Raw genomic sequence first — 100,548 nt, forward strand, 5'->3', positions numbered from 1 at the left:
CGCGACACGATGGTCTGGCGGTTTGAACGGCGCGGGCAGGCGATCAAATATGGCGCCAAGCTGACGGTGCGCGAAGGTCAGGCGGCGGTGTTCGTGCATGAGGGGCAATTGGCCGATGTGTTCGGCCCCGGGCTTTACATGCTTGAAACCAACAACATGCCGATCCTGACCACGCTGCAGCACTGGGATCACGGCTTCAACTCGCCCTTCAAGTCCGAGATCTATTTCGTATCGACCACCCGCTTCAACGATCTGAAATGGGGCACCAAGAACCCGATCATCTGCCGTGACCCCGAATTCGGCCCGGTGCGGCTGCGCGCCTTCGGGTCGTATTCGATGCGCGTCTCTGATCCCGGCGTGTTCCTGAAGGAAATCGTCGGCACGGATGGCGAGTTCACCGCCGACGAGATCAGTTTCCAGATCCGCAATGTGATCGTGCAGGAAATGAGCCGGGTGCTGGCCTCGTCCGGCATTCCGGTGCTGGACATGGCGGCGAATACCGCCGATCTGGCCAAGCTGATCGCCACCGCCATCGCGCCGAAGATCACCGAATACGGGCTGAGCCTGCCGGAATTCTACATTGAAAACATCAGCCTGCCGGAAGAGGTGGAAAAGGTGCTCGACAAGCGCACCTCGGTCGGCATCGCGGGCGATCTGCACAAATACATGCAATTCAACACGGCCGAGGCGATGAGCGCACCGGGCGGCGCCATGGGCGGGGCGATGGGCGCCGGCATGGGCGCAGCCATGGGGCTTGGCATGGCGCAGCAGATGCAACCCGGCCCCTGGGGCGCCGCGCCTGCCGCAGCAGCCCCTGCCGCGCCCCCGCCCCCACCGCCTGCGGCACCGTCCTGGCATCTGGCGGAAAACGGCGCCACCAAGGGGCCTTTCTCTGAATCCGATCTGCAAGCCATGGCCGCCAGCGGTGCGCTGAGCCGCGCCAGTCTGGTGTGGACTGCCGGGCAGGACGGCTGGAAGCCTGCCGGCGACACCGCGCTGGCGCGGCTGTTCGCCATGGTCCCGCCGCCCCCGCCGCCGCCCGGAGCCTGATCTTGACCGAGACCCAACGGCATTTCCCCTGCGAGGCGTGCGGGGCCGACCTGCGCTTCACGCCGGGGGAGACATCGCTGCGCTGCGATCATTGCGGCCATGTGCAGCAGATCCCCGCCGCCCCGGCGGGCAAGACCCTGACCATGGGCGAACTGGATCTGCACAAGGCGCTGCGCCATGCCCTGCCCCCCGGCGCGATGGAGGAGGTGCGCACCACGCCCTGCCCCTCTTGCGGGGCGCTGGTGGAGTTTCAGGGCGCGGAACATGCGAAGGAATGCCCGTTCTGCGCCACCCCGGTGGTGATCGGCACCGGCACCAATCGGCAGATCAAGCCACAGGCGCTGATCCCTTTCGCGCTGGATGAACGCACGGCGCGGGCGGCGATGACCGACTGGCTGGGCGGGCTGTGGTTCGCGCCGAACGGCTTGGTGGAATATGCCCGCAAGGGCCGGGCGATGAGCGGGATCTATGTCCCCTACTGGACCTTCGACGCCGCCACCCGCAGCCAGTATACCGGCCAGCGCGGCGAGCATTATTATGAAACCCGCACGGTGATCGTGGATGGCAAGCGCCAGCAGCAGCAAGAGCTGAAGGTGCGCTGGTATCCGGCGCGCGGCTGGGTGAAGCGGCTGTTCGACGATGTGCTGGTGCTGGCCAGCCAGTCCTTGCCGCGCCGCTATACCGATGCACTGGCGCCGTGGGATCTGGGCCAGCTTACCCCTTACCGCGCCGATTTCCTCGCCGGGTTCACCGCCGAGGGCTATACGATCGGGCTGGAGGAAGGCTGGGCGCGGGCGCAGGAGGTGATGGCGCAGGTGATCGATCAGGACGTGCGCCGCGACATTGGCGGCGATGAACAGCGCGTCACCAGCATCGACACCGAATATTCGGCAGAAACCTTCAAGCACGTTCTGCTGCCGGTCTGGATGGCGGCCTATAAATACAACGCGAAGACCTATCGCTTCGTGGTGAATGGCCAGACCGGCAAGGTGCAGGGCGAACGGCCCTACAGTGCCTGGAAGATCGCCTTTGCGGTGCTGCTTGCGGCGCTGGTGGCGGGGGGGCTGGCCTATCTGAAGCAAAGCGGCAAGCTGGGCTAACGGCCAGAGGGGGCTCCGCCCCCGCCCTGCGGGCACCCCCGGGGTATTTTTACAAAGAAGAAGACAGGGCCGTTGCGGCTTCTTCTTTGTCAAAATACCCTCGGGGGGAGGGGCCGCAGGCCCCGTGGGGGGCAGACAGCCCCCCTGCCACAGCCGCCGCATTGACTCCGCCCCGCCCCTGCGCGAAGAGGCGGTCATCCCCAAGCCGGAGACCCAGATGCGCGTCCTGACCGAAGCCCGAATCCCGGAACTGCCGAGCCCCTATTTCGGCAAGGTGCGCGATTGCTATGATCTGCCCGCCACGGCGGAATTTCCCGAGGGGCGGCGCATCCTGATTTCCTCGGACCGGATCAGCGCCTTTGACCGCATTCTTGCGGCGATCCCGTTCAAGGGGCAGGTGCTGACACAGGTGGCGCGGTTCTGGTTCGACCGCACGGCGGATATCTGCCCCAACCATGTGATCGCCTATCCCGACCCGAATGTGGTGATCGGCCAGCATCTGACCATCCTGCCGGTGGAGATCGTGGTGCGCGGTTATCTGGCGGGGACCACCGGCACCTCGATCCTGACGCTGTACAAGAAGGGGCAGCGGCAGATGTATGGGCATACGCTGCCCGACGGGCTGCGCGACAACGCGGCGCTGCCGCAGGCGATCATCACCCCCACGTCCAAGGCGTTCGACGGGGGCCATGACGAGCCGCTGACGGCGGCGGAGATCGTGGCGCAGGGCTTGCTGACGCAGGCGCAGTGGGACGAGGTTTCCGCCAAGGCGCTGGCGCTGTTCGCGCGCGGGCAGACCATGGCGGCAGAGCGCGGGCTGATTCTGGTGGATACGAAATACGAGTTCGGCGTGGATGCCGCGGGCAATATCCTGCTGGCCGACGAGATCCACACGCCGGATTCCTCGCGCTACTGGCTGGCGGATGGCTATGACGCGGCGCTGCGCGATGGCACGCGGCCGCCCTCGTTCGACAAGGATGTGATCCGGTCCTGGGTGGCGGCGCGCTGCGATCCCTATGTGGATGACATTCCCGAAATCCCGGCCGAGATGATCGAGGCCACGTCGCAGGTGTATATTCAGGCCTATGAGGCGATCACTGGCACGCGCTTTGTGCCCGATCTGTCAGGCGCCACGGTGCTGGAGCGGGTGCGCGGCAATCTGGCGCCTTATTTCACCGCCTGAGCCTGCGGCGGGGCAAGACGGGGGGCTGTCTGCCCCCCGGCGCCCTTTGGGCGCGCCCCCCGAGAGTATTTGGGCCAGGATGAAGGGGGATCGCAAATGTTTGCGCTAACATTGCAGTTTCGGGTATAAGCCGGAAAACATCGGGGAGGAGTGCCATGATTCTGAGCTGTGGCGAGGCGCTGATCGACATGCTGCCGCGGGAAAGCACGCTGGGCGAAGCGGCTTTTGCGCCCTATGCGGGCGGGGCGGTGTTCAACACCGCCATCGCGCTGGGGCGGCTGGGCGCGGCATCGGGGTTCTTCTCGGGGCTTTCGACCGACATGCTGGGGCAGATTCTGGTGGAGACGCTGGAAGCCTCGAAGGTCGATACAGGGTTCGCGGCGCGGTCTGACCGGCCGACGACGGTGGCCTTCGTGAAGCTGGTCAACGGGCAGGCGACCTACGCCTTTTATGACGAGGGCACGGCGGGGCGGATGCTGGCCGAGGCCGATCTGCCCGCGCTGCCGCCCGAGGTGAATGCGCTGTTCTTTGGTGGCATCTCGCTGGTCAATGATCCGGCGGCCAGCACCTATGAGGCGTTGCAGGCGCGCGAGGCCCCGGCCCGCGTGACGATGATCGACCCCAATATTCGCCCCGGCTTCATCGCCGGGAAAGAGGAGGTGTATCGGGCGCGGATCGACCGGATGATCAGACGGGCCGATATCGTGAAACTGTCGGACGAGGATCTGCACTGGTTGATGGGCGAAGGCGACGTGTCGGCGCTGGCGCGCGAGGTGCTGGCGCTGGGGCCGAAGGTGGTGTTCATCACCGAGGGTGCGGCGGGCGCGCGGGCGGTGACTGCGACGCAAAACCGCTTTGTCGCCGCCACGCCGGTGACGGTTGCCGATACGGTCGGCGCGGGCGATACGTTCAACGCCGGCGTGCTGGCGGCGCTGGATGAGGCGGGGGCGCTGACCAAGGCCGCGCTGGCGGCTTTGCCCGATGCGGTGCTGGATGCGGCGCTGAGCCTTGGCACGCGCGCGGCGGCGATCACGGTCAGCCGCGCCGGGGCCAACCCGCCATGGAGAGACGAGCTTTGAGGGCCGTGGTGCAGCGGGTTTCCCGCGCGAAGGTGACGGTTGAGGGCGCGGTGACGGGCGAGATTGGCGCGGGGCTGATGATTCTGGTCTGCGCCATGCAGGGCGATGGCGAGGCTCAGGCAGAGCAACTGGCTGCCAAGATCGCCAAGCTGCGGATTTTCAGGGACGAGGCGGGCAAGATGAACCGCTCGGTCAAGGATATCGGCGGCGCCTGTCTGATCGTCAGCCAGTTCACACTGGCCGCCGATCTGCGCGGCAACCGGCCCGGCTTTTCCACCGCCGCCGCCCCGGACGCGGGCAAGCGGCTGTATGAATATTTCACCGCGCGGCTGCAGGCCGAAGGGTTGCCCACCGCCAATGGCATCTTTGGAGCCGATATGGCGGTGGAGTTGGTAAATGACGGGCCGGTGACCATCTGGATGGACACCGCCGCGTGACGTGCGCGTGGGGCGGCACCCGCCGCACCACCCGTCAGTTGAACGGGTTGTCGTCCGTATCGTCGCCCAGCGCATCGACGCAGGCGATCAGCGCCTGAATAGAGGCGGACGATCCGGCCAGCGAATAGCTTTGCACATGGCTGCCGGAATCGTTCTTCAGGTGCAGGGTATTGCCATTCACCACCTCCATCAGGAAGCGGCTGGAAGAATCCCCCTCGGGCAGGTTGAACAGCACCGAGTTCTTGAACAGTTCGGCATCGGTCAGCGACCAGGGCGAGCGGCGGTCGATCTGCACACCCAGATCGGCGCTGCCGCCATCGCTGAAATCCCACGAGCTGGAATAGAATTGCAGCCGCACCGGGTTCCACGGATCGGCCCAGACCGAGAAGTTGTCATCCCCGTCGGACACCTGCGCCACACAGGAAAAACTGCCATCGTCGAAACCGACGATTTCGACCATCCAGTTCTTGTGCGTGAACAGCCGCTCCGACTGGGGATCTGCCCCCGCCGTGCCCGCAGCCATCAGCCCCGCCCCCAGCAATGCACCTGCAAGAATGCGCCCTGCCATCAAAATTCTCCTAACGACTCAGAACATCAGTTTTTCGTGAGCCGGAGAATGACGCAAGATCAAAGCGTCAGGACTGCCATTCCCAGGCGGTGGTGAAGCTTCCCAGCACGGATTGAACGGCAGCCTCCTCCGCTTTCGGGGCGAGGCGGGCGACCAGACCGCGTTTCTTGTCCTCCACCACCTCGACCACGCGGGCGCGGCAGCCGGAATCGGCCAAAGCGGCGTTCAGCACCCGGGCAATGGCGCGGCGGCGCAGATCGGGCTTGAACACCTTGCCGACGGCGGTTTTCGGCAATTCGGGCAGGATCTCGATATGTTTGGGCACGGCCGCGCGTTCGTGGATATGGGCGCGGGCGTAATCCATCAGGTCCGCTTCGGTGACGGTGGCACCCTTGACCAGTTCGACATAGGCGCAGGGCAGCTCGCCCGCATGGGCATCGGGCTGGCCGATGGCGCCGACGAAACTGACCGCCTCGTGGCCCATCAGCGCCTCTTCGATCACCGCCGGGTCGATGTTGTGGCCGCCGCGGATGATCAGATCCTTGGCGCGGCCGGTGATGAACAGATAGCCCTCGGCATCCAGCCGCCCCAGATCGCCGGTGCGCAGATAGCGGCCTTCGGCAAACAGGCTGCGGTTTTTGTCCACCTCGGTATAGGTGGAGCCTTCAAAGACGCCGGGATTGGCGACGCAGATCTCGCCGATCTCGTCCACCGCACATTCACGGAAGCCGCCATTGCCATCGGTGCGCAGGATGCGGACATGGGTATGCGGGAAGGGAATGCCGACCGAGCCGATCTTCTTCGCCCCCTCGGGCGGGTTGACGGAGACAAGGCAGGTGCATTCGGTCAGGCCATAGCCTTCGACGATCTGCACGCCGGTGGCCTTTTCAAACCGGGTGAACAGCTCGATCGGCAGCGGGGCCGAACCGGAAAACGCGCCGCGCAGGGTGGAGACATCGGCATCGACCGGGCGCTGCATCAGGGCGGCAAGGGCGGTGGGCACGGTGACCATATAGGTCACCTTCCAGCGCGCGATCAGTTTCCAGAAATTGTCGAACACGCCGTCGCCGCGATAGCCCGCCGGGGTGGGGAAGATCACATGCGCGCCCGAGGCGATCATCGACATCAGGATCGGATAGACGGCGAAGACATGGAACAGCGGCAGCGGGCAGATCACCACATCGGCTTCGCGGAACAAGAGCCGCGCGCCCAGCCAGCCGTTATAGACCATGCCAGACACCTTGTGCTGTGCCACCTTGGGCATCCCCGTGGTGCCACCGGTATGGAAATAGGCCGCCACGCGATCCGGTGCCGGATCGGCGAAGGTCAGCCGGTCGGCGGGGTGTTTGCGCAGTTCGGCATGGAAGCTTTTCACATTGGCCGTATGCACCGGCCCGCCCTTGGGGCGCAGGAAATGCGCGATCCATTTCTTTGGCGGCTTCAGATAGCGCAGAAGATCGATCTCCAGCACGGTCTTCACCTCGGGCGCGAATTTCACCGCCTCGCCGACCTTGGCCGACAGTTCGGTCTTGGGGAAGGCGCGCAGGGTGATCACCACCTTGGCGCGGGTTTCGCGCAGGATGGCGCTGATCTGTTCGGCTTCCAGCAGCGGGTTGATCGGGTTGACGATGCCCGCCACCATGCCGCCCAGCAGCGCCCAGACGGTTTCGGAACAGTTGGGCAGCACGAAGGCCACCACATCCTGCGGGCCGATGCCAAGGCTGCGCAGCAGGTTCGCCGTTTGGGTGACGCGGGCGTGCAACTCGGCCCAGCTGAGCGTTTCCGACGGGTCATCAGGGCCAGAGGTCAGTTGATAGGACACCGCAGGCCGCGCGCCATGGGCGGCGGCGGCGCGGCCCAGAAAGGCGTGCATGGTCTGCGCCACATCGCGCGCCTCCCACGGCATTTCCGCTTCGATGGCCTTGATATCGGCCAGATTGGCAAAGCTGCCCATCGTTCTTCCCTCCCCTGCCCCGGCTCCCCCCGGGTTATCGCGCCGAACCTGCGCGCTTTCGCCCCGGCGGGCAAGCGACGGCCCCGACCGAAACGCAACGTCAGAGCGCGCGGTGCGTCTGTGACGTTACGGCGCCCCGCCACTGCGGGCCGCGCAGGATGGGGTGGGCCGCGCAAGCCTCTGAAACCCTGATCTTATCGCAGCACGCTTCGGCGCGCGGCGCAAGCGGGGTCAGGCGGCGTCATCGGTGAATTGCAGCCGGGCGAGCCGGGCGTAAAGCCCGCCTTCGGCCACCAGTGCCTCATGCGTGCCCTGGGCGACGATCTGCCCATCTTCAAACACCACGATCCGGTCGGCGCGTTTCACCGTGGCCAAGCGATGCGCCACCACCAGCGTGGTGCGGCCCTGCGCCAGATGATCCACCGCCGCCTGCACCAGACGTTCGCTTTCGGCATCCAGCGCCGAGGTCGCCTCGTCCAGCAGCAGCACCGGCGCGTCGCGCAGGATGGCGCGGGCGATGGCGATGCGCTGTTTCTGGCCGCCCGACAGCATCACGCCGCGTTCGCCGAGGAAACTGTCATAGCCTTCGGGCAGGGCCGCGATGAACTCATGCGCGGCAGCGGCGCGGGCGGCGGCCTCCACCTCGGCATCGGTCGCCTCGGGGCGGCCAAAGCGGATATTGTCACGCGCCGAGGCGGCGAAGATCATCGGGTCTTGCGGCACCAGCGCCAGCGCGCGGCGGAAATCGTGGCGCGCCATCGTGCGCAGGTCGATACCGTCCAGCGTGATACGGCCCTCTTGCGGGTCGTAGAAGCGTTGCAACAGTTGCAGCACCGTGGTCTTGCCCGCGCCGGACGGGCCGACCAGCGCCACTGTTTCGCCGGGTTGCACCGTCAGGCTGACACCGTTCAGCGCCGAGACACCGGGCCGTGACGGATAGGCAAAGCGCACGCCTTCAAACGCGATGGCGCCGCGCACCGGGCGCGGCAGGGCCACCGGCGCCACCGGATCGGCGACAGGATCGGAGGTGTTGAGCAGTTCGACCAGCCGTTCGGTGGCCCCCGCCGCGCGCTGCAACTCGCCCCAGATTTCCGACAGCGCGCCGACAGAGCCGGCCACCATCACCGCATAGATGACGAATTGCACCAGCTCGCCCGCGCTCATCTCGCCCGCGCGCACGTCGCGCGCGCCGATCCACAGCACGCCCACCACGCCCGCAAAGACAAGGAAGATCACGATCACCGTCATCTGCGCCCGCGTGCCGATGCGGGTCAGCGCCGAGGTATAGGATTTCTCGGTCACGTCGGCAAAGGCGGCGCGGGTGCGGGATTCGTGGGTATAGGCCTGCACCGTCTGCACCGCCTGCAACGCCTCGGACGCCGCGCCGGAGGAGGCTGCGATCCAATCCTGATTCTCGCGGCTGAGCACGCGCAGCTTGCGGCCCAGCACGATGATCGGCACGATGACCAGCGGCACGATCAGCAGCACAAGGCCGGTCAGCTTGGCCGAGGTGAAGAACAAAAAGCCCAAGCCCCCGAACAGGATCAGCACATTGCGCAGCGCGACCGAGACGGAGGAGCCGATCACCGACAGGATCAGCGTCGTGTCGGTGGTCAGGCGCGAAATCACCTCGCCGGTCATCACCTTTTCGAAAAACGCAGGCGACAGGCCCGAGACGCGATCAAACAGCGCGCGGCGGATGTCGGCCACCACCCGTTCGCCCAGCCGGGTGACAAGGTAATAGCGCGCGCCGGTGCCCAGCGCGAGCAGGGCCGCGATGATCAGCGCCGCGCCGAAATACTGGTCGAGCAATTGCGCGGTGCCGCTGCTGAAACTGTCCACCACGCGGCGCACGGCGATCGGCAGGATCAGGCTGACCGTCGCGGTCAGCGTCAGCGCCGCCAGCGCCGCCAGCACCATCAACCGATAAGGCGCCAGAAACGGCTTCAGCCCGCGCAGCGCGCCCACACGTTTCGAGGTGGCCCGGTCGGGCAGGGGTTGGGGTCCACGGGCCATGCTGCTCTCCTGTATCGCGTGCCGGGTTTAGGCGCTGTTCCCCAGCGGGGCAAGCGCGACGAAGGGCCGCCCCCCGGCGCCGCAGGGGGTTTAACCTGCCGGAAAGCTGTGCAAGGCTGCGCGCAGGAGGACTTGCGATGCCGATCCGCACTGTCATCTTTGATGCCTATGGCACCCTGTTCGACGTGGCCGGCGCCGCGCGTCTGGCTGCGGCCGACTGGCCCGTTCTGGGCGAGGTCTGGCCCCGGCTGGCCGAAGACTGGCGCCGCAAGCAGTTGGAATACAGCTGGCTGCGCACCATCCTGCGCCAGCACGCCGATTTCGCCCACGTCACCGCCGAGGCGCTGGATTGGGCGCTGGAGGCGCAGGGGCTGGCCGGGGCGGCGCTGCGCACCCGCCTGCTGGACCTCTATCAGGTGCTGCCCCCCTATCCCGAGGTGCGCCAGACCGTGGCGCAACTGAAGGCCCAGCGCATCCCCCGCGCGATCCTGTCGAACGGCACGCCTGAGATGCTGGAGGCCGCCGTAAGCTCGGCCGGGCTGGAGGGAAGTTTCGACGCCCTGCTGTCGGTCGAGGATGTGGCCACCTACAAGCCCGCGCCCATCGTCTATGATCTGGTGCTGGAACGGTTCGCCGCCCGCCCCTCCGAGGTGCTGTTCGTGTCGTCGAACGGCTGGGATATTTCCGGCGCGGCGAGTTTCGGCTTTCGCACGCTTTGGGTGAACCGCGCGGGCCTGCCGGTGGACCGCCTGCCCCATCGTCCGGCGCATATCGCGCCCGATCTGACCACAGTCACGGAATATCTTGCATGACCGAATATTTCACCGCCTCCGACGGCGCCCGCATCGCCTTTCAGGACGAGGGCGCGGGCCTGCCGCTGCTGTGCCTTTCGGGGCTGACGCGCACCATGGCGGATTTCGACTATCTGGCGCCGCATCTGCCGCCGCTGCGGCTGATCCGCATGGATTATCGCGGGCGCGGCGCCAGCCAGTGGACCGGGGCCGACAGCTATACCCTTGCGGTCGAGGGGCGCGATGCGCTGGAATTGCTGGATCATCTGGGGGTGGCGCAGGCGGCGGTGCTGGGCACCTCGCGCGGGGGGCTGATCGCCATGCTGCTGGCGGCGGTGGCGAAGGACCGGCTGCTGGGCATCTGCCTGAACGATGTCGGCCCGGTGATCGACCGGGGCGGGCTGGACCGGATCTTTGATTATCTGGGCCGCAACCCCGCCGCGAAAACCTTTGACGCGCTGGCCGAGATGCTGCCCCGCGTCAATCCGGGCTTTGCCAATGTGCCCGCAAGCCGCTGGATGGAGGAGGCGCGCAAGCATTATGTGCAGACCGACCGGGGGCTGGGCATCACCTATGACCCGGCGCTGCGCGAGGCGTTTCTGAAAGCGTTCGAAGGCCCGCCCGCCGATGCCTGGCCGCTGTTCGACGCCTGCGCCGGGCTGCCCCTGGCGCTGATCCGCGGGGCGAACAGCGATCTGCTGTCGCCGGAAACCGTTGCCGAAATGCGCCGCCGCCGCCCCGACATGGTGTTCGCCGATGTGCCCGACCGCGCGCATATCCCTTTCCTTGACGAGCCCGAGGCGCTGGCCGCCATCAACGCCTGGCTGGAGTTGCACCCGTGACCGACATCGCCCGGATCGAGGCCGCCGCCTTTCGGCTGGCCGGTCATGCGCTGCGCACGCCGCTGCTGGGATCGGCCTTCCTGAACGACATCGCCGGGCGGCGGGTCTGGGTGAAGGCGGAATGCCTGCAACATACCGGGTCTTTCAAGTTTCGCGGCGGCTGGTCGGCGGTGTCGGCGCTGCCGCCCGAGGTGCGCGCGCGCGGGGTGATCGCCTATTCCTCGGGCAACCATGCGCAGGGGGTGGCGCTGGCGGCGCAGCGGCATGGGGTGCCCTGTGTCATCGTGATGCCCTTCGATGCGCCCCGGCTGAAGATCGCCAATACCCGCGCCTATGGCGCCGAGGTGGTGCTGTATGACCGGGCGCGCGAAAACCGCGATGCCATCGGCGCCCGCATCGCGGCAGAGCGGGGGCTGACGCTGATCAAGCCCTATGACGAGCCCGAGGTGATCGCCGGGCAAGGCACCACCGGGCTGGAAATCGCCGAACAGGCGGCGGAACTGGGCATCACCCAGGCCGATGTGCTGGTGTGCTGTGGCGGGGGCGGGCTGACCGCCGGGATCGCGCTGGCGCTGGAAAGCCGCGCGCCCGGGTTGCGCGCCCGCCCGTGCGAGCCGGAAGGCTTTGACGATACCGCCCGCAGTCTGGCCAGCGGCACGGTGCAGCGCAATGCGCAGGCCACAGGCTCGATCTGCGACGCGATCGTGACGCCGGTGCCCGGCGCGATCACCTTTCCGATCAATCAGCGGCTCTGCGGCCCCGGCCTTGTGGTCAGCGATGACGAGGCGCTGCAGGCCATCGCCCTCGCCTTCAGCCGGCTGAAGATCGTGCTGGAACCGGGCGGCGCCGTGGCGCTGGCCGCCGCGTTGTTCCGCCCCGACCAGATCGCGGGCGATGACGTGATCGCCGTCGCCTCGGGCGGCAATATCGACGCCGACCTATTCCGGACGGCGCTGGATCGGTTCGGAGCGTGACATGCCCACCGCCTTTCTTCCCGATCTGCGGCTGAATTACCGTGACGAGGGCGCGGGGGCGCCGGTGGTGTTTTCGCATGCGCTGGGGCTGGACCTTGCGATGTGGGACGCGGTGCTGCCGCTGTTGCCCCCCGGCCTGCGGCTGATCCGCTATGACCATCGCGGCCATGGCGGCAGCGACGTGCCCGCCGCGCCCTACAGCATGGGCGCGCTGATCCGTGATGCCGAACGCCTGCTGGATCATCTGGCCGTCAAGGATTGCGTGTTTGTCGGGATCTCGATGGGCGGGCTGGTGGCGCAGGGGCTGGCGGTCAAGCGGCTGGATCAGGTGCGCGGTCTGGTGCTGTCGAACACCGCCGCACGGATCGGCCATGAAAGCCAGTGGCAGGCCCGCAGTGCGGCCGTGGCGGCAGGCGGCATGGAAGCGGTGGCCGACGCGGTGATGGAGCGCTGGTTCCCCCGCCGCTTCCGGGCCGAGGGGTTGGCGGCGCCCTGGCGCGACCGCTTGCTGGCCTGCGCGCCCGAAGGCTATCGTGGCGGTTGCGCGGCGATTGCGGGAACGGATTTCTATACGCCCACTGCCAGCCTTACTTTGCCCGCGCTGGTGATCGCGGGCAGCGAAGACGGATCCACCCCCGCCGATCTGGTGCGCGAAACCGCCGATCTGATGGCGGGGGCCGAGTTCAAGCTGCTGCGCCCTTCGGGCCACCTGCCCCCCGTCGATGCCCCCGAAGCCTTCGCCGAGGCTCTGGCCGGTTTCCTGCGACGGATCGGCCATATCTGAATCGAACATTTTGGCCTGCGATGGCCAAAGCTGTGGCACATGAGCTTTGCGGCAAAAGGGTCTGATAAAATGCGGTTTCTATTCATCCCCGGCTCTTGCCATGGCCCTTGGTGCTGGCGCGATGTCTTGCCTTTTTTCAACAATGCCCATGCAATCGACCTGCCCCATGGCCCGGATGCCACTCTGGCCGCCCATGCCACCGCCATTGCCGAACACCTGCCCGAACCCACCATCCTCGTCGGCCATTCCGCCGGGGGCTTTGCCATCACCGCCGCCGCCGAGGCCGCCCCCGACCGCGTGGCGGGGCTGATCCATGTCTGCGCCTATGTGCCCCGCGACGGCGAAAGCCTGGCCCAGATGCGCCGTGCCTGGCCCGATCGCCCGCTGTCGGGCAGCTACAATGTGAACGCCGACCGCACGCTGTTCAGCTTCGATCCCGCACGCATCGACGCGCTGTTCTACCATGATTGCCCCGCCGAGGCGCGCGCGCTGGCCCATGCCCACCTGCGCCCCGAGCCGATCCGCCCGCAGGAAACCGCGCTTTCCCTGCGCCACAGCCCCCACCTGCCGCGCGCCTATATCCGCTGCACCGAGGATCGCGCGATCCCGCCCGCCTTCCAATCGGCCATGGCCAGCGGCCTGCCGCAGATCGACCTGCCCTCCTCGCATTCGCCCTTCTTCTCGATGCCCGAGCGGCTGGCGCAGGCGATCCACCGCCTTGCCAAGCCCATGACGCGCGGCTAGCGTCCGGGCTTTTCCAGTGCCGGACCTGCCGCCATGCGTGCCAACCTCGCCCTCACCTTCATTCTGCAAACCGTGCTGCTGGATGCCATCGGCATCGGGCTGATCTTCCCGGTGATGCCCGATCTGCTGACCGAGGTCACCGGGCGCAGCCTTGCCGATGCCGCCCTCTGGGGCGGGGTGCTGGCCACGGCCTTCGCGGTGATGCAGTTCCTCTGCGGCCCGCTGATCGGCAACCTGTCAGACCGTTTCGGGCGCCGCCCGGTGTTGCTGGTGTCGATGGGCGCCATGGCGCTGGATTATGTGCTGATGGCACTGGCCCATACCGTCTGGCTGCTGCTGATCGGGCGGCTGATCGCCGGGGTGGCCGCCGCCACCCACAGCACCGCCAATGCCTATGTCGCCGATATTTCCGCCCCCGATGATCGCGCCCGCCGCTTCGGCCTGATCGGCGCGGCCTTCGGCGTGGGCTTCGTGGCCGGGCCGATGCTGGGCGGCTTTCTGGCTCTGATCGACAGCCGCGCGCCGTTCTGGGCCGCCGCCGTGCTGGCGCTCGCCAACCTCGCTTTCGGCGCTTTCGTGCTGCCGGAATCGCTGCCGCGCGAGTTGCGCCGCCCCTTCGCGTTGTCCCGCGCCAACCCGCTGGGCGCCTTTGCCGCGCTGCGCCACCTGCCGGGGCTGAAGGCGCTGCTGCTGGTCAGCTTCCTCTACGCGCTCACCTTCAACGTCTGGCCCGCGATCTGGAGCTTTTATGGCAAGGCCGCCTTCGGCTGGGATGCCTGGTGGATCGGGATCTCGCTGGCGGTGTTCGGCATCTGCATGGCGGGGGCGCAGGCGGCGCTGGTGCAGCCGATGATCTCGCGCCTTGGCGAACGGCGCACCGGCATCCTCGGCATGGCGGTCGAGGTCGGCAGCTACAGCTTCTACGCCGTCGTCACCTCGGGTTTCTGGGCACTGGTCTTCACCCCGCTCACCGCTCTGGGCGGCATCACCGGCCCGGCGCTGCAATCCATGCTGTCACGCCGCACCCCCGAAACCCAGCAGGGCGAGCTGCAGGGCCTCGCCGCCTCGCTGAACGCGCTGGCCACCATTCTTGCGCCCTTGGTGATGACCACGATCTTCGGCCTGTTCACCCGCGACAGCGCGCCGATCTACTGGCCCGGCGCGCCTTTCCTGCTCTCCGCCCTCATCATGGTCGCTGCCATGGCAGTCTTTGTCGCCCAAACGCGCGAGAGCGCCCCGCCACGCGCCTAGCCTTCATCTTGGCTCAAATATCCCACGGGGGTCCGGGGGCGTGAAGCCCCCGGCGGTCAGGCACAGGCAAGAGGCAGATCATGAAGCTCAAAGACCTCGACCTTTTCATCGTGGCGCCCCCCGCCCCCGGCTGGGGCGGGCGCTACTGGATCTTCCCGAAACTCACCACCGCCTGCGGCATCACCGGTTACGGCGAATGCTACGCCTCCACCGTCGGCCCCAAGGCGATGGCAGCGGTGATCGAGGATGTATTTTCCCGCCACATGCAGGGCGAAAACCCCGAGAATATCGAGCTGATGTTCCGCCGCGCCTATTCCGCAGGCTTCACCCAGCGCCCCGATCCCACGGTGATGGGCGCCTTTTCGGGGCTGGAGCTCGCCTGCTGGGACATTCTGGGCAAGGCGCGCAACCGCCCGGTCTGGGCCTTGCTGGGCGGGCGGGTGAATGACCGCATCCGCTCTTACACCTATCTCTATCCCGAACCCGGCAAGGAAACCGCGCAATTCTGGGTCGATCCCGATCAGGCGGCCGAGGCGGCGCTGCGCTTTGTCGATCAGGGCTTCACCGCTGTCAAATTCGATCCCGCCGGGCCCTATACCATCCATGGCGGTCACGAACCGTCGATGTCCGACATCACGCGCTCGGTCGCCTTCTGCCGCGCGATCCGGGCGGCGGTGGGGGATCGCGCCGACCTGCTGTTCGGCACGCATGGCCAGTTCACCACCCCCGGCGCGATCCGGCTGGGGCAAGCGCTCGAACCGTTCAACCCGCTGTGGTATGAAGAGCCGATCCCGCCCGACAACCTGCTGGAATTCGCCGAAGTGGCGCGCCACATCCGCATTCCGCTGGCCACGGGCGAGCGGCTGACCACCAAGGCCGAATTCGGCACCCTGCTGCGCGCGGGCGGGGTAAAGATCCTGCAACCGGCCCTAGGTCGCGTCGGCGGCCTGTGGGAGGCCAAGAAGATCAGCGCCATGGCCGAGATCTTCAATGCCGAAATGGCGCCGCATCTTTATGCCGGGCCGGTGGAATGGGCGGCGAATATCCACCTCGCCGCCTCGATCCCCAACCTGTTGATGGCTGAAACCATCGAAACCGGCGGCGCCTTCCACATGAAGCTGATCCGCAACAGCATCCGCTGGGAAGATGGCCATATCCTGCCGCCCGAAGCCCCCGGCCTCGGCATCGACTTCGACGAAGATCTGGCCCGCGCCCATCCCTATACCGGCACGCAACTGCATCTGCAGATGCAAGAGGCGCCCTGCGACTACAGCCGCCCCAACCTGTTCGAAGGCGGCGCACCAATCACGCTGCCGCAGCGCTAGGGGTTTGGGAATACCTGTCCGGGGCGCGATGCCCCGGCGCATTTCTGGCGGGCCCAGAAGGAATCGAACCCTCAACCTGCCGATTAGAAGTCGGCTGCTCTATCCAGTTGAGCTATGAGCCCGCTGCCGCTCTTTTGCGGCATGGCGGGGCGTCATGCAAGACGGAGCGACATGAAAATGGAGTTCGGGTCTTCGCGGTAATCGGCAAAGGGGCCACATTCGGCGAATCCGGCGCGCAGATACAGCGCGCGGGCCGGGGCAAAGATGCCTTCCACGCCAGTCTCAAGGCTCAGCCGGGTGAAGCCCTGCGCCCGCGCCTCGGCGATCAGGTGGTCAAGCATGGTTTTCGCCAGCCCCCGCCCCCGGGTTTCCGCCAGCACATGCATGGATTTGATCTCGGCATGGCTGTCGTCGATCCGCTTCACCGCGCCCATGCCGATGGCCTGCCCCGCCTCGCGCATCACGAAGAACGCGATCCCGGGTGCCGCCAGTGCATCGGCGGGCAGCATGTGGATCGATTCGGGCGGGGTTTCGGCGTGCATCGCCTCGGTATGGCGCTGATGCAGCAGCGCCAGATCGTCCTGCACCGGATGTTCGCGGGCGATGGTGATCATCGGCAAGGCCTGACCGGCAGCCGGTCAGTGCGTCCAGGCGCCACGGCGGCTGGTGGCGAAATTCTCGCCATAGCCCATCGGCCGGATATTGGCCTTGCGCGCCTGCGGTTCCATCACCACGGCTTCGATGCCATTGGCAGTGGCATAGTCTTGTGCGGCTTCGCGCGTGTCGAAGCGCAGCTTGACCTGCGTGCTGGTGTCGGTGGTCGAGGTCCAGCCCATCAGCGGGTCAACTTCACGCGCCGAGGCGGGCACGAATTCCAGCACCCAGCCCTTGGTCTTGGCGGTGCCCGATTGCATGGCGTTGCGGGCGGGCTGGTAGATGCGTGCGCGCATGGGATGCTCCTTGACCGGTCTGCCCTCTTATTGGCGAAAACGCTGTCTGAGGCAAGGCCTTGGCGGGCTGTCGCAGCAAGGATTTCAGAGGGAAGGCAAGGTCTGTCGGCCAGCCACTGGGTGTGGGGTGTGGGTGTGGTGCGGCCAGCCGACAGTGCGTTGCTTGCCCCTTGACCATGGCAGAGCGGCTCCCACATTTCAACCTAAAGTTTATTAACGGCGCATTAACTTCTCGCCATGGTTCACGCAGGCCAAGCCAGATGCCGCAGACCCTTGAACCGGAACAAAAACGGATCATCTTGGGGGCTGCATCAGGGAATCAGCCATGCCGCACAACAACACGAACACCCCCGCCCCCCGGCCCGAGGTGCTGACCCGCCCCAAGCTGGAAGGCGGGCGCCGATTCGTGCTGCAGTCGCCGTTCAGCCCGGCGGGCGATCAGCCCACGGCAATCGCCGAACTGGCGGGCGGCCTTCTGGCGGGCGAGCATGATCAGGTGCTGCTGGGTGCCACCGGCACCGGCAAGACCTTCACCATGGCCAAGATCATCGAACAGACCCAGCGCCCGGCGATCATCCTTGCCCCCAACAAGACGCTGGCCGCACAATTATACGGCGAATTCAAAGGCTTCTTTCCCGAAAACGCCGTTGAGTATTTCGTAAGCTATTACGATTACTACCAGCCCGAGGCCTATGTCGCCCGGTCGGACACCTATATCGAGAAGGAAAGCCAGATCAACGAACAGATCGACCGGATGCGCCACTCGGCCACCCGGGCGCTGCTCGAACGCGACGATGTGATCATCGTCGCCTCGGTCAGCTGCATCTACGGTATCGGCTCGGTCGAAACCTATTCGGCGATGACGCAAGATCTGCAGGTCGGGCAGATGTATGACCAGCGGCAGGTCATGGCCGAACTGGTGGCGCAGCAATACCGCCGCAACGATCAGGCCTTCCAGCGCGGCAGTTTCCGGGTGCGCGGCGACAGTCTGGAGGTCTGGCCCGCCCACCTTGAAGACCGCGCCTGGCGGTTTTCGTTCTTCGGGCCGGAACTGGAAAGCATCGTCGAATTCGATCCGCTGACCGGCGCCAAGACCGACAATTTCCCGCAGATCCGCATCTATGCGAATTCGCACTACGTTACCCCCCGCCCGACGCTGCAACAGGCGATCAAGGGCATCCGGCTGGAACTGAAGCTGCGGCTGGAGCAGTTGCACGCCGAGGGCAAGCTGCTGGAGGCGCAGCGGCTGGAGCAGCGCTGCAATTTCGATCTGGAAATGCTGGAGGCGACCGGCGTCTGCAACGGGATCGAAAACTATTCCCGCTATCTGACCGGCCGCGCCCCCGGAGAGCCGCCGCCGACGCTGTTCGAATTCATCCCCGACAATGCCATTGTTTTCGCAGATGAATCCCACGTTTCGGTGCCGCAGATCGGCGGCATGTACAAGGGCGACTATCGGCGCAAGTTCACGCTGGCGGAACATGGTTTCCGCCTGCCCTCATGCATGGACAACCGCCCGCTGAAGTTCGAGGAATGGGACGCGATGCGCCCGCAGACGATCTTCGTCTCGGCCACCCCGGCCGCCTGGGAGATGGAGCAGGCCGGCGGCGTCTTTGCCGAACAGGTGATCCGCCCCACCGGCCTGCTGGACCCGATGGTCGAGATTCGCCCGGTGGACATGCAGGTGGATGATCTGCTGGACGAAATCCGCCGCGTGGCAGCCCAGGGGTTGCGGATTCTGGTCACCACCCTGACCAAGCGCATGGCCGAGGATCTGACCGAATATTTCCACGAACAGGGCATCCGCATCCGCTATATGCACTCTGACATCGACACCATAGAACGCATTGAAATCCTGCGGGATTTGCGGCTGGGTGCCTTTGATGTTCTGGTGGGGATCAACCTGCTCCGCGAAGGATTGGACATCCCGGAATGCGGGCTGGTGGCGATTCTCGATGCGGATAAAGAGGGGTTCCTGCGGTCGGAAACCTCGCTGATCCAGACCATCGGGCGGGCCGCGCGCAATGCCGAGGGCCGGGTGATCATGTATGCAGACCGCATCACCGGCAGCATGGAACGCGCGCTGTCCGAGACGAATCGCCGCCGCGACAAGCAGATCGCCTACAATCTGGAACACGGCATCACGCCGCAGACCGTGAAGAAGAATGTCGAGGATGTGCTGGCCGGGCTGTGGCAGGGCGACACCGATATGTCGCGCGTCACCGCCAAGGTCGAAAAGCCGATGGCCGGGGCCAATCTGGCCGCGCACCTTGATGCGCTGCGCTTGCAGATGCGCAAGGCGGCGGAAAACCTGGAGTTTGAGGAAGCCGCCCGCCTGCGCGACGAGGTGAAGCGGCTGGAGGCGGTGGAACTGGCCATTGCCGACGATCCGCTGGCGCGGCAATCGGTGGTGGAAGAGGCGGTCGAGGCGGCGGTGAAAACCGCCGGGCGTTCGACCGCCGGACGGGCGGGCCAGCGCGGCGGCACCAAACGGCGCGGCCGCTGAACCGCCTCAGGTTCCGTTCGAGGCGGACCCGCCGCGGGTGGGGTGTGAGGCGGAACCGCTTCAGGCGCGTTTGAGCACGCGCACCACCACCAGCAGGATCACCGCCCCCAGCGTGGAATAGATGATCCCCCACAGGATGCCGCCGCCCGGCCCGAAGCCCAGACGCGGCAGGATCAGCGAGGCCACCAGCGCGCCCAGAATGCCGATGACGATGTTGCCGATCAGCCCAAACCCCGAGCCGGAGACCAGCTTGCCCGCAATCCAGCCCGCGACGGCGCCGATGAGCAGCATCACCAGCAGACTTCCAATTCCCATGACATCCCTCCGGGTTATTGCTGCGTCAAGCCTAGGCCGCCGATCCCGCAGCCGCAAGCGCCGCCGGTCAGAACACCGCCTGCACCTCGTACATCACCGGCTCGAACCCGCGGCACAGCGTGGCGATGCGGCGATTGCGCGTGCGCATTTCCTCGGTGCGCAGCATGGCCTGATAATCCTCGCGCCGCTGCCATTTGGAGTAATTGGCAATCCGCGTCTGCGCGTCGTTCATATGCAGGCCCGCGCCAAGAAACCCCGGCTGGTGGCGGATGAAGTCGCGATACGCCTCTTCCAGCGCCTCCATCAGGTCATGGGCGGTGCCCGGCGTCATCTCGAACGTGGTGATGATCGTCTGGCCTTGAAACTCCGTCGTGATCTCTGGCATGGTTTTCGTCCTCCCTCCGCCCGAGGGTAGCATCCGGCCGGGAAAAAACCATGCAGATCATCGACCCGAACCACCCGTTCTTCCGCCCGGTCTGGCGGCGCTGGGCCACGGCACTGTTTCCGCTGGCTTGGGCGGGGATCGAGGTCTACGGCGGCAGCCCGGGCTGGGCGATGCTGTTCGGCGCGGTGGGGGCCTATGCGGTGTGGCAACTCCTCATCGTCGGCCCTTCGGACACTTGATCCGCGCGCGCATGTCGCCGCTGTCGCCTTCGATACTGCGCGGCACCACCTCGCAGCCGGTCAGGCCCGTCACCACGCCGATCATGTTGGCACGGATCAGATCGTGATCCGCGCCAAAGGCTGAACCAAGGCGGATCACCTCCACCCGGTCCTGCTTGCGGTACAGCACATAATCATGCCCGCCGAGCCGGGTTTCATGGCGGGCCGCGCCCAACATGCCGGGCGCGGGCTGCGCACCGCAGGCCACAAGGCAGAGAATCAGCAAAAGGGAAACAATGCGCATCATCTGCCCACCCTGCCGCAGCGCCGGTTAAGGCCGGGTTAAGCCACACCCACCAGTGATTGCGCCCGGCCCTTCTGGTTCCACTGTTTCTTGCGATTTTCCGCCCCATCGGCCAATCTTCGCCGAGACACCGCGCCGCATTGCAAAAAACGCCCGGAAACGGCATAGTTCATGCAAGAAAATGACCCGTGGCGGAGGATTTCCCCGCCCATGAGGCAAGAGGCAGAAAATGGCAAAACTCGTTCTGGCAGGCGCTATTGCGGCGCTTTTGCTTCCCCTGATGTCCATGCAAGTGCAGGCTGGCCCGATCGAGCGCGCCTGTCTGCGCTCGGATCGCGCGAATGGCGACCGCGGGCTGTGCGCCTGCATCCAGCAGGTCGCCGACCGCACGCTGAAAGGCGGAGATCAGCGCAAGGCCGCGCAATTGCTCAACAATCCCGACAAGGCGCATGATGTCTGGATCTCCAAACGCGCCTCGGACGATGCGTTCTGGGAACATTACAAAGCCTTCGGTCAGGCCGCCGAGGCCTATTGCGGCGGCTGAGCCGCGCGTAGCGCCGCGATCAGCCCCCGGCTCGCCGCCTCGACCAGATCCAGCGTCTGGTCGAAATCATGGGTATACCAGGGGTCGGGCAGGTCGCTCAGCCCACAGTCTGGCGCGTAGTCCAGAAACAGGCGTGGGGCGGCCCCCTGCCCCGCCTGCCGCCACAGCGCCATGGCGTCGCGCAGATTGCTGCGATCCATCACCAGAACCTGATCGAAGCGGGCGAAATCGCCCCGCTGCACCTGCCGTGCCCGCAGCGCGCGCAGGTCATAGCCGCGTGCGGCAGCGGCGGCGATCATCGGCGGATGCGGCGGCTCGCCGACATGCCAGCCCCCCGTTCCGGCACTGTCCACCACGACCGGCAGCCGCACGGTCTGCGCCATCTGGCGAAACACCGCCTCGGCGGTGGGCGAGCGGCAGATATTGCCGAGGCAGACAAAGAGGATACGGTGCATCATCCGCAAGATGTGCCACGGAGGCCACGCGATGGAAAGACTGGTGATCCTGACCGGCGCGGGGATCAGCGCCGAAAGCGGGCTGGGCACCTTCCGCGACAAGGACGGGCTGTGGACCCGCCATGACCTGTCAGAGGTCGCCACGCCCGAAGGATTTTCCCGTAACCCAAAGCGCGTGCTGGATTTCTACAACGCCCGCCGCGCCAACAGCCGGGCCGCCGCCCCCAACCCCGCCCATGAGGCCCTGGTACGGCTGGAGCAGAGCTATCTCGGCGAGATGCTGATCGTGACCCAGAATGTCGATGACCTGCACGAACGCGCCGGGTCGCGCAATGTGTTGCACATGCACGGCACGCTGGAGGGCGCGCTGTGCGCCGCCTGCGGCCACCGCTGGCCCGCCCCCGCCATCCAGCGCCCGCAAGACCCCTGCCCCGCCTGCACCACGGCGCAGGCGCGGCCGGATATCGTCTGGTTCGGCGAATATCCCTATCACATGGAGGACATCTGGCAGGCGCTGCGCCGGGCCGATGCCTTTGTGGCCATCGGCACCTCGGGCACCGTCTATCCGGCGGCGGCCTTTGCGCAGGATGCCGGGCGCGCCGGGGCCTTCTGTCTGGAACTGAATGCCGAGGCCAGCGCCGTGGCCCCGGATTTCGACGAGGTGCGCCTCGGCCCCGCCTCCCGCATCGTGCCGGATTGGGTGGCCGAGGTGCTGGCGCGGGGGCGCGTGCTTTAGCCCCCCGCCGCGCCGGTCAGTTGGAGGCGCCGCCCTGCATCTTCATGCCGCCGCCCATCTTCATCCCGTCCTTGCGGGCCAGATCGACCGGGATTTCCACGGTCATCGGCCCGGCCTTCTCGAAGGTCAGCGTCACGCTGACCTTGTCGCCCTGCGCCAGTTCGCGCGTCAGGCCGAGGAACATCACATGATCGCCGCCGCGCGCCAGCGCATGGCTGCCATGGGCCGGAACCACGAAACCTTCCGGCACTTCGACCATCTGCATCACGCCATCGGCCCCGGCGATATGGGTGTGCAGTTCCACCCGCTGCGCCACGTCAGAGGCGGCAGAGACCAGCCGGTCATCGGCAGCGGCGTGATTCTCGATCACCATGAAGGCCGCGCCGCTTTTGGCCATCATGCCAGAGGTGCGGGCATAGGCGTCGGTGATGGTAATATCCTGCGCAAAGGCGGGAAGGGCCACGACCATGGCGGTGGCGGCAAGCAGGGATTTCAGCAGGGTCATCTGTTCTGTCCTTTGAATGAGAAAATACGAAGGGATCAGAGCAGGATCGGTGGCCCCCGCGCCTGTGGCGGCAGGCCCGCGCAAGGCTGCGCCGCAACCCCGGTCGGCAGGATCAGCGCAACACAGCGCTGCGGCACGGCCAACGGGCCGCTGGCCTGTGCCAGCAATACACCGGGCGCCATGGCCAGCGTGCAATCGGGGCACAAATGCAGCGTGCCCACCGGCTGGCCCTCGGCATTGACGGAAATCTCCATCATGCCAGACCCCGAACAGATCACGATCGTCCCCGCCATCGGGGCCTGCACCCGCGCGACAGCCATGCCAACAGCGCCGATGCCCAGCACCAGCGCAAGCAGCAAACCAGACAGAAGACGGAACCGCATCATGGGGCACAGCCATAGCGGCTTGCCCGGCACTTGCAAGGCGGCAAAATCACGCGGCCCCAAATGCGAAAACCCCGCCCTTTCGGGCAGGGTTCGCATATCGGCGAAAGACGCAAGAAATCAGGCGGCGGCCTGAACCTTGGCGATTTCTTTCTTGATCTTCAGCGCCTTGTCCGACAGCTCGTCGTCCTTCGACTTGGCGAGGAACGCGTCGAGCCCGCCACGGTGGTCCACCGTGCGCAGCGCAGCCGCGGAAATGCGCAGCTGGAAGGATTGCCCCAGAACGTCAGAGATCAGGGTGACCTCGTTCAGGTTCGGCAGGAAGCGCCGACGGGACTTGTTGTTGGCGTGGCTGACAGTGTTGCCAGTCATCGGGCCTTTTCCGCTCAGTTCGCAGACGCGCGACATCGTCGTGATCCTTGTCTTGACGGGCCCTTGCGCCACGGCGGAAGCCCGAAGTAACACTATTAGACCCCGCTGTCAGCAGCGAGACCGAATTCCATTGCCGCCGTTTAGGTGCAAACCGAACCGAGGTCAAGCGATTCACCTGTGCCGCCTCGATATTTTGCGCCCGCAGACGGCTCAGCGGCCCAGCAGCGCCAGAACCTCGCCCGCCGCCTCGTCCGGCGTGCGCAGCCCGGCGCCGACATCGGTGCCCAGCTTCTGCATCAGCCCGCGCAGCGGATCGCGGGTCAGGCTGGCCAGCAGCCCCTGCCGCACCTCTTCTTCAAACCAGTGGCGGGCCTGCAGGGCGCGGCTTCTGTCCCAATGGCCGTGATCGCGGCGCCATTGCGCCAGCGCCTGCATTTCGCCCCAGGCATCCTTCAGCCCCTGTTCGGCCAGCGCCGAAACCGTCAGCGCCTTGGGAAAGCCCTCGGGGTCTTGCGGGCGGCGGCGCAGCAGCCGCAGTGCCCCCGCATAATCCGCTTGGGTGCGCAAGGCGGCGGGTTTCAGATCGCCATCGGCCTTGTTCACCAGAATCAGGTCGGCCATTTCCATGATGCCGCGCTTGACGCCCTGCAATTCATCGCCCCCGGCAGGCGCCAGCAGCAGCAGAAACAGATCGCACATCTCGGCCACCATGGTTTCCGACTGTCCCACCCCCACCGTTTCGATCAGCACCACGTCGAACCCCGCCGCCTCGCACAGCGCCACCGCCTCGCGGGTGCGCCGCGCCACGCCGCCCAGATGGGTCTGGCTGGGCGAGGGGCGGATGAAGGCCAGCGGGTCGCGGCTGAGCCGTTCCATCCGCGTCTTGTCCCCCAGAATCGAGCCACCCGACCGCGCCGAAGACGGATCGACCGCCAGCACCGCCACCCGCAGCCCCTGCGCCGTCAGCAACAGGCCGAATGCCTCGATGAAGGTCGATTTGCCCACGCCCGGCGTGCCCGAAAGCCCGATGCGCAGCGCCTGCCGCCCGTTTCGCGCCACCTCGGCCACCAGCGCGCGGGCCTGCGCGCGGTGATCCTCGCGCGCGCTTTCCACCAGCGTGATCGCCCGGGCCAGCGCCCGGCGCTCCCCGGCTTTCACGGATTGTGCAAGGGCTGTAACATCCATGGCAGTGCTCCGGCAGGCAAAACGGATTATGCCGCCCAGACCGGCAGGGAATGGCCGAAAGAAGGCTGGCGGGGCTGTAATGCCCGCTTGTCACATTATATTCCAGCCCAAGATGCAGATTGCGTTGCGAAAGCAACCGGAAAGGGCCTTGCGCCATGAAAATGAACAGCAGACTTGCGGCGGCACTGGTCGGGTTTGGCCTGTCGGCGGCCCCGGTCACGGCAGCGGCGGAAGAGGCGCGTTTCGATTTCGTGCTGGCGGGCCTGACCGCAGGCACGCTCAGCTGGTCGGGATCGGGCGCACCGGGCGGCAGCTACAGCGTGACCGGGCGACTGAAAACCTCGGGCATGGCGGCCTTGCTCAAGAAGGTCAGCTATGACGCCACGGCCAGCGGCATCATCAGCGTCGATGGCCGCTATCAGCCCGCCAGCTATAGCGAGGATGCCGATACCGGGCGCCGTCAGTCGCAATCGCAGATCAGCTATGCTAACGGCGTGCCCACCGTCACCCGCAGCCAGCCAGAGCGCAAGGCCCGCCCTTATGACATCTCGCCCGCCGATCAGGGGGGCAAGGTCGATCCGCTGACCGCGATGTTCGCCACGCTGCGCGACGTGGCGCCGGGGGAAGAATGCAACCGCAGCCTGCAGATCTTCGATGGCCGCCGCGCCAGTCAGGTGACCACCGGCACCCCGCAGGCGCAGGGCAACAAGGTGACCTGCACCGGCGAATACCGCCGCATCGCCGGCTTCTCGGCCGATGACATGGCCGAAAAGACCCGCTTCCCCTTCACGCTGACCTATGCCCCCGGCCCCGATGGCAAGATGCGGGTGGTCGAGGTGGCGATGGATTCGCTCTATGGCAAGGCCCGGCTGGTGCGCCAGTAACCCCGGCGCGAAAGCCTTGCACCGCGCGGCGTGATCTGGTCATTCCGGCATCACGCCTGCGAGGATGCCGATGCCACCCCATAGCCCCCTGCCGCCCCCTGCCGCCTTGCCGATCGACGAGGCCCTGCCCGACCTGCGCGCCGCACTGCAAGCGCGCGGCATGGCGGTGCTGCAGGCGCCCCCCGGCGCGGGCAAGACCACCCGCGTGCCGCTGGCGTTGCTGGATTGGGGGATGGTGCAGGGCCGCATCCTAATGCTGGAACCGCGCCGCCTTGCCGCCCGCGCCAGCGCCGAACGCATGGCCGCCACCTTGGGCGAGGAACCGGGGCAGACCGTCGGCTACCGCATCCGCGGCGAATCCAAGGTCAGCCGCGCCACGAAGATCGAAGTGGTCACCGAAGGCATCCTGACCCGGATGCTGCAATCCGACCCGTCGCTGGACGGCATCGGCGCGCTGATCTTCGACGAATTTCACGAACGCAGCCTGAATGCCGATCTGGGCCTTGCCCTGACGCTGGAGATTCGCGCCGCGCTCCGCGACGACCTGCTGCTGATCGTGATGTCCGCCACGCTGGACGCCGCCCCGGTGGCCGCCCTGATGGGCGATGCGCCGCTGGTCACCAGCGCGGGCCGCGCCTTCCCGGTGGAAACCCGCTGGCTGCCCCGCCCGCTGGACGCCCGCGCCAGGCTGGATGGCGCCACCGCCGCACTTGTGCAGCAGGCGGTGGAAGACTGCCCCGACGGCGGCGTGCTGGTCTTTCTGCCCGGCGAGGGCGAGATTCGCCGGGTCGAATCCCTGCTCCGCAACCGCCTGCCCGCCGAGTGCGACCTGCGCCCGCTGTTCGGCGCGATGGAATTTGCCGCCCAGCGTGCCGCCCTTGCCCCCGCCCCCGCAGGCCGCCGCAATATCGTGCTGGCCACCTCCATCGCAGAAACCTCGCTGACGCTGCCCGATATCCGCGTGGTGGTGGATGCCGGGCGCGCCCGCCGCGCGCGGTTCGATGCGCCCTCGGGCATGGCGCGGCTGATCACCGAACGGGTGACCAAGGCCGAGGCCGAACAGCGCCGGGGCCGCGCGGGCCGGGTGGCCCCCGGCATCTGCTATCGCCTGTGGTCGAAGGGCGAGGAGGGCGGCCTTGCCCCCTTCCCCCCGGCCGAGATCGAGGCGGCAGACCTGACCGCCCTCGCCCTTGAACTCGCGCTGTGGGGCTCGACCGACCTGCCCTTCCTGACCCCGCCGCATCCCGGCGTGCTGGGCGAAGCGCAGGCGCTGCTGACGCAGTTGCAGGCGCTGGACAAGGGCCGCATCACCGACCATGGCCGCGCGCTGGCTGCCCTGCCGCTGCACCCGCGTCTGGGCCATATGCTGCTGCGCGCTGGCGGCGGGGCCGAGGCGGCCACGCTGGCCGCCCTGCTGGCCGAACGCGACCCGCTGCGCAGCGCCCCCGCCGATCTGGCGCTGCGCATGGCCGCGATCCGCGATCCGGCCCGCGTGGCGCGCGACACGATCCACGAACCGCACCGCCCCACCATCGAACGCATCCGCGCCGAGGCCCGGCGGCTGGAACGCGCGGTGCCCGCCAAACCGCTGGGCCTCAGCCTCGCGCAACTGGCCGCGCTGGCCTATCCCGACCGCGTGGGCCTGCGCCGCAAGGGCGACGCGCCGCGCTGGGTGCTGTCGGGCGGCAAAGGGGCGGCGATGGCGGCAGGACAGCCGCTGTCGGGCGCCCGCCTGCTGGTGGCCACCGATCTGGACGGCGATCTGCGCGAAGCCGACATCCGGCAGGCGATCCCGATCACCGAGGCCGAGCTGCGCGCGGTTCATGGCGACCGCATCGCATGGCGCGATGTCTGCGACTGGTCGAAACGCGAAGGCCGGGTGATCGCGCGGCGGCAGGAATGTTTCGGCGCACTGGTGCTGGATGATCGCCACTGGACCGACGCCCCGCCCGAGGCGCGCGCTATGGCCGCCCGGGAGGGGCTGCGCCAGATCGGCCTGGTCTGGACGCCCGCCGCCCGCCGCCTGAAGGCCCGCGTCGATCTGTGCCGCCGCGACGGCGCCGATCTGCCTGACCTTTCGGATGAGGCCCTGCTGGCCGGTGACGCGCTGCTGCCCTATCTGTCGGGCCTGAAAACCGAAGCCGACCTGCGCAATCTGGACCTGCTGGAACCCCTGCGTGCCCATCTGGGATGGGAGGCGCTGCAACTGCTGGACCGGCTGACTCCCGCCCATTTTGAAACCCCTTTGGGCCGCCGCGCCCCCATCGACTATGACGGCGAGGCCCCGGGGATCGAGGTGCGCCTGCAGGAAATGTTCGGGGTGACCATCCACCCCACTGTCGGCCCCAAACGCCTGCCACTGCGCATCACCCTGCTGTCGCCGGGCGGAAAACCCGTGCAGGTCACCTCGGATCTGCCGGGATTCTGGACCAATTCCTATGCCGATGTGCGCCGCGACATGCGCGGGCGCTATCCGCGCCACCCCTGGCCCGATGACCCGCGTGAGGCCGACCCCACCACCCGCACCAAACCGCGCGGCACCTGAAACAGGCCGAAACAGGACTTGATCCCCCCCGCCCTTCCACCCCACCCGCTTTTGCTGTATCGCCAGATCCAAACCGTTTTGGAGATTGCGATGCCGATCGAAGCGCGCGGGCGTTGGGCCGTGGCGGCCATGTTCCTGATCAACGGCTTCCTGATGGGGGCCTGGGCGCCGCAGATCCCGCTGCTGCTGCCCCGCCATGACATCGGCGAGGCGGTGCTGGGCCTGCTGATCCTTGGCCTTGGCGCGGGCGCTGTCACCGCGATGCTGTTCGCGGGCCGCCTGATCGCCCGCTTTGGCTCGCGCCGGGTGCTGCAAGCCTTCGCGCTGCTGTCGCTGCCCACCCTGCCGCTGATCGTGCTGGCCCCCACCCTCTGGACCCTCGCCCCCGCGATGATGCTGTTCGGCGCCATGCTGGGCTGCATGGATGTGGCGATGAATGCCAATGCGGTGACGGTCGAACGCGCCCTGGGCCGCGCCATCATGTCCTCGTCGCATGGGTTCTGGAGCCTGGGGGGCTTTCTCGGCGGCAGCCTCGGCGGGGCGTTGATCGCGCTTCTGGGCGCCCCGGGGCAGGCGCTGGCCGCCACCGGGGCCAGCGCCCTGCTGTTTGCGCTGGCCGCACCGCATCTGCTGGCCGATCCGCCCAGCCCGCCGCAGGCCACCCCGCACAGCCCCCGCCTGCTGCCGCGCGATCCGGTGATCTGGGGGCTGGGGCTGCTGGCGCTGCTCTGCATGTTGCCCGAAGGTGCGGTGATGGACTGGTCGGCGCTCTATCTGCTGAAGGAACATGGCATCGGCGTTGCCAGCGCTGGCCTTGGCTTTGCCTTTTTTGCCGGGGCCATGGCGATCATGCGCTTTGTCGGCGATGCGCTGCGCAACCGCTTTGGCGCAGTGGCCACCCTGCGGCTTTCGACCCTGATCGCGGCGGTGGGGCTGCTGGGCGCGGCCCTTGCCCCCACCGCGCCGCTGGTTCTGGTCGCCTTCGCGCTGGCGGGCTTTGGCCTCGCCAATACCGTGCCGATCCTGTTCTCCGCCGCTGGCAACCACCCCGGCCTCAGCACGGGCGCCGCTTTGTCCACCGTCACGATGATCGGCTACTCCGGCATCCTCGTTGCCCCCTCTGCCATCGGCTTCGTGGCCGAACACATGGGCTTTCGCCTGACCTATGCCGCACTGGCCGTGCTGCTGCTGGCGGTCAGCGCCTTGGCCCGCATCGCCCGCAATGCCGATCGGCCGCACGCTTGACCCAAATCATGGCGCGCCGCCCCCTCCCCTGCAACACTATCCGCAGGGAAAGCCGCCGACAGGCGCGCTGGGGAAGGAACAGCCATGACACTTTTCACACATGAATTCATCCGCTCTGCCGGTCCGGCGGCCCGCCTTGCAGGCCCCGCCGCAGGCACCGACTTCTTTGGCGAGGCGCTGGCCGTCACCGCCCTGGCCGGGGGGGGCTTCGCCATTGCCTGGGCTCATCGGCCCGAGGGCGGCGCGCAGGGCATCTGGATGCGGGTCTTCGGCGAAGACGGTACGCCCGAAGGCGCCGCCCGCCAGATCAGCCGCGCGCTGACCGATCCGGGCGGCACGCCGCTGGACCAGAACGCCCCGCATATCACCCCGGCCGAAGACGGCTTCCTCGTCAGCTGGACCTCGGTCGAGTATAATTCCGGCTACAACACCGGGCGCAATGTAATGGCCCGGCTGTTCGACGCCGATGGCGGTGCGCAAACCCCCACCTTCGTGGCCGCGCTTGAAACCAACGCGCAGGGCGATGTCATCACCAGCAGTTGGGAATATGCCCCCGCCTCCACCACCCTGTCCGACGGGCGCATCGTGCTGGCCTTCGCCGATGACGGCGATATCGGGCTGAGGATCCTCAGCACCACCGGCACCCACCTCACCCCGATCTGGCGCGCCAATGCCGTGGCCGAGGGGCAGCAGGCCGCCCCCGATGTCGCCGCCCTCGGCAATGGCGGCTTTGTCGTGGTCTGGGAGGATTCAAGCAGCAGCGACGGCAGCGATTACGGCGTCTTCGCGCAACTCTTCGATGCCGATGGCGCACGCGTCGGCACGCAATTCGTGGTCAGCAGCGAAACCTTCGCCAGCCAGTATGCCCCGCAGGTCGCCCGCCTCGCCGATGGCGCCTTTGTCGTGACATGGACCGAAAACTACGATCCCGCGATCGAAACCAACCGCAATTTCATCAATGCCCGCATCTTCGACGCCGACGGCACCCCGCGCGGCGACGCCTTTGAAATCCGCCCCGAGGGGGGCCCGTGGTTCGGGCAGGATGGCGCCGAAATCGTCGCATTGCCGGATGGCGGTTTCCTCGCACTCTATACGCTCGATACCGCCAAGCCCGGCAATATCTATGGCGATCAGGATGTGCTGATCCGCCGCTTCGATGCGCGCGGCCACGCGCTGGGGCCGGAATTTCGCGTCAATCCCGGCGATGGCAGCGTGAATGATGGTGACCAGTATCAACTGCATGGCACCGCGCTGGATGATGGCCGCGTGGCACTGGTCTGGACCAACGCCGCCACCGCGCAGGTGCTGACCCGGCTGATCGACCTGTCAGAGGTGAACGGCACCGGCACGTCAGGCGATGACTTCATCACCCTGCGCGGCAACGGCCACGCCCGCACCCTTGGCGCCGGGCAGGATGCGCTCGTGGGCTCGGGCGGCAATGACATCGTCTTCGCCGGCGGCGGTGCCGACAGCATCGCCGGTCAGAACGGCGCCGACCAGATCAGCGGCGAGGATGGCGCCGACCGGCTCGAGGGCGGCACAGGCCGCGATCGTCTGACAGGGGGCAGTGGCAATGACCGCCTCAGCGGCGATGCGGGTGCCGATACGCTCAGCGGCGATGGCGGCGCGGATGTGTTCCTGTTCACCGCCGCCACCGACAGCGGCACCGGCGCTGCCCGCGACCTGATCACCGATTTCAACAGCGGCACCGACCGGATCGACCTCAGGGCGCTCGACCTGACCTTCATCGAAACGGCCAGCTTCAGCGGCCAGGCAGGCGAACTCCGCTTTGCCCGCGTCGGGGGCGACGGCCTGCTGCAAGCCGATCTCGATGGCAACGGCACCGCCGATTTCATCCTGCGCCTTGCCCATGTCACCAGCCTGAACGCGGATGACCTGCTGCTCTGACCCCTCATTTTCTGTTTGAAAATATCCTCGGGGGGTGAGGCCGCAGGCCGAGGGGGGCAGACAGCCCCCCTTCTTCCTTCACCGTCGCCAAATCCCGGTCACAACCCCAGACACCAGCGCATCACCGCCTTCTGCGCATGCAGCCGGTTTTCCGCCTCGTCGAACACCACCGAATTCGGCCCGTCCATCACCGCGCTGGTCACCTCGTCATTCCGGTGCGCCGGCAGGCAATGCATGAACAGCGCGTCGGGCTTGGCCTGCGCCATCAGCGCCTCGTTCACCTGATAGGCGCGCAACTGGTTGTGGCGGCGCTCTTTCGCGCTTTCCGGGTCGTGCATCGACACCCAGGTATCGGTCACCACCAGATCGGCGCCCGCCATAGCCTTGGCCGGATCCCGCTCCACCTGCACGCTCACCCCTTTCGACCGGGCAAAGCCCAGCCAGTCCGCCTCGGGGTCCAGCGTCTGGGGGCCGGTAAAGGTGAAATCGAAGCCGAACTGCCCTGCCGCATGCAGAAAGCTGGCGCAGACATTGTTGCCATCGCCACACCACACCACCTTCTTGCCTGCGATCGGGCCGCGATGTTCCTCATAGGTCATCACATCGGCCATGATCTGGCAGGGATGGGTGCGGTTGGTCAGCCCGTTGATCACCGGCACCGTGGCATATTCCGCCATTTCCTGCAGCGTCGCTTCCTCAAAGGTGCGGATCATGATCAGATCGACATAGCGGCTCAGCACCCGGGCAGTATCGGCAATCGTCTCGCCATGGCCCAACTGCATTTCCTTGCCCGACAGCACCATGGTCTCGCCGCCCATCTGGCGCACGCCCACATCGAAAGACACGCGGGTCCGGGTGGAGGGTTTTTCGAAGATCAGCGCCACCATGCGGCCCTTCAGCGGCTGGTCATCATCCGGCGTGCCCTTGGGGCGGCCATTGCGCGCGGCTTTCATCGCATGGGCGGAATTGATCATCCGCCGCAGATCTTCGGCCGAGGTGGTATGAATATCAAGGAAATGCGTCATCGTGTGGTCTTTCTGGCGGATCGCCGGGGGCTGCCTGCCCCCGGACCCCCGGGAGTATTTTTACCAGGATGAAGGGAGAAGGGCAGAAAGCCCGTCCCTTCGCGTCACGGTCCGGCGCAGGCTCGTCGCCAGGCCCGCACGGCGCGTTCGTTCGAAGGATCGGGGTCCGCCAGACCCGGATCAACCGCCCGCGCCTCCGGCGCAGCACCGGGCCAAGGCGGTCCGGGCCGGATCAGAGACGCAAGGCAGGCGGTTTCAAGCGGCATCCTGCTCCACCCGGCTGGCAGCAGCGTCCAGCCGCTTCAGCGCCTCGGAAATATCGGCGTCGGGGATGTTCAGCGCGGGCAGCAGGCGCAGGCAGTTGTCGGCGGCGGCGACGGTCAGCAGATGTTCGGCATAGCCCGCCTTCACCACATCCAGATTGGGCGCCTTGCATTTCAGCCCCAGCATCAGTCCCTGCCCCCGCACACCCTCGAACACCGCGGGATGGGCGGCGACAAGCCCCTCCAGCCCCTGCCGGAACAGGCCCGCCTTGCGGTTCACCTCGGCCAGAAACGCATCGTCCGACACGATCCGCGTGACCGCAGCCCCCACCGCACAGCCCAGCGGGTTGCCGCCATAGGTGGAGCCATGCGTGCCCACGACCATGCCCGAGGCCGCGTCTTCGGTGGCCAGCACCGCGCCCAGCGGGAAGCCGCCGCCGATGCCCTTGGCCACCATCATGATATCCGGGGTCACCCCCGCCCATTCATGCGCGAACAGCTTGCCGGTGCGCCCCATGCCGCATTGCACCTCGTCGAAGATCAGCAGCGCGCCATGCGCGTCGCACAGATCGCGCAGCCCCTTCAGGCAGGCATCGGGCAGCGTGCGGATGCCGCCCTCGCCCTGAATCGGCTCGATCATCACGGCGGCGGTCTTGTCGCTGATCGCGGCGCGCAGCGCGTCATGGTCGCCGAACGGCAGTTGCCGGAAGCCCGGCATCAGCGGGCCAAAGCCCTTGACCATCTTTTCCGACCCGGCCGCCGCAATCGCGCCGGTGGAGCGGCCATGGAACGCCCCCTCGAAGGTCAGGATCTCGATCCGCTCCGGCTGGCCTTTGTCATACCAGTATTTGCGGGCCATCTTGATCGCCAGTTCCGCCGCCTCGGTGCCTGAATTGGTGAAGAACACGGTATCGGCGAAGGTCTTGTCCACCAGCAGCTCGGCCAGCGCCTCCTGCTCCGGGATGCGGTAGAGGTTCGACACATGCCACAGCTTTGCCGCCTGATCGCTGATCGCCTGCACCAGCGCCGGATGGGCATGGCCCAGCGCGTTCACCGCGATACCGGCGCCCAGATCAAGGTATCGGCTGCCATCCTCGGCGGTCAGCCAGCTTCCCTCACCCTTGGTGAAAGCCAGCGGCGCGCGGTTATAGGTCGGCAGAACAGCGGTGATCATGGGAATATCCTTGCGGAAGCGAAGCCATAGGGGTGCCAAAGGCACAGCGGCATGTCAACGGGGGAGGATCGGAGAGACCGGGCGAAAGCGCCCGAACAGATCGCGCAGGACAGCACGCGCTCAGGCGCGGGTGCGTCGGCGTCGGGGCAGCTGGAAAAGGCGGCTCTGGGCGATCATGCGGATCGCATAGCGCGCGCCCGGGCGGCTGTAAACGATTTTCTGCCGACATGGCTCCGGCAGGTCACGCCAGCCTCCGCGCAAGCAGGCTTTCAGCCCGCTCTGGCCCCTGCAGGCCCCCCCCAAGCGCATTTTCCAAAGAAGCAAGGGGAAGGCACAGCTCTGCACCTTCTTCTTTGCCCAAATACCCTCTCGCCGAAGGCGCCCTGCCGCGCCGCCAGACCGAAGCCTCGGCCAGCGCGCAACTGCCGCCCCTGCGGCAGCGGGCGAGCGGGGGCTCGATGCCCCCCGAGCCCGCCCCCGTTTCCGGGTGCAGCCCCGATTCTGCCAGCCCCTCACCCCTTGGGGCGTTCCAGCCGATAGCTGCCTTCCGGCAGATCCAGCGCCGCCGCCAGATCGCGCAGCTGTGTCATGGACAGGGTGATGACCATCGGCTCTTCGGTGATCGGATGCAGCTGTTCCAGCGTGATGCAATCGTCAAAGGCGTTGATGGTGATGTCTTCCTGCAGCCCCTCATGCCCCTCGTCGATGAGGGTGATCACGGTGGCGTCGAAGTCGTGCTCGATGGTAAACATGCGCTCAGGTTAGGCCCGGCGCCGCCCGCGTGCAATCGCAAAGGCGCCCCCGCCATGAATTGCGCGTGAGCGGGCCACCCGCCCCTTTCCGCCGCCCGCGGATTTGCTAGGGTAGGGAAAAAGCAGAATGGAGCAGGCAGCATGGCATGGATGAAACCGGCCCTTTGGGGGGTGCTGGCGCTTGCCCTTGCGGGCTGCGTGCAGCCTGTCGCCGCCCCGATTGCGCAACCGCCCGTCTTTCCCGTGGCCGCCAGCGCGCCGCTGTCCCCCGCGCAGGCGGCCGAAAACTTCATCACCGTGGTTGACCGGGTCGAACCCGTCGCCGAACGCCTGTGCCGCGAACGCACCCGGGGCATGGCCGATTGCAATTTCGAGATCGTCATCGACCGCCGCTTCGAGATGCCGCCCAACGCCTTTCAGACGCTGGACGAACAGGGCCGCCCGGTGGTCGGCTTCACCCTCGCGCTGATCGCCGATGCCCGCAATGCCGACGAGATCGCCTTCGTTCTGGGGCACGAAGCCTCGCATCACATCCTTGGCCATATCGCCCGCCAGCAGAACACCGCCGTCACCGGCGCGGTGCTGGGCGGCGTGCTGGGGCAGATCACCGGCGCCGACGGGGCCGCGCTGGAACATTGGCAGCGCATCGGTGCCAGCGTCGGCGCCCGCCGCTATTCCAAGGCGTTCGAGCTGGAGGCCGACGCGCTGGGCGCCGAAATCGCCTTTGATGCCGGCTATGATCCGGTGCTGGGCGCCGGGTTCTTCTCGCGCCTGCCCGATCCGGGCGACGAATTCCTCGGCAGCCACCCGCCCAATGCGCAGCGTCAGGCGCAGGTCGCCGCTGTGGTCGCCCGGCTGCGCGCCGCCGGTTCTTGATCTGCGTCAAGGCGTCGCGCCCCGCCCTGTCGCATCCTTGCCAGACAGGAGAAGGAGATCGCAGATGATCGGGTATGTCGAAGCTCCGAAAGCGTGGTGGCTCACGCATGGCATGGCGCGGGTGGCGGGGGTCAGCCTGCCGCGCGCCGTCACCGAAGGTTGGCTCAAGCGCAGCGAGCTGGCGCGGCTGGTCAGCCGCTGTCAGGGCTGCGCCTGCGCCGAGACCTGCATCGATTGGGTGGCCCATGCGTGCAAGGATCAGGCGCTGCCGGAGTTCTGCCCCAACAAGCACGAGATCGAGGCGCTGGCCCATCCGTAGGGCGCTGGCGCCCGCCGCCCCGCCGCTTTACCCTGCCCGCGAACAGCGAGGTCAGGATGCGGCAGATCGAGAATGTGGTCAGCGACCGGGGGTCGAAATATGCGGTCTCCGGCGGGCCTGTGCAGGGCCGGGCGGGATGCGAGGCGTTCCTCGCCACGCTGAAGCGCACGAAGAAATACGCCAAGGCCACGCATAATTCCTGGGCCTGCCTGCTGTCCGAGGGCGGGCCGGTCAAGAATGACGATGGCGAAAGCGGCGCAGGTGCGGTGATCCTGCGGATGCTGGAACGTGCCGAGTTGCGCGACACCATCGTCGTCGTGACGCGCTGGTATGGCGGCGTGCATCTGGGCGGCGACCGCTTTGCCCATGTCGTCACCTGTGTCCGCGCCTTTCTGGAGGCCGAGCGCACCGATTGACCCGATCTCCACCCCGGGTATGAGGCCGCCGCGATGGACAGCCCGCCCCCCGCCTGCCATATCCGCGCCGATACGGGCAGGAGGATGCGATGCTGAAACTGGGGGCGGAACTGCGCAGGCTGGGCAATACCGCGCGCTGGTCATGGCAGGGCTGGCGTGCCGCCTGGGCCAGCGAGAAATCGCTGCGCCAATGGGTCGGCGTCAACCTGGCCTCGGCCACACTGGCCTTCCTGCTGCCGCTCGCCCCCGGCGAACGTGCCCTGATCCTGGCGCTTGGCCTGCTGATCCTGGTGGCCGAGCTGTTCAACACCGCGATCGAGGAAGCCATCGACTATATCTCGACCGATCAAGACCCCCGCGCGGGCCGCGCCAAGGATTGCGGCAGCGCCGCCGTGGCGCTGACCGCGATTGCAGGCGGTGTCGCCTGGCTGGTGATCCTGCTGGGCTAGGCCCTTACGCCCGCCGCCACAGGTTCAGCCCGAAACACAACACCCCGGCCAGAATCGCCAGTTCCGCCACCGGGAACACCGGGCCGATCACCTCGCCCGCAACGGTCCCGCTCATCATCAGGGCCAGCGCCGCCAGCAAGACCAGCGCGCCCGCCTGATGCAGCCAGAAATGCGCCCGCGCCAGCCCGGCTTCCGCCAGCCCCGGAATCACCCGGTAGCACAGGCCGAACACCGCCATCAGCGTGAAGCCCAGCAGGTTGATATGCGCATGAACCGGCGCCAACGTATGATCGCCCGAGGCGCCCATATGGCTGCCCAGCCCGATCCCGATCACAAGATACAAGGTACCGATCAACAGGAAATTCCGTGAAATTGCCATGATGCTTTCCCTGAATGGAACGCGCGTTGCTGCGCGCGCCAAAAGCATATCACGGATTCGTGTTTTGCCAGCCCCCGCGATCAGGTGCCGATCACCCGGCCCCACAGATCATATTCCCCGGCCTCTTCCACCTCGACCGTCACCAGATCGCCGGGCTGCAAGTCCTCGAACCCCTCGTCGATGAACAGGTTGCCGTCGATTTCCGGCGCGTCGGCCTTGGTGCGGCAGGTGGCGCCTTCGGCATCCACCTCGTCCACCAGCACCTGCATCACCTGCCCCACCTTCGCCGCCAGCTTGGCCTCGGAAATGGCCTGCGCCTTTTCCATGAAGCGGTCCCAGCGTTCCTGCTTCACCTCGGCAGGCACATGGTCCGGCAAGTCATTCGACCGCGCCCCCGCGACGTTTTCGTACTGGAAGCAGCCGACGCGATCCAGTTGCGCCTCGTCCAGCCAGTCCAGCAGGGTCTGGAACTCCGCCTCCGTCTCGCCGGGATACCCCACGATGAAGGTGGAACGCAGCGTGATGTCCGGGCAATCGCGCCGCCATGCCGCGATTTCATCCAGCGTCTTTGCCGCCGCCGCAGGCCGCGCCATGCGGCGCAACACCTCGGGGTGGGCGTGCTGGAACGGAATGTCGAGATAAGGCAGCACCAGCCCTTCGGCCATCAGCGGGATCAGGTCGCGCACATGCGGGTAGGGGTAGACATAGTGCAACCGCACCCAAAGCTCGTCCTTGGCGCCCAGCCGCCCCAGCTCGCGCGCGAGGTCAGTGATATGCGCCCGCACCTCGCCGCCCTTCCAGGGGCTCAGATCATGCTTGCGGTCCACGCCATAGGCGCTGGTATCCTGCGAAATCACCAGCAACTCGCGCACGCCCGCATCCACCAGCTTTTCCGCCTCGCGCAGCACGGCATGGGCCGGACGGCTGACCAGTTTGCCGCGCATGTCGGGGATGATGCAGAACTTGCACTTGTGGTTGCAGCCTTCCGAAATCTTCAGATAGCTGTAATGGCGCGGCGTCAGGCTGACCCCGCTGGTCGGCAGCAGATCGATGAACGGATCGGGCGATGGCGGCACCACCTTGTGCACCGCATCCAGCACCGCCTCGTATTGATGCGGGCCGGTCACCGCCAGCACCTTGGGATGCGCGCCGGTGATATAATCCGGCTCGGCGCCCAGACAGCCGGTGACCAGCACCTTGCCGTTTTCGCGCAGCGCCTCGCCAATCGCCTCAAGGCTTTCGGCCTTTGCACTGTCCAGAAAGCCGCAGGTGTTCACGATCACCGCATCGGCGCCCTTGTAATCGGGGCTGATCGCATAGCCTTCGGCGCGCAGCCGGGTCAGGATGCGCTCGCTGTCCACCAGCGCCTTTGGGCAGCCGAGCGAGACCATGCCGATGGTCGGTTGTCCGGCGCGCCGCTCGTCAGGGACAAGCGCGCGGGCGAGGTCGGGGCGAAGGCTGGGCGGGTTTTGCGACATGCGCCCCATATAGCCGCAGCGGCGACTGGCGCAAAGGGGCCTAACGGCAGCATCTGGCGCCAAATCCGCCCCCGATCCGCTGCGCGACCCTTTGCCGAGGCGTCGGCAAACGGTTGTTGCCCGCGCGCAGGCAGTCTACGATTCGCCAACCCTGCGGCCCCTCCCTGCGGCCCTCTCGGCGGAAGAGACCAAGATGCGCTGGCTGACAAAGTTCATGGCAACGGTTCTGGTGGCCCTGCTGCTGCTGGGCGGCATGGTGCTGCTGATGCCCAAGGATGGCGTGGGGCGGCTGGCCGCCGAACGCTTTGCCGTCGCCACCGGCCGCCCGATCCAGATCGACGGCGGCTTCACCGCCCGGCTCTGGCCGCTGGTCGGCGTGCGCACCGGCCCGGTGCGCATCGCCGCTGCGGCGGGCGGCGATGCCCCCGATCTGCTGCGCGCCTCGGCCATGGACATCGGTCTGGATTTCGCGGCGATGATGAGCGGCAAGCTCCAGATCACCGCGATCCGCCTGCACGATGCCGAACTGGTGGTGGAACGCGACACGGCGGGCCACCTCAACTGGGCCTCGCCCGGCACCGCCCCCGCCGATCCGGCGGCGGAAGACGCCTTCAGCATTGGCGCCGTGGTGATCCGCGACGGCACCCTGCGCCTGATCGACCGGATCAGCGGCACCGACCTGCGGCTGGACGCGCTGCAACTGGATGCCGAACTGCCCGCCTTTCACGGGCTGATGCTGGCCAATGCCAGCGCCAGCCTGAACGGGCAAACCCTGCGCGCCGACATCGCGCTGTCCGATGCGGCGGCCACCCTGCAAGGCGCCCCCGCCGATCTGGACCTGACGCTGCAAACCGGCGCCGCAGCCCTGCATTTTTCCGGCACCGCCGGGCTGGCGCCGCTGCAGGCCGAAGGCGCGCTGGTGGCCGATTTCACCGATACCGCCGCCCTCGCCGCGCTGGCGGGCCTGCCGCCGCCCACGCTGCCCAAGGGCCTTGGCGCGGAAAGCCTCACCCTCGAAGCGCAGATGCGCCTGCAGCCCGACCGCGAACTGGCCCTGTCCGATGCCGTTCTGGCCGCCGATGGCCAGCAGATCACCGGCGCGCTGCGCTGGCGCCCGGCGGGCGAGCGCCCCCGGCTGGATGCCAATCTCGACCTTGGCGCCTTCACCCTGCCCGGCACCACCGCCCCCAGCGGCAACGCCCCCGCGCAGGGCTGGCCCACCGCCGCCCTGGATGTGACCGCGCTGGACCTGTTCGATGCCAGTGTGGACCTCACCGCCCAAAGCCTCGCCTTCGGCAGCGCCGCCCTTGGTCCCACCCACGCCAACCTGACGCTGGACCGCGCCCGCGCCGTGCTGACGCTGCAGGATGCCGATGCCTATGGCGGCACGGCGGCAGGCAGTTTCGTGGTGAACGGGCGCAAGGGCCTGTCGGTCGGCGGCGACCTGCGCTTCAAGGGCCTGACGCTGGAAGCGCTGTTCGCCGATGTCGCGGGCTTTGACCGGCTGACCGGGCGCGGCGATGTGCGGCTGAAATTCCTCGGCATCGGCAACAGCATCGACGCGATCATGCACAGCCTGTCGGGCGACGGCGAAATCCGCATGGGCAAGGGCGAGATGCTGGGCCTCGATCTGCCCGGCATGTTGCGCGCCATGGACCCCGGCTATGTCGGCCCGGGCCGCAAGACCGCGTTTGACAGCCTGTCCTTCAGCTTCACCCTCAACAAGGGCGTGGCCGAAATCGGCGATCTCGCCATTGCCTCGCCGCAGTTTTCCACCGATGGCGCGGGCACGCTGGATATCGGCGGCCAAAGCGTCACCTACCGCCTGTTGCCCCGCCTGCCCGCCAGCCCCGACGGCACACCGGGGATCGAGGTGCCGGTGCTGATCTCCGGCCCGTGGTCCGATCTGAACGTGCGGCTGGATCTGGAATGGCTGGGCCAGCAGCGCCAGCAGGCCGAACGCGAACGCGCCGAAGACCTCGCCCGCCAGCGCCTGCAGGAACTGTCCGGCGCCACGCCTGTCCCTGGCGACTAGCTTCGGCCCACCCGAAGCCATGGCTCGGGATTTCCTGCTTTTTCCAAAGCCCACCCCGTGATCCCCTGCCCCCGGGGAGGCTTGGCAAAGGGGCGCACATGGACGGCGGATTTCTGGACGGCGGGGTTTTCGACTATATCATCATCGGCGCAGGCTCGGCGGGCTGCGTGCTGGCCAACCGGCTGTCGGCCAACCCTGTGCATCGCGTCTGCCTGATCGAGGCGGGCGGCCCGGCCCGCGCGCTGAAGGTCAAGGTGCCCGCAGGTATCCTCGCCCTCTATGGCGATCCGACCTATGACTGGGCCTTCCTCGGCACGCCGCAAGCCGGGTTGAACAACCGCCGCATCCCGGTGAACCGGGGCAAGGGCTTGGGCGGCTCGTCGATCCTCAATTCCATGGTCTATATCCGCGGCGCCGCCCGCGACTATGACGATTGGGCGGCCCTCGGGAATACCGGCTGGGGCTGGGCCGATGTGCTGCCGGTGTTCAAGGCGCTGGAACGCAACCGCGCCGGGCAAGACCCGGCCTTCCACGGCTTTGACGGCGCATTGCAGGTGGAACGCCCGCAAGACCCCTCGCCCACCTCGCAGCGCTTCATCCGCGCCGCACAGGAAATCGGCCTGCGCGAAAGCGCCGATTTCAACGGTGCGACGCAAGAGGGCGTGGGCATCTACAACGTGACGCAAGACCGCGCGACGCGCTTTTCCTCGGCCCGCGCCTTCCTGGAACCCGCGCTGTCCCGTCCCAACCTGACCGTGCTGACCGGCGCCGAAGTGGCCCGCCTGACGCTGGACGCCCGCCGCGTCACCGGCGTTTCCTTGCGCGACGGCCGCACCCTGACCTGCCGGGGCGAGGTGGTGCTGTCGGCGGGCGCCATCGGCTCGCCGCAGATCCTGCTCGCCTCGGGCATCGGCCCCGGCGCCGCCCTGCAGGCGGCAGGCATCGACGTGGCCCATGATCTGCCCGGCGTCGGCCAGAACCTGCGCGACCATATCGACGGCATGATCACCGTGCGCTCAGGCAGCACCGAAACGCTGGGCCTGTCGCTGCCCAACCTGCCCGCGATCCTCGCCGCCCCCCTGCGCTATTTCGGCGCCCGCAAGGGAATGCTGACCACCAATTACGTCGAGGCCGGGGGCTTTGCCCGCACCCCGCTGGCCGGTGCCGAACCCGATGTGCAGTTCCACTTCGTGCCCGGCTATCGCAGCCACCGCGGGCGGCTGGTCGAATATGGCCATGGCTATGCCATCCATACCTGCGTGCTGCGCCCCCGGTCGGTCGGCGAATTGCGCCTTGCCCGCAGCGGCGGCCAGCTTGCGCTGGAAATCGACCACCGCTTCTTCTCTGACGACCATGACCAGCGCACGCTGATCGAAGGCATCAAGCTCGCCCGCCGCATCTTCGCCGCCCCCGCCTTCGCCCCGATCCGCGGCGCCGAAATGCTGCCCGGCCCGCAGGTGCAAAGCGATGCCGACATCCTCGCCTATCTGCGGGCCGAGGCGCTGACCGTCTATCACCCGGTCGGCACCTGCAAGATGGGGGTGGATGCCAAGGCCGTGGTCGATCCGCAGGGGCTGCGCGTGCAGGGCATCGCCGGGCTGCGCGTCGCCGATGCCTCGGTCATGCCGACGCTGATCGCGGGCAACACCAACGCGCCCTCGATGATGATCGGCGAGAAATGCGCGCGGGCGATGCTGGCCTGACCAGAGCGAGGCGGTAACCGCTGGGGGCTTTGCGCCCCCAGACCCCCGCAGAGTATTTGGATCAGGGTGAAATATGCCAGAGGCTGAGCGTGTCCGGCCCGATGGCACTGGTGGACCCCAGGGTCAGGCGCGGCGCCTCGGCCAGGGCGGCAAGGCCCAGCGCGCCCAGCGCGGCGCGGCCTTCGGCGCCGATCAGGCGACCTGCGGTGAATTGGGCAAGATCATCCACCAGCCCGGCACGGATCAGCGCGGCGGCCAGATCGGCGCCGCCTTCGCAGAAGATACGGGTCAGCCCTTCGGCGGCCAGCAGGCGCAGCGCGGCGTCCAGATCGGCATGGCCCTGCGCTTCGGGCACCGCAATCAGCCGGGCGCCCGTGGCCTGCCAGCCCGCCCGCGCGGCCATCGGTGCTGCGTCGGTATGGATCAGCCAGACCGGCACCTGCCGTGCCGTGCGGCCCAGACGGCTGTCGGGACCAAGGCGCAAATGGCTGTCGATCACGATGCGGATCGGTTGATGCCGGGCGCCAAGATCGCGCACCGTCAGATCCGGGTCATCCGCCAGCGCGGTGCCCGATCCGACCATCACCGCATCATGCGCCATCCGCATCGCATGAACCGCGCGGCGCGACTGCGCGCCGGTGATCCAGCGGCTTTCACCGCTGGCCGTGGCGATCCGCCCATCCAGCGTGGTGGCCAGCTTCAGCGTGACGAAGGGCAACCCCCGCTCCACCCGCTTCAGAAACCCGGCATTCAGCGCGCGCGCCTCGGCCCCCAGCACGCCTTCGGTGACCGCAATCCCTGCCGCGCGCAGCAGCGCATGGCCCTTGCCTGCGACCCTCGGATCGGGGTCGGTCAGCGCGGTGACCACCCGCGCCACCCCGGCGCCGATCAGCGCCTCGGCACAGGGCGGGGTATGGCCGTGATGGGCGCAAGGCTCCAGCGTGACATAGGCGGTCGCGCCGCGCGCCGCCGCCCCCGCCTGATCCAGCGCCCGGCGTTCGGCGTGGGGGCGGCCACCCGGTTGGGTCCAGCCGCGCCCCACTATGCGATCCCCCCCGGTCTGTGCCGGGGTGGAACCGCGTGTGACGATGACGCAACCCACCGCCGGGTTGGGCCATGTATTCCCCAAGCCCCGCGCCGCCAGCGCAAGGGCCACCCGCATATGGGCCGCGTCGCTCACTCTTCTGGGCTGCCCGCCATCGGGCGCAGCTCGCTCACGAACTTGTCGAAATCGTCCGCCGCCTGGAAGTTCTTGTAAACGCTGGCAAACCGCACATAGGCCACCGTGTCGATCCGCGCCAGGCTTTCCATCACGATCTCGCCAATGGTGCGCGACGGGATGTCGGTCTCGCCCAGGCTTTCCAGCCGCCGCACGATGCCGGAAATCATCTGGTCGATGCGTTCGGGGTCGATCGGGCGTTTCTGCATGGCGATGCGGATCGAGCGCTCCAGCTTGTCGCGATCAAAATCCTCGCGCTTGCCCGAGGATTTGATGACGACGAGATCGCGCAACTGCACCCGTTCATAGGTGGTAAAGCGGCCGCCACAGGCCGGGCAGAACCGCCGCCGCCGGATCGACACATGATCCTCGGCCGGGCGGCTGTCCTTCACCTGAGTGTCGATATTGCCGCAGAATGGGCAGCGCATCCGCCGTCCCCCTTTTTCCTGACTGTCCTGCCTCGCATCCGGGGTTCGCTGCCCCAGTTATCCACAGACCCTAGCAAGAATGCGCAGGTTTCGGCCAGCGTCAATTTTTCCCTACCGCATCTAGCGGCGCAACTGTGGCGACAAGGACTCAGGCTTGCGCCGAAAGTCGGGGGTCGGGGCAAGGGAAAGACGCCCTGCCCCTTCTTCTTTGCCCAAATACCCAAATCCGCCCGCGCCAGCAGCGCCCCCCGCGTCAGCGCCGCCCGGCCACCCACAGCGCGCGCACCGCCCCCGCCTGCCCGATCCGCGCCACGCGGATCACATCGGCCCGCGCGCCGACCGCCAGCCGCCCGCGATCCGCAAGCCCGGTCGCCGCCGCCGGCGCCGCCGTCACCGTGGCCACGCCGCGCGCCAGATCGCCCCACAGGTCGCCCAACATCAGCGCCGCCGACAAGAGCGACGAGGGCACATAATCCGACGACAGGATGTCCAGCACCCCCGCCTCGGCCAGCGCCTGCGCCGCCACATTGCCGGAATGCGATCCGCCGCGGATCAGGTTCGGCGCCCCCATCATCACCGCGATGCCGTGATCATGGCAGGCGCGCGCGGCCTCTTCGGTGGTGGGAAATTCGGCAAAGCCCACCCCATGCCCGGCCGACACCGCCACCTGCGGCGCGGTCGTGTCGTCATGGCTGGCCAGCACCGCGCCGTAACGCCGCGCCTCGGCCACCGCCGTCGCCTCATGCAGCGCGCCCAGCCGGTCGCGCAGCGCGCGCTGCCCTGCGACATGGCCCTGAAACTCCGCCTCGCTGTAGCCATGCTTGCCGCAGACATAATCGCGCAGCTTGCTGACATCGCGGAACTGCCGCTCGCCCGGCGTGTGGTCCATCAGGCTGACGATCCCCACCCGGTCGGCGGGGCCAAACTTGGCCATCTCCTCGACCAGCGTTTCCGAACAGATCTCGGCGCGCAGATGCAGGAAATGGCTGATCCGCAGCACGCCCTGCGCCCGCAGGTCCAGGATCTCATCCGCCAGCGCCCTTGCATATTCGCCGTAATTGCCCTTCTTCTTCGACACGACCGATCCCACCCGCAGCGCATCGAACACTGTGGTGATCCCCACGCTGGCCAGTTCGGCATCATGGGCGATGATCGCCGCCGCATGGGGCCAGCTCACCTTGGGGCGCGGCTCGATATGGCGCTCCAGATTATCCGTATGCAGCTCGATCAGCCCCGGCATCACCAGATCGCCCGCGCAATCCATCGCGCCCGCAGGCAGCGCAGCCCCCTGAAAGATTTCGGCAATCCGCCCGTCGCGCAGCACAAGGCCGCCGGTCAGAACTTCGCCCGGCAGAACCAGCGTGGCATTGGCAAGAATGGTCTCGGTCATGGTGTTATCTCGCATCAGGCTTGCAGCAAGCGGCAGGGAGTGGCAGCCAGATGTCACGTCCGTGTGACACAGCCCCGCTAAACCGCCCGCCATGGAACAGATGAAACGCTTCGCAGTGTATTACGCGCCGGACCCCGGCGCCTTCGCAGATCGGTCGGCAAGCTGGCTCGGCTGGGATGCCGCCACCGGCATGCCCTGCCCGCAGCCCACCCCGCCGGGCCTGCCCCGCCCGCTGGCCGATCTGACCGCCGAGCCGCGCAAATACGGCTTTCACGGCACGATCAAACCGCCCTTCCGCCTTGCCCCCGGCACCTCGCCCGACCGGCTGGCGGCGGCGGTCGAGGCGCTGGCCGCCCGTCTTGCCCCCGTCACCCTGCCCGGCCTTGCGCTGACCCGGCTGGGCCGCTTTCTGGCACTCTGCCCCACCGGCGACACCGCGCCGCTGGAACATCTCGCTGCCGAGGTGGTGCGCCGCCTTGATACCCATCGCGCGGCCCTGACCGAGGCCGAAATCGCCCGCCGCCGCCCCGAGCGCCTGACCCCGCGCCAGCGCGCCCTGCTCGACAGCTACGGCTACCCCTTCGTGATGGAGGAATTCCGCTTCCACCTCACCCTCACCGGCCCGCTGGACCCGTGGGAGATTGCACCGACCGAGGCCGCCATCGCCGCGCATTTCGCCGCCACGATCCCGCAGCCCTTCCAGATCAAAACCCTCTGCCTGTTCGGCGAGGCGCAGGACGGCACGTTCCATCTGTTGCACCGCTACGCCCTCACCGGCTGAAACACCGCCAGAAACCGCGCCACGCCATCGGCCAGCGCGCCGCCATTGTCCACCTCATGCACCACGAAGCCTTGGGGCAAAGGGGCGGCCCGCGCCAGCCGCGCTGCCACATCGGCGGCCGTCTCGCGCCCGCGCGCCGCCAGCCGCGCCGCCAGCACCTGCGCCGGGGCCGTCACCAGAATCACCTCCAGCCCCGGCATCCCCCGCGCCGCTTCCAGCGCGCGGCGCGATCCGTTGAAGATCACGTCGCGCCCCGCGGCCAGCGGCGCCAGCGCCTGCGCCGGAATGCCATAGTCCAGCCCATGCGCCTGCCAATGCAGCGCAAACTCTCCCGCCGCCCGCCGCGCCGCGAATTGCGCCGCACTGACCCCCTCGAAATCCTCGCCCCCCGCCGCCTCGGGGCGCGAGATCACCCGGCGCACCACGCACAGCCCCGGTTGCGCCGCCTGCGCCGCCGCGATCAGCGTATCCTTGCCGGCGCCCGAAGGCCCGACCACAGCGAACAACCGGCTCATGCCGCCACCGGGTCAGACTTTGGGGTAAAGGCCCGCACATCCACCAGCCGGTCACAGACCCGTTCGCGCGCAGCCTCGTCGTGAAAGATCCCCAGAATCGCCGCGCCACCCGCCTTGGCTTCCTCGATCAGCCCCAGCACCACCTCGCGGTTCGCCGCATCCAGGCTCGCCGTCGGCTCGTCCAGCAACAGCACCGGGTACCGATGCGCAAAGCCGCGCGCGATGTTCACCCGTTGCTGCTCGCCACCCGAAAACGTGGTGGGCGACAGCGCCCACAGCCGTTCCGGGATGTTCAGCCGCGCCAGCAGCGCCGCCGCCCGCGCCTCGGCCTCGTCCCGCGCCACGCCCAGCACCAGCAGCGGTTCCGCCACCACCTGCAACGTCGGCACCCGCGGCACCACGCGCAGGAACTGGCTCACATAGCCCAGCACCTCGCGGCGCAGCGCGATGATCTCGCGCGGGGCGGCCCGCGCCACATCCACGCCGCCCACCAGAATCGCCCCGCCATTGGCCAGATAATTGCCGTAGACCATCCGCATCAGCGTGCTCTTGCCCGCCCCGCTCTGCCCCACCAGCCCCACACATTCGCCGCGCGCCACCGACAGCGCGCCCCCCGCCATCACCGGGATCACAGCCCCCCCCTGATTGTGCAGGGTAAACGCTTTCGACAGGTCGGAAATCTCGATCATAACCATCGCTTCCATTTGAAGAACAGATAGGTGCCCACCGCCGAGGCCAGCATCAGCCCCAGCGCCATAGGATAGCCAAAACGCCAGTCCAGCTCCGGCATATTCGCAAAGTTCATCCCATAGGCCGAGGCGATCACCGTCGGCGGCAGGAAGATCACGGCGACGACCGACACGATCTTCACCGTCTTGTTCTGCACCAGATTGACCATGCCCAAGGTCACGTCCGAGGCCATGGCGACCCGGCTGGTCAGAAAATCGCCATGCACCTCCAGCGCCTGAATGTCGCGCATCAACCCCTTGACGATGGGGCGCAGCAGCTTGCCCTCCGCCCCGTCATCCAGCGACTGGCCGAAATAGCTGATCGCCCGCTCCATCGTCAGCAGCGACAGCCGCACCCGGCTCACCAGATCGCTTTCCCGCGCCACCTCGCGCAGCGCCTGTTGCAGCGCATTGTCGGTCGTCTCCGCCCCCTCGCTGAACACCCGGCCCATCACCGTATCCAAAGCGCGGCCCGATCCTTCCAGCAGATCGGCCAGCCGCCCGATGATCTCCTCGATCAGCGACAGGAACAGCCGCCGCGGGTCGCCGCAGCCCGGCCCCACCTTGTCGGCCCGCACCGGATAGGTCTCGAACGGGCGCGGCGCATGGTGGCGCACCGTCACCAGCCGCTCGGGCCGCAGGATGAAACAGACCGGGCCAGAAATCGGCGTCTTGGTCTCGCTCAGCCCCGGCAGCACCACCGTCAGGTAATCGGCGCCATTTTCCCGGTACAGACGGTTGGAAACCTCGATCTCCTCCATATCCGCCAGCGTCGGCACCTCCACCCCCATGGCCTGCGCCGCCTCCACCTGCCCCGGCATCGGCCGATACAGATCGACCCAGACCGCCGGGGACAGATCCACCCCATTGGGCAATTGCTTCAGCTTCGGGCCGTCGGGGACATAGGCAAACAGCATTTCATACCTGCAGGACAGAGGACACCAGCAGTTGCGTATATCCATGCTGCGGGTCGTCCAAGACCTGATCTGTCAGACCCTGCTCCACCACCCGCCCCGATTTCATCACCATCAGCCGGTCGGCCAGCAACCGCACCACCGCAAGGTCATGCGTCACGATGATCACCGAAAGCCCCATCTCGCGCACCAGCCCGCGCAACAGATCCAGCAACCGCGCCTGCACGCTGACATCCAGCCCCCCTGTGGGCTCGTCCATGAACACCAGCCGCGGCCCGGTCACCAGATTGCGCGCGATCTGCAAGCGTTGCTGCATCCCGCCGGAAAAGGCGGAAGGCCGGTCGTCGATCCGGTCCGCCGCGATCTCCACCCGCTGCAACCAGTCCAGCGCCGCGCCACGGATCGCACCATAATTCCGCGCCCCCACCGCCATCAGCCGCTCGCCGACATTGCCGCCCGCGCTGACCCCCATGCGCAGCCCATCCCGCGCGTGCTGATGCACAAAGGCCCAATCGGTGCGCGCCAGCCGCCGCCGCTCCGGCTCGGCCATCGCCACGGTGTCGCGCATCCCCTGATCGGTGCGAAACATCACCCGCCCCGCATCCGGCCGCAAATGCCCCGCAAGACACGACAGCAGCGTCGATTTCCCCGACCCACTCTCGCCCACGATCCCCAACACCTCGCCCGGCCAAAGATCAAAGGATACATCCGCACAGCCGATGCGCGCGCCATAACGCTTGCCCAAACCCTGCACCTGCAAAAGCGCGCCCTCTTGCCCCTTCACCCTGGCACAAATACTCACTTCCCCGGCCCCCATCACAGACCCCCCTCTGTCAAGGGCGCCAACCGCCCGCGCTGCCCCGCCGCATGCCGCGACGCGCAGAAATCGGTGTCCGAACAGACAAACATCCGCCCGCCCGCATCATCCACGATCACCTCATCCAGATAGCTGTCGCCCGCGCCGCACAGATCGCAATCGTGATCGGCCTTGCTGGCAACAAACGGATGATCCTCGAAATCCAGACTGACCACGTCGCAGAACGGCGGCAGCGCATAGATCCGCTGCTCGCGCCCCGCCCCGAACAACTGGATCGCCGCACAGCCCGCCAGCTTCGGATTGTCGAATTTCGGGATCGGCGACGGGTCCATCACATAGCGTCCCTCCACCTTCACCGGATAGGCGTAAGAGGTGGCAATCGCGCCATGCCGCGCGATGTCCTCATACAGTTTCACATGCATCAGCCCGTATTCTTCCAACTCATGCATCTTGCGCGTCTCGCTCTCGCGCGGCTCCAGAAAGCGCAACGGCTCCGGGATCGGCACCTGATAGACCAGAATCTGCCCCGCGCGCAGCGGCACTTCCGGGATGCGGTGGCGCGTCTGGATCAGCGTCGCCTCGGCGGTGGCCCCCGTCACCGCCACCCCCGCCACCCGCTGAAAGAACGCCCGGATCGACACCGCGTTGGTCGTGTCATCAGCGCCCTGATCAATCACCTTCAGTTGGTCCTCCGGCACCAGACAGGCCGCCGTCACCTGCACGCCGCCCGTGCCCCAGCCATAAGGCATCGGCATCTCGCGGCTGGCAAACGGCACCTGATAGCCGGGCACCGCAATCCCCTTCAGGATCGCCCGACGGATCATCCGCTTGGTCTGTTCGTCCAGATAGGCGAAATTGTAAGCCTGATCGCTCATCGCCGCAGTTCCTCTGCAATCATCTGCATCACACCGGGCAGATTGCCCCGCACATCGGAGTTCCAGACCCGCAACACGCGAAACCCCTGCCCCGCCAACCAGCAATCCCGCTGCGCATCGCACAGGCCGCCATGCTGCCCACCATCGACCTCAAGGATCAGCCGATGGGCCGCACAATAGAAATCGGCGATATAGGGGCCGACCGGCACCTGCCTGCGGAACTTGGCGCCACACAGCCGCCGGTCGCGCAGCGCGAACCACAGCACCCGTTCGGCCTCCGTCATCTGCTGCCGCAACTCGCGCGCATAGGATTTCTGCCACTCCCGCTGCCGCACCGCCCGCCCCCTCACCCTGGCCCTCTCCCCCGAGGGGAGAGGGAAGCGCCAGCGGTCAGGCTGCACCCGACATGGTAAGCGGCAGGTTAACGCGCCCCGCGAATCCCCCAGCACGCCAGAACTCCCTCTCCCCCCGGGGGAGAGGGCGGGGGTGAGGGGACGACATACGCCCAAATCACCATCGCCCCCCAACGCGCCCCGCAAATCCCCCAGCGCGCCAGAACTCCCTCTCCCCTCGGGGGAGAGGGCGGGGGGGCGGGGACGACATACGCCCAAATCACCATCGCCCCCCAACGCGCCCCGCAAATCCCCCAGCGCGCCGGAACTCCCTCTCCCCTCGGGGGAGAGGGCGGGGGTGAGGGGAACCCGCCCCCCACTCATTCCGCCGCCTCCGCCTGCCCCAGCGCCTCGGCACGCAGTCGCCGCACCAGCTCCAGTTCGGCCTGAAAATCCACGTAATGCGGCAGCTTGATATGCTCCAGAAACCCGGTCGCCTGAATGTTGTCGCAGTGATACAGCACGAATTCCGCATCCTGCGCCGGGGCGCCGGTGAAATCCTCACCCAGCTCCTCCCAGCGCAGCGCCCGGTCCACCAACGACATCGCAATCGCCTTGCGCTCGCTCTGCCCCAGCACCAACCCATAGCCGCGGGTGAACTGCGCCGGTTCGGTTTTCGACCCCTTGAACTGGTTCACCGTCTCGCATTCCGTCAGCTCGATCTCGCCGATCTCCACCGCGAAGCCCAACTCGGGGATCTCCATCTCCACCGCCACGGCGCCGATGCGCAATTCGCCGACAAAGGCATGGGTGCGCCCGTAGCCGCGCTGGGTGCTGTAGGCCATCGACAGCACGAAGCCCTCATCCCCCCGCGCCAGCGCCTGCAGGCGCAAGGGCCGCCCGGCGGGCATCTCCAACGGCTCGCGCGTCAGGTCGGGCGGCACGGCGGCGCCCTGCGGCTCCTGCTCGATCAGCCCGTCGCGGTCCAGCATCGCCATCACATGCGGCACCGGCCCGCCGCTCGCCAAAGCCATCGGCGCCACCGGCACCTCGCCCTCTGCCGCCAGTTTGAAATCCAGCAGGCGATGCGTGTAATCGAAGGTCGGCCCCAGCACCTGCCCACCCGGCAGATCCTTGAACGTGGCCGACACCCGCCGCACCACCGCCATCTGCCCCGTCTCCACCGGCACCGATCCGCCAAAGCGCGGCAGCGTCGTGCGATAGGCGCGGATCAGGAACACCGCCTCGATCAGATCGCCGCGCGCCTGCTTGATCGCCAGCGCCGCCAGATCGGGGTCATACAGCGAGCCTTCCGCCATCACCCGGTTCACCGCCAGCCGCAACTGCTCGCGGATCTGCGCCACCGAAAGCTCGGCCACGCCGGGGTCGCCCCGCCGTTCTTCGGCCAGAAACGCATGGGCATTGCCGATCGCCCGCTCGCCGCCCTTTACCGCCACATACATCAGACAGCCTCCACACGGGTGGACCGGGGCAACCCGGCCAGCCGGTCGCCACAGGTGAAAAAGCAATCAAGGCCCAGCGGAAACAGCGCCCGGTTGGCCTGAAACGCCGCCACCTCGGGCAGCGACAGCGCCGCCTCATCCGCGATCCCCGGCCCGCGCAGCCGCACCCCCGCCGGTTCCAGCACCGGCAGTTCCACGATCAGCGTCGCTGCCCGGTCCGGGTAATCCGCCGTGCCGATGGCAAAGCGCCCGACCGGCTGCAACGCCGCCCAGTCGCCCAGCGCGAACACCGCGTCCGCCGCCCCCACCAGCGGCGCCCCGCAGTGGAACACCACCCAGTCGCGCACCGCCGGGCAATCCCATTCCCCCGCCAGATGCACCGGAGTCGTGGCGTCGGCCAGCACCAGCAGCAACACCCCCGCCGCCACCGACAGTGGCGCAGGCGGAGCCGCTCCCGCCACGGTTTCAATCTGCCCCGGCCGCGCCAGCGCCTCCAGCGCCGCGCGGAACCCCTGCGCCGCCTGCACCGGCGCGTCGGCAAAGCCGCCCGTCAAAGCCTCGGCCCTCATTGGTCCTCTCCCCGTACCATGGTGAAGAATTCAACCTTGGTCGCCGCGGCCTTCGCCGCCCGCAACCCGCGCCGCGCCGCCTCCTCCGCCGCCAAAGGCGCCAGAACCCCGGCGCGCACCTCTGCCGCCGCCCCGGTCTGCATCAGCGCATCCACCACGGCAGCGCGCAGCGCATGGCCCTTGTCGCGCCCCTGCACATGGGCATGACCCACCGCCCCGCAGCCCAGCCGCAGCACACAGCGCGTCACCGTCATCTCGCTCAGATTGAACGCCGCCCCGGTGCCACCGACGCGGCCCCGCACCATCACCGCGCCAATCTCTGGCGGGCGCAGCACCTCATGCGCGGGCAGATCTGGCAGCAGCGCCGCCAACCGCGCCCCCGGCGCCCGCGCCAAAAGCCCCATCCATCCCTGCCGTTCTGCCGTCTGACCTGTGGCCGTCTCGCCTGTGATAGACATCTTGCGAATTTGTCCAGATTACTATACAACTAGACAAATCATAGCGACACCTCGCCGCCATCGCAAACGCCTTTGCGTGAATTTTCCATGACAGGAGCCTCCATGGCCCGCAGCCCGATCTGGCGCGCCATCGCCACCACGCTCACCGACGAAATCGCCCGCCAGCATTACGCCCCCGGCACCCGCCTGCCGACCGAGGCGGACCTGGCCGCCCGCTTCGGCGTCAACCGCCACACCATCCGCCACGCATTGGCCGCCCTGACCGAACAGGGGCTGATCCACACGCGGCGCGGCTCCGGTGCCTTTGTCGCAGCCAACCCCGCCGATTACCCGCTGGGCCGCCGCACCCGGTTTCACCAGAACCTCGCCGCCTCGGGCCGCAGCCCCGCCCGCCAGATCACCCGCCACGAAACCCGCCCCTGCGACGCCGCCGAGGCCGAGGCGCTGCAGCTTGCCCCCGGCGATCCGGTGCATGTGGTCGAAGGCATCTCCTCCGCCGATGGCACGCCGCTCGCCGCCTTCCGCTCGCTGTTCCCCGCCGCCCGCCTGCCCGGCCTGCTGACCCAGCTTGCCACCACACCGTCGATCACCGCCGCCCTCGCCGCCGAGGGCATCGCCGATTACACCCGCGCCTCCACCCGGCTTACCGCCAAGGCCGCCTCCCCCACCCTCGCCCTGTCGCTGCGGCTGGCCGAGGGCGCGCCGATCCTGCGCGCCACCTCGGTCAATATCGACGCCCGCGGCACCCCGGTCGAATTCGGCACCACCTGGTTCGCCGGGGATCGCGTCACCCTCACCGTGACACCAGAATAAAACACCGCCGTTACACGCCCGTTGCCTTCACCGCTTAACGTCGGGGCAAATCACCCTGAACGATAGGCCGCCCCGTGTCGCTCCCGCCCCTTCTGCCCCCGCTGCGCCTGACCGGCGCCCTGGTCCTGCGCGATGGCGAGATGCAGGCGCGCTCTGTCGCGCTGGCCGACGGGCGCATCACCCGCGGCCCGCTGCCCGAGGTCGATCTGTCCGGCTACCTGATCCTGCCCGGCATCATCGACCTGCATGGCGACGGCTTCGAACGCCAGATCGCGCCGCGCCCCTCTGCCCCCTTCCCGCTGAACAGCGCCCTCGCCGCGACGGATCGCGAGGCCGCCGCCCATGGGGTGACCACCGCCTATCTGGCCCAGGGCTGGAGCTGGGAAGGCGGCCACCGCAGCCCCGACGCCGCCGAGGCGCTGATGGTGGCGCTGGCCGCCTACCGCCCCCGCGCGCTCACCGATCTGCGCCTGCAACTGCGCGCCGAAACCCATCTGGTCGAGGCCGAAACCCGCCTGATCGCGGCGGTCGAAACCCATCGCATCGGCTATGTCGTCTTCAACGACCACCTCGAAGAAGGCTACCGGATGAGCCGCGCCGCCCCCGCCGATTTCGCGCTCTGGGCCCGCAAGCTCTGCACCACCCCGCAAGAGCTGCTGAACCGGATCGAGGCCGCCCGTGCCCGCACCCGCGCCGTGCCCCGGCATCTGTGCCGTCTGGCCGAGGCTTTCGATGCGCGCGGTGTCAGCTATGGCAGCCATGACGACCCGAATGGCGAAACGCGCGAGTTCTATACGATGATCGGCGCCCGCATCGCCGAATTTCCGCTGGGCCGCGCGGCGGCGGCAGCGGCCCATGCGATGATGAACCCGGTGGTGATGGGCGCGCCCAATGTGGTGCGCGGCGGCAGCCAGTCCGGCAATATCGCCGCCACCACCCTGATCGAACAGGGGCTCTGCGATGCGCTGGTGTCGGATTACCACATCCCCGCCCTGCCGATGGCCGCCTTCGCGCTGGTCGATCGCGGCTTGCGCGATCTGCCGCAGGCCTGGGCGATGATCTCCACCGCGCCCGCCGAGATCCTGCGCCTGACGGATCGCGGCCGCATCGCCCCCGGCCTGCGCGCCGATCTGGCCGTGGTCAACGCCGAAACCCGGGTGATCGAGGCCACGATCTGCGGCGGCCGCCTCAGCTACCTCGCCGGCGCCGCCGCCCGCCGCTTCCTCGCCCAACCCGAAACCCACCGCCCCGGCGCACTGCGCCTGGCGGCAGAATAGCACGCCCCCTCCCCTGAAGGCGGAAGGATAGCGCTGCACTGGCCCCTCACGAACCACGACGATCCAACCGCCAAAACCACACCACCCGACCGGGCACCTCCCTCCCCCTTCAGGGGGGAGGGCTGGGGTGGGGGTGGACCCGGCGCAAGGGGCAAGCCTCCCCCTCATATCACCACCATCCATCCCCCCAAAACCACCCGACCGAACCGGGCGCCCCCTCCCCCTTCAGGGGGGAGGGTTGGGGTGGGGGTGACCCCGGCAGGGCCACCGCCCGCCCCCTTAACCCCGCGCCCGGCCCAAACCACGCCCGACAGGGGGTGCACAGGGGGTGTACGCCCCGCGCACGCAAGTCACCCGGAAATTTCCCTACAATCCCAACGCATTAACCAGAAAAACCCGACTCACCCGCCGTGTTTCTCCAGAAACGCCTCCGCCGGCAGCGCGCGAAAATCCTCCAGCGCGCCGCGCAGCCGTGCGTGGTCCCAGTCCCACCAGGCCAGCGCCAGCAACCGCTCCACCACCGGCGCCGCAAAGCGCGCGCGGATCGGCACCGCCGGCACCCCGGCCACGATCATGAACGGCGCCACATCCTTGGTCACCACCGCGCCCGAGGCCGCAATCGCCCCCGCGCCCATCGTCACCTCGGGCTTCACAATCACCCCATGCCCCAGCCAGCAATCCGGCCCCAGCACGGTTTTCCGGCTGGCACGATGGGCGAAAAACGCCGCATCATCCTCGGCGTCATCCCAGTAATAACTTGATCTGTAAAGGAAATGATGCTGCGCCGCCGCCTGCATCGGATGATCGGTCGGCCCGATCCGCACCATCGCCGCGAGGTTGGCAAAGGCCCCCACCTCGGTATTGGCAATATCCGCCAGCCGGTCGCAATAGGCATAATCCCCGAAGCGGGAGTTCAGCACCCGGCTGCCCTCCCCCACTTCGCACCAGGCGCCGAAGTGGCTGTTGACGATGATGCAGCCCGGCTGGATCACCGGCTCTGTCGCGGAAAGTCTGGGCATCTGAGCCTCCTGTCCCCTGCGGGACGCTTGAAATCGCGCCAAAAGCCCTCTCCCCTCGGGGGAGAGGGTTGGGTGAGGGGGCCATCACCCCCCGGTGATCAGCTTGCGCCGCAGCCAGCCCGACACACTATCCATCGCCATGACCATCAGCACGATCAACAGCATGTAGTAGGCGACCTCTTCCCAATCCTTCTGGGTCTGGATCGCCTGCGTCAGCAGCAACCCGATGCCGCCGCCCACAATCGCCCCGATCACCGTGGCGCTGCGCGTGTTGCTTTCCAGATAATACAGCACCTGGCTCAACAGCACCGGCGTCACCTGCGGGATCACCCCGAACCGCGCCCGCTGCACCCCGTTGGCGCCGGTGGAGCGGATGCCCTCCACCTGCTTTTCGTCAATGTTTTCCAGCGCTTCCGAGAAGGTTTTGCCAAAGCTGCCCGAATCCGTGATCAGGATCGCCAGCGCCCCGGTCATCGGCCCCGGCCCGAAGGCCCGGCTCAGGATGATCGTCCAGATCAGCCCGTCCACCCCGCGCAGAAAGTCGAACAGCCGCCGGAAGGCAAAGCGCAGCGCCCGCACTGGCATGATGTTCGACGCCGCCATGAAGGCCATCGGCAAGGCCAGCAGGGCCGCCCCGAACGTGCCCAGAAACGCCATCAGCACCGTCTCGAAGATCGCCCAGACCACATCGCCATGCCGCCACATCTTGTTGGTCCAGACATCGCGCACCATAGCCATGGCGTTGGGCAGCGCCGGGTCCACCCGCTCGCCCCACAGCGCCAGCGCCAGAAGATCGCCCGGCGCCCGGCCCGAAAACGGGCTGTCCAGCGTGAAGAAGAACAGCTCCCACCCCGGCGCATAGCGGAAGGTTTCCACCTTGGACCGCGTATAGGCAAAGCGCCCCGCCTCGGTCGTCACCGACACCCGCGTGTCCGAGGCGTTGATCCAGTCGGGCCGCGGCTCCGGCGCGGTCAGCACCAACTTGCCACCTTCGGGTCGGATCGCAATCGTGCCATAGCCCGGCACAACATACTGTGCGCCATCGGCGTCATACTGCACCATATGCCCATCGCCGAGGTCGATCCGCGTTGTCGCCCCGTCCACACTCACCCAGGCAGGCAGCCGCCCTGCGGGGTAAAGCCCCTTCGCCTCGCCCTCGATCGCCACGCTCAACGCGCCGGAACGGTTGTCGCGCGTGACATGGGTCTTGTGGCTGACGAAATCCGACAGCAGCACCACCGCATGATCCAGCCGCGCCCGCGCAGCCAACCCGGCCACGTCGAAGGCTATGAAAACATAGGACAAATACATCAGGATCAGCACCGGAACCCCAAGCGCCATCAGCCGCCTGCGCTGAAACCGCGCCACCATGTCCATCGACAGCGATGCGTCAACCATGGCTCAAACCCTCCCCTTCACCAGCCGCGCGCGGACATGATCCGACAGCCGGTCAATCGCCACGATGGTCAGGAACAGCAGCAGGAAGATCGCCACGACCTGATCGTACTTCCCGCCACCCCATTGCATCGCCAGCTTCAGGTCATAACCAATCCCGCCCGACCCCACGAACCCCAGAATGGCCGAGGCCCGCACGTTGATTTCAAACCGCAACAGCGCATAGCTGACCCAGTTGGGCGCGACCTGCGGCAGCACACCCAGCACCATCCGCTGCCCCCAGCCCGCCCCGACCGAGGTCAGCCCCTCGACCGGCTTCAGATCGGCGTTTTCGGCCACTTCCGAGAACAATTTTCCAAGTGCACCAACGGTATGCAGGGCAATGGCGATCACCGCCGGGATCGGCCCGCCCCCCAGAATGAAGATCAGCACCAGCGCCACCACGATCTCTGGCACCGCGCGCAGCGCGTCCATCAGGCGGCGGAACAGCGGGGTCAGCCGGGGCCAGCGCGCCAGCCCGCGCGTCGCCAGCAGCGCCAGCATCATCGCCCCCAGCCCCCCCAGAAGCGTGGACAGTGCCGCGATGTTCAGCGTCTCGATCAGCGAGGGCAGAAACTGCCAGAACAGCCCCGGAATATTGGCGCGGTTGCGCCAGGCCTCGGCCAGCACCTCGGACGGAAAATCGCCCAGCCGGTGCAACCCGTCCCAGAACCCGCCCGCATTGCGCCCGTCGGCAAGCTGGAACCCCGCCGCCATCATCGCCACGAAAACGGCCAGCAGAATGCCGCCATACATCCGCTTGCGCCGCACCATGGCCAGATAGCTTTCGCCCGGCCCGTTGCCCCGCTTCGGCCCGGGCTCCGGCCCGAATGCCACATCCACCATATCGCCGCCCCGCAAAAAAATTGCCGGGCCCCCCGAAAGGAGCCCGGCGACACGTCATTGCAATCAGTTGCCCTGAAGCTTGCGGGCTTCCACGACGCCAAGGAAGGCATCATGGGTCACCGGGATGAAGTCCTTGGCCTCACCCGCCGCCACACCATAGGCGCATTCCTTGTCGGTTTCGTGCAGGTCGGCGGTCAGCGCCGTCACCTTGTCCTTCACGTCCTGCGGCAGAGCCTTGCGCACCACCATCGGGCCTTCCGGGATCATCTTGGACCGCCAGATCTCCACCAGGTCGTTCATATCCACCAGACCGGCATCGGCGGCCTTGCGGAAGGCGCCCGAATTGTAGCCGTCCTCCCAGGCGCCCAGACCATCGGCCCAGCTCACACCCGCCGCGAAATCGCCATTGGCGACGCCGACGATGGTCTGTTCATGCCCGCCCGAGAATTTCACCTCCGAGAAATAGCTCTCCAGCGGACCATAGGTTGCGATCAGCTCGGCACCCGGCACCAGATAGCCCGAGGTGGAGTTCGGCTCGCCAAAGGCGAACACCTTGCCCTTGGCGTCTTCGATCTTGGTGATGCCGCTGTCCTTGCGGGCGAAACCGATCGAGTAATAGCCGGTCGAGCCATCCATGTTCTGCTTGGTCAGCACCGCTTCCACGGCTTCCGGATCGGTCAGATAGATCTTGGCATAGGCCGAGGCACCCAGCCAGGCCATGTCCAGCGTGCCGCCCAGCAGGCCCTGGATCACGCCATCATAATCGGCGGGGGTGAACACCTTCACCGGCACGCCCAGCGCACCTTCAATCGCCGCACGGTAGCATTCGTTCGAGGTCATGCGGTCCTGCGCATTCTCGCCGCCAAGGATGCCGATATTGAAGCCGGTGATGCCTTCCGCCGAGGCTGCGCCGGTCAGCGCAGTGGTGGTGGCCAGGGCCAGGATGAGCGTTTTCATGGTCGTCTCCGGTTGGATTGGCCCCGCCATGGGGCGCTGTAAACTCAGGCAAGCATGGTTTCCGCATAGTCGCGGTCCGGCTGCTCGATTGCGGTGGAGGTCGCGGATTCGTTGAACGAGGCATCCGCGCCATAGATGTCGCGCGCCACGCCGGTGGTCAGTTGTTGCGGCGTGCCGTCGAACACGATGCGCCCGTCGCGCATCCCGATCACCCGGTCGCAATAGCGGCGCGCGGTATCCAGCGTGTGCAGGTTGGCGATGACCATGCGGCCATCCTCGTCATGGATGCGGCGCAGCGTATCCATCACCACCTGCGCATTCATCGGGTCCAGCGAGGCGATGGGCTCGTCGGCCAGGATCACCTTGGGGTCCTGCATCAGCGCCCGCGCAATCGCCACACGCTGCTGCTGCCCGCCCGAAAGCGCCTCGGCCCGCTTGGGCGCCTGTTCGGCGATGCCCAGCCTGTCGAGGATTTCCAGCGCGCGGGTGATCTCGGCCTCGGACCACAGGTTGAACAGCGTTGCCGCCAGCGAGCGCCCGTTCAGGATGCCATGCAGCACGTTGGAACAGACATCCATCCGCGGCACGAGGTTGAACTGCTGGAAGATCATCGCGCATTGGCGCTGCCACTGGCGCTTTTCGGCACCGGCCAGCGTCAGGATATTGCGGCCCTCCACCCGGATCTCGCCATCCGACGCTTCGGTCAGGCGGTTCATCATCCGCAGGAAGGTGGATTTCCCCGCCCCCGAGCGCCCGATGATGCCGACAAAGGCGGGCCGGTCCACGGCAAAGCTGATGCGGTCCACTGCGGCCTTCTGGCCGAACAGACGCGAAACATTGACGACTTCGAGCATGGACGCCCCCTTCTTCTCAGCCGGGGTGCTAAGCGGCGAAGGTGACAAGGCCTGCGCAGTTCAGTGAATGTTTGGTAACTGCCCCCGAATTTCCGCGCACTGCGACGGAAGGCGGGGCCTCTCCCCCGCCTTCCCGGGATTGCTGCGGCTCGAATTCTGGCCACAGAGAGGTCGCGGCGGCAGTTTCGCGCGAACGACCATGGCGCCGCCCCGGCCGCTCAGCCGCGCAGCACGCAGCGGAAGCCGATATGCGTGGTTGCCGTGTCGATTGCCTCGGGCTGGCGCGCCGCCGGGCGGTAGCGCTGGCAATAGCTCGGCGCGCAGAGATGCGAGCCCCCCTTCAGCACCTTGCGCGGTACACGGGCCGGATCGCCGGGGTCTATGCTGGCCTCGCGGTCGGGCGAACGCGCATCCGGCGGCGCACAGCAGGATTTCGCAGCCCGCATGTCAAGCCGTTCCGCGTACCAGTCTTCCGTCCATTCCCAGACATTGCCGATCATGTCGTAAAGCCCGTAGCCGTTCGGCGGAAAGGCCCCGACCGGAGAGGTGTGCACATAGCCATCCTCGGCCAGATTCTCGGTCGGGAACCGGCCTTGCCAGGTATTGGCCATGTGTCGGCCATTCGGCGTCAGATCCTCGCCCCAAGCGAAGTCGGCCCCGTCGAGACCACCGCGCGCCGCGAATTCCCACTCTGCCTCGGTCGGCAACGCCTTGCCGGCCCAGGTCGCGTAGGCCAGGGCGTCGGCATAGGCCACCTGCACCACAGGGTGATCGCCAAGCCCGTCGATCGAGGAGCCCGGACCATAGGGATGCCGCCAGTTCGCACCGACGACATAGCGCCACCATGGCAACGGCGTTCCAAGGGGAACCGGCGCGCGCGGCGCCTCGAAGACCGCCGAACCGGGCTTGAGGTATTCCGGCAATGCGCCGGGGTAATCCTCGGCGCGGGGGGCGATCTCGGCCTGTGTCACATGGCCTGTGGCAGTGACGAACTGCGCGAACTGCGCGTTTGTCACAGGTGTTACGTCAATCGTGAAGGCGTCCACCCGAACCATACGGGCGGGCGCCTCCTCGGGATAGTGGCGGTCTGATCCCATGCGGAAGAGCCCGCCAGAAAGATGAATCATCCCCGTCGGCGCGACCGTTCGACGCGCCGGGGAAGACCCAAGGCCGATGCCGGGCTGCATGTCTTCCGCCTCCCCCACGTTTCAGTCAGCCTGCCCGATATAGATCTGCTGAGGTTCCGCCGCATTCGGCGGCGCACCAAAGGTCAGCTTGATCGCCTCCGGGATCAGCAGCGGCGGCGCCATCTCGCCCGCGATCCGTGTGACTTCGGCTTTCAGCCGCTCGACCACCTCGGGCATCTGTTCGGCCAGGTTGGTCGTCTCGTTCGGATCGGTGGCAAGGTTGAAGAGTTCAACCCTCGGAGGAAGCGAGGCGTTCCAGACCAGCTTCATATCGCCATCGCGGATCGTGCCGTTGCCAGGATCGACGTTGTAGATCATGCTGGTGCGGGGCGTCTGCCCGCCCTGGCTGATCGTCGCCCACATGTCGATCCCGTCGAGCGGCTTGCTCTGCGCGAGCGAGGCACCTGCGGCACTGGCCAGCGTCGGAAGCATATCGACGACATGCATCATGCCCGTCACTTCGCTCGCCTGGATCCTGCCCGGCCAGTTCATCAGCGCGGCAACGCGCGTGCCCCCTTCATAGGTCGTGCCCTTGCCATCGCGGAAAGGCCCGTTATCCGCCGGCAACTGCCCCACGACGGCCGATTCCCCGGCGAAAGTGGCCGATTTTACGCCGCCATTGTCGCTTTGGAAGACGATCAGGGTGTTCTCGCGCATCCCCTTCGCCTCGAGCGTGGCGACGAGCCGTCCGATCTCGTCATCCATGACAGAGATCATCGCGGAATAGGTTCTGCGCTGCTCGTCCTCGATATGGGAATACCGCGCCAGATATTCTTCGGGCGCCTGGAACGGCGTGTGGGGCGCGGTGAACGCGAGGTAGAGAAACAGCGGATGGTCGCCCTCATGCGCCTCGATCACGCGCGTGGCTTCCTGGCCGAAGAGAGTGTTGTCGAACCCTTCCTCGTCAATCAGCTCCTCGTTGCGATACCAGTCCTTGATCCCGTGCGAGGCATGTTCGTAATGGTCGATCTCTCCCACCAGCGCGCCGTAGAAACTGTCGAACCCGCGCGCGCGGGGCCAGTATTTCGTATCTCCATGGCCCAGGTGCCACTTGCCCACCATCGCGGTGCGGTATCCTGCATCCTTCATGGCCTGCGGCAGAATGTATTCGTCGGTCGAAAGCCCGTAAGAGCCGCCCGAGGGGATGACGCCCAGTTGCAGGCCATAGCGCAGCGGATAGCGGCCCGTCATCAGCGCGGCGCGGGTGGGCGTGCACATGGGTTGGGCGTAGAACTGCGCAAGCCGCGCGCCCTCGGCCGCGAGCCGGTCGATATTGGGCGTCAGGATATCGGACCCGTGATAGCCGACATCCTTCCAACCCTGATCATCGGAAATGATGTAGACGATATTTGGCGGCGTCTCGCCTGCGGCGACGGCGCGCTGCGCGAACCCGAGCACCGTGGCGGCGGTAATTGCGACGCCGCCGGCCATGAACCCGCGCCGGCTGACGGCATGGCCTGGGGCGGACTGGGCTGGGGCGGCTGACGGGGTAGGCATGTGATCCATGACGAGGTAACTCCTGTTTGTCTTTATGATGCGCGCCGCAGGTCTCTGGCGGCCAAGGCGCTGTTATTCAGGTGAAACTGCGCAATCGCTGCGCCAGTACTGTGGGTTGCAGGATGGTGATGGCCCCATAGCCCGGCTCGATCAGGCCCTGCTGCTTCAGCGTGGAAAGCAGGCTGGCAAGGAAGGACCGTGACACGTTGCACAAATCGGCGAGTTCGGTCTGGCTGATGTCGATCGTAACCGGGGTATTCTCGAGCCCTCCGGCGATCGACGGCCCTCCCCAATGCGGCGTAAGCATCCGACAGAGCGCGGCAATGACCCGCGCCTCGGGATCGCGCAGGCAGAGGTCTTCACGCAGGCCAAGCGCACCCACCATATGAAAGAATGTCAGAAGCCCGACCCATCGCCACGCTTCGGGCTGCTTTGCGGCTATGGTCAGAAACGCCCGCCCGGGAAGGTGAATCATCTGGGTAGTGCGCGTGGTGCACAGCCCGATCGCCCGCGGCTCGCGGGCCAGAAGGCTGCCTTCTCCGGTCCAGAACCCGGTCGAGGCGAAAACGCCCGCGCGGGGCGCGATCACGCCTTGCGTCAGGATGACGTGCAAGCCCCCCTCCACCACCCCCCAAAGACCATCGCCGGCATCACCGGGACGGTAGATCCATTTGGCTTTCTCGAAAGTATAGAAGTTCGAGTTCTTCAGAACCTCGTCCTGAAACTCCACCGGCGTGGCGGCGAGCCATCCACACTGCCTCAAAAGGGCATATCCAAGCTTGCGATCCAACATGCGCCATACCCTTCCGTGCCCCCAGATTATGCAAAGTGTTGCGCAACATTGTCCACCCGCGAACATTCATGGAAAATTCTGCCCAGCCAGATGCCGCTTCGCGGGATGCAGGCGCAGTGAACACATGATCTTCGGCCCGCCCCCGACCGGCAACGAACGCTGCGTGCTGGCGGACCGACGTGATGTGACTGCACCTGCCGTGGCTTGGTGCCGCGCCTTTGGCAGCTTCACCAATGACCGGTATTCGGCATCGACACCCAGGGCTCTGCAGGCTCCAGCGCCGCGCCCTTCTGCAGCAACTCGATCGAGATATTGTCGGGGCTGCGCACAAAGGCCATGCGTCCGTCGCGCGGCGGGCGGTTGATCACCACACCATTCGCCTGCAGATGCGCGCAGGTGGCGTGGATGTCGTCCACCTCATAGGCCAGATGCCCGAAATGCCGGCTGTCGCTGGGCAGCCCGTCGTCACCATCCCAGTTCCAGGTCAGCTCCACCGGGCAGTCGGGCTGGCCGGGCGGCGCCATGAAGATCAGGCTGAACCGCCCCGCCTCGCTGTCATGGCGCCGGATCTCCTCCAGCCCCAGCAGCCGGTAGAACGCCATCGAGGCTTCAAGGTCCAACACCCGGACCATCGTATGCAGATACCGCAAGCTCATCGCATTTCTCCTTCTTGCCCGATCAGGATAGGCGAGGGCCGCGGAAATGCCAAAGCTCAGAACAGCGATTTGATGCCGATCATCACGCCAATCTGGCGCGTGTCAAAAGCCGATACGTTGGAATCGCTCTGGCTCGCCCGCAGCGTCACCGTCGGCGCGAACCCCGCCCAGGACATCTTGTCCAGCCCCAGCGTCACCTCGCCGAACAGCGTGACATCGCGGCGCCCGCCCTCGGGGTGATCGAACAGAACCATGTAGTTGGGATAGCGGGTATAGCTGGCCCCCAGACTGCCGCCCAGCGAGAATGATCCCACGGGCTGCCCCAGCGTGTACTGCATCCGAAGCTGCCCGCCGAAGCGGCGCTGATTGGCGATCTCGCTGTGCACGCCGTACGCCACGGCACTGGCCCCGATCCGGTCACCGCTGGCCAGCCGATGACTGGCCGCAAAATTCAGGCTCGGCATCTGCCGGGCCTGCCGCGCGCCGGTCAGATCCTGTTCCATGTCCCAGCCGACGCCCAGCGTGATCTCGCCCGTCCTGCCCAGCGGGCGGCGGCGCGTCGCATCCAGCCGCAGGCTGCGTGCGGCATCATCACCCTCTTCATTCAGCCCGAAACTCAAGCCAAGCTCCAGCGTGCCCTGCATGCCTTCGGGCCGCATCAGATGCGTCACGCCCAGATCCAGGCTGGTCGTCGCCAGATCGGAGGCGGTCAACGAGACCGCCTGTTCCTTCGCCTCAGCGCTCAGCGCCACGCGCTTCAGATAAAGCCGCGACGTCAGTCGGGTTTCCGACGTGGCACTTTGCGCAATGCGATAGCCCAGATCGCCGGTCATCGTGCCGATGACACCCGAAAGCGCCTGCGCATCGCCGTCCAGCGTGCCGATGTAATCGACGCCCTCGACGATGTTGAAGGCGCTGTCCGCCCCGCCATTCACATTGCTGGACGGGCTGAGCGAAAAGCGCAGCGCGCTGCTCCACGGGCTCAGCGCGCGCAGGTTGTTCAGTGCCGCGCGGCCCTGCGCACGGGCGGTCGCGTCATCCGTCGCATCGGTCGCCTGACGCAGCCAGTAGCGCAATGCCAGCCCCCGCGCCTCGCGCGCCGCCACATTGGCCGCCACCAGCGCGGCGCTGCGGCGTTGCAGATCGCTTTGCGCGCCCCCATAGGCCCGCCGCGCCGCCTGCCGCGCTTCGGGCAGCTTGCCCTCGGCAAGGGCGATCAGCGCCAGCAGATGCTGCGCCAGCGGGTCGGAGGCATCGCGCGCCACAAGGTTCTGCGCAATCAACCGTGCGGTTGCCAGATCCCCGGCCTGCCAGGCCGCCACCGCCGCCTCGCGGGCCTGCTGTGGCGCCACCGGCACCATGGCCTCGGCCGCCGCACGGCATGCGGGCAAGGCAACGGCCAGCATCACAAGCACCGCGCTCAGCCGCCGCCGCAAAGGGCCATGCCCGGCCGCCATGGCGCGCGCCTTAGTTCGGTTCCACACCGTCGCAGATCTTGGCATCGCCCGGCATCCCGCATTGGGTCAGCACAAAGACGCCATGCTCTTCCTCTTGTTGGGTCTCATCCAGAAACTCGTCCAGATGCACCAAGCCTGCCACCGCGCCCGAATCTGTGCCACCGAACACGCCGCCATAGGTGCCGGTGATGCCATTGGCGTCTTCGTTGGCTTCGTCTTCCGACACCGTGCCGCTGAACGAGCCCTGATCGGTGATCGCGGCGGGCACCAAGATCACATCCTCCAGCGACACCGCATGATCGACCAGCACGCGGTTATAGATCACCCCATTGACCAGATTGTCCGAGAAGTTGGCGTTCAGGAAAATATCGCCCGACACCCGGCTTGGCTGGTGAGGTTTCACCGCGTCATCGGTGCCCCCGGGCACCGGCATCACGTCAGGATCACCCGGCGCGTTGATGTTCTGCACCGCTGCATAGCTGCCCGCATAGCTCACCTGCCCGGCGCCCGGCCCGGTGCCGATGGTTGGCCGGTCGAACTTGCCGTCGCGTTCAAAACTGCCGCCGCCGAAATAATGGTCGAACTGCCCGCCATCCGCAGCCGTCACCGCCCGGACAGACCCGTCCTTGCTTTGCGCCGCCAGCGCCACGAACATGCGGTCCAGCGGGTCTTCCTGCATCTTGAAGGCCTTGTAGCCCGGCACATCCAGCTTCTTGTAGCGGTCATAGGTCGCAAGCACCGGCGTCGCATCCACACCGGAAATCGCCAGTTGCAGCACGTTGTTTTCGGCATCATAGGCCGCCGCGCTGACATTCACCGCCAGCGTTGCCGGCACCTCTACCGTGTCGGGAACCCCGTCGCCATCGCTGTCGCCATCATCCTCGACCCAGGGATTGCCACCGCAAGCCGAAACCAGCAGCGCCGCTGCCAGAGCCATTCTGAAATCCATGGAACTGCCCGTATGTTCGTTTTTGTTGCGGCAAGTGTCCGCTCTCGGCGCCTGCAAGTCAATCGCACCGCAGTTATTTCCCCGCCCCGTGGCGCCCCCGCCGCGGCCCTCACCATATCGCCTAGGCAGCGATGCCCCCCGCAAGATATAGTCCGCGCGACTCACGGAAAAGGACCGCCCGATGCCCATCACGCCCGACCAGCGCGCCGAGATCGACGCCCTGCGCGCCACGCCCCGCGCCACGCTGCGCGCCGTATCCGAGGGGATGGAGGCGCATCTTTATCGCGCGCATGAGGTGCTGGATCACGGTTTCATCCGGGTGATCGACTATATGGGCGACGATGCCGCCATCGTGCAGGCGGCCCGCGTCAGCTATGGCGCCGGCACCAAACACGTGCAGAATGACGAAGGCCTGATCCGCTACCTGATGCGCCACTGGCACTCGACCCCGTTCGAGATGTGCGAGATCAAGCTGCATGTGAAGCTGCCGATCTTTGTGGCCCGCCAGTGGATCCGGCACCGCACCGCCAATGTGAACGAATACTCCGCCCGCTATTCGATCATGGACCGCGAGTTCTATATCCCCGCGCCGGAACAGCTTGCCGCGCAAAGCACCGTCAACAACCAGGGCCGGGGCGCCGTGCTGGAGGGCGCCGAGGCCGCACGCGTGCTGGAGATCCTGAAATCCGACGCCAGCCGCAGCTATGACCATTACGAGGCGATGCTCAGCCAGGATGGCCAGCAGGGCCTTGCCCGCGAACTGGCGCGGATGAACCTGCCCGCCAATATCTATACCCAGTGGTATTGGAAGGTGGATCTGCACAACCTGTTCCACTTCCTGCGCCTGCGCGCCGATCCCCATGCCCAATACGAAATCCGCGTCTATGCCGAGGCGATCGCCAAGGTCGTCGCCGACTGGCTGCCCATCGCCTTTGGCGCCTTTGAGGATTACCGGATGGGCGGCGTTACCCTGTCGCGCAAGGCGATCGACGTGCTGAAACGTCGGCTGGCGGGCGAGGTGGTGACGCAGGAACACTCTGGCATGAGCAAGGGCGAGTGGCGGGAGTTCGAGGGGATCTGGGCAGAGAGCGGCGCTGCCAAGCCCTGACGCGATGGGTGATTGTCCTTGCGATCCATATGGTTGCGCAATCTTCTTGGCCTGTTGGCCTGCCCGTCACATTTCCGCTGGCGCAGCCAGTCTCACGGGCCAGATGATGGAATGGCTGCGCTGCATGACGGGCGGGCGGCCCAGCCTCTTGCTATGCAGCCCTTCAATAGCAGACGCGCGGTTCAAGCTGCGCTTCGGCTGAGCGTTGGCTGTGCGGGCCAGACGTTGGCGGATCACAAGACGGACGAGGGCCAGATTGATCGGCCTTGCGCCAAACAGCCTGAAACCCTGTTGATCCGCATCGCTGCCGCCGTGCCGATACTCCCCGGACGATCCGTCACAGCCTGATGGCAGGGTCAGCGCCCTGTCCGCCGCAACAGATTGCCCCCTGTCCCCAGACAAAGCCGAATGGCACGCCCCCCACAAAACCCAACCCTTTCAGATCGTTGAACTGTCCAAAGGTGGTGAGATCCAGCCTTCAGCCACCCGTACGGCAGCGCCGCGGATGCGTATGGCGGCAATCCCGTCAGCCGTGTAATCGACACTGAGCGTCAGGTCCGACGGGCGCCCCATCTCGACTCCCTGGCGCAGGTGAAAGCTCTGCGTCCCCACCCGCAACACCCGCGCGGCCCGCAGTTGCGCCGCCAGAATCGCACTGGCCGAACCCGTTGCCGGATCCTCGGGGATGCCTGCCGTCGGCGAAAACATACGCGCCCGAAAATCACAATCCTGCCCGGCGGTATAGAGATACGCGCTATCCACTCCGGCGCGATCCATCAATTCCGACCAGAAAGGCTCGATCGGACGGGCCCGGGCCAGCGCATCAAGATCCGCAACCGGGATATATAGAAAGCCTGGGCCACCCTGCCATATCCCGGGGCGATGGGTGGAAAAATTCAAATCTTTTTCGTCCAGATCAATAGCTTGCGCCAAAATATCCGGGGCAGTGGTGCCGGGTGATGCCTTCGGCAGCACCGGCGCGGTGAATTCGGCCTCGATCACATCGCCCTGACGGGTCACCGTCACGGGAACAAGGCCCGCCTCTTCCTCCAGCACCAGTTTGGTGCTGAAATCACCGGAAGGCCATGCCTCGCTGGCCAGAAGAATGGCGCAGCCGATGGTCGGGTGACCGGCGAAGGGAATTTCGGCCGTCGGAAAAAAGATACGCACCCGCGCGCTATGGGCAGGATTGACCGGAGGTTGCACGAAAATCGTTTCCGAAAGGTTGAATTCCCGCGCCATCCTCTGCATCTGCCGCGCCGAGAGTACCTCTGCCCCCAGAACAACGGCCAGCGGATTGCCCGCATAGGGCCGACGGGTGAAGACATCAAGGATATGGTAGCGGAGCATCTGTTACAACCCCTTGAAAATCTGCGTGATTTCCGCGACAGCCTCGACCGTTCCCCAAGGCGGGTTGATGATGAACAGGCCAGAGCCGATCATGCGGTGACCCTCGCGCACCGGGGGGAATCGTACTTCGTGGCGCAGCGCGTCGGGGTGATTTTTTTCCAGAATGTCCAGCATTTCCAGATGCGCGCCAGAGGTCAGAATCGGATACCAAAGCACGATGATTCCCACGTTCCACTTGCGCGAAACTGCGGCCAAGTGTTTGGGAATAGTGACATAATCCTCTTTCACCTCATAGGACGGATCGACCAGCATCATCCCCCGTCGCGGGGTGGGCGGGGTCAGGGTGAGGGCGGTTTGAAACCCGTCTTTCTTGTACAGTTTCGGATCCCAGTCCGCCAAGGCCAGATACAAGGCATGGTGTTCCTGCGGGTGCAGTTCTGCCAGATGTAGTGTATCTTGCGGGCGTAGCGTTAGCGCGGCCAGCAAGGGTGAGCCGGGATAGGCGTTCGGTCCATGCAGCGCCCGCACCTGAGCCAGACGGTGGCGGTAGGGGTGTCCCGGACTAAGCTTATGTTCCAGAAGGGAAATCCCGCTACTCGCCTCGCCGGTTTTCAGCGCTTCGGCGCTGCCGAGGTCATAAAGCCCCCGCCCGGCATGGGTTTCGATATAGGTGAGCGGTTTGTCTTTTTGCACAAGATAATCAAGCACATGGCACAGAAACGCATGTTTCTGCACATCGGCGAGATTTCCGGCGTGATAGATGTGTTGATAGGACAGCATCCCCCAGCCGTACCCGCTTCGCGCCCCCCTCGCAATGGGGGTGACCGGCGTACACCCCCGGTACACCCCCTGTGCCGCATCCGTCCTGCACGATTCGGGCACCTTTGCTTAACCTTTTCGCGCCAGACTGGCCGGGAAAGGAGCCTGCCATGCCCGATCCTGCCAAACAGACCCCGCGCCAGCGCGCCCATCGGTTTTACATGATGGAGGCGATGCGCCGCCTCGAATGGGATTTGCACCATGCCATCGACAGCAGCGGGCGCATCCCCGAAACGTGGCACGAGATCGCCACCGCCCCACCCCACCCGAAACGCGAACGGGTGACACTGCGGCTGAACCCCGAAGTGCTGAAATTCTTCCGCTCCATGGGCAGCGACTATGGGCCGCGCATCAATGCGGTGCTGGAAAGCTTCATGCACGCGCGGCTGGCGGGCGTGCTGCGCGGTGCCGAAACGGCCGAGACCTATCGCCCGGCTGGCGCACGTCCGGACTGGGGCGAGATGGAAGAGCAGGATATGCCCCGCAGCCCCCGGCCAAGCCCCGGCGAACGGATCGCCGCCCTGCGCCGCGCCATGGCTGCCCGGCAGGCAACCCTGCCAGACGCCCTGCCATGAGCAGATCGCCGGATCAGACCGGCTCGCCATACCCGACAGTGCTGCGGAATTCGAGAAACCGCTCGTACATGATGCGATATTCGGTCGGGATGTCGCGGATCGACAGCAGGCCGATGCAGCGCCCCCCTTCCATCACCGGCATATGGCGGAAATGGCCCTCGGTCATATGCGCGAGGGCTTCGTTCAACCCGTCTTCGGCCTGCACGGTTTTCGGATCGGGCGACATGATCTGTTCCACCCGCGTCGTGTCGGAATGGCGATCCTGGCCGATGCATTTGCGGATGATGTCGCGCTCAGACACGACACCGGCGAGGCGCGTGCCCTCCAGCACGACCAGCGCACCGATGTTGAACTGGTCCAGCACATGCGCGACCTGCCGCACGGTGGAGCCGAGCGGAATTGCCGGCAAGGGGCGGTGGGCGATCACGTCGCGGACAGAACGGATATGCATGGCTTCCTCCAATAGCTGGCAACAGCTTAGGCGCGCCCGATCCCTGAGGCAATTGGCGGCAGTGGCGGCCAGCCTACTGCGGGAAGTGGCGCACAGGCTTACGGCACGGCTGGCCACGGGGGCATCGCCGGGCGACAGGGCGGCAGCGGCGCTAATCGCCCGATCACCATTCGATCCCCCCGCCCCCCGCAAAGTGACGGTGGGGGCTTGGCGCGCGGGCGATGCCACCTTAGGTTCTGCCCATGTTCGATACCTTGCTCCGCCGCCTTCTGTCGCCCGGCTCCGCGCCGCTGCCCGCCCCCGAGGCGCATCTGGCGCTTGGCGCGCTGCTTGTGCGCGTGGCCCGCGCCGACGGGATCTATGCCCCCGCCGAACAGGCACGGATCGACCGGGTTCTGGCGCGGCTTTATGCGCAATCCCCCTTTGCGGCGGCACAGATGCGCGCCGAAGCCGAGCAGTTGGAGACCGAGGCGCCGGACACCGTGCGCTTTACCCGCGCGCTGAAGGCGGCTGTGCCGCTGGAAGAGCGCGCGGCGCTGGTGCAGGGACTGTGGTCGGTGGCTCTGGCCGATGGCGGGCGGGCGGACGAGGAGGATCAGTTGTTGCGCCTGATCGCCAATCTGCTGGGCCTGACCGACCGCGAATCGGCCGAGGCACGGCAAAGGGCAGAACGCGAGGCATGATCGCCGCCCTGGGCATGTATGACAGGCCGGAGCTGCGGTCGGATACCGATCGGTTCTGGACGCTGATCCGTGATGGGCTGCGCGCCGAAGGCATCGCCGCCCCCGAAGCGCTGACCCGCGACGAACGCGCCTATCTGCCCGGCTGGCTGTCACCGGATCTGCTGCTGGCACAGACCTGCGGCCTGCCGCTGCGCAGCGTGCTGCGCGACCGGGTGACGCTGGTCGGCACGCCGGATTACGGGCTGGAGGGCTGCCCCCCCGGCCATTACCGCAGCCTGCTGATCGCCCGCCATGACGACCCGCGACAGGGCGAGGCTGCCTTCGCGCACACCCGATTCGCCGTCAACGATGCGCTGTCGCAATCGGGCTGGGCCGCGGCGCTGCAGCATATGGAAGGGCTTGGGCTGCCGCTGACCCCGGCGCTGGAAACCGGCGGCCATGTCGCCTCGGCCCGGGCGGTGGCCGAGGGGCGGGCGGATTGGGCAGCGCTGGATGCGATGACCTGGCGGCTGATCTGCGCGCATGATCCGGCTCTGGCCGCTGCGCTGCGGGTGTTCGGCGCGACACGGCCCACGCCCGGCCTGCCGCTGATCACCGCACAGGGCCGCGACCCGGACCCGCTGCGCCGGGCAGTCAGCGCGGCGATGGACGCGCTGGACCCAGCGTCGCGTGCGCGGCTGGGATTGCGCGGGCTGGTGGTGATTCCGCTGGCCAGCTATCACGCCCTGCCGGTACCGCCCCCGCCCGTCTTGCGCATCGACTGACCAGTTTGCGCAAGGTCAGTGCCCGAATTGCAGGCAGGGGCGATTGTTTCGGCACAAATGGCGTTGCAATGCGCCAGAATTTCCGCCCTACTTTGCCGCCAGAGGGAGCCCTTCCGGGCCAGCGACAAGCGAGAAAACGTGACCGCCCAGACATCTGCCACCGCCCCGGCCAAAGACGTGCCGGTGATCGAGATCCGCGACCTGCACAAGAGCTATGGCCCGCTTGAGGTGCTGAAAGGCGTCGATCTTGTCGCGCCTCGCGGCAACGTGATTTCGCTGATCGGGTCCTCCGGTTCGGGAAAATCCACGCTGCTGCGCTGTTGCAACCTGCTGGAGGACAGCCAGCAAGGCGACATCCTGTTCGAGGGTGAGGCCGTGCACTGGAAAGGCAGCGGTCTGCACCGCCATCCCGCCGACAAGGCACAGGTGCTGCGCATCCGCACCAATCTGTCGATGGTGTTCCAGCAGTTCAACCTGTGGTCGCACATGACCATCCTGCAGAACGTGATGGAGGCCCCATTGACCGTTCTGAAACGTGACCCTGCCGAAGTGGAGGCCAAGGCGCGCGAATATCTGGCCAAAGTGGGCATTGTCGAGAAATGCGACGCCTGGCCCGCGCAGCTTTCGGGGGGGCAGCAGCAACGCGCCGCCATCGCCCGCGCCCTGTGCATGGAGCCGCGCGCGCTGCTGTTCGATGAACCCACCTCGGCGCTGGACCCGGAGCTGGAGCAGGAGGTGGTCAAGGTGATCAAGGCGCTGGCCGACGAGGGGCGCACCATGATCATCGTGACCCATGACATGAAGCTGGCCGCCGATGTGTCGGACCACACGATCTTTCTGCACAAGGGCCTGATCGAGGAGGAAGGCCCCCCCGATCAACTGTTCGGCAACCCGCAATCGGAGCGTCTGCGCGGGTTCCTTTCCGCCACCATGGGCTGAGCCAAAAACGAACGACCAACAGGAGAAAACAATGAAAAAACTGCTTCTTGCCACCGCTCTCGTCGCCCTGTCGGGCGGCATCGCCGCCGCGCAGACCGTCCGTCTGGGCACCGAGGGCGCCTATCCTCCCTTCAACTTCATCGACGATGCCGGCAATGTCGCGGGCTTCGAGCGCGAGTTGGGCGACGAGCTGTGCAAACGCGCCGGGCTGACCTGCGAATGGGTGACCAACGACTGGGACAGCATCATTCCGAACCTGCAATCGGGCAACTATGACGTGATCATCGCCGGGATGAGCATCACCGACGAGCGCGAGAAGGTTGTCGATTTCTCGGAAAACTATGTGCCGCCGGCGGATAGCGCCTATGTCGGGCTGAGCGCCGATGCCGATGTGAAGACCGGCGTCGTTTCGGCGCAGGTCGGCACGATTCAGGCGGGCTATGTGGCGGAATCGGGGGCCACGCTGCTGGAATTCCCGACGCCGGATGAAACCGTGGCCGCCGTGCGCAATGGCGAGGCTGTGGCCGTGTTCGCCGACAAGGACTTCCTTGCCCCCTATGTGGCGGAATCGAATGGCGAGCTGAGCTTCGTCGGCCCCGACATCCCGCTGGGCGGCGGTGTGGGTCTGGCCTTCCGCGAAAGCGATGACGAGCTGCGCGAGAAGTTCAACGCCGCGATCAAGGCGATGAAAGCCGAAGGCGTGCTGAACCCGCTGATCGAAAAGCACTTCGGCGCTGCGGCCAAGAAGTTCTGATCCAATCTGCCTCCGCCCCTGCCGCAGATATTGTGGCAGGGGCTTTTGCGTCCGGATGACCCCATGTTCAGCTCCTGCGCCGACCCAAAGACCCTTGAGGGCCTATCTTGGCTGCTATGCTACCTGACCTCAGGCAAGCACATTGATTTCTATTGGTCTTTCCTCACAGTGCTGACCCTGCTGGTGGTCACTGCCCCCGCCGCGATGGCCTTCGGCTTTGCCGGCGCCATGGCCGCGCGCAGCCAGTTTCTGCCGCTGCGGCTGCTGGGCAAGGTTTATACCGCGATGGTGCGCGGCGTGCCGGACATCGTGTTCTTCCTGTTCTTCGTCATCGCGCTGGATCAGGGGATCGAGTGGATGAAGCATCAGGTTGTCTGCCCCGACTGGTCGGAGCCGATCCGGCAAGGGCTGGAATTCAGGGTCTGCCCCGAGGCCAAGGTGCCATCGGGCAGTTCGGCGCAGATCTGGCACCAGATCTATGGCTTCACGCTGGCGGTGTTCACCTTTGCCATCGTGTTCGGCGCCTTTGCCGCCAATGTGCTGTATGGTGCGATGGGCGCAGTGCCGCGCGCGCAACTGGAAACGGCCGAGGCCTATGGCATGTCGCACCGGCAGGTGTTCCGCCGCATCCTTGTGCCGCAGATGTGGACCTATGCCCTGCCCGGCCTGTCGAACCTGTGGATGATCCTGATCAAGGCCACGCCGCTGCTGTTCCTGCTGGGGGTGAAGGATATTGTCTATTGGGCGCGCGAATTGGGCAGCGCCAAGACGCAGGCCTATGCCTTTCCGCACCCGGACTGGCGGCTGTGGTATTTCCTCGGGCTGCTGGTGGTTTACCTGTGCATGACCCGCGTTTCCGAATTGATCCTCGCCCGGCTGACCGCCCGGTTGAGCCACGGCCAGGCCACCGCTGGCGGCGAAGCGATGCGGAGGGCTGCGCAATGACCTGCATGGAAACCATCGGGCAATATGCCTTCCGCAGCCTTGGCTATGGCGAAAAGCTGCTGCCGCGCACCGATTTCACCCTGTGCCAGCAATTCACCCTGATCGGATCGGGGCTGATCTGGAACCTGTATTTCGGCGCGCTGGCGCTGCTGTTCGGGTTCTTTTTGTCGAACGCGCTGGCCATGGCCAAGGCCTCGGGCAACCCCTGGCTGCGCAAACCGGCGGAATGGTTCATCTTCGTGTTCCGCGGCTCGCCGTTGTTCATCCAGTTCTTTCTGGCCTATTCGGCGCTGGTGATGTTGCCGCGTGGCGGGATCGACCTGTTCGGCCTGCATATCGCCACCACCTGGTTGACCTCGGCCTGGGCCGGGGCGTTGATCGTGCTGTTCCTGAACACCGCCGCCTATGCCGCCGAAATCTTCTATGGCGCGCTGATGTCGGTGCCGAAGGGCGATCTGGAGGCGGCGGAGGCTTACGGGATTCACGGATGGTCGAAGTTCCGGCGCATCCAGTGGCCGACCATGCTACGGCTGGCCTGGCCCGCCTATACCAACGAGGCGATCTTCCTGTTCCATGCCACGACGCTGGTGTTCTTTTCGGGCTTCCCGGCCTTTCAGCAAAGGGGCGACGCGCTGTATTACGCGAACTACTTTGCCGACAAGACCTTCAACCCCTTCGTGCCCTATCCGATCGTCGCCTTCTATTTCATCCTGCTGACCTTCTCGCTCATCGGGCTGTTCGGATTCGTGAACCGCAGGCTGAATCGGCACCTGCCGAGCAACACGCGCAGCAAAATTCGCTTGCGTCCGCAGTTGATCCGGTAGTAGCCTATATTTGATCAAATTCCCCGGGCCGTCGCCCGGACCGCGCAAGACTGCGGCATCCCCTGCCCCGATGGGCAGGTGCGGGTGGTGAAGATCAAGACAAGGGAGAAGGGACCAAGGGCATGGTCCTCACCCCCCGCCGTTCGGGCATCTGGCCCGGCTGGGCGTGGTGTGACCCGTGCCCCGGTTCTGACAACAACGATGACGATGAAGGACTGGCTGAGAAAACACCCCGAGGTGCGCACGATCCGCGTGGCGGCGGCAGACCTCAACGGGCAGGCGCGCGGCAAGCGCATCCCGGCCCGCTTTGCCGAAAATGTGGTGAAAAGCGGCACGCGCTTTCCCTTTTCGGTGCTGAACCTTGACATCTGGGGCGAGGATATCGACGACAGCCCGCTGGTGTTCGAACAGGGCGACGCCGATGGCGTGCTGAAGCCCACCGAACGCGGCTTCATGCCGATGCCCTGGCTGGAGGCGCCGACGGCGCTGCTGCCGATCTGGATGTTCCGCGAAAACGGCACGCCTTACGAGGGCGACCCGCGCCATGCGCTGCGCGCCGTGGTTGATCGCTACAAGGCGCGGGGCCTGACCCCGGTCTGCGCGGTGGAGCTGGAGTTCTTTCTGATCGACGATTCGGGCAAGACCATGCAGGTGCCCGCCTCGCCCCGGTCTGGCAAGCGGCGCAAGGCGGCGGAAACGCTGTCGATCCGGGCGCTGGATGCGTTCGATACATTCTTCACCGATCTTTATGACGCCTGCGAGGCGATGGACATCCCGGCCGACACCTCCACCTCGGAAACCGGGTTGGGGCAGTTCGAGGTGAACCTGATGCACAGCGACGACGCGTTGCGCGCCGCCGATGATGCCTGGTTGTTCAAGATGCTGGTGAAGGGTCTGGCGCGGCGCCATGGCTTTGCTGCCAGTTTCATGGCGAAACCCTACCCGGAATATTCCGGCTCGGGTCTGCATACGCATTTTTCGGTGCTGGACGAGAAGGGCGACAACATCTTTGACAGCGGCGGGCCGAAAGGCTCGGCGGCGCTGCGCCATGCGGTGGCGGGCTGCCTGAACGCGATGCACGACAGCACGCTGATCTTCGCGCCGCACCAGAACAGCTATGAACGGCTGGTGCCGGACAAGCACGCGCCCACGGCCATTGCCTGGGGTTACGAGAACCGCACGGCGGCGATCCGCATTCCGGCGGGCAACCCGGCGGCGCGGCGGATCGAACATCGCGTGGCGGGGGGCGACGTGAACCCCTATCTGATGCTGGCCGCAATTCTGGGCGCCGCGCTGACCGGGATCGAGGACGCGCAGGAACCGCCGGCGCCGATCACCGGCAATGCCTATGCGATGGACCTGCCGCAGATCCCGCCGAACTGGGAAGCCGCGATTGACGCGTTTGAACATAGCGACGTGCTGTATCGCTTCCTGCCGAAAGAGCTGATCCGCAATCTGGTGCTGACCAAGCGGCAGGAGCTGCATTACATCGCGGAACTGTCGCCGGAAGAGCGGGTCGAGCTGTATCTTGACACCGTGTGACCCCGCGCTGCCCCCTTGCGATGCGGGGGGGCGGCATCCTACATCTGACCTGCATAAATATCGGACCTCCCATGCTGATCGGCATCCTGCAAACCGGCCAAGCGCCTGACATTCTGGCGGAGCAATCGGGCGATTACCCCGACATGTTTCAACGTCTGCTGGCCGATCAGGGGCTGGAGTTCCGCACCTACCGCGTGCTGGACATGGAGTTTCCGGCGGATGTGGCGGAATGTGATGGCTGGCTGATCACCGGCTCGCGCTTTGGCGCCTATGAGGATCATCCGTTCATCAAGCCGCTGGAGGCGTTCATCCGCGCCGCCTATGACGCGCAGGTGCCGATGGTCGGCATCTGTTTCGGCCACCAGATCATCGCGCAGGCTTTGGGCGGCAAGGTGGAGAAGTTTCCGGGCGGCTGGTCGGTCGGCCCCACCGAATATGATTTCGGCGGCGAGCGGTTGCGGCTGAACGCCTGGCATCAGGATCAGGTGGTGGAAAAACCGGCCATGGCCGAGGTCGCTGCCTGCAGCGATTTCTGCCAGAATGCGGCGCTGGTTTACGGCGACCGCGCCTTTACCGTGCAGGCCCATCCCGAGTTCAAGGATGACTTCGTGGACGGGCTGATGAAGACGCGCGGCAAAGGGGTGGTGCCCGACGCGCTGATGGCCGAGGCGGGCGCCCGTCTGGGCAGCGAAATTCACGATCAGACCATTGCAGAGCGCATTGCCGCTTTCTTCAAGGCCCCGCGCGGGGCAAACTGAGGCCAGCAGGCCAAAACCAAGAGTGTGACCCATGTCCGATTGGACAAACAAGCTGCCCGAGGCAGCCCGGAATTATATTGCCAACCGTCGCGTCGATGAGGTGGAATGCGTGATCGGCGACATTGCCGGTGTGGCGCGGGGCAAGGCGATGCCTGCCGCGAAATTCGCGCATCAGACCAATTACTTCCTGCCCAACTCGATCTTCCTGCAAACCATCACCGGCGAATGGGCCGACAGCCCCTTCGACAGTTTCACCGAACCCGACATGATCCTGGAGCCGGATTTCACCACGGCCACAGCCGCGCCGTGGACGGCGGATGTGACCTTGCAGGTGATCCATGATGCGAAGGACCAGCAGGGCAATCTGGTGCCCTATGCCCCGCGCAACGTGCTGCGCCGGGTGTTGCAGCTTTATGCCGAGCAGGGCTGGACGCCGGTCGTGGCGCCGGAAATGGAATTCTTCCTGACCGCCCGCAATATCGACCCGAACCAGCCGGTGATCCCGCCCATGGGCCGATCAGGCCGCCGCGCCGCCGGGAAACAGGCCTACAGCCTGTCGGCGGTCGATGAATATGGCAAGGTGATCGACGACATCTATGATTTCGCCGAAGCGCAGGGGCTGGAAATCGACGGCATCCTGCAGGAAGGCGGCGCCGGGCAGATCGAGCTTAATCTGGCGCATGGCGATCCGATCCGGCTGGCCGACGATGTGTTCTTCTTCAAGCGGCTGATCCGCGAGGCGGCGCTGCGGCATGATTGCTTTGCCACCTTCATGGCGAAACCGATTGCGGGCGAACCGGGTTCTGCCATGCACATCCATACGTCGGTGGTGGACAGCCGCACCGGCAAGAACATCTTCGCCGACAAGAAGGGCGCGGAAACCGAGGCCTTCCTGCATTTCATCGCCGGGATGCAGAACCATCTGACCGGCGCGATTGCGCTGCTGGCGCCTTATGTCAACAGCTATCGCCGCTATGTCCCGGATTTCGCGGCGCCGATCAATCTGGAATGGGGGCGCGACAACCGCACCACCGGGCTGCGCGTGCCGATTTCCTCGCCCGCCGCGCGGCGGGTGGAAAACCGGCTGCCGGGGATGGATTGCAACCCCTATCTGGGCATCGCCGCCACGCTGGCCTGCGGCTATCTGGGCCTGATGGAGCAGAAGCAACCCCGGCCCGAGTTCAAATCCAACGCCTATATCGACAGCGACGACATCCCCACCAACATGGGCGATGCGCTGGACCTGCTGGAGGAGGACAAGGCGCTGTGCGCGGTGATGGGCGAGGATTTCATCAAGGTCTATGACTCGGTGAAACGGAACGAATACAAGGAGTTCCTGCAAGTCATCAGCCCGTGGGAACGCGAACACCTGCTGCTGAACGTCTGAGGCGCGCATGAACCTGCTGTTTGCCAATGACCGGGCGGGGGAATACCCCGCCAGCTACTATGCGGCCACCCGCAGCGATCTTGCCCCCTTCCCCGCGCTGGCGGGCGCGGTGCGGGCGGATGTGTGCATCGTGGGCGGCGGCTATACCGGCCTGTCTGCCGCGCTGCATCTGGCGCAGGCCGGGCGGCGCGTCGTGCTGCTGGAGGCGCATCGCGTGGGCTTTGGCGCCTCGGGGCGCAATGGCGGGCAGGTCGGGTCTGGCCAGCGGCTGGATCAGGTGGAGATGGAGAAGATCGCCGGGCGCGACAATGCCCATCGCTATTGGGCGCTGGCGGAAGAGGCCAAGGCGCTGGTGCGCGGGCTGATTGCCGATCATGCCATGCCGGTGACATGGCATCCCGGCGTGGCCCATGCCTGCTGGCATGACCGCGAGGTGCGCGACACCCATGCCTATGCCGAAAAGCTGCGCCGCGATTATGGTTATGACCAGCTGGAGCCGCTGGACCGCGCAGGCATCCGCGCGCTGATCGGGTCTGATGCCTACAAGGGCGGCGAGATCGACTGGGGTGCCGGCCATGTGCATCCGTTGAACTTCGCGCTGGGGCTGGCGCAGGCGGCCGCGCGGGCGGGTGTGGTGATCCATGAGGCCAGCGTGGTGGAACGGATCGCGCCGGGGGCAAAGCCCGTGGTGCATTGCGCGCAGGGCCATGTGGTGGCGGATCAGGTGATCCTGGCCTGCAACGGCTATCTGGGCGGGCTGGAACCGGCGGTGGCGGCCAAGGTGATGCCGATCAACAATTTCATCGTGGCCACCGAACCGCTGGGCGAGCGTGCGGCAGAGGTTCTGGCCAAGCCGGTGGCGGTGGCCGATACGAAATTCGTGGTGAATTACTGGCGGCTGTCGGAGGATAACCGGCTGCTGTTCGGCGGGGGCGAAAGCTATGGCTGGCGCTTCCCCGACATTGTGAAGACTGTGCGCAAGCCGATGCTGGAGGTCTATCCGCAGTTGCGCGATGTGCGGATTGATTATGCCTGGGGCGGCACGCTGGCGATCACGATGAACCGGCTGCCCTGCTTTACCCGCGTGGCGCCCAATGTGCTGTCGGCCTCGGGCTATTCCGGCCATGGGGTGGCGATGGCGACGCTGGCGGGCAAGCTAATGGCCGAGGCGCTGCGCGGGCAAGCGGAGCGGTTCGATCTGATGGCCGCCCTGCCCCAGCCGCGGTTCCCCGGCGGGGTGGCGCTGCGCTGGCCGCTGCTGGTGCTGGCGATGACGTGGTTTTCGCTGCGCGACCGGCTGGGGGTGTGATCGGCGAAAAGCCCCGGCGCGACGCAATGTCATCAACTTGTTGCTGGAAAAGCGGGCAGCGGCAGCTTACAGCTTTCCTGAACCTTGTTTTCAGGAAATCCGCAGATGGCCGCCGACGGACCGATCACGCCCCCGAATGTCTATGACGCCGAACCGATCCCCGAAGCCGCACGGGCCGAGATCGACCGGCTGCTCGCCTCGGGCGACCTGTTCCGCTACACCGCCCCCGAAGGCGCCCCGGTTGCCCTGCTGGAAGCGGAGTTTGCCGAACTGCTGGGCGCGCGCTATGCGCTGGCCGTCAGCTCCTGTTCTGCCGCGCTGTTCCTGACGCTGAAGGCGCTGGATCTGCCGCGCGGGGCGAAGGTGCTGATTCCGGCCTTTACCTTTGCTGCCGTGCCTTCGGCGGTGGTTCATGCCGATTGCGAGCCGGTTCTGGTGGAGGTCGGGGCGAATTACCGGGTGGATATGGCGGATTTCGCCGCCAAACTGCCGGGCGCCGCGGCCGTGCTCATCAGCCATATGCGCGGCCACACCTCGGATATGGATGCGATCATGGCGCTGGCTGATGCGGCGGGCCTGCCGGTGGTCGAGGATGCGGCGCATAGCCTTGGCACCAAATGGCACGGGCGCAATATCGGCACGATCGGCAAGGTGGGCTGTTTCAGCTTCCAGTCCTACAAGATGATCAATGCGGGCGAAGGCGGTATCCTGATCACCGACGACCCGGAACTGGCGGCCCGCGCCGTCATCATGTCGGGCGCCTATGAGCATAACTGGAAGAAGCATCCGGGCCTGCAGAACAGCTATATGTACTGGCAGAACCGCCTGCCGCTTTACAACATGCGGATGCAGAACCTGTCGGCGGCAGTGATCCGCCCGCAACTGCCGGAGCTGGCGCGGCGCGTGGATCAGGGGCGGTTCAACCACGATCATGTTGCTGCGGCGCTGAACCAAAGCCCGTGGCTGGATGTGCCAGCCCCCTTGGCGCCCGAAGAGCGCGCGCCGGATTCGATCCAGTTCAATCTGGTGGGTTTTGAAACCGACGCCGAGGCCCGCGCCTTTCAGGCCGAAGCCAAGCTGCGCGGCGTGTCGGTGCAGGTCTTCGGGTTGAGCGAGGACAATGCGCGCGCCTTCTGGAACTGGCAGTTTCTGGGCGAGGCGCCCGACTTGCCGCAGACCCGGGCGATGCTGATGCGCGCCTGCGACGTGCGCCTGCCGACACGGCTGACGCAGCCCGAGCTGGATTTCATCGCTGACGCGCTGGTTTCGGCGGCGGCGGCGGTGAAGGGTCACAGCACCCGCAACTGACCCTGCAACCATGGCCAGCGGGCGCAGGCCGGGCCGACCACCTGCGCCTGCAACAAGCCGCGCAACCGCGCGGCGATCTGTTCGGGCATGGATTGCAGCGCCCCCGCCCGCGCGCTGAGGGTGATCGAGCGTTCCAGCGTGCCGAAGGGCAAGGGCGCCACGGCAACAGCCGTGCGGAAGCGCGCGGCGTGGTGCAAAGCCAGCGGCGGCAGGATCGTCCACCCCTGCCCGCCCGCGACCATGGCGAGGATGGCGTGATAGCTGTCGAGTTCAAACCGGGTGGACAGCGCCAGATTCTGCCCGGCCAGATGCGCGGCGATCTGGCGCCCCATGTGGTGACGGGCGGAATAGCGGATCAACGGCAGGGCGCGCAAAGCCGCCTCGTCCGTCGGGCTGCCGGGGGGCAGGATGGCCAGAAACGGCTCGGCCAGCAGCGGATGGATTTCAAGCCCGGTTTCCGGGGGCTGCGCGGCGCCCAGATCTGCGGCCACCACCATATCCAGCGCCCGGCTTTCCAACTGATCGCGCAGCCGGTGGCTGGCCCCGGTTTCCAGCAGAAAGCGGCAGGTGCGCAGATCCTGGGCCAGCATTTCCAGAAGCGCGGGGGTCACATCGGCATCCAGATCCTCGATCACGCCCAGCCGCAACGTGGTCAGGCCCGACAGATCGGCCAGCGCCAGATCGGCCCGTGCTTCTTCGGCGGCGTGCAGGATGGTGCGGGCATGGCGCAGGAACATCGCCCCGGCGGGCGTGACGCGCAAAGGGCGGGTGGCACGATCCAGCAGCGCGGCCCCCAGCGCGGATTCCAGACCCGAAATCTGCTGGCTGACCGCCGAGACACTGGCCCGCAGTCGCCGCGCCGCAGCGGAAATCGAGCCTTCCTCGACCGTGGCGAGAAAAATCTCGATCCCCCAAAGCGTCACACGGCCCGCGGCCTCGGTCATCCTTCCGCCCTCGTGCCGCGTGTCAGATCAGAGTTTTGACAGTTTGGATTGCAGATCGGCCAATTGCTTCTTGATCTGGTCCAACTCGCCTTGCGCCCCGGCGCTGCCCTCTTCCCGCTCCGGCCCGGTGCTGCCCCAAGTGGTGGGCAGACCACCCATCATGGTTTTCATGAAGGCTTCCTGCTGTTTGCGCATCGCCTCGAACCCCGGCATGGTCGCCATCGGGTTCGGGAAATTTGTCATGTTTTCCAGAAGCTTGGATTGCCCGTCGCGCAGCATTTCAAACGAGGCGGCCAGGAACTGCGGCACGACCGAATGGATGCCGGTGGTGTAGCTGCGCACCAGATCGGTCAGCACATTGATCGGCAGGACGTTTTCGCCCTTGCTTTCATGTTCGGCCACGATCTGCAGCAGATATTGGCGGGTCAGATCATCGCCCGATTTCAGATCGACGATCTGCACCTCGCGCCCGGCGCGGATGAAGCCTGCGATGTCTTCCAGCGTCACATAGTCGCTCGTCTCGGTGTTGTAGAGACGGCGGCTTGCGTAACGTTTGATCAGCAGCGGCTTGTCGGCACTGGCCATGGCGGCGCCCTCCTCAGGTTCTTTGCGCTTGCAGAGAAGCTTAGGGCAGGCGCGTAACAAAAGGAAAGCAAAAAGAAAGGGCGGACCCGAAGGCCCGCCCCAACGCTTCCGATCCCAGGGAGGAGGATAGGATCAGCCGCGTTTCGTTCCGGTCACTTCGCAGCGGTCGCGGCGGTGGCAGCGGCTTTCTTGGCGACGCTGGTCACTTCGGCAGCGGCTTTCTTCACCACGGCCTGCGCTTCTTCCGAAGCGTCCTTGCCAGCGGCGAGCATCAGCTCGACGGTTTCCATCTGCACTTTTTTCGCGATTTCCGCGAAGGCGGCCATGTTTTCGGCAGCCATTTCAGCAGCAGCCGACGCGAAGTCGGTCAGCGACTTGGTGTATTCCGACGCATCGGTCTTGGCTTTGGCGGTTTCGCCCAGCTTGGCGATGGTGTCTTTCGCCCATTTGGACGAGATTTCGGTCGATTTCTCGGCGGCTTCCAGAGCCACTTTCGAGAGCTTCTCGCCCATCGCGGCCTGGGTCTTGAACGCGTTCTGGAACGCAGCAGCGTCAACCGGGAAAGCGGCCATCATGTCTTGCATTGCTTTGGCGAAGTCAGGGGTCTTGGTCATGGTATATGCTCCTAATGTCCAGGCTCTGGTGCGTTCATTCAGCCCGTTTCCTATGACCATTATATAAATGCTGCAGTGCAGCAAATCAAGTGAAATTTCTGCGACGCAGCAAAACCTGAAGGCGATCCTGCTGCGCCGCGGAAAACCTGAGCCGAGTCAGGCGCTTGGCACAGCCGTGACATAAGTGCCGGGCGCGGGCGCCAGCACCGGGTTCGTCGAATCACCCGGAACGCGGGCCGGAACCTGCTTGCCAGAGCGCGCTTTCAGCCATTCGCCCCAGCGCGGCCACCAGCTTCCGTTGTGGAACGTGGCCCCGGCCAGCCAGTCGTCCGGCGTCGTCATCGGGGCGTCATTCGTGTAATGGCCGTATTTGTTCTTGCTGGGCGGATTGACGATCCCGGCGATATGGCCGCTTTCCGACAGGATGAAGGTCTTGTCCTTGGAGCCCATCTGCCGCACGCCGGTAAAGCTGCCCTTCCACGCCGCGATGTGGTCGGTTTCGCAGGCGATGGCGCAGATCGGCAGCTTTACATCCGACAGGCTGACCTTGTGCCCCAGCACCGGAAAGCCGTCGCGCGCGAACTGGTCGGCCTGACACAAGCCGCGCAGATACTCCACCGCCATACGCGCCGGAAGGTTGGTGCCGTCACCGTTCCAATAGAGCAGATCGAAGGCAGGCGGCGCCTCGCCCAGCATGTAGCTTTTGATCGCGGGCTGATAGATCAGCTCGTTTGAGCGCAGGAAGCTGAAGGTGCGCGACATGAAGGTCTTGTCCAGCACCCCGTCCACCGCCACCTGCCGTTCGATCCCGTCCACGAAATCGTCGTTGAGGAACACCCCCACCTCGCCCTGATCGCTGAAATCGGTGAGCGTGGTGAAGAAGGTCGCGGATTTGACCGATTTGTCCCCCGCCTTTTCCAGATAGGCCAGCGTCAGGTTCAGCGTGGTGCCCGCGATGCAATAGCCGACCGCGTTGATCTGCTTTTCGCCGGTGATGCGGCGCACCTCGGCCATGGCCTGCATGTAGCCTTCGCGGACATAGTCATCCATTCCCACGTCGCGATAGCTGGCATCGGGGTTGACCCAGCTGACCACGAACAGGGTAAAGCCCTGATCGACGATCCATTTGATCAGGCTGTTCTGCGGCTTCAGATCGAGGATGTAGAACTTGTTGATCCACGGCGGGAAGATCAGCAGCGGCGTCTGATGCACGGTGGGCGTGGTGGGGGTATACTGGATCAGCTCCAGCATCCGGTTGCGATAGACCACGGCGCCGGGCGTGGTGGCGATGTTGGTGCCGACGCGGAACGCCTCCTTGTCAGCCAGCGTCACCTGCAGATCGCCGTTATTGGCCTCGATATCGCGGACGAGGTTTTCCAGCCCCTTCACCAGACTTTCGCCATCGGTGGCCACCGCGCGTTCCAGCGCCTCGGGGTTGGTGCCCAGAAAATTGGTGGGTGAGAACATGTCGATGATCTGTTTCGAGAAGTACTCGACCCGCTTGCGGTCTGCCGCCTCCAGCCGCTCCAGCCCCGAGACGGCATTGCCCACCGCCTCGGCGTTGAACTGATATTGCTGCTTGAGATAGTTGAAGAACGGATGGGTGTCCCACAGCGGGTTGGCGAATCGCTTGTCGGCGGGGCCAGGGTCTGGCGGGGCCTTGAACTCGCCCTTGACGAGTGTCTGCTGGGCCTCGACATAGTGTTTCAGGCTCTTTCCCCAGTAGCCGATCTGGTGTTCCAGAATTTTAGAGGGGTTCTGCATCATTTCGGCCACATAAGCGGCTGCAGCCTTCAAATAGACATCCTGCGACGGCCCATTCAGCGCCGGATCGGCAGACTTGCGCTGTGTTAGCGCTGCGGTGAGGCGCTTCGACAACTCCTCGACCTTGGCCAGATTTGCGTTCAGTCGGTCCAGTCGCGCATCTGCATCCTTGGTCCCAGTTGTCATATTTATGTTTCCCCCCTACAGTTCTTGCAAGTGCAGCATTGCGTCTCCTCCTCCGGTGCCGGTCCGGGCTTGCGAGACAGAGTCACGGTGTCCGGCGGGCAAGGAGATGCTATGAAGTATATGGCCACTTATGACCTGATGGAAACTGCCCGCAACACAAATGAGTGGTTGGGGGCGACCGCGCGGGCGCTGGCGTCCTACCCTGCCTTTTCGATGTCGATGAGCCCGCTGGTCAACCTGACCGCCGCCTGGGGCGAAGTGACGGAACGCACGTTCGGCCGCATGGTTGCCAAGCCGGACTGGGGCATCCGCTCCATCGCCGGGGATGACGGGCAGGACCATCTGGTGGATGTGAAGCCGGTGGTCGAACGCCCGTTCGGCGATCTGATCCACTTCTCGGTGCGTCGCCGCGCGCCGATGAAGCGCAAGATCATGCTGGTCACCCCCATGTCGGGGCATTACGCCACATTGCTGCGCCCGACCGTGTCCAGCTTGCTGCCCGATGCCGATGTTTATGTGACAGACTGGCACAATGCCCGTGACATTCCGGTGTCGGCGGGCAAGTTCGATGTCGAGGATTACACGCTCTACCTCGTGGAGTTCATGCGCCATCTGGGGCCGGATACCCATGTGATCGCGGTGTGCCAGCCGGTGCCGCTGACACTGGCCGCCGCCGCCTATCTGGCTGCCGAAGATCCGGCCGCGCAGCCCCGGTCGCTGACGCTGATGGGCGGGCCGGTGGACCCGGACGCCGCCGCGACCGAGGTCACCGATTTCGGGCGCCGCGTCACCATGGGCCAGTTGGAACAATGGGCGATCCAGCGTGTCGGCTTCAAATACAAGGGTGCGGGGCGGCTGGTCTATCCAGGTCTGCTGCAACTGCAAAGCTTCATCTCGATGAATGGCGAACGCCATGCCAAGGCGTTCAACGATCAGATCATGCGCGTGGCGCGGGGCGAGGCGTCGGATCACGACGCCCATAACCGCTTCTATGACGAATATCTGGCCGTGATGGACATGACCGCCGAATTCTACCTGTCCACCGTCGAGCGCATCTTCAAGAACCGCGAAATTGCGCGCAATGACTTTGTGGTGGCGGGCAAGAAGGTCGATTTCGGCGCCATCACCGATATTGCGGTGAAGATCGTCGAAGGCTCGAACGATGATATTTCGGCGCCGGGCCAGTGCCTTGCCGCGCTGAAGCTGCTGACCAACCTGCCTGACAGCAAGAAAGCCAGCCATCTGGAAGACGGCGCCGGCCATTATGGCATCTTTGCCGGCAAAAGCTGGCGCCTGAACATCCGCCCGCTGGTGCTGAACTTCATCGACGCGAACTCTGCCGCACCCGTTTCGGCAGCGCCCGCATCTGCCGCTCCCGCGCAACCGGCGCCTGCGGCGAAATCGCCAACGATCAAGCTGGCAACCAGCCAGGGCTCTGCCTCAGCGTAACAGCATCGGGCCGCGCAGGAAGCGTTCCAGCGCGGCCGTCACCGCCTCGGGTTGTTCGACCGAGAGCAGGTGCCCTGCCCCCTCCAGCATCTGCAATTCGGCAAAGGGCATCAGACCGGCCACAAACTCGTGCCGCCTGCGGCTGACAAGGCTGTCTTGCGTGCCGCCCAGGATCAACGCGGGCACATTGGCGCGGCGCATGGTCTTTTGCTGATCCGGGCGGCGCTGCATCGCGCGTGACTGGCGCAGATAGACGCCCTCGCCCAGATGATCCGCCATATCGTGCAGCAGCGCCTGCACTTCGGCCCGGCGCGCGCCCATGTCGGCGGCGGGATAGTCTTCTGCCACCGCCTGAAACAGCCACCCGGCCCGTGCGGCCACCATGCGCGCCTCGCGCGCGGCGGCAACCTGCGGCGCCTCGGTCAGCGGATCGGTGGAGAGCAGCGCGATCCGTGTCACCCGGTCCATCACCCGGCGCAGGATGTCCAGCGCCACATCGCCGCCCAGCCCCTGCCCGATCAGCGCAAACCGCGGCGGAAGCTGGGGCAGCAGGCGAAGCGACATCTCCTCAACCGTGGCGCCCGTCGGTTGCAGCAGCATGACCGGGCGGTGCTGCGACAGATGCAGGATCTGGTGCAGGAACACCCGCGCATCGCACAGCAATCCGGGAATAAGAAGAACCGGCTCGGTCATGGCTGCCCCTTGTGCCCGGGCCGGTTGCTCCGGCCCGGTTTGTTACGGGCAGTCTATCCCGGCGCTGGAGGGCGGGCCAGAGCGCAGGGGGTGTGGCAGGGGGTGCAAAGGGGCGAATGTTTGAAATTGAAGCGTGGTGTCGGGATTTACATCAAGATCGCCACACAACGGCTTGATCTTCAGTTAAGCCTGCACGGCCATAGCCGGGCAGATGTTGCTATTGTGCAAGCCCGATCAGCTCTGCCGTCGCATGGGTGATCAGGTCCAGACATGCGGGGGTAGAAAAGCGGTGGTCCGCCCCCTTGACCAGCGTCAGCCGCAGATCCGGGCTTTGCGCATGGTCCAGCAGCCGCAGCGCGACCGCGGGTGGCACATCCACATCCGCCGTGCCCTGCAACAGCCGCACCGGGAAGGGCAGCGGCAGCGGGTCGCGCAGCACGAGGTTCTGCCGCCCCTCCTCAATCAGCTTGCGGGTGATGATGTAGGGCTCGTCGGCGTATTCAGATGGCTGCTCCAACCGCCCCGCCATCACCGCCGCCCGCTCGGCCTCGGTGAAACCGGCCCACATCAGGTCTTCGGTGAAATCCGGCGCGGCGGCGATGCCCACGAGGCCCGCCACCCGATCCGGCATCGCCCTGGCCACCAGCAGCGCCATCCAGCCCCCCATCGACGAGCCGACAAGGATCTGCGGCCCGGTGGTCAGCCCCGCAATCGCCGCCATGGCGTCCGCCGCCCAATCACCGATGCAGCCATCGAGAAAGTCCCCAGATGACTGGCCATGCCCCGAATAATCGAAGCGCAGGAAGGCACGGCCCGTCGCCTCGGCCCAGGCCTGCAGATGCACCGCCTTGGTGCCGGTCATGTCGGATTTGAAGCCGCCCAGAAACACCACGCCCGGCCCCTGCCCTTCGGTGCGATGATAGGCGATGCGGCGGTTTTGCGGGGTGGTCAGAAAATCGGGCATGGGCGTCTCCTTTTGCCCGGTCTTAGCAGACAGGGGCGGCACGGCTCAACCGATGCTCTGCGCCAGAACCCGGCTGATCACATTGAAGCTCTGCCCACTTTCGGCACGCCATTGATCGAAGGCCGCCTGCACCGCCGCCCTGGCCTTGCGTGCGGTCGGCGGCGCGTCGATCACGCCTTCGGCCACCAGACGCGCCACCACATCTTGCGACAGCAAATAGCTTTCCTTGCCCATCTGCCGCAGCATATAGGGGCCGGTATTGCCACCCAGCCGACTGCCGTTCTTCACCAGCCAATCCACCAGACCGAGAAAATCCTCCGCCGGCCAATCCGCCACCTTGCGGGCAAAGCCGCCCTCCTGTTCCTCCACCCGGCGGATGAAGGCGGCATTGTCGCGGATCGCGGCGATCTTCGGGCCGCTGCGGATGACGCGCGTGTCGGCCAGCAGCGCCTCGAAACGGTCATCATCCATCATTGAGACGCGCCCGATGTCGAAACCGTCAAACGCGGCTTCGATCCCCGGCCATTTGGCCTCGACCACGGTCCAGCTGATGCCCGCCTGAAAGATCCCGCGCGCCATTTGCGCCAGCCAGCGATCCGCCGGAATGGCGGCCAGCGCCTCGGGGCCGAGCGGCGCCTGCGTTGCCGCCAGAACCTTGTCCACCCCGCCCTTGCGTTCGGCCGCGATGGCCAGAATTTCCGCGAATGACCGCATCACCACCCCCCTTGCCCGCCGCCGCAGCGTGGCAGAACCGGCATCTTCCGGCAAGAACCCCACCGCAACGCTTGACGCGCCGCAGATCCCGACGCAAAAGCGCGGGAACATAACCCGCAACCGGGCGTTCCGTGGGCGCCAAACTGACGAGGAGCTTGGCATGAGCCAGATTTCCCCCCCCTCCATTTGCCTGACCTTTCCCGATGGCAACAAACGCGATTTCGCCGCGGGCGTGACCGCCGGTGAAGTGGCCGCCGCCATTTCCACCAGCCTTGGCAAGAAGGCGATTTCCGCCACGGTGAACGGCAAGCACTGGGATCTGCAATGGCCGATCTCTGGCGATGCAACCATCGCCATTCACACGATGCAGGATGACGCGCAGGCGCTGGAGCTGATCCGCCATGACCTTGCGCATATCATGGCGCGGGCGGTGCAGGAAATCTGGCCGGATGTGAAAGTGACCATCGGCCCGGTGCGTGATTACGGCTGGTTCTACGATTTTGACCGGGCAGAGCCGTTCACGCCCGAGGATCTGGGCCAGATCGAGGCGCGGATGAAGCAGATCATCAACGCGCGCGAGCCTGTCAAAACCGAACTTTGGGACCGCACACGGGCGGTGGAATACTACCGTGGGCGCCATGAGCCTTTCAAACTCGAACTTCTGGACCGGATTCCCGAAGGCGAGGACATCCGCATGTACTGGCATGGCAACTGGCAGGATCTGTGCCGGGGCCCGCATCTGCAGCACACCGGGCAGGTGCCCGCCGACGCGTTCAAGCTGACCCATGTGGCCGGGGCCTATTGGCTGGGCGATGCGACGCGGCCGATGTTGCAGCGCATTTACGGCGTGGCCTTCAAGAACCGTGACGACCTGAAGGCACATCTGACCATGCTGGAGGAAGCGGCGAAGCGCGACCACCGCAAGCTGGGCCGCGAGATGGACCTGTTCCACCTGCAGGAAGAGGCGCCGGGCATGGTGTTCTGGCACCCCAACGGCTGGACCATCTACCGCGCGCTGGAAGACTATATGCGCAAGCGCCTGCGCGAACAGGATTACAAGGAAATCAAGACGCCGCAGGTGGTTGACCGCGTGCTGTGGGAAAAATCGGGCCACTGGGAAGCCTACCGCGAGAACATGTTCATCGTCGAGGTGGACGAGGACGGCGCGAAGGAAAAGCGGATCAACGCGCTGAAACCGATGAACTGCCCCTGCCATGTGCAGGTGTATAATCAGGGGCTGAAAAGCTACCGCGACCTGCCGCTGCGTCTGGCCGAGTTCGGCTCGTGCCACCGCTATGAAAGCTCGGGGTCGATGCACGGGTTGATGCGGGTGCGCGGCTTTGTGCAGGACGACGCGCATATCTTCTGCACCGAGGACCAGATCGAGGCGGAATGCGCAGGCTTCATCGGGCTGTTGTCCAGCGTTTACAAGGACCTGGGATTCGAGAAGTTCGACATCAAGCTGTCCACCCGCCCCGATGTGCGCGTGGGGTCTGACGAGGTGTGGGACAAGGCGGAAAACGCGCTGCAAAAGGCGATCGAAAGCCTGGGCCTGCCCTATGAAATCAACGAGGGCGACGGCGCCTTCTATGGCCCCAAGCTGGATTTCAAGCTGACCGACGCCATCGGGCGTGAATGGCAATGCGGCACCTTCCAGGCCGATTTCAACCTGCCGGTGCGTCTGGATGCCGAATATGTGGGCGAAGATGGCGCCAAACACCGCCCCGTCATGCTGCACCGGGCGGTTCTGGGGTCGTTCGAGCGGTTCATCGGCATCCTGATCGAGAACTATGCAGGCAAACTGCCGTTCTGGCTGGCGCCGCGGCAGGTGGTTGTGGCCTCCATCGTGTCGGATGCGGATGAGTATGTGCGCGAAGTGGTGGCGGCGCTGAAGAAGGTCGGCGTGCGGGCCGAAGCGGATACGCGCAACGAGAAGATCAACTACAAGGTGCGTGAACATTCGGTCGGCAAGGTGCCGGTGATCCTGGCCATCGGCATGAAAGAGGTCGAGGAACGCACGGTTTCGGTGCGCCGTCTGGGCGAAAACCGCACCGAAACTGCCACGCTGGAGGCCATCCTTTCCGAGCTTTCCGCCGCGGCAATGATGCCCTGAAAACGGGCAGGATGCAGAAATCCTTCATGGTTTCAGATGGTTGAGCGACGTTTTGTTGCTCAACCAAACTGCTTGCTTTTTGCTTTGGGCATGGCATGATTTCCCCTGTGACAACAGACTCTCGACCGCCTCCTGACACCAGGCAGCCGGAATATTCGAAGACCTGGCTGCACGGCCCGCGGCAATATCGCCCAGGGATGTCTGATGAAGGAGTGACGGAATGCCGACTGGCACCGTGAAATGGTTCAATGCCACCAAAGGTTTCGGGTTCATTGCGCCGGATGATGGCGGCAAGGACGTGTTCGTCCATATCTCGGCCGTGGAGCGTGCCGGGCTCAAGGGCCTGAACGACAACCAGAAAATCGGATACGAGCTGCAGTCGGGCCGCGACGGTCGCGCCTCGGCCTCGGATCTGCGCTTGCTGTAAGCGGGCCATTCCCGCCAGAGACGGCCCCTTCGGGGGCCGTTTTCATTTCAGAACAGCGGCTTGGACGGTATCGTCCCACCCGAGGGAGAAGCGGCCCTCGTCCTCGATCACCGGGCGTTTCATCACGGCGGGTTGTGCGGCAATCTGCGCTTCGGGTTCCGACATCTTCAGGAAGTCGCTGAAGCCGCGATAGGTGGTTGAGGTTTTGTTGATGATCCGGTCGCCGAATTCATGGACCAGCCGGGCGATCTCGTCCTCGGACAAGGGATCTTTGCGCACATCGCGGAAGGTGACGGATTTACCTGCATTTTCAATGGCTTTCAGTGCCTTCTTGCAGGTGTCGCAGGTGGAAATTCCATAGAGGATCATCGTAAAGCCCTTTCGGTGACAGGCGTGCCGCAGGTGTACACCCCCCGTACACCCCCTGTGCATACGCGGATCGCGCCACAAGGCCAAGCGCCCGCGTTAACGCGGTGCCGCAGAGGGGTGAGTCGCGGAGGGCATGACACTGGCGCAACCGGAAATCCAGCTTCCGGGCTGGACCAAACGCGCCGATTACTCAGGGGGGTTCGGTGGTGGCGAGGGGGGGACTCGAACCCCCGACCCTGCGATTATGAGGCGTGTCATCATCGCTGATTTTGCGCGGGAAAATCGGTAAACGGCGCAAGATCGCGCATCATCAGAATCAATAGGTTACGGCCAGACTGTAAACCTAAATGCCACCCCCCGCCAATCAGGCCTGGGCCTTTTCACCGCGCGCAGCAATGACCAGAGCCGGGGCGCGGGCCAATGCGTGGATGCAGGCCGCGAAGCCAAGGCCCCTCACTCATAGCATTAGGCAACAGAACAGTCGCGCCGAACAGCGCAGTTCCTGATGAGATGAGGCAGGCGGGACAAATTCCAGATACTATCAAAAGTGCAGGGCATCGCAAAATAGTCAGAACGGAGAGGATCTGTAGAGGTGCAGGGATGTGCTTACATCGGTGAAGCCCGTCCTGAAGAAATAGTCCTTGCCGGCTTCAACCTGAACGAGTTGCTGGGTGGCCTCACTCCGAATGCAGCCGCTCTGTGCTCCGATAAAGACCTCCCCCGCCGACACGTACAGCGTTACGTTTTCGCTCGCGCCCAACTTGGCGACAGGCTGATTGTTGAGGGAAATGATGGTTTTGCAAGCAACTCCGGTCATCGAGAAATCACGAAGGATGTGCAACGCCCCATCTTTTGATTTCTTCGTGCTGTAGTATTTGCCAGCGGGAAGAATGTCGCTGGCAGGCTTCGTGGCCACCAGAGGCGTGGGTCCGCTCGAACAGGCGGACAATCCCAGCGCTAAAGTGAATAGGGCAACGGTGGCTGCGGTCTTCATCCAGAATCTCCTAGTTTTTCTCTTACTTGAGACTAATTCCCCTAACCGCAATTGCTTCAGGTCTGGGCAATCCAGCAGCAGAGTACCCAAGCAGAACTCTGGCGGCAACCATGCAAGAGGACGAGCGGTATGACGCCCTGACATTATGCTCCCCAGGTCGCTACGGCGATCGGGCAGGGTGGCAGTCACGCAAGCATGAGATAATGGCGGCACGGCATCGGTCGAAAGAGTTTTCCGGCGAGTAGCTGAGTGCAACATAACGGACCACGTTCTCGCCTCCTTGAACACATGTGTTTTCCACGATGTACCGCGCGCTGCCCGCTCCAGCACCCCGGACAGCGCATCGACACGCCCCCCGCTCACACCTCCAGCTCAGGCACCTGCGCATCAGAACGTCTTGAACGACGCGCTGGATAGCTGGATAGCTTGATCGCCAACGCAACAGGCGTCGAAACACCCACGTTCACCAGCGCGTGCCGCACCGAACGCGCTCGCGCCTCCTTGGGCACTTTCTGCATCCATCTGATGACTAGAAGCCGGAAAAATCATCAGAATCTCGGATGCTTCCCTGCCTTGGCATGGAGAAAGTCAAACTTCAGACAGAATCTTCTCACAGCTTTGCTGAACTTGTGTTTGACTATCTAGAAAGAGCGCGATAACGCGCCGTCCGAACCTCTCTAGGGAACCATTCGGACAATTGCGACTTGCGAGGAGAGGACACCATGAGACCCTGCATTTCTATGGAAACGCTACCCACAAGAATTCAGCAAGAGATTCGCAAGGCTGTCCGGGCACAGCTCGGTGACAGCGTCACAAGAGTGCATGTCGAGAACGTTGAGCTCTCTGGGGAGCAGTTAACTGTCGTCATCCGCATCTATATCGATGATGAGAAGTCCGCATCCTCGCCATCATACTTTGGCCTTACGAGGTCAATCAGAGGAGCGATGGGTGCGATTGGGGAAAGCGTTTTTCCAGTTATTCGCCCGGTATCTGCATCTGCATGACCGACAACGCATCCGGCCTTCTTCGGGCTGCGCACCGAAGCCTTGCTGCCGCCAATGAGGACGATTTTGAGTTCCGTAGGGCGATCTCCGCCAGCTACTATGCGGTGTATCATCAACTCGCGCAGTCATTTGCTGACGCCTTGGTTGGTGAAGTGGAGGATGAGCGTCCAAATAGGGCATGGATTGAGGTCTATAGAGGTCTAGACCACTCTGCCTGCCTGCATGCATGCAAATTGGCGGTTAGCCGAAAGGTCAGTTTTCCTGAAGCTCTACTTGCGGTGGCTGATGAGTTTGGACAGCTCCAAATAGCACGGCAAGAAGCGGATTATCATCCACAACTGAAATTGGAGCGGCATGCGGCAGACATGTGCGTCCAGTTGGCCGAGAGCTGCGTCAGTAAACTGAGAACCACATCGCGACACGATATTGTAGCCTTTGCTGCTTGGGTTTTGATCACAACCAAAGGCGCCAAGCTTGCACGCGACTCGCTCTATCCAGTGTCGAATTCTGTGCCTCCGGCGAAATCGAAGCCCGGGCAGGCGCAGTCTCGGCATGGCTCAGGCGGAAGTTCCCGACCCCGAAAGCCTACACATAGCAGAAGACATTAAACCACCTGAACTTGACACCGCTTAGAGCGTGGTGCATTGAGGCTTTGGCGCCCGTCGTCACCTTTACACCGCACATTCCGTATGGGAACTACAAGCGGTAGCTTTCCGAGCACAGGCTCAACCCTGTTCCTCGAAAAGATGAGGTGAACGATGGCGACTTGTCGGTGGCCGAAGCCCGTGCACGTTTGTGCTTATAAGCGGTTTCGCTGCGGACGGTGGGAGCAAGTCTGCTCCCACTGCCGTTCGTATCCTTCCTAAGCGTTGCCGCGCTGGAAGGTATGATTGCTAAGAACGACGACGGGCGCCGCTTAGAGGGGGTGTAGCCCCCTTGGACTCTCTGGTCAAGGGCGCTATGGCGTCTATGGGCAGTATCGGCATAATGCCCCTTCGATTGAAGATACTCTGAAACACTGAACGATGTCTTTCACGCGCATTCTGTCACCCGAGTGACGCCGCAGGTGACAATGGTGGGCAGAGGATGTCGCACCGCACAGCAGTAGATTATATCCATGTTGCTTTCATTTGGATCCGGATCGAATGTGGCTGAGGATCCCCTCACATCCCGATCTTCGGCGGGCTCGCCTTGAGCAGTTCAGCCGCCGCCCGGTTCCGCAGCGCTGCTTCGCTGGCCCCGAGCGCGGCAATCGCATCTGGCAGCGCCTCGCTCGCATAGCCCAGCATGAGGTTCAGCGCCGCATCGCCGGTCAGTTTCCGATCCAGCGCCAGCCGCGCCGCGCGTTCCAGCGCCTGCGACAGCGCATCGGCCCGCAGCGCGTCGGCCTGTACCCCATGGGCCGCGCCCCACTGGCGCACAGCCTGCGAGGCCGCGCGCATCCGCGCCACCATGGTCCGCATCATGTCGCGCCAGGCCGCGGGCGCGGTTTCGCCGGGCGTGGTCTGACTGTTGGTGGCCTCCATATAGGTCCAGACATTGACGCCCAGCATCTGCCACGCGGCACGCTGCTGCGCCTTGTCCTGCGCGATCCACTGCCTGACGCGGCTGCCCGACCGGGCGATCTTGTGGCAGCGATAGCCGGGCGCATCGGACAGCGCTTTGTCGCCGCACAGCTTGACGGTGCCGGACACCACCTCGATCTCGACCGTATGTGCCCCCGCGGTCAGCGGCAGGACCGCCGACTGGATCGTGTCCACAGCCCCCTGCACCGGCAGCGTGGTCCAGGCCCCGCCATCGACCCGCCAGCGCACGACGCCATCGCCGCCCGAGGTGCCGCCGCGATCATCCCACCCCGCAAGAATGCCAAACCGTGGAAACCCGACACCCCCGGGGCCATCGCACGCAACGAGATCCTGCGCACGTCGAAGCGCGTCGGTCGAACCATCTGGCGACGATGGAGCGGCTATCACCGCAGAAGCCGTGCAGAGACCAAGATGCACTGCGTCAAACTGCTCGGTCAGCGACTGTCCGCCCGGGACTTCGACCGTCAGGTCGCTGAGTTCCAGGTGCGTGTCGCCGTGCTCAACGGCTTTACCGCCATCGGCACACCCATCACAGAGGTCGCAGGATAGGTCTGTCCGGGTAAAGGGGACGCCCGGTCAAGAGCCAATTTGTGCAACAGAGCCCTTTACTGGAACAAGAGCCAACTCAACAACCACGACTGATCCAACCAGTTATGAACTCTTGTCGGCCCAGCCAAACCGATTAGTAACAGCATCACGCTGGTTATCACAATAGACAACCCAAAGTAGAGCGTAGCAGATGTGGACCATTTGATCTCCGTGATCCCGAGTGCTGAGGTGTCCACGCCGATTTTTTTCAATGATCCGACCTGTGCCTGATGATAGCCGTAAGTCTTCCACAATAGGTAGGCTGAGAGGCAACCGATCATGGCCAATATCAAACACGCAATCCTGGTCAGATGGTTGTTGGCCATATCTTGTGCGGCAAACGCAACACCACCACACATGGACCAGAAGAAGAAGGGTGCCAGCCAACGAATGGTGTCCCAGTGCCGCAGATTATCCATCGCTTGCCCGATTGCCATCTGGGTGAACGTTTCCGTTCGATTCGACCAATCGGAATGCGGTCGTAGGAGTGCGAAGAGGAACCTGCTGGTCCTCTCATACACGTCAGTGCCCTCGGACTCTCGCGGCCCAGCTATGTTGATTGTGAACGATCTGTCGCTTTGGATTTCATCTTTGATCCTTCCCCATACCAGTTCCAGAGTGTCATCGGGCTTGACCAAAACGCATCGTGACTCGTCCTTGGCAAATCGCTCAGTTGCGCTTGTGCCGGGACTATCTTGGGCCCCATACAAGAAAATCAGTGTCAGATCGGCGGCCCTAACATTGAGCTTCGTTCTGATCAGAAGGCCATTTGGGTTGCCGTCTTCACCATGGTCAGTTTCCCACATACCTTCGTAGGATTCTGGCAATGGGCCGGATTCGCTCCAACGACCTTTTGGGATAAAGCCACCGAAGGGTATGCCCAGTGCTCTTGCTGCATCAAGGGCTGCTCGATCACTTCCGGACTGCCCTCCAGATAACACCCTAGAAATCTTCGGTTCGGGTTTGCTCCCAGTTTCGACATTGGTGCTCATGGCTCAGGCTCGGGTCTCAGTTGCACATGCTAGGAGATGATCACAAGGAATGGCACAATGCGAGAAGTTTGCGCGAAGGGCCTGGCTGCCCTCGTGCAGAAGCTCCTGCACCCGCGTTCGTACCGGTCCACCGCTCCGACTACCACCCAAGTCCACAGAGTTCGTTGAACCTGGTCTGCACCTCGTTCAGTGGCCTATTGTTGAGCCTTAGCTGCGCATTTACAGCGAGCTTTGCGCGCAGCGGCGAAACGGCCAAAGCCGACCGGATGGGGCACCAAGACTAACGCGTGGACGCAGGCGGCCAAAGACCCGCCCACCACCTGAAACCCCGTCGAAGGGGCCAGCGTCTGCGCCTCACCGTCGCGCCTCGGCCAGACTGGCGTCGATCCGCAGCATCAACGCCTCGTCAGACGGCTGCACCGCCGCCAATGCCTCAGGAACTGTCTCGCGCAGGTAACTCACCACCAGTTCGCGTGCACGTGGCCTGCCAAGCTGGCGCTCTAAGGCCAATCCCACCGCGCGGTTGATCGCCGCCGACAGCCGATCAGCATGGCGCTGGTCGATCTGTATTCCGGTCCAGCGGCGCAGCGCGGCCACGGCCTGCGCCACTAGCGCGGCGATGGCGCAGGCGATCAGCTCAGTCAGATGCGGCTGAAGTTTGAGCCAGAGGCTCAGGGCGATATCAGCCATGATCAGGCTCCTTTGAACCAGCTGGGGACGTGAAAACCCGGGCACGCCTTGGCGGCATACTGGTTGTGCCCGGACACGGTGGTGATCTGCGTGCGCATCGAAATCGCCTCGATCTGATTGCGCAGCTGCACCAGTTGCCGATCGGTGAAATGCTGTTCCGCCAGATCCGTCTCAGCCGAGCCGAATCCGCCGATCAGACAGATGCCGATGGTCCCGCGATTGCGTTCTTGCACATGCGCGCCGATCACGGTTTCGCGCCGACCGGAGCGCAGCTCGCCGGAACGCCCGATGACCCAGTGATAGCCGATATCGCTCCAGCCCTGTTCCTGATGCCAGCGGCGGATTTCGGCGACCTGTGCGTCGATCCCATCGCCGTCCATCCATTCGGGCCGGGTCGCGCTGCAGTGCACGATCACCTCGCGCACCGGATAGCGGGCCGACCCCTGATAGATCATCGCACTGGTGACGGGCGCCACATCCTGCGCCACGATGGGCGCGCCCTGCCCCCAACGCACCGCGGTTGCGCGGGTGCGAGGGCCATCAATGCCGTCGATTGCGCCCGGCGAATAGCCAAGCGCAGCAAGCCCGGTCTGGATGGACCGGATGGAATCGGATGCCATGTGATGCTCCATGAAAAGCCCGCACGCGGCGGGCGCTTGTTAGACGGTCGTTAGACGGTCACCCCTGCCGGTCATCATCCGGTGGCAGGAACCGCTCCACCACGCGCTCCGCGATCACGTCGCCGCGCGCCTCGACCAGCCCGGCCAGCCGCAGCGCGAACCGGGTCAGGCGGCGCGAAAGGAACCCGGTCGCCAGCATGACGGCCTGCACCGGGGCGTGCATCGTCCACCACTCGCCCGGCCAGCGCTGCCAGATCAGCGCCGCGATATGCGACGCCAGAAAGGCCCCGAGCATCACCAGCCACAGCTCGCGCCGGTCCTGCTCGGGGTCGCTGCGCATGGCAAAGGCCGCGCCCGCCAGCGCGAGGAACAGCCCGCCCAGCCACTCATAGGGTGCGAATGTGATGCCAAGTCCTGCCAGCGCGAGGGTCAGCGGGTCTTTGGCGTGGTCTGCCAGTGTGTCGCGCATCATGCCTCCGCGCATGAAAAAGCCCGCGCGCGGCGGGCGGTGTCGGGTATGATCTGCGGCGCCTCAGATCGACGCGATCCAAGAGCAGCCATCCAGAAACATGCCGGTCGCATCGCCCGCCGTCCGCAGGCTCATAACCCCTGCCGCCGTCACGCGCAGTTGCGCGATATACGGGCTGGCAAGGGTGCAGACCGGGATGATGATTTCGGCGGGCGGGCGGAACCCCGCAGGCAGGGTGGTGATCGTCGTTTCCGCCGTCTCCACCCCGCCCTTGATTGCGCCGTGCGGATGCACCATGCCTGTTGATTTCCACCCAGAAGTGACCCGGGGTTTTCATCGAGAATTGACCCGCCTGAAGGTTATGTTCTGCGGGTTATGCTGGGGTCAAGGCATGCGTGGCCTCCCTTTTCGTTTTGGCTACTGCTGAGCTTGCCTTGAAGCGGAAGCTGTCGTTTCCGGTCTCAAGGATGTGGCAGCGGTGGGTAAGACGATCAAGCAGGGCGGTGGTCATCTTGGCGTCGCCGAATACGGTTGCCCATTCGCTGAAGCTGAGGTTTGTAGTGATGATGACGCTTGTGCGTTCGTAGAGCTTGCTCAAGAGGTGGAACAGCAACGCCCCGCCCGAGGCGCTG

Annotated in this window: 105 protein-coding genes, 1 tRNA gene and 1 pseudogene (1 of these 107 only partly in view); 46 read left to right on the top strand and 61 right to left on the bottom strand. The window is 65.8% G+C overall.

The window, feature by feature from the left end:
• From BMX43_RS07945 to dtd, 5 genes are all read left to right on the top strand, one after another.
• Nucleotides 1–1,050, top strand: partial view of an SPFH domain-containing protein gene (locus BMX43_RS07945; protein WP_091299792.1) — the 3' portion only. 60 nt of this gene lie to the left of the window's left edge; only the last 1,050 of its 1,110 coding nucleotides appear in the window; its start codon lies off the left edge, out of view; it ends in the stop codon at nt 1,048–1,050.
• Nucleotides 1,051–1,052: 2 nt separating this feature from the next.
• Nucleotides 1,053–2,150, top strand: coding sequence for a TFIIB-type zinc ribbon-containing protein (locus BMX43_RS07950; protein WP_091299795.1), 1,098 nt, complete (start codon nt 1,053–1,055; stop codon nt 2,148–2,150).
• A 217-nt stretch (nt 2,151–2,367) separates the two neighbouring features.
• Entirely contained in the window at nt 2,368–3,333 is a 966-nt protein-coding gene (locus BMX43_RS07955) for a phosphoribosylaminoimidazolesuccinocarboxamide synthase (protein WP_091299798.1), read from the top strand.
• Between the two features lie 155 nt (nt 3,334–3,488).
• Entirely contained in the window at nt 3,489–4,412 is a 924-nt protein-coding gene (locus tag BMX43_RS07960; protein WP_091299802.1) for a carbohydrate kinase family protein, read from the top strand.
• The gene (dtd, locus tag BMX43_RS07965; protein ID WP_091299806.1) at nt 4,409–4,849 is read left to right on the top strand and encodes a D-aminoacyl-tRNA deacylase; all 441 of its coding nucleotides are present in this window, start codon (nt 4,409–4,411) and stop codon (nt 4,847–4,849) included. Before BMX43_RS07960 ends, dtd begins: the two co-directional genes overlap by 4 nt.
• A gap of 34 nt (nt 4,850–4,883) precedes the next feature.
• On the opposite strand, the gene BMX43_RS07970 is transcribed toward dtd, so the two are convergent.
• From BMX43_RS07970 to BMX43_RS07980, 3 genes are all read right to left on the bottom strand, one after another.
• Complete coding sequence (locus BMX43_RS07970; RefSeq protein WP_091299809.1) at nt 4,884–5,417, bottom strand: hypothetical protein; 534 nt, start codon at nt 5,415–5,417, stop codon at nt 4,884–4,886.
• Between the two features lie 67 nt (nt 5,418–5,484).
• Nucleotides 5,485–7,371, bottom strand: coding sequence for an acyl-CoA synthetase (locus BMX43_RS07975; protein WP_091299812.1), 1,887 nt, complete (start codon nt 7,369–7,371; stop codon nt 5,485–5,487).
• A gap of 231 nt (nt 7,372–7,602) precedes the next feature.
• Nucleotides 7,603–9,387: an ABC transporter transmembrane domain-containing protein gene (locus tag BMX43_RS07980; RefSeq protein WP_175482052.1), complete on the bottom strand. Its 1,785-nt coding sequence runs from the start codon at nt 9,385–9,387 to the stop codon at nt 7,603–7,605.
• 137 nt (nt 9,388–9,524) lie between these two features.
• On the opposite strand from BMX43_RS07980, the gene BMX43_RS07985 reads away from it, so the two are divergent.
• From BMX43_RS07985 to BMX43_RS08015, 7 genes are all read left to right on the top strand, one after another.
• Nucleotides 9,525–10,199, top strand: coding sequence for a haloacid dehalogenase type II (locus tag BMX43_RS07985; protein WP_091299817.1), 675 nt, complete (start codon nt 9,525–9,527; stop codon nt 10,197–10,199).
• A complete protein-coding gene (locus BMX43_RS07990; protein ID WP_091299820.1) occupies nt 10,196–11,020 on the top strand; it encodes an alpha/beta fold hydrolase in 825 nt (274 codons plus the stop codon). Before BMX43_RS07985 ends, BMX43_RS07990 begins: the two co-directional genes overlap by 4 nt.
• On the top strand, nt 11,017–11,994 hold the full coding sequence (locus tag BMX43_RS07995; protein WP_091299823.1) for a threonine ammonia-lyase: 978 nt from the start codon (nt 11,017–11,019) through the stop codon (nt 11,992–11,994). The genes BMX43_RS07990 and BMX43_RS07995 overlap by 4 nt, the downstream gene beginning before the upstream one ends.
• A gap of 1 nt (nt 11,995) precedes the next feature.
• Nucleotides 11,996–12,778, top strand: coding sequence for a 3-oxoadipate enol-lactonase (gene pcaD, locus BMX43_RS08000; RefSeq protein WP_091299827.1), 783 nt, complete (start codon nt 11,996–11,998; stop codon nt 12,776–12,778).
• A 69-nt stretch (nt 12,779–12,847) separates the two neighbouring features.
• Entirely contained in the window at nt 12,848–13,522 is a 675-nt protein-coding gene (locus BMX43_RS08005; RefSeq protein ID WP_091300212.1) for an alpha/beta fold hydrolase, read from the top strand.
• A gap of 33 nt (nt 13,523–13,555) precedes the next feature.
• On the top strand, nt 13,556–14,773 hold the full coding sequence (locus tag BMX43_RS08010; protein ID WP_091299831.1) for a TCR/Tet family MFS transporter: 1,218 nt from the start codon (nt 13,556–13,558) through the stop codon (nt 14,771–14,773).
• Between the two features lie 80 nt (nt 14,774–14,853).
• Complete coding sequence (locus BMX43_RS08015; protein WP_091299835.1) at nt 14,854–16,098, top strand: mandelate racemase/muconate lactonizing enzyme family protein; 1,245 nt, start codon at nt 14,854–14,856, stop codon at nt 16,096–16,098.
• A gap of 45 nt (nt 16,099–16,143) precedes the next feature.
• On the opposite strand, the gene BMX43_RS08020 is transcribed toward BMX43_RS08015, so the two are convergent.
• From BMX43_RS08020 to BMX43_RS08030, 3 genes are all read right to left on the bottom strand, one after another.
• A tRNA-Arg gene (locus tag BMX43_RS08020) sits at nt 16,144–16,220 on the bottom strand.
• A 30-nt stretch (nt 16,221–16,250) separates the two neighbouring features.
• The gene (locus BMX43_RS08025; protein WP_091299839.1) at nt 16,251–16,712 is read right to left on the bottom strand and encodes a GNAT family N-acetyltransferase; all 462 of its coding nucleotides are present in this window, start codon (nt 16,710–16,712) and stop codon (nt 16,251–16,253) included.
• Between the two features lie 24 nt (nt 16,713–16,736).
• Nucleotides 16,737–17,048 (bottom strand): ETC complex I subunit, encoded by a 312-nt coding sequence (locus tag BMX43_RS08030; protein WP_091299842.1) that lies wholly within the window; start codon nt 17,046–17,048, stop codon nt 16,737–16,739.
• Between the two features lie 325 nt (nt 17,049–17,373).
• On the opposite strand from BMX43_RS08030, the gene uvrB reads away from it, so the two are divergent.
• Nucleotides 17,374–19,554, top strand: a complete 2,181-nt coding sequence (gene uvrB, locus BMX43_RS08035) for an excinuclease ABC subunit UvrB (RefSeq protein ID WP_091299845.1) — start codon at nt 17,374–17,376, stop codon at nt 19,552–19,554.
• A 60-nt stretch (nt 19,555–19,614) separates the two neighbouring features.
• Here uvrB and BMX43_RS08040 read toward each other — a convergent pair whose 3' ends face one another.
• Together BMX43_RS08040 and BMX43_RS08045 are read right to left on the bottom strand one after the other, a co-directional pair.
• Complete coding sequence (locus tag BMX43_RS08040; protein ID WP_091299848.1) at nt 19,615–19,869, bottom strand: GlsB/YeaQ/YmgE family stress response membrane protein; 255 nt, start codon at nt 19,867–19,869, stop codon at nt 19,615–19,617.
• A gap of 67 nt (nt 19,870–19,936) precedes the next feature.
• Nucleotides 19,937–20,254 carry an antibiotic biosynthesis monooxygenase family protein gene (locus BMX43_RS08045; RefSeq protein WP_091299851.1) on the bottom strand — a complete coding sequence of 106 codons (318 nt, stop codon included), beginning with the start codon at nt 20,252–20,254 and terminating at the stop codon, nt 19,937–19,939.
• A 50-nt stretch (nt 20,255–20,304) separates the two neighbouring features.
• Between BMX43_RS08045 and BMX43_RS08050 the strand changes: the two genes are divergently transcribed.
• Nucleotides 20,305–20,493: a hypothetical protein gene (locus tag BMX43_RS08050; protein WP_091299855.1), complete on the top strand. Its 189-nt coding sequence runs from the start codon at nt 20,305–20,307 to the stop codon at nt 20,491–20,493.
• On the opposite strand, the gene BMX43_RS08055 is transcribed toward BMX43_RS08050, so the two are convergent.
• Nucleotides 20,468–20,779, bottom strand: coding sequence for a hypothetical protein (locus tag BMX43_RS08055; RefSeq protein ID WP_091299858.1), 312 nt, complete (start codon nt 20,777–20,779; stop codon nt 20,468–20,470). The two genes, BMX43_RS08050 and BMX43_RS08055, sit on opposite strands and share 26 nt — an antisense overlap.
• A gap of 226 nt (nt 20,780–21,005) precedes the next feature.
• On the opposite strand from BMX43_RS08055, the gene BMX43_RS08060 reads away from it, so the two are divergent.
• Nucleotides 21,006–21,320 carry a hypothetical protein gene (locus BMX43_RS08060; RefSeq protein WP_091299861.1) on the top strand — a complete coding sequence of 105 codons (315 nt, stop codon included), beginning with the start codon at nt 21,006–21,008 and terminating at the stop codon, nt 21,318–21,320.
• Here BMX43_RS08060 and BMX43_RS08065 read toward each other — a convergent pair.
• Nucleotides 21,305–21,778 carry a low molecular weight protein-tyrosine-phosphatase gene (locus BMX43_RS08065; protein WP_091299863.1) on the bottom strand — a complete coding sequence of 158 codons (474 nt, stop codon included), beginning with the start codon at nt 21,776–21,778 and terminating at the stop codon, nt 21,305–21,307. The genes BMX43_RS08060 and BMX43_RS08065 overlap by 16 nt on opposite strands.
• Nucleotides 21,779–21,806: 28 nt before the next feature.
• Here BMX43_RS08065 and BMX43_RS08070 point away from each other — a divergent pair, with 28 nt between their 5' ends.
• A complete protein-coding gene (locus BMX43_RS08070) occupies nt 21,807–22,511 on the top strand; it encodes an NAD-dependent deacylase (RefSeq protein ID WP_091299866.1) in 705 nt (234 codons plus the stop codon).
• Between the two features lie 16 nt (nt 22,512–22,527).
• Here BMX43_RS08070 and BMX43_RS08075 read toward each other — a convergent pair whose 3' ends face one another.
• The 4 genes from BMX43_RS08075 to meaB all read right to left on the bottom strand — a co-directional run bounded on the left by BMX43_RS08075 (nt 22,528) and on the right by meaB (nt 24,956).
• Nucleotides 22,528–23,016 carry a copper chaperone PCu(A)C gene (locus tag BMX43_RS08075; RefSeq protein WP_091299871.1) on the bottom strand — a complete coding sequence of 163 codons (489 nt, stop codon included), beginning with the start codon at nt 23,014–23,016 and terminating at the stop codon, nt 22,528–22,530.
• 35 nt (nt 23,017–23,051) lie between these two features.
• Complete coding sequence (locus BMX43_RS08080) at nt 23,052–23,399, bottom strand: hypothetical protein (RefSeq protein WP_139201550.1); 348 nt, start codon at nt 23,397–23,399, stop codon at nt 23,052–23,054.
• Between the two features lie 120 nt (nt 23,400–23,519).
• Nucleotides 23,520–23,807 carry a 50S ribosomal protein L28 gene (rpmB, locus tag BMX43_RS08085; protein ID WP_091299878.1) on the bottom strand — a complete coding sequence of 96 codons (288 nt, stop codon included), beginning with the start codon at nt 23,805–23,807 and terminating at the stop codon, nt 23,520–23,522.
• Between the two features lie 174 nt (nt 23,808–23,981).
• The gene (gene meaB / locus BMX43_RS08090; protein WP_091299882.1) at nt 23,982–24,956 is read right to left on the bottom strand and encodes a methylmalonyl Co-A mutase-associated GTPase MeaB; all 975 of its coding nucleotides are present in this window, start codon (nt 24,954–24,956) and stop codon (nt 23,982–23,984) included.
• A 155-nt stretch (nt 24,957–25,111) separates the two neighbouring features.
• On the opposite strand from meaB, the gene BMX43_RS08095 reads away from it, so the two are divergent.
• The 4 genes from BMX43_RS08095 (at nt 25,112) to BMX43_RS08110 (ending at nt 31,538) form a co-directional block, all read left to right on the top strand.
• Nucleotides 25,112–25,840 (top strand): DUF3108 domain-containing protein, encoded by a 729-nt coding sequence (locus BMX43_RS08095; protein ID WP_091299885.1) that lies wholly within the window; start codon nt 25,112–25,114, stop codon nt 25,838–25,840.
• 70 nt (nt 25,841–25,910) lie between these two features.
• Nucleotides 25,911–28,385 carry an ATP-dependent helicase HrpB gene (gene hrpB, locus BMX43_RS08100; RefSeq protein WP_091300215.1) on the top strand — a complete coding sequence of 825 codons (2,475 nt, stop codon included), beginning with the start codon at nt 25,911–25,913 and terminating at the stop codon, nt 28,383–28,385.
• 90 nt (nt 28,386–28,475) lie between these two features.
• The gene (locus tag BMX43_RS08105; RefSeq protein ID WP_091300220.1) at nt 28,476–29,630 is read left to right on the top strand and encodes an MFS transporter; all 1,155 of its coding nucleotides are present in this window, start codon (nt 28,476–28,478) and stop codon (nt 29,628–29,630) included.
• A gap of 84 nt (nt 29,631–29,714) precedes the next feature.
• The gene (locus BMX43_RS08110) at nt 29,715–31,538 is read left to right on the top strand and encodes a calcium-binding protein (RefSeq protein ID WP_091299888.1); all 1,824 of its coding nucleotides are present in this window, start codon (nt 29,715–29,717) and stop codon (nt 31,536–31,538) included.
• Nucleotides 31,539–31,636: 98 nt separating this feature from the next.
• Here BMX43_RS08110 and argF read toward each other — a convergent pair whose 3' ends face one another.
• The 3 genes from argF to BMX43_RS08125 all read right to left on the bottom strand — a co-directional run bounded on the left by argF (nt 31,637) and on the right by BMX43_RS08125 (nt 34,752).
• The gene (gene argF, locus BMX43_RS08115; RefSeq protein ID WP_091299891.1) at nt 31,637–32,563 is read right to left on the bottom strand and encodes an ornithine carbamoyltransferase; all 927 of its coding nucleotides are present in this window, start codon (nt 32,561–32,563) and stop codon (nt 31,637–31,639) included.
• Nucleotides 32,564–32,818: 255 nt separating this feature from the next.
• Nucleotides 32,819–34,000 carry an aspartate aminotransferase family protein gene (locus tag BMX43_RS08120; protein WP_091299894.1) on the bottom strand — a complete coding sequence of 394 codons (1,182 nt, stop codon included), beginning with the start codon at nt 33,998–34,000 and terminating at the stop codon, nt 32,819–32,821.
• A gap of 512 nt (nt 34,001–34,512) precedes the next feature.
• Nucleotides 34,513–34,752, bottom strand: coding sequence for a hypothetical protein (locus BMX43_RS08125; RefSeq protein WP_091299897.1), 240 nt, complete (start codon nt 34,750–34,752; stop codon nt 34,513–34,515).
• A 141-nt stretch (nt 34,753–34,893) separates the two neighbouring features.
• On the opposite strand from BMX43_RS08125, the gene BMX43_RS08130 reads away from it, so the two are divergent.
• The 4 genes from BMX43_RS08130 to BMX43_RS08145 all read left to right on the top strand — a co-directional run bounded on the left by BMX43_RS08130 (nt 34,894) and on the right by BMX43_RS08145 (nt 36,812).
• A complete protein-coding gene (locus BMX43_RS08130) occupies nt 34,894–35,628 on the top strand; it encodes a M48 family metallopeptidase (RefSeq protein WP_245749415.1) in 735 nt (244 codons plus the stop codon).
• 64 nt (nt 35,629–35,692) lie between these two features.
• Nucleotides 35,693–35,947 carry a DUF6455 family protein gene (locus tag BMX43_RS08135; RefSeq protein WP_091299901.1) on the top strand — a complete coding sequence of 85 codons (255 nt, stop codon included), beginning with the start codon at nt 35,693–35,695 and terminating at the stop codon, nt 35,945–35,947.
• A 56-nt stretch (nt 35,948–36,003) separates the two neighbouring features.
• Nucleotides 36,004–36,363 carry a YigZ family protein gene (locus BMX43_RS08140; RefSeq protein ID WP_091299903.1) on the top strand — a complete coding sequence of 120 codons (360 nt, stop codon included), beginning with the start codon at nt 36,004–36,006 and terminating at the stop codon, nt 36,361–36,363.
• Between the two features lie 89 nt (nt 36,364–36,452).
• Nucleotides 36,453–36,812 (top strand): diacylglycerol kinase, encoded by a 360-nt coding sequence (locus BMX43_RS08145; RefSeq protein ID WP_175482054.1) that lies wholly within the window; start codon nt 36,453–36,455, stop codon nt 36,810–36,812.
• A gap of 4 nt (nt 36,813–36,816) precedes the next feature.
• On the opposite strand, the gene BMX43_RS08150 is transcribed toward BMX43_RS08145, so the two are convergent.
• Both BMX43_RS08150 and rimO read right to left on the bottom strand, forming a co-directional pair.
• Nucleotides 36,817–37,191 carry a hypothetical protein gene (locus BMX43_RS08150; RefSeq protein ID WP_091299908.1) on the bottom strand — a complete coding sequence of 125 codons (375 nt, stop codon included), beginning with the start codon at nt 37,189–37,191 and terminating at the stop codon, nt 36,817–36,819.
• Nucleotides 37,192–37,271: 80 nt separating this feature from the next.
• Nucleotides 37,272–38,678, bottom strand: a complete 1,407-nt coding sequence (rimO, locus tag BMX43_RS08155; RefSeq protein WP_091299911.1) for a 30S ribosomal protein S12 methylthiotransferase RimO — start codon at nt 38,676–38,678, stop codon at nt 37,272–37,274.
• Nucleotides 38,679–38,862: 184 nt separating this feature from the next.
• Here rimO and BMX43_RS08160 point away from each other — a divergent pair, with 184 nt between their 5' ends.
• Nucleotides 38,863–40,704 (top strand): AsmA family protein, encoded by a 1,842-nt coding sequence (locus tag BMX43_RS08160; protein ID WP_091299914.1) that lies wholly within the window; start codon nt 38,863–38,865, stop codon nt 40,702–40,704.
• 98 nt (nt 40,705–40,802) lie between these two features.
• Nucleotides 40,803–42,407, top strand: coding sequence for a GMC family oxidoreductase (locus tag BMX43_RS08165; protein ID WP_091299917.1), 1,605 nt, complete (start codon nt 40,803–40,805; stop codon nt 42,405–42,407).
• A gap of 61 nt (nt 42,408–42,468) precedes the next feature.
• Here BMX43_RS08165 and ribD read toward each other — a convergent pair whose 3' ends face one another.
• From ribD to BMX43_RS08180, 3 genes are all read right to left on the bottom strand, one after another.
• Complete coding sequence (ribD, locus tag BMX43_RS08170; RefSeq protein WP_091299919.1) at nt 42,469–43,569, bottom strand: bifunctional diaminohydroxyphosphoribosylaminopyrimidine deaminase/5-amino-6-(5-phosphoribosylamino)uracil reductase RibD; 1,101 nt, start codon at nt 43,567–43,569, stop codon at nt 42,469–42,471.
• A 14-nt stretch (nt 43,570–43,583) separates the two neighbouring features.
• Complete coding sequence (gene nrdR / locus BMX43_RS08175) at nt 43,584–44,054, bottom strand: transcriptional regulator NrdR (RefSeq protein ID WP_091299922.1); 471 nt, start codon at nt 44,052–44,054, stop codon at nt 43,584–43,586.
• A gap of 253 nt (nt 44,055–44,307) precedes the next feature.
• Nucleotides 44,308–45,444 (bottom strand): alpha-D-ribose 1-methylphosphonate 5-triphosphate diphosphatase, encoded by a 1,137-nt coding sequence (locus BMX43_RS08180; RefSeq protein WP_091299925.1) that lies wholly within the window; start codon nt 45,442–45,444, stop codon nt 44,308–44,310.
• 91 nt (nt 45,445–45,535) lie between these two features.
• Between BMX43_RS08180 and BMX43_RS08185 the strand changes: the two genes are divergently transcribed.
• Nucleotides 45,536–46,225, top strand: a complete 690-nt coding sequence (locus tag BMX43_RS08185; protein ID WP_091299928.1) for a DUF1045 domain-containing protein — start codon at nt 45,536–45,538, stop codon at nt 46,223–46,225.
• Here the strand turns inward: BMX43_RS08185 and phnN are convergent.
• From phnN to phnG, 9 genes are all read right to left on the bottom strand, one after another.
• Entirely contained in the window at nt 46,207–46,740 is a 534-nt protein-coding gene (gene phnN, locus BMX43_RS08190) for a phosphonate metabolism protein/1,5-bisphosphokinase (PRPP-forming) PhnN (protein WP_091299931.1), read from the bottom strand. The two genes, BMX43_RS08185 and phnN, sit on opposite strands and share 19 nt — an antisense overlap.
• Nucleotides 46,737–47,429 (bottom strand): phosphonate C-P lyase system protein PhnL, encoded by a 693-nt coding sequence (phnL, locus tag BMX43_RS08195; protein ID WP_091299934.1) that lies wholly within the window; start codon nt 47,427–47,429, stop codon nt 46,737–46,739. Before phnL ends, phnN begins: the two co-directional genes overlap by 4 nt.
• Nucleotides 47,426–48,385 (bottom strand): magnesium transporter CorA family protein, encoded by a 960-nt coding sequence (locus BMX43_RS08200; protein WP_091299938.1) that lies wholly within the window; start codon nt 48,383–48,385, stop codon nt 47,426–47,428. Before BMX43_RS08200 ends, phnL begins: the two co-directional genes overlap by 4 nt.
• Before the next feature lies 1 nt (nt 48,386).
• Complete coding sequence (gene phnK, locus BMX43_RS08205; RefSeq protein WP_245749423.1) at nt 48,387–49,178, bottom strand: phosphonate C-P lyase system protein PhnK; 792 nt, start codon at nt 49,176–49,178, stop codon at nt 48,387–48,389.
• Nucleotides 49,179–49,198: 20 nt separating this feature from the next.
• Nucleotides 49,199–50,074: an alpha-D-ribose 1-methylphosphonate 5-phosphate C-P-lyase PhnJ gene (locus BMX43_RS08210; RefSeq protein ID WP_091299948.1), complete on the bottom strand. Its 876-nt coding sequence runs from the start codon at nt 50,072–50,074 to the stop codon at nt 49,199–49,201.
• Nucleotides 50,071–50,409, bottom strand: coding sequence for an endonuclease domain-containing protein (locus BMX43_RS19985; RefSeq protein WP_217643942.1), 339 nt, complete (start codon nt 50,407–50,409; stop codon nt 50,071–50,073). The genes BMX43_RS08210 and BMX43_RS19985 overlap by 4 nt, the downstream gene beginning before the upstream one ends.
• A 377-nt stretch (nt 50,410–50,786) precedes the next feature.
• On the bottom strand, nt 50,787–51,869 hold the full coding sequence (locus BMX43_RS08220; protein WP_091299955.1) for a carbon-phosphorus lyase complex subunit: 1,083 nt from the start codon (nt 51,867–51,869) through the stop codon (nt 50,787–50,789).
• A complete protein-coding gene (gene phnH / locus BMX43_RS08225) occupies nt 51,869–52,438 on the bottom strand; it encodes a phosphonate C-P lyase system protein PhnH (RefSeq protein WP_091299959.1) in 570 nt (189 codons plus the stop codon). Before phnH ends, BMX43_RS08220 begins: the two co-directional genes overlap by 1 nt.
• A complete protein-coding gene (phnG, locus tag BMX43_RS08230) occupies nt 52,435–52,896 on the bottom strand; it encodes a phosphonate C-P lyase system protein PhnG (protein WP_091299962.1) in 462 nt (153 codons plus the stop codon). Before phnG ends, phnH begins: the two co-directional genes overlap by 4 nt.
• Before the next feature lie 102 nt (nt 52,897–52,998).
• On the opposite strand from phnG, the gene phnF reads away from it, so the two are divergent.
• Nucleotides 52,999–53,709: a phosphonate metabolism transcriptional regulator PhnF gene (gene phnF / locus BMX43_RS08235; protein WP_091299965.1), complete on the top strand. Its 711-nt coding sequence runs from the start codon at nt 52,999–53,001 to the stop codon at nt 53,707–53,709.
• 74 nt (nt 53,710–53,783) lie between these two features.
• Entirely contained in the window at nt 53,784–54,986 is a 1,203-nt protein-coding gene (locus BMX43_RS08240; protein WP_091299969.1) for an alpha-D-ribose 1-methylphosphonate 5-triphosphate diphosphatase, read from the top strand.
• Between the two features lie 401 nt (nt 54,987–55,387).
• Here the strand turns inward: BMX43_RS08240 and BMX43_RS08245 are convergent, their stop codons facing one another.
• From BMX43_RS08245 to BMX43_RS08295, 11 genes are all read right to left on the bottom strand, one after another.
• Nucleotides 55,388–56,005: an LbetaH domain-containing protein gene (locus BMX43_RS08245; protein WP_091299973.1), complete on the bottom strand. Its 618-nt coding sequence runs from the start codon at nt 56,003–56,005 to the stop codon at nt 55,388–55,390.
• Between the two features lie 84 nt (nt 56,006–56,089).
• Complete coding sequence (phnE, locus tag BMX43_RS08250) at nt 56,090–57,403, bottom strand: phosphonate ABC transporter, permease protein PhnE (protein ID WP_091299979.1); 1,314 nt, start codon at nt 57,401–57,403, stop codon at nt 56,090–56,092.
• 3 nt (nt 57,404–57,406) lie between these two features.
• Nucleotides 57,407–58,285 carry a phosphonate ABC transporter, permease protein PhnE gene (gene phnE / locus BMX43_RS08255; protein WP_091299983.1) on the bottom strand — a complete coding sequence of 293 codons (879 nt, stop codon included), beginning with the start codon at nt 58,283–58,285 and terminating at the stop codon, nt 57,407–57,409.
• Between the two features lie 63 nt (nt 58,286–58,348).
• A complete protein-coding gene (gene phnD, locus BMX43_RS08260) occupies nt 58,349–59,242 on the bottom strand; it encodes a phosphonate ABC transporter substrate-binding protein (RefSeq protein WP_091299986.1) in 894 nt (297 codons plus the stop codon).
• 44 nt (nt 59,243–59,286) lie between these two features.
• On the bottom strand, nt 59,287–60,096 hold the full coding sequence (gene phnC / locus BMX43_RS08265) for a phosphonate ABC transporter ATP-binding protein (protein ID WP_091299989.1): 810 nt from the start codon (nt 60,094–60,096) through the stop codon (nt 59,287–59,289).
• Nucleotides 60,097–60,314: 218 nt separating this feature from the next.
• Entirely contained in the window at nt 60,315–61,283 is a 969-nt protein-coding gene (locus BMX43_RS08270; protein ID WP_245749416.1) for a formylglycine-generating enzyme family protein, read from the bottom strand.
• 21 nt (nt 61,284–61,304) lie between these two features.
• On the bottom strand, nt 61,305–62,714 hold the full coding sequence (locus tag BMX43_RS08275; RefSeq protein WP_245749417.1) for an arylsulfatase B: 1,410 nt from the start codon (nt 62,712–62,714) through the stop codon (nt 61,305–61,307).
• Between the two features lie 142 nt (nt 62,715–62,856).
• Nucleotides 62,857–63,543 carry a Crp/Fnr family transcriptional regulator gene (locus tag BMX43_RS08280; protein ID WP_175482055.1) on the bottom strand — a complete coding sequence of 229 codons (687 nt, stop codon included), beginning with the start codon at nt 63,541–63,543 and terminating at the stop codon, nt 62,857–62,859.
• A 257-nt stretch (nt 63,544–63,800) separates the two neighbouring features.
• Nucleotides 63,801–64,229, bottom strand: coding sequence for a VOC family protein (locus BMX43_RS08285; RefSeq protein WP_091299999.1), 429 nt, complete (start codon nt 64,227–64,229; stop codon nt 63,801–63,803).
• Nucleotides 64,230–64,285: 56 nt separating this feature from the next.
• Complete coding sequence (locus tag BMX43_RS08290; RefSeq protein ID WP_091300004.1) at nt 64,286–65,686, bottom strand: tetratricopeptide repeat protein; 1,401 nt, start codon at nt 65,684–65,686, stop codon at nt 64,286–64,288.
• Between the two features lie 10 nt (nt 65,687–65,696).
• Nucleotides 65,697–66,623, bottom strand: coding sequence for a hypothetical protein (locus BMX43_RS08295; protein WP_091300007.1), 927 nt, complete (start codon nt 66,621–66,623; stop codon nt 65,697–65,699).
• A 193-nt stretch (nt 66,624–66,816) separates the two neighbouring features.
• On the opposite strand from BMX43_RS08295, the gene thyX reads away from it, so the two are divergent.
• Nucleotides 66,817–67,743 carry an FAD-dependent thymidylate synthase gene (thyX, locus tag BMX43_RS08300; RefSeq protein ID WP_091300011.1) on the top strand — a complete coding sequence of 309 codons (927 nt, stop codon included), beginning with the start codon at nt 66,817–66,819 and terminating at the stop codon, nt 67,741–67,743.
• A gap of 438 nt (nt 67,744–68,181) precedes the next feature.
• Here thyX and BMX43_RS08310 read toward each other — a convergent pair whose 3' ends face one another.
• Nucleotides 68,182–69,093, bottom strand: coding sequence for a PhzF family phenazine biosynthesis protein (locus BMX43_RS08310; protein WP_091300018.1), 912 nt, complete (start codon nt 69,091–69,093; stop codon nt 68,182–68,184).
• Between the two features lie 3 nt (nt 69,094–69,096).
• Nucleotides 69,097–69,873 carry a 23S rRNA (adenine(2030)-N(6))-methyltransferase RlmJ gene (gene rlmJ / locus BMX43_RS08315; protein WP_091300021.1) on the bottom strand — a complete coding sequence of 259 codons (777 nt, stop codon included), beginning with the start codon at nt 69,871–69,873 and terminating at the stop codon, nt 69,097–69,099.
• Nucleotides 69,874–70,022: 149 nt separating this feature from the next.
• Here rlmJ and BMX43_RS08320 point away from each other — a divergent pair, with 149 nt between their 5' ends.
• Nucleotides 70,023–70,487 carry a BrnA antitoxin family protein gene (locus BMX43_RS08320; RefSeq protein WP_091300025.1) on the top strand — a complete coding sequence of 155 codons (465 nt, stop codon included), beginning with the start codon at nt 70,023–70,025 and terminating at the stop codon, nt 70,485–70,487.
• A 13-nt stretch (nt 70,488–70,500) separates the two neighbouring features.
• Here BMX43_RS08320 and BMX43_RS08325 read toward each other — a convergent pair whose 3' ends face one another.
• A complete protein-coding gene (locus BMX43_RS08325; protein ID WP_091300028.1) occupies nt 70,501–70,938 on the bottom strand; it encodes a CBS domain-containing protein in 438 nt (145 codons plus the stop codon).
• A gap of 242 nt (nt 70,939–71,180) precedes the next feature.
• Here BMX43_RS08325 and BMX43_RS08330 point away from each other — a divergent pair, with 242 nt between their 5' ends.
• The 11 genes from BMX43_RS08330 (at nt 71,181) to BMX43_RS08380 (ending at nt 82,151) form a co-directional block, all read left to right on the top strand.
• A complete protein-coding gene (locus tag BMX43_RS08330) occupies nt 71,181–71,621 on the top strand; it encodes a tellurite resistance TerB family protein (protein WP_091300031.1) in 441 nt (146 codons plus the stop codon).
• A complete protein-coding gene (locus tag BMX43_RS08335; protein WP_091300034.1) occupies nt 71,618–72,385 on the top strand; it encodes a phosphate/phosphite/phosphonate ABC transporter substrate-binding protein in 768 nt (255 codons plus the stop codon). The genes BMX43_RS08330 and BMX43_RS08335 overlap by 4 nt, the downstream gene beginning before the upstream one ends.
• A gap of 138 nt (nt 72,386–72,523) precedes the next feature.
• On the top strand, nt 72,524–73,324 hold the full coding sequence (locus BMX43_RS08340; RefSeq protein WP_091300036.1) for an ABC transporter ATP-binding protein: 801 nt from the start codon (nt 72,524–72,526) through the stop codon (nt 73,322–73,324).
• A 31-nt stretch (nt 73,325–73,355) separates the two neighbouring features.
• Nucleotides 73,356–74,078: a transporter substrate-binding domain-containing protein gene (locus BMX43_RS08345; RefSeq protein WP_091300039.1), complete on the top strand. Its 723-nt coding sequence runs from the start codon at nt 73,356–73,358 to the stop codon at nt 74,076–74,078.
• A gap of 63 nt (nt 74,079–74,141) precedes the next feature.
• Entirely contained in the window at nt 74,142–75,023 is an 882-nt protein-coding gene (locus BMX43_RS08350) for an ABC transporter permease (protein WP_091300042.1), read from the top strand.
• Nucleotides 75,020–75,847 carry an ABC transporter permease gene (locus BMX43_RS08355; protein WP_091300045.1) on the top strand — a complete coding sequence of 276 codons (828 nt, stop codon included), beginning with the start codon at nt 75,020–75,022 and terminating at the stop codon, nt 75,845–75,847. The genes BMX43_RS08350 and BMX43_RS08355 overlap by 4 nt, the downstream gene beginning before the upstream one ends.
• 207 nt (nt 75,848–76,054) lie before the next feature.
• A complete protein-coding gene (locus tag BMX43_RS08360) occupies nt 76,055–77,389 on the top strand; it encodes a glutamine synthetase family protein (RefSeq protein ID WP_091300233.1) in 1,335 nt (444 codons plus the stop codon).
• A gap of 71 nt (nt 77,390–77,460) precedes the next feature.
• Complete coding sequence (locus BMX43_RS08365; RefSeq protein ID WP_091300048.1) at nt 77,461–78,147, top strand: type 1 glutamine amidotransferase; 687 nt, start codon at nt 77,461–77,463, stop codon at nt 78,145–78,147.
• Between the two features lie 31 nt (nt 78,148–78,178).
• Nucleotides 78,179–79,534, top strand: a complete 1,356-nt coding sequence (locus tag BMX43_RS08370) for a glutamine synthetase family protein (RefSeq protein WP_091300051.1) — start codon at nt 78,179–78,181, stop codon at nt 79,532–79,534.
• 7 nt (nt 79,535–79,541) lie between these two features.
• Nucleotides 79,542–80,843 carry an NAD(P)/FAD-dependent oxidoreductase gene (locus BMX43_RS08375; protein ID WP_091300054.1) on the top strand — a complete coding sequence of 434 codons (1,302 nt, stop codon included), beginning with the start codon at nt 79,542–79,544 and terminating at the stop codon, nt 80,841–80,843.
• A gap of 105 nt (nt 80,844–80,948) precedes the next feature.
• Nucleotides 80,949–82,151 (top strand): DegT/DnrJ/EryC1/StrS family aminotransferase, encoded by a 1,203-nt coding sequence (locus BMX43_RS08380; protein ID WP_091300057.1) that lies wholly within the window; start codon nt 80,949–80,951, stop codon nt 82,149–82,151.
• On the opposite strand, the gene BMX43_RS08385 is transcribed toward BMX43_RS08380, so the two are convergent.
• From BMX43_RS08385 to phaC, 4 genes are all read right to left on the bottom strand, one after another.
• Nucleotides 82,133–83,095 (bottom strand): LysR family transcriptional regulator, encoded by a 963-nt coding sequence (locus BMX43_RS08385; protein WP_091300061.1) that lies wholly within the window; start codon nt 83,093–83,095, stop codon nt 82,133–82,135. The genes BMX43_RS08380 and BMX43_RS08385 overlap by 19 nt on opposite strands.
• Nucleotides 83,096–83,122: 27 nt before the next feature.
• Nucleotides 83,123–83,680, bottom strand: coding sequence for a polyhydroxyalkanoate synthesis repressor PhaR (phaR, locus tag BMX43_RS08390; RefSeq protein WP_091300064.1), 558 nt, complete (start codon nt 83,678–83,680; stop codon nt 83,123–83,125).
• A 152-nt stretch (nt 83,681–83,832) separates the two neighbouring features.
• A complete protein-coding gene (locus BMX43_RS08395) occupies nt 83,833–84,294 on the bottom strand; it encodes a Phasin (RefSeq protein ID WP_091300067.1) in 462 nt (153 codons plus the stop codon).
• Nucleotides 84,295–84,450: 156 nt separating this feature from the next.
• On the bottom strand, nt 84,451–86,244 hold the full coding sequence (gene phaC / locus BMX43_RS08400; RefSeq protein ID WP_091300071.1) for a class I poly(R)-hydroxyalkanoic acid synthase: 1,794 nt from the start codon (nt 86,242–86,244) through the stop codon (nt 84,451–84,453).
• Between the two features lie 111 nt (nt 86,245–86,355).
• On the opposite strand from phaC, the gene phaZ reads away from it, so the two are divergent.
• Nucleotides 86,356–87,693 (top strand): polyhydroxyalkanoate depolymerase, encoded by a 1,338-nt coding sequence (phaZ, locus tag BMX43_RS08405; protein ID WP_091300073.1) that lies wholly within the window; start codon nt 86,356–86,358, stop codon nt 87,691–87,693.
• Here phaZ and BMX43_RS08410 read toward each other — a convergent pair.
• The 3 genes from BMX43_RS08410 to BMX43_RS08420 all read right to left on the bottom strand — a co-directional run bounded on the left by BMX43_RS08410 (nt 87,685) and on the right by BMX43_RS08420 (nt 90,064).
• On the bottom strand, nt 87,685–88,386 hold the full coding sequence (locus BMX43_RS08410) for an alpha/beta fold hydrolase (protein ID WP_091300077.1): 702 nt from the start codon (nt 88,384–88,386) through the stop codon (nt 87,685–87,687). The genes phaZ and BMX43_RS08410 overlap by 9 nt on opposite strands.
• A 217-nt stretch (nt 88,387–88,603) precedes the next feature.
• Nucleotides 88,604–89,350 (bottom strand): alpha/beta hydrolase, encoded by a 747-nt coding sequence (locus BMX43_RS08415; protein WP_091300080.1) that lies wholly within the window; start codon nt 89,348–89,350, stop codon nt 88,604–88,606.
• Between the two features lie 45 nt (nt 89,351–89,395).
• Nucleotides 89,396–90,064 (bottom strand): DNA-3-methyladenine glycosylase I, encoded by a 669-nt coding sequence (locus BMX43_RS08420; protein WP_091300236.1) that lies wholly within the window; start codon nt 90,062–90,064, stop codon nt 89,396–89,398.
• 160 nt (nt 90,065–90,224) lie between these two features.
• Between BMX43_RS08420 and thrS the strand changes: the two genes are divergently transcribed.
• On the top strand, nt 90,225–92,177 hold the full coding sequence (gene thrS / locus BMX43_RS08425) for a threonine--tRNA ligase (RefSeq protein ID WP_091300084.1): 1,953 nt from the start codon (nt 90,225–90,227) through the stop codon (nt 92,175–92,177).
• Between the two features lie 220 nt (nt 92,178–92,397).
• On the top strand, nt 92,398–92,604 hold the full coding sequence (locus BMX43_RS08430; protein ID WP_091300087.1) for a cold-shock protein: 207 nt from the start codon (nt 92,398–92,400) through the stop codon (nt 92,602–92,604).
• Nucleotides 92,605–92,646: 42 nt separating this feature from the next.
• Here BMX43_RS08430 and BMX43_RS08435 read toward each other — a convergent pair whose 3' ends face one another.
• The 3 genes from BMX43_RS08435 to BMX43_RS08445 all read right to left on the bottom strand — a co-directional run bounded on the left by BMX43_RS08435 (nt 92,647) and on the right by BMX43_RS08445 (nt 96,785).
• Nucleotides 92,647–92,973 (bottom strand): arsenate reductase family protein, encoded by a 327-nt coding sequence (locus BMX43_RS08435; RefSeq protein WP_091300091.1) that lies wholly within the window; start codon nt 92,971–92,973, stop codon nt 92,647–92,649.
• Between the two features lie 568 nt (nt 92,974–93,541).
• Nucleotides 93,542–93,967, bottom strand: coding sequence for a hypothetical protein (locus BMX43_RS08440; protein WP_091300094.1), 426 nt, complete (start codon nt 93,965–93,967; stop codon nt 93,542–93,544).
• 2,167 nt (nt 93,968–96,134) lie between these two features.
• Nucleotides 96,135–96,785, bottom strand: coding sequence for a hypothetical protein (locus BMX43_RS08445; protein ID WP_217643944.1), 651 nt, complete (start codon nt 96,783–96,785; stop codon nt 96,135–96,137).
• Here BMX43_RS08445 and BMX43_RS08450 point away from each other — a divergent pair.
• Nucleotides 96,783–97,106 (top strand): annotated as a pseudogene (locus BMX43_RS08450) (transposase); the annotation flags it as partial. The gene BMX43_RS08445 and the pseudogene BMX43_RS08450 sit on opposite strands and share 3 nt — an antisense overlap.
• Before the next feature lie 56 nt (nt 97,107–97,162).
• Here the strand turns inward: BMX43_RS08450 and BMX43_RS08455 are convergent.
• From BMX43_RS08455 to BMX43_RS08480, 6 genes are all read right to left on the bottom strand, one after another.
• Nucleotides 97,163–98,137, bottom strand: coding sequence for a YpsA SLOG family protein (locus tag BMX43_RS08455; protein ID WP_091300099.1), 975 nt, complete (start codon nt 98,135–98,137; stop codon nt 97,163–97,165).
• Nucleotides 98,138–98,491: 354 nt separating this feature from the next.
• Nucleotides 98,492–98,827, bottom strand: a complete 336-nt coding sequence (locus tag BMX43_RS08460; RefSeq protein ID WP_091300104.1) for a hypothetical protein — start codon at nt 98,825–98,827, stop codon at nt 98,492–98,494.
• Nucleotides 98,828–98,829: 2 nt separating this feature from the next.
• Nucleotides 98,830–99,447: a peptidoglycan recognition protein family protein gene (locus tag BMX43_RS08465; protein WP_175482058.1), complete on the bottom strand. Its 618-nt coding sequence runs from the start codon at nt 99,445–99,447 to the stop codon at nt 98,830–98,832.
• Between the two features lie 58 nt (nt 99,448–99,505).
• Complete coding sequence (locus BMX43_RS08470) at nt 99,506–99,916, bottom strand: hypothetical protein (RefSeq protein WP_139201551.1); 411 nt, start codon at nt 99,914–99,916, stop codon at nt 99,506–99,508.
• Between the two features lie 63 nt (nt 99,917–99,979).
• A complete protein-coding gene (locus BMX43_RS08475) occupies nt 99,980–100,213 on the bottom strand; it encodes a hypothetical protein (protein WP_091300114.1) in 234 nt (77 codons plus the stop codon).
• A 76-nt stretch (nt 100,214–100,289) separates the two neighbouring features.
• Nucleotides 100,290–100,548 (bottom strand): ATP-binding protein (locus BMX43_RS08480; RefSeq protein ID WP_175482059.1); only part of this gene is annotated, 259 nt, incomplete at its 5' end.

Origin of the sequence: Gemmobacter aquatilis (assembly GCF_900110025.1) — a bacterium.
GTDB classification, from domain to species: domain Bacteria; phylum Pseudomonadota; class Alphaproteobacteria; order Rhodobacterales; family Rhodobacteraceae; genus Gemmobacter; species Gemmobacter aquatilis.

Coding starts and splice junctions, on each gene's coding strand:
- uvrB (WP_091299845.1), top strand. CDS start 17,374: ATGCCGCACAACAACACGAACACCCCCGCCCCCCGGCCCGAGGTGCTG.
- BMX43_RS08465 (WP_175482058.1), bottom strand. CDS start 99,447: ATGGCATCCGATTCCATCCGGTCCATCCAGACCGGGCTTGCTGCGCTT.
- ribD (WP_091299919.1), bottom strand. CDS start 43,569: ATGCGGGTGGCCCTTGCGCTGGCGGCGCGGGGCTTGGGGAATACATGG.
- BMX43_RS07980 (WP_175482052.1), bottom strand. CDS start 9,387: ATGGCCCGTGGACCCCAACCCCTGCCCGACCGGGCCACCTCGAAACGT.
- BMX43_RS08310 (WP_091300018.1), bottom strand. CDS start 69,093: ATGCTCCGCTACCATATCCTTGATGTCTTCACCCGTCGGCCCTATGCG.
- BMX43_RS08005 (WP_091300212.1), top strand. CDS start 12,848: ATGCGGTTTCTATTCATCCCCGGCTCTTGCCATGGCCCTTGGTGCTGG.
- BMX43_RS08295 (WP_091300007.1), bottom strand. CDS start 66,623: ATGGCTCTGGCAGCGGCGCTGCTGGTTTCGGCTTGCGGTGGCAATCCC.
- phaC (WP_091300071.1), bottom strand. CDS start 86,244: ATGACAACTGGGACCAAGGATGCAGATGCGCGACTGGACCGACTGAAC.
- BMX43_RS08105 (WP_091300220.1), top strand. CDS start 28,476: ATGCCGATCGAAGCGCGCGGGCGTTGGGCCGTGGCGGCCATGTTCCTG.
- phnL (WP_091299934.1), bottom strand. CDS start 47,429: ATGATCGAGATTTCCGACCTGTCGAAAGCGTTTACCCTGCACAATCAG.
- BMX43_RS08460 (WP_091300104.1), bottom strand. CDS start 98,827: ATGGCTGATATCGCCCTGAGCCTCTGGCTCAAACTTCAGCCGCATCTG.
- BMX43_RS08050 (WP_091299855.1), top strand. CDS start 20,305: ATGCAGATCATCGACCCGAACCACCCGTTCTTCCGCCCGGTCTGGCGG.
- BMX43_RS08475 (WP_091300114.1), bottom strand. CDS start 100,213: ATGGTGCATCCGCACGGCGCAATCAAGGGCGGGGTGGAGACGGCGGAA.
- BMX43_RS08040 (WP_091299848.1), bottom strand. CDS start 19,869: ATGGGAATTGGAAGTCTGCTGGTGATGCTGCTCATCGGCGCCGTCGCG.
- BMX43_RS08455 (WP_091300099.1), bottom strand. CDS start 98,137: ATGAGCACCAATGTCGAAACTGGGAGCAAACCCGAACCGAAGATTTCT.
- BMX43_RS08140 (WP_091299903.1), top strand. CDS start 36,004: ATGCGGCAGATCGAGAATGTGGTCAGCGACCGGGGGTCGAAATATGCG.
- BMX43_RS08025 (WP_091299839.1), bottom strand. CDS start 16,712: ATGATCACCATCGCCCGCGAACATCCGGTGCAGGACGATCTGGCGCTG.
- nrdR (WP_091299922.1), bottom strand. CDS start 44,054: ATGCGCTGCCCATTCTGCGGCAATATCGACACTCAGGTGAAGGACAGC.
- BMX43_RS08185 (WP_091299928.1), top strand. CDS start 45,536: ATGGAACAGATGAAACGCTTCGCAGTGTATTACGCGCCGGACCCCGGC.
- BMX43_RS08365 (WP_091300048.1), top strand. CDS start 77,461: ATGCTGATCGGCATCCTGCAAACCGGCCAAGCGCCTGACATTCTGGCG.
- BMX43_RS08220 (WP_091299955.1), bottom strand. CDS start 51,869: ATGTATGTGGCGGTAAAGGGCGGCGAGCGGGCGATCGGCAATGCCCAT.
- pcaD (WP_091299827.1), top strand. CDS start 11,996: ATGCCCACCGCCTTTCTTCCCGATCTGCGGCTGAATTACCGTGACGAG.
- BMX43_RS08415 (WP_091300080.1), bottom strand. CDS start 89,350: ATGCCCGATTTTCTGACCACCCCGCAAAACCGCCGCATCGCCTATCAT.
- BMX43_RS08125 (WP_091299897.1), bottom strand. CDS start 34,752: ATGTTTACCATCGAGCACGACTTCGACGCCACCGTGATCACCCTCATC.
- rimO (WP_091299911.1), bottom strand. CDS start 38,678: ATGGGGCGCATGTCGCAAAACCCGCCCAGCCTTCGCCCCGACCTCGCC.
- BMX43_RS08095 (WP_091299885.1), top strand. CDS start 25,112: ATGAAAATGAACAGCAGACTTGCGGCGGCACTGGTCGGGTTTGGCCTG.
- BMX43_RS08030 (WP_091299842.1), bottom strand. CDS start 17,048: ATGCGCGCACGCATCTACCAGCCCGCCCGCAACGCCATGCAATCGGGC.
- BMX43_RS08200 (WP_091299938.1), bottom strand. CDS start 48,385: ATGCTGTTTGCCTATGTCCCCGACGGCCCGAAGCTGAAGCAATTGCCC.
- hrpB (WP_091300215.1), top strand. CDS start 25,911: ATGCCACCCCATAGCCCCCTGCCGCCCCCTGCCGCCTTGCCGATCGAC.
- BMX43_RS07960 (WP_091299802.1), top strand. CDS start 3,489: ATGATTCTGAGCTGTGGCGAGGCGCTGATCGACATGCTGCCGCGGGAA.
- BMX43_RS08065 (WP_091299863.1), bottom strand. CDS start 21,778: ATGATGCACCGTATCCTCTTTGTCTGCCTCGGCAATATCTGCCGCTCG.
- BMX43_RS08045 (WP_091299851.1), bottom strand. CDS start 20,254: ATGCCAGAGATCACGACGGAGTTTCAAGGCCAGACGATCATCACCACG.
- BMX43_RS08180 (WP_091299925.1), bottom strand. CDS start 45,444: ATGACCGAGACCATTCTTGCCAATGCCACGCTGGTTCTGCCGGGCGAA.
- BMX43_RS08430 (WP_091300087.1), top strand. CDS start 92,398: ATGCCGACTGGCACCGTGAAATGGTTCAATGCCACCAAAGGTTTCGGG.
- BMX43_RS08150 (WP_091299908.1), bottom strand. CDS start 37,191: ATGGCAATTTCACGGAATTTCCTGTTGATCGGTACCTTGTATCTTGTG.
- BMX43_RS08245 (WP_091299973.1), bottom strand. CDS start 56,005: ATGCCCAGACTTTCCGCGACAGAGCCGGTGATCCAGCCGGGCTGCATC.
- phnH (WP_091299959.1), bottom strand. CDS start 52,438: ATGAGGGCCGAGGCTTTGACGGGCGGCTTTGCCGACGCGCCGGTGCAG.
- BMX43_RS08055 (WP_091299858.1), bottom strand. CDS start 20,779: ATGATGCGCATTGTTTCCCTTTTGCTGATTCTCTGCCTTGTGGCCTGC.
- BMX43_RS07955 (WP_091299798.1), top strand. CDS start 2,368: ATGCGCGTCCTGACCGAAGCCCGAATCCCGGAACTGCCGAGCCCCTAT.
- BMX43_RS08080 (WP_139201550.1), bottom strand. CDS start 23,399: ATGCGGTTCCGTCTTCTGTCTGGTTTGCTGCTTGCGCTGGTGCTGGGC.
- BMX43_RS07975 (WP_091299812.1), bottom strand. CDS start 7,371: ATGGGCAGCTTTGCCAATCTGGCCGATATCAAGGCCATCGAAGCGGAA.
- argF (WP_091299891.1), bottom strand. CDS start 32,563: ATGACGCATTTCCTTGATATTCATACCACCTCGGCCGAAGATCTGCGG.
- phnF (WP_091299965.1), top strand. CDS start 52,999: ATGGCCCGCAGCCCGATCTGGCGCGCCATCGCCACCACGCTCACCGAC.
- BMX43_RS08385 (WP_091300061.1), bottom strand. CDS start 83,095: ATGACCGAGGCCGCGGGCCGTGTGACGCTTTGGGGGATCGAGATTTTT.
- BMX43_RS08015 (WP_091299835.1), top strand. CDS start 14,854: ATGAAGCTCAAAGACCTCGACCTTTTCATCGTGGCGCCCCCCGCCCCC.
- BMX43_RS08330 (WP_091300031.1), top strand. CDS start 71,181: ATGTTCGATACCTTGCTCCGCCGCCTTCTGTCGCCCGGCTCCGCGCCG.
- BMX43_RS08285 (WP_091299999.1), bottom strand. CDS start 64,229: ATGAGCTTGCGGTATCTGCATACGATGGTCCGGGTGTTGGACCTTGAA.
- phaZ (WP_091300073.1), top strand. CDS start 86,356: ATGAAGTATATGGCCACTTATGACCTGATGGAAACTGCCCGCAACACA.
- BMX43_RS08360 (WP_091300233.1), top strand. CDS start 76,055: ATGAAGGACTGGCTGAGAAAACACCCCGAGGTGCGCACGATCCGCGTG.
- phnD (WP_091299986.1), bottom strand. CDS start 59,242: ATGAAAACGCTCATCCTGGCCCTGGCCACCACCACTGCGCTGACCGGC.
- BMX43_RS08075 (WP_091299871.1), bottom strand. CDS start 23,016: ATGACCCTGCTGAAATCCCTGCTTGCCGCCACCGCCATGGTCGTGGCC.
- BMX43_RS08435 (WP_091300091.1), bottom strand. CDS start 92,973: ATGATCCTCTATGGAATTTCCACCTGCGACACCTGCAAGAAGGCACTG.
- BMX43_RS08375 (WP_091300054.1), top strand. CDS start 79,542: ATGAACCTGCTGTTTGCCAATGACCGGGCGGGGGAATACCCCGCCAGC.
- BMX43_RS08345 (WP_091300039.1), top strand. CDS start 73,356: ATGAAAAAACTGCTTCTTGCCACCGCTCTCGTCGCCCTGTCGGGCGGC.
- phnE (WP_091299979.1), bottom strand. CDS start 57,403: ATGGTTGACGCATCGCTGTCGATGGACATGGTGGCGCGGTTTCAGCGC.
- BMX43_RS08270 (WP_245749416.1), bottom strand. CDS start 61,283: ATGCAGCCCGGCATCGGCCTTGGGTCTTCCCCGGCGCGTCGAACGGTC.
- BMX43_RS08350 (WP_091300042.1), top strand. CDS start 74,142: ATGTTCAGCTCCTGCGCCGACCCAAAGACCCTTGAGGGCCTATCTTGG.
- BMX43_RS08395 (WP_091300067.1), bottom strand. CDS start 84,294: ATGACCAAGACCCCTGACTTCGCCAAAGCAATGCAAGACATGATGGCC.
- BMX43_RS08380 (WP_091300057.1), top strand. CDS start 80,949: ATGGCCGCCGACGGACCGATCACGCCCCCGAATGTCTATGACGCCGAA.
- phnE (WP_091299983.1), bottom strand. CDS start 58,285: ATGGTGGATGTGGCATTCGGGCCGGAGCCCGGGCCGAAGCGGGGCAAC.
- BMX43_RS08440 (WP_091300094.1), bottom strand. CDS start 93,967: ATGAAGACCGCAGCCACCGTTGCCCTATTCACTTTAGCGCTGGGATTG.
- phnG (WP_091299962.1), bottom strand. CDS start 52,896: ATGTCTATCACAGGCGAGACGGCCACAGGTCAGACGGCAGAACGGCAG.
- BMX43_RS08410 (WP_091300077.1), bottom strand. CDS start 88,386: ATGACCGAGCCGGTTCTTCTTATTCCCGGATTGCTGTGCGATGCGCGG.
- BMX43_RS08135 (WP_091299901.1), top strand. CDS start 35,693: ATGATCGGGTATGTCGAAGCTCCGAAAGCGTGGTGGCTCACGCATGGC.
- phaR (WP_091300064.1), bottom strand. CDS start 83,680: ATGGCCAGTGCCGACAAGCCGCTGCTGATCAAACGTTACGCAAGCCGC.
- BMX43_RS08110 (WP_091299888.1), top strand. CDS start 29,715: ATGACACTTTTCACACATGAATTCATCCGCTCTGCCGGTCCGGCGGCC.
- rpmB (WP_091299878.1), bottom strand. CDS start 23,807: ATGTCGCGCGTCTGCGAACTGAGCGGAAAAGGCCCGATGACTGGCAAC.
- BMX43_RS08320 (WP_091300025.1), top strand. CDS start 70,023: ATGCCCGATCCTGCCAAACAGACCCCGCGCCAGCGCGCCCATCGGTTT.
- BMX43_RS08470 (WP_139201551.1), bottom strand. CDS start 99,916: ATGCGCGACACACTGGCAGACCACGCCAAAGACCCGCTGACCCTCGCG.
- BMX43_RS07985 (WP_091299817.1), top strand. CDS start 9,525: ATGCCGATCCGCACTGTCATCTTTGATGCCTATGGCACCCTGTTCGAC.
- BMX43_RS08355 (WP_091300045.1), top strand. CDS start 75,020: ATGACCTGCATGGAAACCATCGGGCAATATGCCTTCCGCAGCCTTGGC.
- BMX43_RS07970 (WP_091299809.1), bottom strand. CDS start 5,417: ATGGCAGGGCGCATTCTTGCAGGTGCATTGCTGGGGGCGGGGCTGATG.
- BMX43_RS08275 (WP_245749417.1), bottom strand. CDS start 62,714: ATGGCCGGCGGCGTCGCAATTACCGCCGCCACGGTGCTCGGGTTCGCG.
- phnN (WP_091299931.1), bottom strand. CDS start 46,740: ATGAGCCGGTTGTTCGCTGTGGTCGGGCCTTCGGGCGCCGGCAAGGAT.
- BMX43_RS08060 (WP_091299861.1), top strand. CDS start 21,006: ATGGCAAAACTCGTTCTGGCAGGCGCTATTGCGGCGCTTTTGCTTCCC.
- BMX43_RS08370 (WP_091300051.1), top strand. CDS start 78,179: ATGTCCGATTGGACAAACAAGCTGCCCGAGGCAGCCCGGAATTATATT.
- BMX43_RS08145 (WP_175482054.1), top strand. CDS start 36,453: ATGCTGAAACTGGGGGCGGAACTGCGCAGGCTGGGCAATACCGCGCGC.
- thrS (WP_091300084.1), top strand. CDS start 90,225: ATGAGCCAGATTTCCCCCCCCTCCATTTGCCTGACCTTTCCCGATGGC.
- thyX (WP_091300011.1), top strand. CDS start 66,817: ATGCCCATCACGCCCGACCAGCGCGCCGAGATCGACGCCCTGCGCGCC.
- BMX43_RS08130 (WP_245749415.1), top strand. CDS start 34,894: ATGGCATGGATGAAACCGGCCCTTTGGGGGGTGCTGGCGCTTGCCCTT.
- BMX43_RS08325 (WP_091300028.1), bottom strand. CDS start 70,938: ATGCATATCCGTTCTGTCCGCGACGTGATCGCCCACCGCCCCTTGCCG.
- phnC (WP_091299989.1), bottom strand. CDS start 60,096: ATGCTCGAAGTCGTCAATGTTTCGCGTCTGTTCGGCCAGAAGGCCGCA.
- BMX43_RS08335 (WP_091300034.1), top strand. CDS start 71,618: ATGATCGCCGCCCTGGGCATGTATGACAGGCCGGAGCTGCGGTCGGAT.
- rlmJ (WP_091300021.1), bottom strand. CDS start 69,873: ATGCTGTCCTATCAACACATCTATCACGCCGGAAATCTCGCCGATGTG.
- BMX43_RS08010 (WP_091299831.1), top strand. CDS start 13,556: ATGCGTGCCAACCTCGCCCTCACCTTCATTCTGCAAACCGTGCTGCTG.
- BMX43_RS08290 (WP_091300004.1), bottom strand. CDS start 65,686: ATGGCGGCCGGGCATGGCCCTTTGCGGCGGCGGCTGAGCGCGGTGCTT.
- BMX43_RS08420 (WP_091300236.1), bottom strand. CDS start 90,064: ATGCGGTCATTCGCGGAAATTCTGGCCATCGCGGCCGAACGCAAGGGC.
- BMX43_RS08120 (WP_091299894.1), bottom strand. CDS start 34,000: ATGATCACCGCTGTTCTGCCGACCTATAACCGCGCGCCGCTGGCTTTC.
- BMX43_RS08210 (WP_091299948.1), bottom strand. CDS start 50,074: ATGAGCGATCAGGCTTACAATTTCGCCTATCTGGACGAACAGACCAAG.
- BMX43_RS08070 (WP_091299866.1), top strand. CDS start 21,807: ATGGAAAGACTGGTGATCCTGACCGGCGCGGGGATCAGCGCCGAAAGC.
- BMX43_RS08165 (WP_091299917.1), top strand. CDS start 40,803: ATGGACGGCGGATTTCTGGACGGCGGGGTTTTCGACTATATCATCATC.
- meaB (WP_091299882.1), bottom strand. CDS start 24,956: ATGGATGTTACAGCCCTTGCACAATCCGTGAAAGCCGGGGAGCGCCGG.
- BMX43_RS08160 (WP_091299914.1), top strand. CDS start 38,863: ATGCGCTGGCTGACAAAGTTCATGGCAACGGTTCTGGTGGCCCTGCTG.
- BMX43_RS07990 (WP_091299820.1), top strand. CDS start 10,196: ATGACCGAATATTTCACCGCCTCCGACGGCGCCCGCATCGCCTTTCAG.